Annotated in this window: 98 protein-coding genes and 1 tRNA gene (2 of these 99 only partly in view); 63 read left to right on the top strand and 36 right to left on the bottom strand. The window is 34.4% G+C overall.

Features of this window, described 5'->3' with window-relative positions; genetic code table 11:
• Positions 1-224: the 3' portion of a hypothetical protein gene (locus HRU50_RS07350; RefSeq protein ID WP_296349746.1), read on the top strand. It extends 139 nt beyond the left edge of the window; only the last 224 of its 363 coding nucleotides appear in the window; its start codon lies off the left edge, out of view; it ends in the stop codon at positions 222-224.
• 84 nt (positions 225-308) lie between these two features.
• Here HRU50_RS07350 and HRU50_RS07345 read toward each other — a convergent pair whose 3' ends face one another.
• A complete protein-coding gene (locus tag HRU50_RS07345) occupies positions 309-830 on the bottom strand; it encodes a heavy metal-associated domain-containing protein (protein ID WP_296349744.1) in 522 nt (173 codons plus the stop codon).
• A 121-nt stretch (positions 831-951) separates the two neighbouring features.
• Here HRU50_RS07345 and HRU50_RS07340 point away from each other — a divergent pair, with 121 nt between their 5' ends.
• On the top strand, positions 952-1830 hold the full coding sequence (locus HRU50_RS07340) for an EamA family transporter (RefSeq protein ID WP_296349743.1): 879 nt from the start codon (positions 952-954) through the stop codon (positions 1828-1830).
• A gap of 50 nt (positions 1831-1880) precedes the next feature.
• Here the strand turns inward: HRU50_RS07340 and HRU50_RS07335 are convergent, their stop codons facing one another.
• Positions 1881-3974, bottom strand: coding sequence for a pitrilysin family protein (locus HRU50_RS07335; protein ID WP_296349740.1), 2094 nt, complete (start codon positions 3972-3974; stop codon positions 1881-1883).
• Positions 3974-5305 carry a pitrilysin family protein gene (locus tag HRU50_RS07330; protein ID WP_296349738.1) on the bottom strand — a complete coding sequence of 444 codons (1332 nt, stop codon included), beginning with the start codon at positions 5303-5305 and terminating at the stop codon, positions 3974-3976. The genes HRU50_RS07335 and HRU50_RS07330 overlap by 1 nt, the downstream gene beginning before the upstream one ends.
• Before the next feature lie 300 nt (positions 5306-5605).
• Here HRU50_RS07330 and rplU point away from each other — a divergent pair, with 300 nt between their 5' ends.
• From rplU to HRU50_RS07315, 3 genes are all read left to right on the top strand, one after another.
• Positions 5606-6091, top strand: coding sequence for a 50S ribosomal protein L21 (rplU, locus tag HRU50_RS07325; RefSeq protein WP_296349736.1), 486 nt, complete (start codon positions 5606-5608; stop codon positions 6089-6091).
• A 29-nt stretch (positions 6092-6120) separates the two neighbouring features.
• Positions 6121-6381: a 50S ribosomal protein L27 gene (gene rpmA / locus HRU50_RS07320; protein WP_296349734.1), complete on the top strand. Its 261-nt coding sequence runs from the start codon at positions 6121-6123 to the stop codon at positions 6379-6381.
• Between the two features lie 85 nt (positions 6382-6466).
• Positions 6467-6799 carry a hypothetical protein gene (locus HRU50_RS07315; protein ID WP_296349732.1) on the top strand — a complete coding sequence of 111 codons (333 nt, stop codon included), beginning with the start codon at positions 6467-6469 and terminating at the stop codon, positions 6797-6799.
• Positions 6800-6803: 4 nt separating this feature from the next.
• Here HRU50_RS07315 and HRU50_RS07310 read toward each other — a convergent pair whose 3' ends face one another.
• The 8 genes from HRU50_RS07310 to HRU50_RS07275 all read right to left on the bottom strand — a co-directional run bounded on the left by HRU50_RS07310 (position 6804) and on the right by HRU50_RS07275 (position 20541).
• A complete protein-coding gene (locus HRU50_RS07310) occupies positions 6804-8573 on the bottom strand; it encodes a DNA mismatch repair protein MutS (RefSeq protein WP_296349730.1) in 1770 nt (589 codons plus the stop codon).
• A 72-nt stretch (positions 8574-8645) separates the two neighbouring features.
• Positions 8646-10568, bottom strand: a complete 1923-nt coding sequence (locus tag HRU50_RS07305; protein WP_296349728.1) for a sensor histidine kinase — start codon at positions 10566-10568, stop codon at positions 8646-8648.
• 71 nt (positions 10569-10639) lie between these two features.
• Complete coding sequence (locus tag HRU50_RS07300; protein WP_296349726.1) at positions 10640-12532, bottom strand: tetratricopeptide repeat protein; 1893 nt, start codon at positions 12530-12532, stop codon at positions 10640-10642.
• A gap of 308 nt (positions 12533-12840) precedes the next feature.
• Positions 12841-13584, bottom strand: coding sequence for a succinate dehydrogenase/fumarate reductase iron-sulfur subunit (locus HRU50_RS07295; RefSeq protein ID WP_296350163.1), 744 nt, complete (start codon positions 13582-13584; stop codon positions 12841-12843).
• 11 nt (positions 13585-13595) lie between these two features.
• Positions 13596-15596: a fumarate reductase/succinate dehydrogenase flavoprotein subunit gene (locus tag HRU50_RS07290; RefSeq protein WP_296349724.1), complete on the bottom strand. Its 2001-nt coding sequence runs from the start codon at positions 15594-15596 to the stop codon at positions 13596-13598.
• Between the two features lie 12 nt (positions 15597-15608).
• Positions 15609-16295 (bottom strand): succinate dehydrogenase cytochrome b subunit, encoded by a 687-nt coding sequence (locus HRU50_RS07285; RefSeq protein ID WP_296349722.1) that lies wholly within the window; start codon positions 16293-16295, stop codon positions 15609-15611.
• Between the two features lie 129 nt (positions 16296-16424).
• On the bottom strand, positions 16425-17660 hold the full coding sequence (locus HRU50_RS07280; RefSeq protein ID WP_296349720.1) for an OmpA family protein: 1236 nt from the start codon (positions 17658-17660) through the stop codon (positions 16425-16427).
• A 43-nt stretch (positions 17661-17703) separates the two neighbouring features.
• Entirely contained in the window at positions 17704-20541 is a 2838-nt protein-coding gene (locus HRU50_RS07275; RefSeq protein WP_296349718.1) for a sialidase family protein, read from the bottom strand.
• A 456-nt stretch (positions 20542-20997) separates the two neighbouring features.
• On the opposite strand from HRU50_RS07275, the gene HRU50_RS07270 reads away from it, so the two are divergent.
• On the top strand, positions 20998-22290 hold the full coding sequence (locus HRU50_RS07270) for an aminopeptidase P family protein (protein ID WP_296349716.1): 1293 nt from the start codon (positions 20998-21000) through the stop codon (positions 22288-22290).
• A gap of 3 nt (positions 22291-22293) precedes the next feature.
• Here HRU50_RS07270 and HRU50_RS07265 read toward each other — a convergent pair whose 3' ends face one another.
• The gene (locus tag HRU50_RS07265; protein WP_296349713.1) at positions 22294-23622 is read right to left on the bottom strand and encodes an aspartate kinase; all 1329 of its coding nucleotides are present in this window, start codon (positions 23620-23622) and stop codon (positions 22294-22296) included.
• Between the two features lie 106 nt (positions 23623-23728).
• Between HRU50_RS07265 and HRU50_RS07260 the strand changes: the two genes are divergently transcribed.
• Positions 23729-24382: a hypothetical protein gene (locus HRU50_RS07260; RefSeq protein WP_296349712.1), complete on the top strand. Its 654-nt coding sequence runs from the start codon at positions 23729-23731 to the stop codon at positions 24380-24382.
• A 116-nt stretch (positions 24383-24498) separates the two neighbouring features.
• On the opposite strand, the gene HRU50_RS07255 is transcribed toward HRU50_RS07260, so the two are convergent.
• The 3 genes from HRU50_RS07255 to HRU50_RS07245 are packed head-to-tail and all read right to left on the bottom strand — an operon-like array spanning position 24499 to position 28030.
• Positions 24499-25203 carry a DNA adenine methylase gene (locus HRU50_RS07255; protein WP_296349710.1) on the bottom strand — a complete coding sequence of 235 codons (705 nt, stop codon included), beginning with the start codon at positions 25201-25203 and terminating at the stop codon, positions 24499-24501.
• Positions 25203-26480, bottom strand: a complete 1278-nt coding sequence (gene brnQ, locus HRU50_RS07250; protein ID WP_296349707.1) for a branched-chain amino acid transport system II carrier protein — start codon at positions 26478-26480, stop codon at positions 25203-25205. Before brnQ ends, HRU50_RS07255 begins: the two co-directional genes overlap by 1 nt.
• Positions 26477-28030 (bottom strand): serine hydrolase, encoded by a 1554-nt coding sequence (locus HRU50_RS07245; protein WP_296349705.1) that lies wholly within the window; start codon positions 28028-28030, stop codon positions 26477-26479. The genes brnQ and HRU50_RS07245 overlap by 4 nt, the downstream gene beginning before the upstream one ends.
• Before the next feature lie 91 nt (positions 28031-28121).
• Here HRU50_RS07245 and HRU50_RS07240 point away from each other — a divergent pair, with 91 nt between their 5' ends.
• Positions 28122-28898 carry an alpha/beta hydrolase gene (locus HRU50_RS07240; RefSeq protein WP_296349703.1) on the top strand — a complete coding sequence of 259 codons (777 nt, stop codon included), beginning with the start codon at positions 28122-28124 and terminating at the stop codon, positions 28896-28898.
• A gap of 412 nt (positions 28899-29310) precedes the next feature.
• Entirely contained in the window at positions 29311-29541 is a 231-nt protein-coding gene (locus HRU50_RS07230; protein WP_296349699.1) for a hypothetical protein, read from the top strand.
• Here HRU50_RS07230 and thiL read toward each other — a convergent pair.
• Positions 29525-30577, bottom strand: a complete 1053-nt coding sequence (gene thiL, locus HRU50_RS07225; protein ID WP_296349697.1) for a thiamine-phosphate kinase — start codon at positions 30575-30577, stop codon at positions 29525-29527. The genes HRU50_RS07230 and thiL overlap by 17 nt on opposite strands.
• 110 nt (positions 30578-30687) lie before the next feature.
• On the opposite strand from thiL, the gene HRU50_RS07220 reads away from it, so the two are divergent.
• The 19 genes from HRU50_RS07220 (at position 30688) to HRU50_RS07130 (ending at position 47248) form a co-directional block, all read left to right on the top strand.
• A complete protein-coding gene (locus tag HRU50_RS07220; protein WP_296349696.1) occupies positions 30688-31926 on the top strand; it encodes a choice-of-anchor B family protein in 1239 nt (412 codons plus the stop codon).
• 43 nt (positions 31927-31969) lie between these two features.
• Positions 31970-33418 carry a choice-of-anchor B family protein gene (locus HRU50_RS07215; RefSeq protein ID WP_296349694.1) on the top strand — a complete coding sequence of 483 codons (1449 nt, stop codon included), beginning with the start codon at positions 31970-31972 and terminating at the stop codon, positions 33416-33418.
• A 35-nt stretch (positions 33419-33453) separates the two neighbouring features.
• Positions 33454-34809, top strand: a complete 1356-nt coding sequence (locus tag HRU50_RS07210) for a hypothetical protein (protein WP_296349693.1) — start codon at positions 33454-33456, stop codon at positions 34807-34809.
• 5 nt (positions 34810-34814) lie between these two features.
• Positions 34815-35582 (top strand): MbnP family protein, encoded by a 768-nt coding sequence (locus tag HRU50_RS07205; protein ID WP_296349692.1) that lies wholly within the window; start codon positions 34815-34817, stop codon positions 35580-35582.
• Positions 35583-35585: 3 nt separating this feature from the next.
• Positions 35586-36632 carry a cytochrome c peroxidase gene (locus HRU50_RS07200; protein WP_296349691.1) on the top strand — a complete coding sequence of 349 codons (1047 nt, stop codon included), beginning with the start codon at positions 35586-35588 and terminating at the stop codon, positions 36630-36632.
• 118 nt (positions 36633-36750) lie between these two features.
• Entirely contained in the window at positions 36751-36900 is a 150-nt protein-coding gene (locus tag HRU50_RS07195; RefSeq protein ID WP_296349689.1) for a hypothetical protein, read from the top strand.
• A 284-nt stretch (positions 36901-37184) separates the two neighbouring features.
• On the top strand, positions 37185-37430 hold the full coding sequence (locus tag HRU50_RS07190) for a hypothetical protein (RefSeq protein WP_296349687.1): 246 nt from the start codon (positions 37185-37187) through the stop codon (positions 37428-37430).
• A 103-nt stretch (positions 37431-37533) separates the two neighbouring features.
• Complete coding sequence (locus tag HRU50_RS07185; RefSeq protein WP_296349685.1) at positions 37534-37863, top strand: iron-sulfur cluster assembly accessory protein; 330 nt, start codon at positions 37534-37536, stop codon at positions 37861-37863.
• Between the two features lie 9 nt (positions 37864-37872).
• Positions 37873-39321, top strand: a complete 1449-nt coding sequence (gene sufB, locus HRU50_RS07180; RefSeq protein ID WP_296349683.1) for a Fe-S cluster assembly protein SufB — start codon at positions 37873-37875, stop codon at positions 39319-39321.
• A gap of 17 nt (positions 39322-39338) precedes the next feature.
• On the top strand, positions 39339-39749 hold the full coding sequence (locus HRU50_RS07175; RefSeq protein WP_296349680.1) for a hypothetical protein: 411 nt from the start codon (positions 39339-39341) through the stop codon (positions 39747-39749).
• Between the two features lie 6 nt (positions 39750-39755).
• Positions 39756-40508, top strand: coding sequence for a Fe-S cluster assembly ATPase SufC (gene sufC / locus HRU50_RS07170; RefSeq protein ID WP_296349678.1), 753 nt, complete (start codon positions 39756-39758; stop codon positions 40506-40508).
• Positions 40509-40596: 88 nt separating this feature from the next.
• Complete coding sequence (sufD, locus tag HRU50_RS07165) at positions 40597-41910, top strand: Fe-S cluster assembly protein SufD (RefSeq protein WP_296349676.1); 1314 nt, start codon at positions 40597-40599, stop codon at positions 41908-41910.
• A 31-nt stretch (positions 41911-41941) separates the two neighbouring features.
• Positions 41942-42553, top strand: a complete 612-nt coding sequence (locus HRU50_RS07160; protein WP_296349674.1) for an outer membrane beta-barrel protein — start codon at positions 41942-41944, stop codon at positions 42551-42553.
• Complete coding sequence (locus tag HRU50_RS07155) at positions 42553-43767, top strand: cysteine desulfurase (RefSeq protein ID WP_296349671.1); 1215 nt, start codon at positions 42553-42555, stop codon at positions 43765-43767. Before HRU50_RS07160 ends, HRU50_RS07155 begins: the two co-directional genes overlap by 1 nt.
• A 46-nt stretch (positions 43768-43813) precedes the next feature.
• Positions 43814-44953, top strand: a complete 1140-nt coding sequence (locus HRU50_RS07150; protein WP_296349669.1) for an META domain-containing protein — start codon at positions 43814-43816, stop codon at positions 44951-44953.
• Between the two features lie 33 nt (positions 44954-44986).
• Positions 44987-45409 (top strand): SufE family protein, encoded by a 423-nt coding sequence (locus HRU50_RS07145; protein ID WP_296349666.1) that lies wholly within the window; start codon positions 44987-44989, stop codon positions 45407-45409.
• A 1-nt stretch (position 45410) separates the two neighbouring features.
• Positions 45411-45737 (top strand): DUF59 domain-containing protein, encoded by a 327-nt coding sequence (locus tag HRU50_RS07140; protein ID WP_296349665.1) that lies wholly within the window; start codon positions 45411-45413, stop codon positions 45735-45737.
• A gap of 1 nt (position 45738) precedes the next feature.
• Complete coding sequence (locus HRU50_RS07135; RefSeq protein ID WP_296349663.1) at positions 45739-46251, top strand: DUF2480 family protein; 513 nt, start codon at positions 45739-45741, stop codon at positions 46249-46251.
• An 82-nt stretch (positions 46252-46333) separates the two neighbouring features.
• Positions 46334-47248: a DUF3078 domain-containing protein gene (locus HRU50_RS07130; RefSeq protein ID WP_296349661.1), complete on the top strand. Its 915-nt coding sequence runs from the start codon at positions 46334-46336 to the stop codon at positions 47246-47248.
• Positions 47249-47296: 48 nt separating this feature from the next.
• Here the strand turns inward: HRU50_RS07130 and hflX are convergent, their stop codons facing one another.
• On the bottom strand, positions 47297-48508 hold the full coding sequence (gene hflX, locus HRU50_RS07125; protein ID WP_296349659.1) for a GTPase HflX: 1212 nt from the start codon (positions 48506-48508) through the stop codon (positions 47297-47299).
• Between the two features lie 60 nt (positions 48509-48568).
• Here hflX and HRU50_RS07120 point away from each other — a divergent pair, with 60 nt between their 5' ends.
• From HRU50_RS07120 to HRU50_RS07090, 7 genes are all read left to right on the top strand, one after another.
• Positions 48569-49510 carry an endonuclease/exonuclease/phosphatase family protein gene (locus tag HRU50_RS07120; protein ID WP_296349657.1) on the top strand — a complete coding sequence of 314 codons (942 nt, stop codon included), beginning with the start codon at positions 48569-48571 and terminating at the stop codon, positions 49508-49510.
• A gap of 219 nt (positions 49511-49729) precedes the next feature.
• Positions 49730-53755, top strand: coding sequence for a choice-of-anchor L domain-containing protein (locus HRU50_RS07115; protein ID WP_296349656.1), 4026 nt, complete (start codon positions 49730-49732; stop codon positions 53753-53755).
• 26 nt (positions 53756-53781) lie between these two features.
• Positions 53782-54687, top strand: a complete 906-nt coding sequence (locus HRU50_RS07110) for a type IX secretion system membrane protein PorP/SprF (protein WP_296349651.1) — start codon at positions 53782-53784, stop codon at positions 54685-54687.
• Positions 54688-54708: 21 nt separating this feature from the next.
• Positions 54709-56622, top strand: coding sequence for an OmpA family protein (locus HRU50_RS07105; RefSeq protein WP_296349649.1), 1914 nt, complete (start codon positions 54709-54711; stop codon positions 56620-56622).
• A 275-nt stretch (positions 56623-56897) separates the two neighbouring features.
• Positions 56898-60923 (top strand): choice-of-anchor L domain-containing protein, encoded by a 4026-nt coding sequence (locus HRU50_RS07100; RefSeq protein WP_296349654.1) that lies wholly within the window; start codon positions 56898-56900, stop codon positions 60921-60923.
• 26 nt (positions 60924-60949) lie between these two features.
• A complete protein-coding gene (locus HRU50_RS07095) occupies positions 60950-61855 on the top strand; it encodes a type IX secretion system membrane protein PorP/SprF (protein WP_296349651.1) in 906 nt (301 codons plus the stop codon).
• A 21-nt stretch (positions 61856-61876) separates the two neighbouring features.
• Entirely contained in the window at positions 61877-63790 is a 1914-nt protein-coding gene (locus HRU50_RS07090) for an OmpA family protein (RefSeq protein ID WP_296349649.1), read from the top strand.
• A gap of 61 nt (positions 63791-63851) precedes the next feature.
• On the opposite strand, the gene HRU50_RS07085 is transcribed toward HRU50_RS07090, so the two are convergent.
• The 3 genes from HRU50_RS07085 to HRU50_RS07075 are packed head-to-tail and all read right to left on the bottom strand — an operon-like array spanning position 63852 to position 65489.
• Positions 63852-64358: a YciI family protein gene (locus HRU50_RS07085; RefSeq protein WP_296349647.1), complete on the bottom strand. Its 507-nt coding sequence runs from the start codon at positions 64356-64358 to the stop codon at positions 63852-63854.
• 1 nt (position 64359) lies between these two features.
• Entirely contained in the window at positions 64360-64833 is a 474-nt protein-coding gene (locus tag HRU50_RS07080; protein WP_296349645.1) for a CYTH domain-containing protein, read from the bottom strand.
• A complete protein-coding gene (locus HRU50_RS07075) occupies positions 64830-65489 on the bottom strand; it encodes an NAD(P)H-binding protein (protein WP_296349643.1) in 660 nt (219 codons plus the stop codon). The genes HRU50_RS07080 and HRU50_RS07075 overlap by 4 nt, the downstream gene beginning before the upstream one ends.
• Before the next feature lie 40 nt (positions 65490-65529).
• On the opposite strand from HRU50_RS07075, the gene dinB reads away from it, so the two are divergent.
• Both dinB and HRU50_RS07065 read left to right on the top strand, forming a co-directional pair.
• Entirely contained in the window at positions 65530-66630 is a 1101-nt protein-coding gene (dinB, locus tag HRU50_RS07070; protein WP_296349641.1) for a DNA polymerase IV, read from the top strand.
• 92 nt (positions 66631-66722) lie between these two features.
• A complete protein-coding gene (locus HRU50_RS07065; RefSeq protein ID WP_296349639.1) occupies positions 66723-67871 on the top strand; it encodes an NAD-dependent epimerase/dehydratase family protein in 1149 nt (382 codons plus the stop codon).
• A gap of 71 nt (positions 67872-67942) precedes the next feature.
• Here HRU50_RS07065 and pyk read toward each other — a convergent pair whose 3' ends face one another.
• From pyk to HRU50_RS07040, 5 genes are all read right to left on the bottom strand, one after another.
• The gene (gene pyk, locus HRU50_RS07060; protein WP_296349637.1) at positions 67943-69385 is read right to left on the bottom strand and encodes a pyruvate kinase; all 1443 of its coding nucleotides are present in this window, start codon (positions 69383-69385) and stop codon (positions 67943-67945) included.
• 3 nt (positions 69386-69388) lie between these two features.
• Entirely contained in the window at positions 69389-69868 is a 480-nt protein-coding gene (locus HRU50_RS07055; RefSeq protein WP_296349635.1) for an IPExxxVDY family protein, read from the bottom strand.
• A gap of 120 nt (positions 69869-69988) precedes the next feature.
• Positions 69989-70732 (bottom strand): ribonuclease III, encoded by a 744-nt coding sequence (gene rnc / locus HRU50_RS07050; RefSeq protein ID WP_296349632.1) that lies wholly within the window; start codon positions 70730-70732, stop codon positions 69989-69991.
• 7 nt (positions 70733-70739) lie between these two features.
• Positions 70740-71990 (bottom strand): beta-ketoacyl-ACP synthase II, encoded by a 1251-nt coding sequence (gene fabF / locus HRU50_RS07045; RefSeq protein WP_296349630.1) that lies wholly within the window; start codon positions 71988-71990, stop codon positions 70740-70742.
• A 12-nt stretch (positions 71991-72002) separates the two neighbouring features.
• On the bottom strand, positions 72003-72236 hold the full coding sequence (locus HRU50_RS07040) for an acyl carrier protein (RefSeq protein WP_008269813.1): 234 nt from the start codon (positions 72234-72236) through the stop codon (positions 72003-72005).
• Between the two features lie 183 nt (positions 72237-72419).
• On the opposite strand from HRU50_RS07040, the gene HRU50_RS07035 reads away from it, so the two are divergent.
• The 4 genes from HRU50_RS07035 to HRU50_RS07020 all read left to right on the top strand — a co-directional run bounded on the left by HRU50_RS07035 (position 72420) and on the right by HRU50_RS07020 (position 76624).
• Entirely contained in the window at positions 72420-72989 is a 570-nt protein-coding gene (locus HRU50_RS07035) for a phosphoribosylglycinamide formyltransferase (protein WP_296349628.1), read from the top strand.
• 48 nt (positions 72990-73037) lie between these two features.
• Positions 73038-73679: a ribonuclease H family protein gene (locus HRU50_RS07030; RefSeq protein ID WP_296349626.1), complete on the top strand. Its 642-nt coding sequence runs from the start codon at positions 73038-73040 to the stop codon at positions 73677-73679.
• 77 nt (positions 73680-73756) lie between these two features.
• Positions 73757-74683: a PfkB family carbohydrate kinase gene (locus tag HRU50_RS07025; protein WP_296349624.1), complete on the top strand. Its 927-nt coding sequence runs from the start codon at positions 73757-73759 to the stop codon at positions 74681-74683.
• 42 nt (positions 74684-74725) lie between these two features.
• Complete coding sequence (locus HRU50_RS07020) at positions 74726-76624, top strand: amidophosphoribosyltransferase (RefSeq protein WP_296349622.1); 1899 nt, start codon at positions 74726-74728, stop codon at positions 76622-76624.
• A gap of 527 nt (positions 76625-77151) precedes the next feature.
• On the opposite strand, the gene HRU50_RS07015 is transcribed toward HRU50_RS07020, so the two are convergent.
• On the bottom strand, positions 77152-77760 hold the full coding sequence (locus HRU50_RS07015; RefSeq protein ID WP_296349619.1) for a superoxide dismutase: 609 nt from the start codon (positions 77758-77760) through the stop codon (positions 77152-77154).
• Between the two features lie 110 nt (positions 77761-77870).
• Between HRU50_RS07015 and HRU50_RS07010 the strand changes: the two genes are divergently transcribed.
• The 5 genes from HRU50_RS07010 (at position 77871) to HRU50_RS06990 (ending at position 87421) form a co-directional block, all read left to right on the top strand.
• A complete protein-coding gene (locus HRU50_RS07010) occupies positions 77871-80996 on the top strand; it encodes an exodeoxyribonuclease V subunit beta (RefSeq protein WP_296349617.1) in 3126 nt (1041 codons plus the stop codon).
• A 43-nt stretch (positions 80997-81039) separates the two neighbouring features.
• Positions 81040-82233: a glycine C-acetyltransferase gene (kbl, locus tag HRU50_RS07005; RefSeq protein WP_296349615.1), complete on the top strand. Its 1194-nt coding sequence runs from the start codon at positions 81040-81042 to the stop codon at positions 82231-82233.
• Between the two features lie 124 nt (positions 82234-82357).
• Positions 82358-83755: an OmpA family protein gene (locus tag HRU50_RS07000; RefSeq protein WP_296349612.1), complete on the top strand. Its 1398-nt coding sequence runs from the start codon at positions 82358-82360 to the stop codon at positions 83753-83755.
• A 67-nt stretch (positions 83756-83822) separates the two neighbouring features.
• The gene (locus HRU50_RS06995) at positions 83823-86579 is read left to right on the top strand and encodes a PD-(D/E)XK nuclease family protein (RefSeq protein ID WP_296349610.1); all 2757 of its coding nucleotides are present in this window, start codon (positions 83823-83825) and stop codon (positions 86577-86579) included.
• The gene (locus HRU50_RS06990; protein ID WP_296349607.1) at positions 86579-87421 is read left to right on the top strand and encodes an alpha/beta fold hydrolase; all 843 of its coding nucleotides are present in this window, start codon (positions 86579-86581) and stop codon (positions 87419-87421) included. Before HRU50_RS06995 ends, HRU50_RS06990 begins: the two co-directional genes overlap by 1 nt.
• Before the next feature lie 30 nt (positions 87422-87451).
• Here the strand turns inward: HRU50_RS06990 and HRU50_RS06985 are convergent.
• Together HRU50_RS06985 and HRU50_RS06980 are read right to left on the bottom strand one after the other, a co-directional pair.
• Positions 87452-87525: transfer RNA gene (locus HRU50_RS06985), tRNA-Ala, on the bottom strand.
• 1 nt (position 87526) lies between these two features.
• Positions 87527-88324 carry a universal stress protein gene (locus HRU50_RS06980; protein WP_296349605.1) on the bottom strand — a complete coding sequence of 266 codons (798 nt, stop codon included), beginning with the start codon at positions 88322-88324 and terminating at the stop codon, positions 87527-87529.
• A 36-nt stretch (positions 88325-88360) separates the two neighbouring features.
• Here HRU50_RS06980 and HRU50_RS06975 point away from each other — a divergent pair, with 36 nt between their 5' ends.
• From HRU50_RS06975 to HRU50_RS06955, 5 genes are all read left to right on the top strand, one after another.
• Positions 88361-88861: a GNAT family N-acetyltransferase gene (locus HRU50_RS06975; protein WP_296349603.1), complete on the top strand. Its 501-nt coding sequence runs from the start codon at positions 88361-88363 to the stop codon at positions 88859-88861.
• The gene (locus HRU50_RS06970) at positions 88858-90192 is read left to right on the top strand and encodes an MATE family efflux transporter (RefSeq protein WP_296349600.1); all 1335 of its coding nucleotides are present in this window, start codon (positions 88858-88860) and stop codon (positions 90190-90192) included. Before HRU50_RS06975 ends, HRU50_RS06970 begins: the two co-directional genes overlap by 4 nt.
• Before the next feature lie 21 nt (positions 90193-90213).
• Positions 90214-90393 carry a hypothetical protein gene (locus HRU50_RS06965; protein ID WP_296350175.1) on the top strand — a complete coding sequence of 60 codons (180 nt, stop codon included), beginning with the start codon at positions 90214-90216 and terminating at the stop codon, positions 90391-90393.
• Positions 90394-90492: 99 nt separating this feature from the next.
• A complete protein-coding gene (locus HRU50_RS06960) occupies positions 90493-90945 on the top strand; it encodes a 6-carboxytetrahydropterin synthase (protein ID WP_296349597.1) in 453 nt (150 codons plus the stop codon).
• 13 nt (positions 90946-90958) lie between these two features.
• The gene (locus HRU50_RS06955) at positions 90959-91711 is read left to right on the top strand and encodes a UDP-2,3-diacylglucosamine diphosphatase (RefSeq protein ID WP_296350160.1); all 753 of its coding nucleotides are present in this window, start codon (positions 90959-90961) and stop codon (positions 91709-91711) included.
• On the opposite strand, the gene HRU50_RS06950 is transcribed toward HRU50_RS06955, so the two are convergent.
• The 3 genes from HRU50_RS06950 to HRU50_RS06940 all read right to left on the bottom strand — a co-directional run bounded on the left by HRU50_RS06950 (position 91708) and on the right by HRU50_RS06940 (position 95191).
• On the bottom strand, positions 91708-92982 hold the full coding sequence (locus tag HRU50_RS06950; protein WP_296349595.1) for an MFS transporter: 1275 nt from the start codon (positions 92980-92982) through the stop codon (positions 91708-91710). The genes HRU50_RS06955 and HRU50_RS06950 overlap by 4 nt on opposite strands.
• Position 92983: 1 nt before the next feature.
• On the bottom strand, positions 92984-94675 hold the full coding sequence (recJ, locus tag HRU50_RS06945; RefSeq protein ID WP_296349593.1) for a single-stranded-DNA-specific exonuclease RecJ: 1692 nt from the start codon (positions 94673-94675) through the stop codon (positions 92984-92986).
• A gap of 78 nt (positions 94676-94753) precedes the next feature.
• On the bottom strand, positions 94754-95191 hold the full coding sequence (locus HRU50_RS06940; RefSeq protein WP_296349591.1) for an OsmC family protein: 438 nt from the start codon (positions 95189-95191) through the stop codon (positions 94754-94756).
• Positions 95192-95257: 66 nt separating this feature from the next.
• On the opposite strand from HRU50_RS06940, the gene HRU50_RS06935 reads away from it, so the two are divergent.
• Entirely contained in the window at positions 95258-95860 is a 603-nt protein-coding gene (locus HRU50_RS06935; protein WP_296349587.1) for a carboxymuconolactone decarboxylase family protein, read from the top strand.
• 103 nt (positions 95861-95963) lie between these two features.
• Here HRU50_RS06935 and HRU50_RS06930 read toward each other — a convergent pair whose 3' ends face one another.
• Positions 95964-96533 carry a uracil-DNA glycosylase family protein gene (locus HRU50_RS06930; RefSeq protein ID WP_296349585.1) on the bottom strand — a complete coding sequence of 190 codons (570 nt, stop codon included), beginning with the start codon at positions 96531-96533 and terminating at the stop codon, positions 95964-95966.
• Positions 96534-96551: 18 nt separating this feature from the next.
• Positions 96552-97223, bottom strand: coding sequence for a 16S rRNA (cytidine(1402)-2'-O)-methyltransferase (gene rsmI / locus HRU50_RS06925; RefSeq protein ID WP_296350158.1), 672 nt, complete (start codon positions 97221-97223; stop codon positions 96552-96554).
• A 158-nt stretch (positions 97224-97381) separates the two neighbouring features.
• On the opposite strand from rsmI, the gene HRU50_RS06920 reads away from it, so the two are divergent.
• A complete protein-coding gene (locus HRU50_RS06920) occupies positions 97382-100795 on the top strand; it encodes a gliding motility-associated C-terminal domain-containing protein (RefSeq protein ID WP_296349584.1) in 3414 nt (1137 codons plus the stop codon).
• Here HRU50_RS06920 and HRU50_RS06915 read toward each other — a convergent pair.
• Both HRU50_RS06915 and HRU50_RS06910 read right to left on the bottom strand, forming a co-directional pair.
• Complete coding sequence (locus HRU50_RS06915; RefSeq protein WP_296349582.1) at positions 100792-101148, bottom strand: DoxX family protein; 357 nt, start codon at positions 101146-101148, stop codon at positions 100792-100794. The two genes, HRU50_RS06920 and HRU50_RS06915, sit on opposite strands and share 4 nt — an antisense overlap.
• Positions 101149-101153: 5 nt before the next feature.
• Positions 101154-101903: a hypothetical protein gene (locus HRU50_RS06910; RefSeq protein ID WP_296349580.1), complete on the bottom strand. Its 750-nt coding sequence runs from the start codon at positions 101901-101903 to the stop codon at positions 101154-101156.
• Between the two features lie 83 nt (positions 101904-101986).
• Here HRU50_RS06910 and HRU50_RS06905 point away from each other — a divergent pair, with 83 nt between their 5' ends.
• The 10 genes from HRU50_RS06905 (at position 101987) to HRU50_RS06860 (ending at position 114638) form a co-directional block, all read left to right on the top strand.
• The gene (locus HRU50_RS06905; protein WP_296349579.1) at positions 101987-102634 is read left to right on the top strand and encodes a thymidine kinase; all 648 of its coding nucleotides are present in this window, start codon (positions 101987-101989) and stop codon (positions 102632-102634) included.
• Complete coding sequence (gene alr / locus HRU50_RS06900) at positions 102627-103733, top strand: alanine racemase (protein WP_296349577.1); 1107 nt, start codon at positions 102627-102629, stop codon at positions 103731-103733. The genes HRU50_RS06905 and alr overlap by 8 nt, the downstream gene beginning before the upstream one ends.
• A gap of 70 nt (positions 103734-103803) precedes the next feature.
• Complete coding sequence (mscL, locus tag HRU50_RS06895) at positions 103804-104205, top strand: large conductance mechanosensitive channel protein MscL (RefSeq protein ID WP_296349575.1); 402 nt, start codon at positions 103804-103806, stop codon at positions 104203-104205.
• A gap of 148 nt (positions 104206-104353) precedes the next feature.
• Positions 104354-104998 (top strand): hypothetical protein, encoded by a 645-nt coding sequence (locus tag HRU50_RS06890; RefSeq protein WP_296349573.1) that lies wholly within the window; start codon positions 104354-104356, stop codon positions 104996-104998.
• Positions 104999-105099: 101 nt separating this feature from the next.
• Complete coding sequence (locus tag HRU50_RS06885) at positions 105100-106089, top strand: aspartate-semialdehyde dehydrogenase (protein ID WP_296349571.1); 990 nt, start codon at positions 105100-105102, stop codon at positions 106087-106089.
• A gap of 29 nt (positions 106090-106118) precedes the next feature.
• Entirely contained in the window at positions 106119-106925 is an 807-nt protein-coding gene (locus HRU50_RS06880) for a glycosyltransferase (RefSeq protein ID WP_366927369.1), read from the top strand.
• A 106-nt stretch (positions 106926-107031) separates the two neighbouring features.
• Positions 107032-109197 (top strand): prolyl oligopeptidase family serine peptidase, encoded by a 2166-nt coding sequence (locus tag HRU50_RS06875; protein ID WP_296349569.1) that lies wholly within the window; start codon positions 107032-107034, stop codon positions 109195-109197.
• A 50-nt stretch (positions 109198-109247) separates the two neighbouring features.
• A complete protein-coding gene (locus tag HRU50_RS06870; RefSeq protein ID WP_296349567.1) occupies positions 109248-110609 on the top strand; it encodes an Ig-like domain-containing protein in 1362 nt (453 codons plus the stop codon).
• A gap of 15 nt (positions 110610-110624) precedes the next feature.
• Positions 110625-113657, top strand: a complete 3033-nt coding sequence (locus tag HRU50_RS06865; protein WP_296349565.1) for an FG-GAP-like repeat-containing protein — start codon at positions 110625-110627, stop codon at positions 113655-113657.
• A 69-nt stretch (positions 113658-113726) separates the two neighbouring features.
• Entirely contained in the window at positions 113727-114638 is a 912-nt protein-coding gene (locus HRU50_RS06860; protein WP_296349563.1) for an ABC transporter ATP-binding protein, read from the top strand.
• A 2-nt stretch (positions 114639-114640) separates the two neighbouring features.
• On the opposite strand, the gene HRU50_RS06855 is transcribed toward HRU50_RS06860, so the two are convergent.
• A protein-coding gene (locus HRU50_RS06855; protein WP_296349560.1) for an MMPL family transporter crosses the window boundary here: on the bottom strand, positions 114641-115343 show its final stretch. 1550 nt of this gene lie beyond the right edge of the window; only the last 703 of its 2253 coding nucleotides appear in the window; the start codon falls outside the window, past its right edge; its stop codon occupies positions 114641-114643.

Genomic DNA, 115343 nt, shown 5'->3' with positions numbered 1-115343 from the left:
TTGCAACTCAGATGAAATTAACTGTAATGTCATTGCATAAGTTTTGGATACTATTCTCAATAGTTTCACTATTTATTATTTTTAAAAACTGGATGCGATTTAATGGTAAACGCCGAAACGTTCTTAATGCAAAATTAAAAGCAAAGAAAACGTCAATACTATTAATATGGCTTTTACCTATTGGATGTCTTATCTTGGCTTTTGTGCTATTTCAGGCTTTATAACAATACTTAAACTGATAAGATTCGTTAAACAAAAAACGCTACCCAATCGGATAGCGTCTTAAAAATATTTTTTAGAGTCTGTATTTAAGACTTCATCTCTTTTTTAGCGCAGGCTTTTTTGCACGCCGCACTACAGTCTTTTTTACTCATATCTTTGTCACCTTTTTCTGCACAAGCTTTCTTACACTCAGCACTACAAGGCTTCTTTTCTTTATCGGTACCAAAGTCTTCAACCAACTTCATGTCTTTAACTTTGTACACATCTGCAACATTAGTAACTGTCTCTTCCAAAGACTCAGGTGACACCTTAGCTTCATCATACTCTACCATAGCTAATCTCTTGTCAAAATCTACTTTTGCAGACTTCACACCTTCCATTTTAGCCATTTTCTTTTCGATGGTCTTAGCACAACCCATTTCGCAAGTCATACCTTCGATACCAAATTCTACTTTTGCATATGTGGCATTTGGGTCTAATAAAGATGTTACATCTTCCTTATTTACCTCAATATCTACAGTTTTAACTTCTGGTTGTGCTTCATTTTTACAAGATGTAAAAACCAAACCTACTATCGCGATTGCGATGATTCCTTTTAATAATTTCATCAGTATATATTTATTGATTTAAAACGTATTTAGAATTATAAAATTTCGCTAAATCTACTAAATATTGCCCTTTCTTGCGAGAGAATTAACGACTTTTGTGATTGTTTTACAGGAATATTGCATGAAAGAGCCCAACCTAAAGTGGATTTACCTCATTATTCTTTCAATTATATGGGGAAGTTCATTTATTCTAATTAAGAAGTCACTCCTAGGACTTACACCTTACCAGTTAGGTGCACTTAGAACAATCATATCTGGTGTTATATTACTCACGCTTGGGTTTAACAAACTTAAAGTCATTGCGAAGCATAAATGGAAATGGTTATTCCTATCGGGGCTTTGCGGATCATTTATTCCCGCATTTTTCTTTGCCATCGCCGAAACAGAAATTGACAGTGCTGTAGTGTCTGTTTTAAACTCTCTGGTACCATTAAACACAATCTTATTAGGTTTTGCGGTTTTTAGAATTTCATCAACACTTCGCCAAATTACAGGTGTTGCCATCGGTTTTATTGGTACAGCAATTTTAATTCTTAAAGGTGCCGATTTAAACCCTAATCAAAATTACTTATATGCAGGTTTTGTTATTGCTTCTACATTAATGTATGCCGCTAATGTTAATATTATAAAACGATATCTGCAAGATGTAAAACCACTCGCCATAGCTGCAGGTAATTACTTTTTTATTGTTATACCTGCTTTTATCATTTTACTGTTTACAGACTTTTTTACACCAGAACGATTGCATCACCCAGATTTGATAAGTTCAATTATTTATGTTGTTATTCTCTCGGTCTTTGGAACCGCTTTAGCAAAGTTATTTTTTTACAAGCTTGTACAAATATCAACCCCTGTTTTTGCATCTTCTGTAACTTATATTATGCCAATTGTGGCTTTAGCTTGGGGCATTTTAGATGGTGAAGCTTTTAGTCTTATGCAAGGTCTTGCCTCTTTACTAATACTTGTAGGTGTGTATTTGTCTCATAAACGTAAAACATAAAAAAAGCCGAAGCGTAAATGCTTCGGCTTTCTAAATAATATCACTATCTCTTAGTTGAAATCTTCGGCAGAAACGCCTTCGTTGATTTTAACTTCATTCGCTTCAAAAGTAAATGACTGTGGTCCTGTAGTTACCTTCATAGTATGAGGAATCATAACACCATCTACTGCTTTATAATTTGAATAATCAGTAACAGTTGTAACCGATTGTCCTTGTGCCTCACTTGTAGATTCAGTTCTCATTAAGTACCCAGTAGCTACATCATAATATCTATAGGTTGCTTCTTCACCTTTCATTACTTTAACTTTATAAGCATCTTTTCCTTCAACAGATACCATACTCTCTAAGGTAATATCAGCAACATCTACTGATAACTCTGGGAATAATCCTTTTTTAGCTTTGCTAGACTCAACATCTTTTGCCTCCATAGGAATTTTTTGTCCCTGCTGCATCATGTAACCATTTTGCCCATCAAAATTTTGCTTCATTAATGTTCCCATACCTTCAGCAATAATCTCCATAGAAGATTTATTTGGTGCCATTTGCTTTTGGATTGCCTTTGGCTTAAATGGTGCGCCTGGTATAGTTACTTCAGAAATAATTAAAGTAGTATTTACGGCTTTAAGCGTGTCTTCACCACCAACTGCACTTACATATTTTTTCATCACATCAGCAGCCGTTAATCCCTCTGGTAAAGGCTTAGTAAATACTGGCTTCTCGGTTTTATTAGCATACTTGTCGTAATATAAAATTGGAAGACCTGTTTTTTCTAAGTTATCAAGGACTTCACTTCCTTTACCTACAATTACAATTCTTGGGTTGTCACTGTAATATTTATTTGCTACTCTAGTAACATCTTCTAAACTTACGTCATTTATTTTTTGTAAGTAAGTCGTGTAAAAATCTTGTGGTAAATTATTCAATTTAATGTTCAAAGCATAGTTAGCAACTGTTTGTGGACGCTCTAGACCCATTATAAAGTTACCCACGTACTGAGCTTTAGCATCAGCAAGTAATTGACCGTCTACAGGTTCTGTTTTGATACGCTTTATTTCTTTTAAGAATTCAACAACTGCACTATCAGTAACTTCATTTCTAACTTTAGCTGTAGCATTAAAGCGACCTAAGCCATATCTATTAGCACGTAAACTTGAATATGCACCATATGTATACCCTTTGTCTTCACGAAGATTTTTAAACAGATAACTAGAACCTCCACCACCAAGGATATTATTAGTAATTAAAGCAGCGTGATAATCTTCATCGCTCATTTTTAAATCTACATTATTAGTCACGAAAATGCTTGACTGCGTAGAACTTGGATTGTCCACAAAATTAACTTGAGCATACTGTGCATTTGGCGCAGCTGGTTGTAAGGGAATATCAATCTCTACAGAGTTATCCCATTCACCAAAGTATTTTTTAATTTGTTTTTTAACATCCTTGAATTTCACGTCACCAATTACTACTAAATAAGCACTATTAGGATTGAAGTATTTTTCGTAGAAACCTAAAACATCTTTAAATGTCACATTGTTAATTGTTTCTTCGGTGATGTATTCGCCATAGGCATGATTTTTACCATAAGCAAGAACATCTCTTACTCTACTACTGATAGCATCAACATTCTTTTCGTCTGATTTAATATTTTCAATCAGTTTATCTCTCTCTTTAATAAACTCTTCTTCTGTTAATAATGGATTAATTGCAGCATCAGCCATTAATTCCATTATTCGCTCTGAGTACTTTGATAATGTACTTGCGAAACCACCAGAAAACCCGAAACTTAAGTTAGCACCCAAGAAATCAACTTCTTCATTAAATTGATCTTTTGGTATAGTTGTAGTACCATTACCCAACATGGCTCCTAAAATACTCTCAATACCAGCTTTATCACCAGTAGCTATAGGATTATTATCTATTCGTAAAGAATAAGATACTCTTGGTAACTTATGATTTTCTACAACTAATACTTGCAATCCGTTCTTTAGAGTAAACTCAGTAGGAACATCTAATTTTATTTCTGGTTCTGGCCCAGCCTTCGGCATTTGAGATCTATCTAATTGCGCATGCAATCCAAAGGACAAAAACGTCAATAAGACAATTGAGAACGTCTTAATATTCATATTATATTTTGTTTTCATTATTCTTCGTCTTTTTTAGGTAAGTATTTAATTTCTACTCTTTGGTTAGGACTAAGATATTTCGCTGCAACATCTCTTATTTCTTCACGAGTAATGGATCTGTAGATGTCTAATTGTGTATTAATGAGATTTACATCTCCATATAATAAGTAATAGGTTGCTAAAGATCCTGCAATACCTTCAACACTTGCATTAGAACTTACAAATCTATTTTCAAATTGATTTAAAAGCTTTTGGTAATCTCTTTCAGAAATCAACTCTGTCTGCATTACTTTAATCTCCTCATCCATTTCAGATAAAATTAAATCTAGTTCTACATCGCCTTGTGGAATGGCAAAAAGTGCAAAAATATTATGATCTACTTGACCTAAATTTACCGCTTGTACCGCTAACGCTTGTTTTTGCTCATCTACAATTTTCTTGTAAAGTACCGAACTTTTCCCACCACTTAAATATGAAGAAATCATATCTAAGACATATGCATCTCTAGATGCTTGAGATGGTAATCTGTAAGCAGCAATGATTGCTGGTAACTGAATATTAGCGTCAAAGGTCTCTACTTTCTTAGTTTCAGTTATTGGTGTTTCTGATGGGAAGTTTCTAACAACTTCTCCTCTATCCTTCACCTCACTAAAGTACTTTCTAACTAACGCTTCTGTTTCCTTATAATCGATATCTCCTGCTACAATTAACACAGCATTACTTGGTGTGTAAAATTTATCGAAATACGCGTAGAATTCTTCTAAAGTTGACGCATTAATATCTTTTACGAAACCTAAAACTGAATTTTGATAAGGATGATTATCAAATAAGTTTGCGTTAATTTCCTCTAAAATTTTACCATAAGGCGCATCAGTAGATTGGCGCTTTTCTTCCTTTACTACTTCTTTTTGCGTATCAACCCCTATTTGATCGATTACCGGATGCAACATGCGCTCAGACTCTAACCACAATCCTAACTCTAACTTGTTAGATGGGAATATCTCGTAGTAGTATGTTCTATCAATAGACGTATTAGCGTTAAATGTACCCCCATTAGCAGGAATAATTTTCATAAACTCACCACGCTCTATATTTTCTGAACCTTCAAATAGAAGATGTTCAAAAAAGTGTGCAAAACCTGATCTTAAACCTGTTTCAGGTTTACCACCAAGATCTTTTCCTCCTACGTCATACATTACAGATGTAACCACAACTGGAGCTGAATTGTCTTGATGCATAATTACATGAAGACCATTATCTAAATCGAACTCCGTAAACTCTACTTGTTGCGCATTGGCATTGAAACCAATAAAAGCAGACAGAGCTAATGTAAATAAGCTTTTTCTCATTAGTATTAATCTTTAAATTTAAAAATAGTTTTAGTGTTTGTAGTACTTAAGCGTTTTTTGTTACACTAAGCCCCACAAAAATAGAAAAGTAGGCTTCATTTTAACATAATTAAATGTGAAAACTTTAATAATTTAAATTCTTTAATGAAGACTACTTTTCTGAGTGGGGACAAAAAGAATGCCAAAACGCCCCAAAAGCCCTAAAACATTTGTAGATTAAGAATTTAGGAGTATATTTGCATCCGCTTTCTGAGAAAAGAAAGTATGTAATTAAACACAAATTAATAAAAACGTTACGCTATGTACGCAATTGTAGAGATAGCAGGGCATCAATTTAAAGTTGAAAAAGACCAAAAAGTTTTTGTTAACCGTTTATCTACAGAAGAAGGTAAAAAAGTGTCTTTTGACAATGTTCTTCTAATAGGAAATGGTAGCGATGTTACTTTAGGCGCCCCAGCTATAGACGGAGCACAAGTAAGTGCAAAAGTCTTAAAGCACCTTAAAGGTGATAAGGTAGTAGTTTTCAAAAAGAAAAGACGTAAAGGTTACCGTGTAAAAAATGGTCACAGACAAGCCTTAACAGAAATCGTAATTGAAGGTATCACTGCTTCTGGAGCTAAAAAAGCTGCTCCTAAAAAAGAAACAAAGTCAACTCCTGAAGTTGCTGAGGACACTCAAGACTTAAGTAAGATGACTGTAGCACAATTAAAAGAGATGGCTAAAGCTAAAGGAATTGAAGGTATTTCTTCTATGAAGAAAGCTGACTTAATTGCTGCTTTAAGCTAAGAATATTAACAATATAAAACCTTAAGACAATGGCTCATAAAAAAGGAGTTGGTAGTTCTAAAAATGGTAGAGAATCAGAATCGAAACGCTTAGGTGTTAAAATTTTTGGTGGACAAGCTGCTATCGCTGGGAATATCATCGTAAGACAAAGAGGTAATACACATCACCCAGGTGAAAATGTATACCAAGGAAAAGACCACACTTTACATGCTAAAGTTGATGGTATCGTACAGTTTACTAAGAAAAAAGACAATAAGTCTTATGTTTCTATAGCTCCGTTTGAAGCTTAAGAAATCCATTCTTAAACATATCATGAAACCCTTTCTGTAACAGAAAGGGTTTTTTTATTACATTTAAATATGTAAATCTTTCATTATGAAATATATACTTTTACTTCTCACTGTCTTTTTGACTTTTAATTGCGTGGCTCAGTCAAAGGCTGAAGGTTGCAAAACAGAACTCATAAAAGAACACATAACAACCGAAAAAATTACAAGTGTTTGTGAATTTTTAAAAGATAAAGCGATTACAAGTTATAAGGTTAAAGTGCCAGGTAAACGTACACTCTCCTTGACTGGCGATTTAATTAGTAAAAAAGCACAACTGTATATTTCTAATGCTGAGATTGGTGATTACATTATAATTTTTGATATTAAAACTACGCAAAGTGAAGACTTAGCACCAATTGTTATTACTTTGATAGAATAACATTTTAAACTATTTCCATCTTCTTTAATAAAAAGCTAGCGTTCATGTTTTGACAAATACCTTTTTTAAGCTTGTAGTCAAAGTAGAGTTCGTCATTAACAATTTCGGCATCAAAATAATAGTTCTTTACTTCTTCTAACTTTTCTGTAATTTCACAGAGACTTAAATCATGTGTAGCAATTATTCCTGAAGCGTGACCACTTACTAATTTTTCGACAAACTTTCGAGACCCTATGGCTTTATCTGTACTGTTTGTACCTTTTAATATTTCATCTAAAATGATAAAATAAGGTTCTTTAGCAATAGCATCTACAATAAACTTAAGTCTTGTTAATTCGGAAAAGAAGTAACTACTATCATCAGTTAAAGAGTCGCTAGTACGCATACTTGTAATCAGTTTTACAGGTGAATACTTACTAGAAGAAGCACATACTGGTAGGCCTACATTGGCCATAATTATATGTAGTGATATGGTTCTGAGGAATGTACTTTTACCTGCCATATTTGCTCCAGTAACAATAAAAAATTGTTGGTTCTCAATAAGCACATCACTGGTAATACGCTTATTTTCATTCAACATCGGATGGCCTAAATCTTTTGCATTTATAGTAGCCTGCATTTCTACAATCTCAGGATAACTAAACTTTTGATGATTGAACGCGTAAGTACCCAAACTATTAAACGCATCAAAAAATGTGACCACATCAAACCAGTCTTCAACCTTATCTGCATGAGCTTCTATCCAGTTTTCAATTCTATAACTGTTTCGTATATCGGTTAGTAGATAACCGTTTCCAAATATTGCACCTATAAGATTATTTCTGTTATCTAAAGCGTCTAAATACTTTGAAAATTGCTTAAATATTACGGAGGCTTTTTGAGTTTTAGATTCAATTTGTTGTTGTTTTTCTTTTAGTAACTCTGAAATAAATTGTTGCTGCTCTATTTGTTCTAGCAAGGTTGCATATTGCTTAAACGTATCTTTTACTTTGTCACAATTAGCTGATAAGACATTAATTTTTTTGAGATAAACACCTGTAATACCAAGACCAATGAACAACCAATATCCAAAAAAAGAAATAGGAATGAACTCAAGAATCGTTAAGACGAGCAAAAGCACTGATACAAGAGCAAACCCAATAGACAAACTTAATGCATAACTCGGTGTGAATCGTTTATGAGATTTTAACCAGTTTATAATCTGACTGGCTGGTGTTTCAGTTTCAATCAATTTACCTTTAGCGCCATAAAGTTGTAACCAGTCTTTCTTTTCAGACAATTCTTTGATAGCATCTTGCTTATCTAAAATACGCGCTGTGTCATTAGCTTTCAATAGACCTGCTAACTTCTGAGCACCTTCAGATAACGACGTTCTGTTTGCGTATTGGTAGAAAGATCCTTCACCAAAAAGGTCTACATCATAGCTGTAAAAATGCTTTGGATCATGAAATTGATTTCCATTTGGTCTAAAAGCATACTTACCATCACCAATGAGAAGCTCTTCCTCATTAATTTGTAATAACGCTTTATTTAACTCTAGCTCGGATTTCTTATCTGTAAATTTGGAAATAGATATGGCAAACAATAACATCCCTAAAAATGATATGACTACTGCTAACCATAATGTATTAAATGTAAAGTAAATACCAGTTGCTGCTGCAACAAAAACTAACAGCCTTAGCGTACTGAGAATGACAAGCTGCTTCTTTAAAACACCGATGTGTTTCTTATACGATTTAACCTTTGCTTCGTATATTGAATTAGGATGATTCATGACTAAAATTAAGAAGTAAAGTAACAAAAAATCCCAAGATTAGTCTTCTGATTTTATTTAATAATTGTGCGTCTACTTTACATTATCACGATTATTTATATTCTTAAACTTAACTGTAAATTTAGAACCCTTATCATAGGTATAATCTACTGAACCTCCGAGTTGATCTGCTAGACTACTTACTAGAACCATTCCTAAACTTTCAGATTCACCCAAGTTAAAACCTTCTGGTAAACCATTACCATTATCTTTAACTATTAACTCATAAAATTCAGTACTCTCTAACTTACTTACACTAATTTCAAGAATTTTATTGTCACCATGTAATGCATATTTATAAGCATTTGTTAAAAGCTCATTTACAATTAACCCTATAGGTACAGATGTGTCTAAATCAAATCTATATTTAGGAATGTCTATAATTACTTCAGGATGATGTGTCTCTGCGAACAATGAAGAAATATCATTCACTAAGTCATTTATGAAAGTATCTATTTCAAATAAGAAATGGTCATTCCCATATAAACGCCTGTGGGTTAATGCCATAGTATGTATTCTGTTCTTACTATCTTCTAGTAAATTACGTGCCTTTTCATTGTTAATTGACATAGCTTGAATATCTAAAATACCAGAAATCATGTTGAAGTTATTCTTAATTCTATGATGGATTTCTTTCAATAACCAATCTTTTTCTTTATCCTTTTTAGCTATTTCTTGATTTCTCTTCTTGAGTTCTCTTTTTTGAGAAACATTTCTAAAATAAAGAATTATTAAAAGGATATTAGATATTAAAGCCCCAATCACCGAAATGGTATATATCTTAGTTTTATCCTTTTCAAACTCTAATTGTTTTTCCTTTTCTTTTAGTTCTTGCTCTGACTTAAAGTTATAAATAGAATTGGACAGATCTTGTGAATAGACTTTCTCTCGTATCTTTATAGCCTCATTGAGCTTAGTAATAGCTTTTTTATACTCACCTCTACTCTCAAATAATTTTGAATTATAAAGTACTAGCCTATAATAGAGATTATTGTTTAATAATCCTGTTGATTCGGTTTCTGTTTTTTTTATAAATTCATCAACACTATCAACATCAAATTTTTCGAATATTTCACTAACTAAAGGACTATCCGGATTTTCTAACCTCAAAAGAAAGGAATAATTGGCATAGCTATTTACTTTCATTAATGGATCCTTATGCATTTCATCTAACAATACCATGACTTCTTTTTCCATACCGCCTTTATAAATATAAGCACTTATAAGTGATGCTAAAGTAGAGGAATAAAGTACGGTTTCTTCACTTAACGTCTTTTGTATTTCTAAACTTTCCTCTGCTGCTTTAATGTAACCTATTAAGTCATTATCACCAATAAGAAAATCACATAATGAATTAAGATATATCGATTTAATTGCCTTAAAATCATTACGCTCAATAATTTTTAAGTTATTAAGAACATCATCTTTACCAGTTTTATCTTGTTCTATGAGTTTCATTACAACGCCATGGAGATCTGCATAAAGTTGTGCTTTTACTCTATTTGGGTCAGTCTTAGAAAACTTATTTATATAGTCTTGTAGTTTGTCATTTTCGGCTGTAGACTTGTCTAATTGGGCAATATCCCTTAACCTATGAATGTAAATCCATTTGGTTATGACATAGTCTATATCTATTCGATTACCAGATGGTTCTTTAAGGTTTTCTATATAGTCAAAAAACCATTTATCTCTTGAGTTAAATTGTGCCTTAAAAATACTACTTGCCAATCGTCTGTAGTCCTTGAAAGTCGCTTGGTTTTTTGCTATAGCCTCTAATGATCTTGTATATGACGCTATATCCTCCTTAAGATCGGGTATTAAAAATAATGCAGAATCATAATTACGCTGTAAAATATAATCTTCTATACTTATAACGTCTTTATAATTATTGTCTTGTTGCCCATTCAATGCAACACAGACGAATGCCAGCAAAATTGCTAAAATTCTGGGTTTCATAAGGGATAATAAGGGATACAAGGCAAGTTAACATAAAATCATCCCAAATACCTTATCATTTATCAATAAAACTAAATGTCTTGTCTTCTATTGATGTCTTTAAATCTTATTGTAAAGAGACTACCATTTGAATAGGTGTAATTGAAGGTTCCCTGCAATTGTTCTGATAAACTTTTTACAAGCATCATCCCAAGACTATCGGAATTTTCGATATTATAATTTTCCGGTAGTCCTTTACCATTATCGGATAATTTCAATTCATATAAATCTTCCTCTAAATGATTAACACTAATTCTTAATTTTTGATTGTCACCTTTTAATCCATATTTAAAACTATTTGTAACTAACTCATTTACTATTAAACCTAATGGTACGGCTGTATCAAATTCAAATTTATAATTTGGAACATCCACAAAAATATCTGGCTTATGTGCCTTAGAATATATCGCAGTAAGGTCTTTTATTAGACTATTTATAAATGTATCAAATTCAAAAAGTAAATCATCATTATTATATAAACGTTGATGTGTTAGGGCCATCGCACGAATTCGATTCTTACTTTCTTCTAATGATGCCAATGCTTTCTCATCTTCTATTGATAAGGATTGTAAATCCAACAAACCAGAAATCATATGAAAGTTATTCTTTATTCTATGATGTATTTCTTTTAAAAGCCAATCCTTTTCTTGTTCTTTTTTTTCTATAGACACTTTTTGCTTAACCAATAAACTTCTTTGTTTTTTAACTCTTAAAACTAATACCACCAATAAAATAGCTATTAATATTGCGCCTATCGCAATAAATAAATACAGTGTTTTACGGTCTTTCTCAAATTTTATTTGTTTGTCATTAGAAACTTTTAAGTTTTGAAGTTCTAGATTCTTTATTTCCTTATAGAATGTTTTATTGCCATTATCCATCTTCAAACTATCAGAATAGGCATAATACAAATTTAAATACTCTTTAACTTTTATGTTATTTCCTTTCCTTAGATAAACATCAACTAATGCCTTAGTTATTATATGCTTTTTTTTTTTTTCAGAAAGTTTAAAGGCTTGTTCATAATATTTAATTGATTTATCTAAACTATCCTTAATGGCATATATATTCCCATAAGTTAAATTTATATCTGCTTCTATAAAAGGGGATTCTTTAATCTTTGCTTTTAAAAATTCTGCTTCCTTATTTTGAATCAGTGCCTTATCATATTCTCCTTTCATGAAATAAATATCAGCCAAGGTGTTCTTTGTATAGGCTAAATCAAAGCTATTTTTATTTTGTTGGTAAGTTATCGCCTCTAACGCATAGTCAAGTGCCTTATCATAACTCTTATTTTGTAAATATAAATCCGCCAATGACACAAAACCACGATAATAAAAGTCCTTGTCTTCAAGCATTTTTGCTTGTTCTACGGCTTGTAAAAAATACAATTCGGCCTCTTCATAATCTTCTAGTTCAAGAAAAATTATAGCTATATTATTAAGAGTTGTTGCTTTAAGTAATGTATCTTCATGCTGTTCAACTGTAGCGACTATTTTTTTAAATGCTCTAATGGCCTTCAGAAAATCTGAATTATAGTAATGCACCATGCCCTTAACATTGTAAGCAGCAGCAACCTTTTTATAATGAGCATTTTGTAAAATGACCTCATCTGCAAGGAGAAGAGCCTCATCATATTTCTTTTGAAAAACTTTAGCAACAGCAATTTTGGAAATTGCAGACGCATATCCATAATCATAGTTTGAATCAACAGAAAGGTCCTTCATTATTTCACCAATAATTATGGTACTATCTACATTACGATACAAATAATACTCCGCTAGTTTATCATAATGGTCTATCTGTTCCTTGATAGTTGATGCATTATTAATTAGAATATCGAGACTGTCCTTATTTTTAATCTGAGCAAAAAGAGCATTGAAATTAAGAGCTAATAAAAAGTAAAATAAGGTTTTGCTATTCATCTATTCCATTATTTATTGACACATTTATATAAATAAAGTCTCTCAAAAATAAAAAAAGCTCGTAAATAACTTAATATCAATACTCTAAAATTAGACTAAGAATCCACTTGTTTAGATTCCCCTTGTTTTTTGCAAAATATCAGCGTCAACTTTTGAGCAAACTAACCACTAATTAAGTTTATATCGAGTTGAATTTTTATGTAAAATATAAATTAGTATATAACGATTTTAACTTTCACTCATAGGCATAAAAAAGCCTGAATAATATTTTATCCAGGCCCTTTTTCCTTCTTTTATATATTTATATTTTAAACTAGAGTCGCCTTTATATGCTCTCTATTCATTCTAGCAATATTTTCTAAAGAAATACCTTTTGGACATTCTACCTCACAAGCACCAGTATTTGTACAGTTCCCAAAACCTTCTTCGTCCATTTGCTTCACCATATTTAGTACACGGTCAGTTGCCTCTACCTGTCCTTGTGGTAGCAATGCAAACTGCGATACTTTTGCAGACACAAACAACATAGCAGAAGAGTTTTTACAGGTTGCTACACATGCACCACATCCTATACAGGTAGCTGCATCAAATGCCTTATCCGCATTTTCCTTTTCAATTGGAATAGCATTTGCATCTTGTGTATTACCAGAGGTATTTACAGAAATAAATCCACCAGCTTGCTGAATTCTATCAAAAGCTGTTCTATCAACAATTAAATCTTTAATCACAGGAAATGCCTTTGCTCTCCAAGGTTCTATATATATGGTATCACCATCTTTGAAACTTCTCATGTGTAATTGACAAGCTGTAATTTTGGTTTGAGGTCCATGAGCTCTACCGTTAATATACAATGAACATGTTCCGCATATACCTTCTCTACAATCATGATCAAAAGCTACAGGTTGCTCACCTTTTTCAATTAACTCTTGATTCAACACATCTAACATCTCAAGAAAAGACATGTCAGGTGAAATATTGCTTATAGGATAATCAACAATTTGACCCTTATCATTAGCATCTTTTTGACGCCATATTTTTAACGTTAAATTCATCATAGCTTTTTTTATTTGTAACTTCTCTCTTTCACTTCAATATTGTTGTACTCTAATGGTTCTTTATGATGAACGGCCTCACTTGGCTGTCCTTTATACTCCCATGCTGATACATATTGGTATTCTTTAACACGTAAGGCTTCTCCGCCTTCGGTTTGATACTCTTCTCTAAAGTGACCACCAGCAGATTCATTACGCTCTAAGGCGTCTTTAGCAAATAACTCACCTAATTCTAGGAAGTCTGCTACGCGACCTGCTTTAGCCAATTCTTCATTGTATTCATTTTCTGTTCCTGGAACAAAAACATCTTTATAGAACTCTTCTCTTAAAGCTGCTATTTCATCTATTGCTTCTTTAAGCTCCTTTTCATTCCTCGCCATACCACATTTATTCCACATGATTTTACCTAAACGCTTATGGAAGTGATCTACCGATTTTGTCCCTTGATTATTTATTAGCTTATTAATGTTATCTCTTACATTTTTCTCAGCCTCTTCAAACTCAGCTGTCTCAGTAGAAATTGGTCCTGTTCTAATGTCATGAGACAAGTAATCACCAATTGTATATGGTAACACAAAATAACCATCTGCTAGTCCTTGCATCAATGCAGAAGCACCAAGACGATTAGCACCATGATCTGAGAAATTTGCTTCACCAATAGCATATAAACCAGGAACAGTAGTCATCAGATTATAGTCTACCCATAATCCACCCATAGTGTAATGTACTGCAGGGTAAATCATCATTGGTGTTTCATAAGGGTTTTGATCTACGATTTTTTCGTACATCTGGAATAAGTTTCCGTACTTATTCTCTACAACCTTCTTACCTAGATCTGTAACTACTTTCTTGTCATCTACATCAAGACCTTTAATGTAGGCTTGCTCCTTACCATATCTTTCAATCGCTGAAGCAAAATCTAAATATACTGCCTCTCCTGTTTGATTAACACCATATCCTGCATCGCAGCGCTCTTTAGCCGCTCTAGATGCAACATCACGTGGTACTAAGTTACCAAAGGCAGGATAACGACGTTCTAAATAATAGTCTCTATCTTCTTCTGCCAAATCTGTAGGCTTTAAACTTCCGTTTCTAATGGCTTCAACATCTTTTTTGTGCTTAGGTACCCAAATACGACCATCATTTCTTAAAGATTCAGACATCAATGTTAATTTTGACTGATGATCTCCAGAAACCGGTATACATGTTGGGTGAATTTGAGTGTAACAAGGATTTGCAAAGAAGGCACCACGTTTGTGAGCTTTCCATGCTGCTGTTACATTACTTCCCATGGCATAAGTTGAAAGATAAAATGCATTTCCGTATCCACCTGTTCCTAAAACAACAGCGTGAGCAGAATGTCTTTCTATTTCACCTGTCACTAAGTTTCGAGCTATAATTCCTCTGGCTTTACCATCTACAATTACAACATCTAACATTTCATGACGTGTATACATTTTTATTTTTCCACGACCAATTTGTCTATTCATCGCTGCGTAAGCACCAAGTAACAATTGCTGACCTGTTTGACCTTTTGCGTAGAACGTTCTTGACACTAAAACACCGCCAAAAGAACGGTTGTCTAATAATCCACCGTATTCTCTAGCGAAAGGAACACCTTGCGCCACGCACTGGTCTATAATATTTGTAGAAACTTCAGCAAGACGATAAACGTTTGCTTCTCTAGAACGGTAATCACCACCTTTTACAGTATCATAAAACAATCTGTATGTAGAATCACCATCTCCTTGGTAATTTTTTGCTGCATTAATTCCTCCTTGTGCAGCAATAGAGTGCGCACGTCTTGGAGAATCTTGAAAACAAAATGCTTTTACATTGTATCCTAACTCGGCAAGTGTTGCTGCTGCAGAACCACCTGCTAAACCTGTACCAACAATAATCACGTCTATAAGTCGCTTGTTGGCTGGATTAACTAGGTTAATATCGTTTTTATGCTTTGTCCATTTATCCGCTAAAGGGCCTTCTGGTATTTTAGAATCTAATATTGACATAGTAATTTTTTTTTAATGTGTAAAGTGATGATAAACTGCAATAAAAATGAAAAGCGCAGGTATACCAATAGAATATACTTTACTAAATCCTTTAAGACCTTTTACATACTTATTGTTCGCTCCAATTGATTGGAAAGATGAATTAAAACCATGAAGTAAATGTAAGGCTAACAACACAAAACAAACTGAATAAAAGACCACACGCCATGGGTCTACAAATTTTGCTCTTAATTCTTCGTAATATCTAAATCCGGATTCAGCAATATTAGGATCTTTAAGACCACTCATATCGCCTTCAATATACTTTACAGTCATCTCATGAACCCAAAAATCGTACATGTGTAAAAATAAAAATGCCAAGACTACAATACCTGTTAACAGCATATTTCTTGACATCCATGTAGAATTATCTTTGGCAGAGTTACTAGCATATTTTACACCACGTGATGCTTTGTTTTTTGCTTCTAAAACAAATCCCATAACAAAATGGAAAATGACACCTACAATTAAAATAGGTTGCATTAAACCTTGAACAAGTGGATTTGTCCCCATAAAATGGGATAAATCATTAAAAAGTTCTTCACTGAATACAGATGTGAAATTAATGGAAACGTGCATTACAAGAAAAACCATTAGAAAGAGTGCCGAAAGTGCCATGGCAAACTTTCTACCAATTGAAGAATTTAAAATTCCGCTCATTATTGATAAATAGTTATGTTAGTCGAGCAAAAATACAGTAGAATGCGCGGTTTAACAACTGACTAATGTCATAAATGTTTATTTAGAATGGTTATAATTAAACTACCTAATCTTGAAAATTCTAAAGGTTTATTTGAGGATAAGCACCTCCACACGTCTGTTTCTTGCTCTTCCTTCAGTGGTTAAATTATCATCTATAGGATTTGACTCGCCAAGACCCTCAATATCAATTCGATCTTTTGAAATTCCGCTATCAGCTAGATAATTTCTAACTGCACTAGCTCGCATGTACGACAATCTTCTGTTAGCCTCATAACTCCCTGCACTATCCGTGTGTCCCACAATCTTAAACCTTGTTTCAGCTGGTTCTTTGGCCAAAATCTTTACAAGTTCTTGTAAGTGTATATATGTGTCTTGTTTAAAGTTATAATTACCCGATTCAAATTTAATTTTGCTTGCTATTAACTCTACATCTTTACGCTGAGTATCCGTATCAGTACCATCTCTATCTGTCTCAGTCTTTTCAGTTTCTGAATTAACTGCTGTAGCTATTGGACAACCATTATTTGACGGATCTCCTTTTATTTGAGGGCAATGATCAGCACTATCTATAACACCATCACTATCTGAATCTATCAAGGGGCAACCAAAATTAGAAGGTAAACCAGAAGTTCTCGGACAATAATCCTTATCGTCTGGCACACCATCCGAATCTGAATCTTTAATTATTGTTGCGATTCCCTCACTTTTGTTACTTTCCTTTTTAGTTTTTTTCAACCCTAAATCAATCAGAACACCAAAGGAGTATAAAAAGTGTGAAGATTCATATTGACTCTGAATGTCTCCTAATATATTCTTGACGGTAGCATTAAAATCAAGACCAAATCGGTCTGACAACCAAACAGAAACACCTGCGCCATAGTTTAAGGTAAAAGTACCTTCGCTTATCTCAAAATAACCTGCACCAGCATTACCATAAAAATCAAGATAAGACAATCCTTCACCAAAATTCAAGAGTTCATTAAAATACACTTTACCATTAACATCAAAAGCAAAATATTGCTGACGCTCTTCAACTGTAATTCCATCAATGACACCTTCAAACGGTTCCCAATTATTTACACTACTTGTCGCATTTACACCAAAAATTCTATTTATTCTCTTTTCAATTCCAAAAGTGAGTGGCAATGACCCAAAAGCATTTTCGTTAACAAAAGGAATACCGTTAATTGCTTCTCTTGCGCCACGACTATCTACAACATTAACACCAGCCTTAAAAATCCATTCATCGTAGGTTTTACTTTTTTCTTGAGTTAATCCTAGTTGAGAGCTTACTAGAAAAACAAGAATAATTACTTTTTTCATACGTGATTGTATTACATTTCTGTTGCTAATTACAATATATTAATTATTCCACAAACATTTGAGTTTCAAAACTTTCTATTTTCACTGAATAATTACCTTTTGGTAAATAATATTTACCATTACTTGCCTTTTTAATCACCAAATCGTCGTTTTCTTTCATTAATGCCTTTCTGCCTTTTTCGGTAATTGTTAGGTCATAATCTACATAGTTAAACCCTTTGTCAGTTATCACTTTTATACGGTTTAGTTCGGCACCAGATTGAGATACAATCGTAATGGTCTTTTCACCAGATGCATTACTGTAGAATTGAATAGTTTTCTGAGGTTCATAGGCATCTAACCACTTGCTCCAAGAACTTCCCCATCGGCTAGAATACTTAATAGGCTTTATATCAAAGATTGTAATAGGTTGCGATTTTAATTCGTCACTGTCGTATTGTAATGGCGTAACATTCGTTTTATAAATACTTCTACCATGTGTACCCAGCAATACATCATTAGCTTCTGTTTGCAGCACAATATCATGAACTGCAACATTTGGCAATCCGTTAGAAAACGCTTCCCAACTTGCTCCCATATCAAAAGACACATATGCTCCATTATCTGTACCTACATACAATACCTTTTCATTGGTTGCATCTTCTTTAATGACATTAACAGGTGATGCCGGTATGCCTTGTCCAATACTCTTCCATGTAGTTCCATAATCTTCACTCATGTAGACATAGACACTAAAATCATCCCATCTGTAGCCGTTTAAAGTGACATAAACACGTTCTTTTTTATGCTGTGAAGCCACAACTCTACTTACCCATAAGTCTTTTGGTAATCCTGAAAGGTTATTCCAATTGCTTCCTCCATTTTGCGTTACTTGTACTAAGCCATCATCACTACCTGTATAGATTAACCCAAATTGAAAGGGACTTTCACTAATGGAAGTTAGTGTACCATAGGCGACATTTCCTTTTTTACCACCATTAGTCAAATCATCACTAATGGCTTCCCAATCATCACCTTGATTCATGGAACGCATAAGTTTATTACCTCCTAAATACAAAATATCTTGATTGTGGGAAGACAGTAAAATTGGGGTTTGCCAATTGAATCTGTAAGGTGTTTCACCTAGCGTATGTTTTGGCTGAATGTATTTCTGGTCTTGAGTTTCGAGGTTGAGTCTGTAATACGTTCCGAATTGAAAACCAGTATACACAATATTAGAATTTCTATTATCAATTTGAATTTGCATTCCATCGCCACCCATTATCATTTCCCATGGGTATTGACCGCGTTGATGCCAACCTTTGTCTTCACGAGCGTTGTGCGCTCCTTTCCAAACTCCGTTATCCTGAAGTCCACCATACACATTATATGGTTGTTCATAATCTACATTTATAGCATAAAATTGACCAACTGAAGGTGAATTGTTCTTTATCCAATGTTCACCATCATCATAAGTAATATTGACTCCACCATCATTTCCATTTACCAAATGATTAGGATCTTTAGGATTTATCCATAACGCATGATGATCGGCATGTACATTTTCTGCACTGATTGAAGTAAAGCTCTTTCCTCCATCTTTAGATTTTAATATCGGAACACCATAAATATAAATGTCATTATCATCAACTGGTGACACATGAATATGTCCAAAGTAATAACCGTAACTAAAATACACACCATCCAAATACTCATCGTGAGTTTTCTTCCATGTTTTCCCTCCATTGGTACTTTTATAGACCTCAGCACCAATTACTGGCGTATCAAATAGCATAGAATTTGCATCTTCTAGGTATTTCGCTAAATCAATTGACTTTGCCTTATCGTTGCTAATCATCTCTTTTACATGAGATGCCGTATATGTTCTAGGAAACCCATTTGATCTTAAAAATCTGTTGAGGCTTTTATCTGTCAATGCCAAGAATTCAGTTTTTGACATACTCTTAAAATCCTCTTTTGACAAACCATCATTTCCATCAGATGTTTTGTTCTTTTCTTGAGGACGCCTAAACTGATTGTCGTGTATCGCATACACTACATTATCATTAAACACTGTGATGCCAATTCTACCAACTCCTTCGCCGGTTGGAAAACCGCTTTTTTCAGTAGATACTTTTTCCCATGTCTCGCCGGCATCTGTACTTTTATAAATGGCAGAATTGCTACCGTTTCCAGTAAAATTCCATGCTTTTCTGTCTTTAGTCCAAGAGGTGGCATACATTACATTATAATTACTTGGACTGCACTGCAAATCAATGATACCACTCATATCATCTACAAATAAGGTTTGCTTCCATGTTTTGCCTCCATCAGTTGTTTTATACACTCCACGCTCATTATTAGGCGAATACAAATGACCTGTAACGCCTACAGTCACCACATCTGGATTATCTGGGTGAATTAAAATCGGTGCAAAGTGATGGGCGTCCAAAAGCCCAACATTTTCCCAATTTTTACCATTATCGGTCGATTTTAGGATGCCTATACCTGCATAAGAAGATCTTGAGGCATTATTCTCACCAGTACCAACATAAATCGTTCTTGTTGGCCAATGCACAGCAATGTCTCCTACATTTTGGGTGTCTGAACTGTCTAAAATTGGTGTAAATGTTGTCCCATTGTTGGTTGTGTGCCAAACACCTCCAGAAGCGTATCCTACATAAAACTCTGATGGCATTTCTGGATTAACATCTAAATCAACTACACGACCACTCATAATGGTTGGACCAATATTTTCGAATGGTACATTTTTCACCAAGGAGGTTTGCATCATTTCGCGCTTTTCTTTCAAAGCATTTTTTATAGTTTCAGATGGCGTTGCGGGTTGTTGTGCAAAAGAAATTAGTGTACTTAAGCCAAGTACAACCGATAGAAATTTCATATAAGACATGTTGGTTAGTTTTAAGTCATGGTAAATTAACCATTATCAAAAACGCATCAAAATCTCATGGCAAAGTTTAACAGATTTTACCATTCAATGTTTTGACTGACGATTGGATTGTTTATTTTTGAAAAAAGATGCTTTATAGTCAAGTTTAGGCTTTTAAAGTCTGTGAATGTGAACCTCTAAAATTTCGTCAATTCGAGTGAAATTTTGACTTTTCAAAAATTTTTATCGAGAATAGAAATTTTGAGACTATACCTATTCTCGATACAATTTCCTTGAATTTCACGGAAATCGCAATTCAAGAAAACCACTCGAACTGACGTTAAAGTATTATCTAAATAATAAATACATTTTCTAAAATGAAATGCTAAAAACTTTAAGTGTCTTGGATTCGAATAACTTAAATGAAGCATAACATTTGACCAAATTAAAACAATAAATAACTACCAAATGAAATACGACTTAATAGACCATAATCTCTTTATAAAAAACCGTAAAAACTTTGCGGCAGCCATGCAAGCAAACAGCTTAGCGGTGTTTAATTCAAACGATATTTATCCGGTAAGTGCAGATAGTACCTTACCTTTTGAACAGCATAGAGATATTTTCTATTTAAGTGGTGTAGACCAAGAAGAAAGTGTCTTAGTATTATTTCCAGACTGTCCGAAAACACATTTAAGAGAAGTTCTTTTTTTAAGAGAAACCAATGAACATATTGCCATTTGGGAAGGCGAAAAACTCACCAAAGACAAAGCTTTTGAAACTAGCGGCATCAAAACCGTGTATTGGTTGCAAGACTTAGAAAAAGTCATGGCAGAAATGATGGCTTTAGCCGATACGGTTTACATCAATACCAATGAACATTACAGAGCCAATGTTGAAACTGAAACGCGCGAAGCACGTTTTACCAAATGGTTATTACAAAAGTACCCTGCACATTCTGTAGCAAAAAGTAATCCTATTTTACAACGCTTACGTTCTGTAAAAGACCAAATAGAACTTGACCTCATACAAAAGGCCTGCGATATTACCGAAAAAGGCTTTAAACGTGTCCTAGGATTTGTAAAACCTGGTGTTTGGGAATACAATATTGAAGCAGAATACATGCACGAGTTTTTAAATAACCGTTCTAAAGGCTTTGCTTACACACCAATTGTAGCTTCTGGTAATAATGCTAATGTCTTACACTATATAGAAAACAATCAGCAATGTAAAGCTGGTGATTTAATTTTAATGGACGTTGGTGCAGAATATGCCAACTATTCTAGTGATATGACGCGTACCATTCCGGTTTCTGGGAAATTTACCGATAGACAAAAAGCAGTGTATAATGCCGTATTACGCGTTAAAAATGAAGTCACAAAACTATTAGTACCAGGCACACTTTGGGCAGAATATCATGTTGAAGTTGGTAAACTTATGACATCTGAATTACTCGGTTTAGGACTTATTGACAAAGCCGATGTACAAAACGAAAACCCAGATTGGCCAGCTTACAAAAAGTACTTTATGCATGGTACGTCTCATCATATGGGATTAGACACACACGATTATGGATTACTACACGAACCTATGCAAGCTAATATGGTCTTTACCATAGAACCTGGTATTTATATCCCGGATGAAGGTTTTGGTATTAGACTAGAAGACGATGTGGTTGTACAAGCTTCTGGTGAACCTTTTAACCTGATGCGCAATATTCCTATTGAAGTTGAAGAGATTGAAGAGTTGATGAATTCTTAAATTCTAAACAAACTCAACTTCTCCCTCAAAAACATAATGCTGCAATTTTTGTAAACTGTCTAGTTTATCGCTAGTATTTACAAGAAGTGAAATATTATTATTGCTACCACCATAAGCAATCATACGTACATTAACATCTTTTAATACCTGGAATAATTGTGGAGTATCTTGGTGATGCATAATTTGGTTACCAACCAAGCAAATAATACTCATGTCGTTATCAATCTCAACGGTTGCAAATTGCCACAGCTCGTTGGTAATGGCTTCAAGATTTGTAGTGTCGTCTATGGTTAAAGACACAGCAATTTCGGAAGTTGTAATCATATCAATTGGCGTTTCGTAGCGTTCAAAAACTTCAAATACTTTTTTAAGAAAACCATGTGCCAATAACATTCTTACTGACTTAATTTTAATTGCTGTAATACCATCTTTAGCCGCAATCGCTTTAATACCATCTCCATGAATTTGATTAGTAATTAAAGTCCCATGAGCATCGGGCTGCATGGTATTATTTAATCGTAATGGAATGTCTAATTGCCTAACAGGCATTACCGTTTGCGGATGTAAAATCTTAGCACCAAAATAAGCCAACTCAGCAGCTTCATCATACGATAAATACGATAGTGCTGTGGTTTCATTTACAAAACGTGGATCGTTATTATGAAATCCGTCGATGTCTGTCCAGATTTGGACTTCTTCAGCTTCTATTGCCGCACCAATAATGGTTGCGGTATAGTCAGATCCACCACGTTGTAAATTTGTTATATTTCCAATAGAATCCAAACAAATAAAACCTTGTGTAATATATATGTCAGCTTCTGGTAACGTATTAATGAGACTTTCTAGATTTTGTTTAATGTAGAAGTTATCGGGTTCTTTAGTGACATCGATGCGCATAAATTCTAATGCTGGTAATAATTCTGCATTAATACCTTCTTGTTGCAAAAACCGACTAAACATATAGGTGGATAAGAGCTCACCACAAGCTACAATATTGTTATGCGTTTGTTGTGAATACGGTTGCCGTATGTGCTCCACTAAACCATTAAATACATTTTGAACATAATCAACAACCTCAGCTCGCAAATGTTCATCTCGTAGCAAATCATTTACGCGTTCAACATAGGTGTTTCTTAGCGTTTTTATGTGATGCACTGCATCGCTTGTACGACCTGTTTTTAAGGTTTCAGAAATATCAATTAAGGCATTCGTCGTACCAGACATGGCAGATAACACCACTATTTTTCTATCTCCATCTGAAATAATCTCCTTTACATGGTTCATGTTTACCACAGAACCTACTGATGTACCACCAAACTTTAAAACATTCATATATCATCTATTTTGAAAGCAAAATTATTTTACATGGATTCTAATCAATAAAAAATCAAAGAATTAGTTTATTTTTGCACATATTGTTAATTATATAACATAAGCTATGAAGACTATTGCCTCTTGTGTTGAAGAAATACTGATAAAACAACCCTTTTTAGAAGAAGCGCTTTTTAGAAACATCATTAACTTTTCGGCATTATCCGAAGAGCTTCAAAAGCCAATTAGTGATATGTTGCGTAAACCTGTGAAGACCGGAGCTATTATGATGGCATTACGTCGCTATAATCCACCAACACACTTACGTCAATCGCATCAATTAAAATCGGTATTAAAATCGCTTGGTGATATCACAGTACGTTCTAATTTAGTGGATTACACCTTTCAGAACTCCAACACCCTGATTGAAAGTCATGCTAAAGTTTTAGAGAACTTTAATCCAAGAGCTTTTTATGGGTTTTCTAGAGGTATTTATGAAAGTAATATTGTGGTTTCAACTTCTGAACAACAAAAAGTTTTAGACTGTTTTAAAGACGAAAACATGATTGGTTCTCAAGATAATTTATCTGCTATAAGTATTCGTCTGCCAGAAAATAACTCTAAGATTTCTGGCTTGTATTATCAGATTTTTAAGCGTTTTGCTTGGGAAGGCATATCACTATACGAAGTGATTTCAACAACTAATGAGTTTACGGTTTTGGTTGAAAATCATTTGGTAGATCAGGCATTTTCCGCTATTAAAAGTTTGAATAACGGATAAAATCGTCTGTTCGCGTAATTTTTGGCGACAAAAATTGTATCGAGAACCATTTAACTTCTCGATACTAATTTAAAAGACGTCATCTTTTAAATTCACTCGAAGTGACGGACAAAGTGTCAAACTTTAAAAACAAACAAACGCTCTACACTTTCTTTAGGTGCTAAATTTTCAGCATGCCAAGAGAAGGTTGTTTTTGCACCTTTTTCCCAAATACATTCAAAGTCGTCTGGTGCATTGTATTCACTTATAAAAACTCGGTGTCCTGCTTTGCTTTGTTGTCTACACCATTCCCAAAACTGGTCATGATCAAATGCGTCACGATATTTTGTTGTTGATGCATAAGGAGGATCGCAATACACAATACTATTTTCAGGAATTTCTAATTCGTTGTAAGATTTACAAGACAATAAAACACCATCTAGTTTAGGAACTTGTTTGGTAATATTGCGGTAGTGTTCTCCCCAATAATCACGCTTGCCTTCTTTATCTCTTCTGTACCCTGCAAACCATTTACCACCAAACGAATTAAAGCCTACATAACCTACCAAATACTTTGGATATTTGTCTTGATTGTATTTGATATCCTTGTATGCTTCTTCAGAAACTGATTGTGGAGGATCCCATTTATCATAAATCAAAGCCTGCCACATCGCCATCAATTCTTCATGCTGATCATTTGCTATACGGATACCATCAACCTTATCAATCATATTCATGCCGCCAGCAAAAGGTTCAATATAAGTTTGATTAGCTGTTCTGTCCTTCAGAATAATTGGTAGTAAATCTTTGGCAAAACGTGCCTTGCTTCCCATGTATTTCATCAGGCCACATTTTGTTTAGATTGAAAAATAATAGCGATGACAAAAGTAATAATAGCTGGTAAAACCCAACCTAAACTATGCGATGCTAGAGGAATGCTTTCAGTAAGAAATTCTATATGCGCTGCATAACCCAAAACACTTAAAAAATCGGGAATACTGAAAATTGCTGTTACGACAACAACAGACCTAAAAATCAATGGTGTATTATATTGTTTTGGTAGCACATTTAAAATAATAAGTACGATGGTTATTGGATAAATAAACATTAAAGCTGGTACCGCAAGTTCAATAATAAATTCAACATTAAAACTACCAACAATAACACCTATTATGCATCCTATTATTGCTGTTATTATATAGGCCAATTGTGATTCTTTAAACAAGCCTTTAAAGTAATCAGCAGTGCCAGTAACAATACCTACAGCTGTCGTAAAACATGCCAAGGCTACTAAAACACTTAAAAAGGTTGATCCGATATGGCCTAAAGTCTTTTCACTTAAGCCTGAAAGTAAAACGGTTCTATCAATATCTGCTTCAAATTGATGACTAAATACAGCACCCAATAGAATTAATCCGGCATAAATTATGATCAATCCAACACCAGCGATAATTCCAGATTTTATAATGAGACTTTTCTTAGCTTCAAAAGTGTGATAACCTCTTATTTTTAATGATACAATTAACACAGCACCAACAACAACTCCGCCAATAGCATCAAATGTTTGGTAGCCTTCTAAAATACCTTCGACTAAAGGTGCTTTAAATGTACCGTTTTGAAGTGCTGCAGTCTCAGAAGCTAAACCTAATACTATAATAAGCAACAGAATACAAACAATAAATGGTGTCAAAAATTTTCCTAGAATACTAAGTACTCGAGATCGGTTTAAAACAAAAAGTAACACTAAGCCAAAATAAACAGTGCTAGTTAAAAGTGTAGAGCTCTCAAAAAATGGTGCAATAGCCATTTCGTGGGTTACTGATGCAGTTCGAGGTGCAGGAAGTGCAATGGCAATGATATAGATTAACAAACAATAAAGCACGCTAAATTTTGGTGATACTTTTTTTCCAAAATCATATAATGTTCCCTGTAACCTTGCATGCGCATATATCGCCATTATAGGTATAACAACTGCTGTAATCGCAAAGCCTAGTACTACAATAAACCAATCATCTTGAGCTTTTAGTCCTAGTAAAGGCGGCAAGATTAAATTTCCTGCTCCAAAGAACATTGAGAATAGCGCAAGGCCACTCATCCAAATTTCCTTGGTCTTTATCAATTTGAAGTTCTTTTAAGTTCTAAATCATGAAAGTCGAAACTGAAATCTGTGATTGGAGCAATGTATTTCATTGTAGCAGATTGCGCGATACCTTTTTCATTAAATGTAAATTGCACAAAGACATCGGCATCATAACTACGATCATTCCATTTAGCAACATAAGTTGTCGCATTGTAAGGTAATAACTCCCCAAATAATCTTGATGATCTTTCACACTTAATTTTATAACCTGACCCATCATGAGAAATAACAATATCGCCAAACCAGTCATCTATGTATGTTCCTTTGATCTGCTCAGGTTTTGGCAAGTTTGCATTCGTTTTCATTTTCTCAACTTGAGCAAATACCTCAGCTTTAATACTATCGTTGTACTTTAAGTAATCTGCATTACCTTTTCCAAGTCGCGATAACCAATGTCTATCTTCATAACCTAAATAGCTATCTTTAATGGTGTTTGTGATAGTGGTAAAGGCAGAACCATTCATCTGATTGGTCAGTACCACAATGGCTAAGTCTAAATCTGGAATCATGGTAAACTGCGTTACTGTACCAATTAATCCACCTGTATGATAGACTTGTTTATATCCACCTTTAACATCTGTAACAAACCAACCCAATCCGTAACCTCTAAAGTTGGAATTGTAAGAATCATTGGGTCTAACACTCAATGGCGTTTGCAGTTGCCATAATTCGTGAAATAATTTAGCATCAAGTAAACGTTCACCACTTTCTGTTACCGCATCATTCATTAAAAATTTTGCCCAGGTTAACATGTCTGGCACATTACTGACTATACCACCAGCCGCATTAGCCGTTTCACTCCAATCATGAGGTATTTGAATCACTTTTCCATCTGCTCTAGTATGTGCTTCAATAATGTTACTTTTATCAGTGACTCTATTGTATGAAGCTTTGCTATTTTTCATGCCGACAGGCTTCATGATCTTTGTTTCAATAAATTCCTCCCAAGACAATCCACTCACACGCTTAAGAACTTCGCCAGCAATAATGAACATGTTATTATTGTAAGCAAACTTACTCCTAAAAGATGTTTCAGGTTCTAGATACCTAACGTTATTAATAATATCTTCAACTGTGAAATCATTGCCTTCAGGAAAAAACATTAAATCACCAGCACCTAAACCCATGCCGCTTCGGTGTGTTACTAAATCTCTAACTGTAAAATGTGCTGTAACCCAAGGATCATGTAATTGAAACTCTGGGATGTGTTTTCTTACTGGGTCATCCCAATTTAATTTACCTTCATCTACCATCATGGCAAGTGCAAAACAAGTAAATCCTTTACTGTTTGAAGCGACACCAACTAGTGTTTCTTCATTCATAGTTTTTTGAGTCGATAACGAACGTACTCCATGACCTTTGGCGTACACTAATTCGCCATCTTTTAAAACCCCAACAGATATACCAGGAACATCAAAGGTTGTTAGTGTCTCTTCAACAAGTTTGTCTATGTCTTTTGACTTGATTTGTGCTGGTAATAATAAGGAGCTTGAAAAAACTATTAAAGCAATAATTCGTTTTAGATACATAAGGTTTAATTTTTACTTGAATGCTTCCAAATATACTAAAATGTTGATGATGTAAAGCGGCACTATTGCTGTCATAATCTATCTTTGCACTATGCTATTAGAATATAAAAACAGTAAAATATCATATACAACTGCAGGTGAAGGTTCTGCGATAGTCTTACTTCACGGCTTTTTAGAAACATTAGAAATGTGGGATGAACTTACTACTGAATTGTCCGAAACGCATCAGATCATTGCAATTGACTTACTTGGTCATGGAAAAACAGACAGTATCGGATACATTCATACTATGGAAGCCATGGCTGACGCTGTTTTATTTGTTTTGAAATATCTCAACATAAAAAAAGCCAAATTTATAGGACATTCAATGGGAGGTTATGTAGCACTGGCTTTGGCAGACTCTCAACCAGAACTTTTTGAAGGTTTGTGTTTAATGAATTCTACCTTTGAAGCTGATAGTGAAGAGCGAAAATCTCTGAGAAAGCGCGCTATTATTATGGCTCAGAATCAATATGACAATTTGGTAAGAATGTCTTTTGCCAATCTGTTCGCTCCTCGGAGTAAGAAAAGGTTTCCTATTAAATATAATAAAGCACTCGAGATAGCTAGAAAAACTCCGGTACAAGGTTATATCGCGGCTCAAGAAGGAATGATGAAACGTGACAACAGACTTGAAATATTTAATAATATCTCTGGAAAAAAATTAATGATTTTAGGGAAAAAAGATACTTTGATTGATATCAAAAAAACAACCTCTCAGATTCTAAATACTTCTATAGTAATTGAAACTTTATCTGAAGGTCATATGAGTCATGTTGAAAATTATAACGAATTATCTTACATATTATTGCGTTTTAGCGAAAAATAAAGCTATTTAGCGTTTTTACTTCTCAATTTTATTAGCTTTATATCAGCATCAACAAGATTCCCCCAAATCTACCATAAACTTAACCTACAAATGGGCGCATCAAAATTATATTGTGATTTCTTTGGCCACAACTACGAAGTGACCAGAAAAGTTACGAACCACGTTAAAGAGTACACGTGTACTTGTTGTGGAAAACAAGTCACCACTAATAGCAACGGACAACTCGTTGATCTAACGCCAAAATATCGTGATATCAATTCTGCTCTAGAGCGATTATATGCTCATAAAATAATGCGTTTAAAGCAGAAATCTGTCACTTCATCGATTTGTTAGTTATTAACAGGTTATGAACAGAAGGTTTTCTTATATTTCAATCCCTTATAATTAATCCCTAAGAAAACTAACTGGCAAAATGAAAAACGTTGTTTGCTCGCTTATCGGACACGATTTCAAAGTATCAAAGGAAATCACCTATCATATTAAAGAATATAAATGTAAGCGCTGCGGCGAAGAAATGACCATTGATGCTAATGGCGAATTTGTGCCTTTAACTGCAAAACTAAAAGAAATAAATAGAGTTCTAAATAACGTTCATGAAAAACGTTTAGAACGCGGCCGTAGGCTATTTATGGTAAATCCTTAAGCGCATTCCAGCCCTTTGCAATAATTGGAATTTTTTCTTCTGCTCTAGTCACTAAATGCATTCCTCTTTCTGATTCTGTTACATAACCTATGACGGTTAAATTAGGGTTGCCTTTAATTTTATCATAATCTTCTTGAGAGATGGTCATTAACAATTCATAGTCTTCTCCACCGTTTAGAGCTACAGTTGTACTATCAATATTAAACTCTTCGCATGTTGAAATCACTTGTGGATCGAGTGGAATTTTGTTTTCATAAATATCAACACCAACATTACTTTGTTTGCATAAATGCATAACTTCAGAAGATAAACCGTCACTAATATCAATCATACTCGTAGGTTTCACCTCTAACTTTTTCAGTAATTCTACAATATCTTTTCGTGCTTCTGGTTTTAACTGACGCTCAACTATATAAGTATACATTGACAAATCAGGCTGGTTATTTGGGTTAACTTTAAAAACCTCTTTTTCACGTTCTAAAATTTGTAAACCCATGTAGGCGCCGCCAATATCTCCTGAAACAACTACCAAATCATTAGGCTTCGCTCCTGATCGTAATACTTCATCATCTTCATCTACTTCACCGAGCGCTGTTATAGATATAATAAGTCCTGAGGTTGAAGATGTCGTATCACCACCAATAACGTCAACATTATATAAATCTGCTGCAGTTGAAATGCCTGCATATAATTCTTCTAAAGCTTCAAGAGGAAAGCGATTAGAAACTGCAATAGATACCGTAATTTGTGTGGCCATCGCATTCATGGCGTACACATCAGATAGATTCACCATAACAGCTTTGTACCCTAAATGCTTAAGAGGCACATAGCTCAAATCAAAATGCACTCCTTCAACAAGTAAATCTGTTGATAGCACTACCTGCTTTTTAGCATAATTTAATACAGCAGCATCATCGCCAATTCCCTTTACTGTTGACTTATGGCTAATTTTAAAATGATTGGTTAAATGCTCAATTAATTTAAATTCACCTAACTCGCTTAAAGGTGTTCGCTTTGGGTTCTTATCTTCTATCATGATGCAAAAGTATTATCCTTTTTTTGAAAATCCATCAGAATGACGCTGTTAATTACGGCCAAACAAGAAAGCTAAGTGCAAAATTTAAAGTAAATTGCTAAAAAAAAGTTATGAAACTAAAGCATCAATCTCCTTCAAGTTTTATGATTCTCTTCATTATAATGATGATCGTCACAAGCGGTTGCTCAAATGATGATGCAACCAACAATGGCAATCCTTCAAATGAGGCTCAATTTCCTTGTGTTGGTGGTTTTGCAAATGGCCATCCTTGCAATGGATTTGACTTAATGAGTTATATTCCTATTTCAGATCTTGGCGGCTCTGGTGCCGTAGGTAATGATTCTTGGGGTTGGACGGACCCTTTAGACGGTAAGGAATATGCACTTGTTGGCACAAGTACCGGAACAGCTTTTGTAGACATGTCAAACGCATCTTTACCAATACTTCTCGGCACACTACCAACAGCAACAATTAATAGTATTTGGAGAGATGTTAAAACATACAATAACCACGCTTTTGTAGTGAGCGAAGCAGATGGGCATGGTATGCAAGTTTTTGATTTAACAAGATTAAGAAATGTTACTAATCCACCTGTAATCTTTGATGCCGATGCACTATATACCGGTTTTGGTCGCGCACATAATATCGTTATAAATGAAGATAGCGGATTTGCATATGCTGTAGGCTCTACGACGTTTAATGGCGGACCACATTTTGTTAATATACAAAACCCAACTTCACCTGTTGCAGCAGGTGGCTATGGAAACGATTCATATTCTCATGATGCGCAAGTTGTTACATATAATGGACCAGATACAGAACATGTTGGTAAGGAAATATTAATAGGAAGTAATGAAAATGAAGTCGTCATTGTAGATGTGTCAAATAAAAATAACCCTATACAAATTTCAACAATTAACTATAGTAACATTGGCTATACACATCAGGGTTGGTTCACCGATGATTTTAGATACTTTTTGGTTGGCGATGAACTCGATGAAATAAACTTTGGTGTCAATTCAAGAACCTTAATTTTTGATTTATCTGACTTAGACAATCCAACAATACACATGGAATATCTTGGACCAACCGCAGCAATTGATCATAATGTGTATACAGTTAATGACATCTTATACATTGCTAATTATACTGCAGGTTTGAGAGCTGTAGACATTTCTAACATTAACAACCAGTCTATGACCGAAGTTGGTTATTTTGACACTTATACCCCAAATAACAACACAGCTTTTAATGGCGCTTGGAATGTATATCCTTATTTTTCAAGTGGTAATATTGTAATTAGCGATATTGATGGCGGCTTGTTTATTGTTAGAAGAAATAACCTCTAAAAATCGTAAATTTGTTCAACTTGTGAACCACCAACAACTTATTATGATACGTAAAATGCCCTTTTTCTTACTATGTTTTATTTCATTTACTTTCAACATTCATAGTCAAACTGATTGTGTTAATGGCTTTGCAGGAATTTACCCATGTAACAATATTGATCTTCTATCTCATATTCCGGTGTCTACTTTAGCAAACAACTTAGGAAATCCTGAAAGTAGTGACTCTTGGGGTTGGACAGATCCTTTAACTGGAAACGAATACGCAATTGTCGCCATGACCAACAGCACCGCTTTTGTGGATATTACAGACCCAATAAACCCTACTTTTCTTGGTCGCATAGATACAGAAACAAGCACAAGTTTTTGGAGAGACGTTAAGGTATATAACAACCATGCTTTTATTGTTGCCGATAATTTAGGGTCTCATGGTATGCAGGTATTTGATTTAACCCGTTTAAGGAATGTCTCTAATCCACCTGTAACATTCAATGAAGACACCTTATACTCTAGCGTTGGTAGTTGTCATAATATTGTTATTAATGAAAGTGAAGGATATGCCTACTTGGTAGGTTGTAATACATTTAGTGGCGGAGTGCATTTTGTTGATATTTCTAATCCTACAAACCCTACTGATGCAGGTGGTTATTCAGCTGAAGGTTATACGCATGATGCTCAAGTAATCACATATAACGGACCTGATACAGAGCATGTGGGAAAAGAAATTCTTATTGGGTGTAACGAAAACAAAGTTGTCATTTTAGATGTCACAGACAAGAACAACGTGGTTAAAATTAGTGATATCATCTACCCGCAAATTGGCTATACCCATCAGGGTTGGTTTACTGATGATCAACGTTACTTTATTTTTGGTGACGAAACAGATGAGATAAATTTTGGAATAAACACAAGAACATTAGTCTTTGATTTTGCAGATTTAGATAATCCTGTAGAATCGTCAACTTACTTTGGCCCTTCAGTTGCCATAGATCATAACGGCTATGTACTTGGTAATGAATTTTACTTGGCTAGTTATCGTGCTGGATTCCGATTACTAGATATCTCTAATATTCAAACACCATCTAATTCAATTTCAGAGATAGGCTTTTTTGATACATATCCAGATAATGATAATACTGCTTTTAATGGTGCTTGGAGTATTTATCCATATTTTGCGAGTGGCAATATTGTAGTAAGTGATATTGACAGAGGACTCTTTGTATTAAAAAAGAACCAGACACTTTCAACAGGTGACGTACTAACCGATTCTAATATTTCAATGTCACCTAACCCAGCACACAGCTTTACAACGCTAGAGAGTCCAGAGAATATTTCAATAAAAGCAGTAAGTGTTTATAATAATCTAGGACAAATGGTGTTTTCAGAATCGAACATAGAGACGAACAGTTACAGGTTATCAACTGCAATGCTTAATTCTGGATTATATATCATCAAAATAAATGATTCCTTGAGCAAAAAGTTAATTATTCACTGATTTACAAAACCAAAATTCATCACTGATTACTTCACATGAAAAAAATTGCATTACATATACTGCTTGCTTTTCAACTAGCTGTTTTAATTAGCTGTTCTAGTGATGATACTAATTCAAACACAATTGTAATAACAGGTGAAGTTAGTAGTGTAAACACATTTGGTGGCAGCAATAATGATAGTGGGCAATCAGTGGTAGCAACAAACGATGGTGGCTATGCCATATTGGGTTATACTCAAAGTAATGATGGCGATATTTTAGATAAGCAAGATGAGAGTTTTGACTTTTGGGTGCTTAAATTCGATGTTAACGACAGCATTCAATGGCAAAAAACCTTTGGTGGTTCAGGAGATGATAGAGGGCGATCAATTATTCAAACAGATGATGGTGGCTATGCAGTAATAGGATACACCACAAGTTCTGATGGAGATATAACAAGTAATTCAGGGCTACGAGATTATTGGTTATTAAAACTAAATGCTAATGGCAACATATCATGGCAAAAGTCCTACGGTTTTATGGGAAATGACAGCGGAATTTCGGTAATTCAAACCATGGATCAAGGCTATGTCATATCCGGTATTTTAGATGTAACAGCATCTGGCGGTGCCGGTAATACATCGAGAACTTACAATAATTCAAACATTAGAAGTAAGCACGCTGGTGGAGATTATTGGATTATTAAACTTGATAATTCTGGTAACCTAGATTGGAGTCAATACTTTGGTGGGAATTTTACTGACACACCAAATGGAGTCGTTGAAACTGAAAACGGAGACTTTATCATCGCAGGTAGTTCAGACAGTACGGACACTAATATCTCTAATAATCTTGGTACTTACGACTTCTGGGTGATAAAAATCTCATCTAATGGTGATTTAATGTGGGAGAAATCTTATGGCGGTGACCAAATAGATGAAGCAAGAGGAATAGTAAAAACTAGCAATAATAATTATATAATTGTTGGGGATACTAGAAGCGATAATACCAACGTTGGTGCGAATAACGGTGCCGCAGATTTATGGTTGATAAAGATTAATACCCTGGGTGATTTGATTTGGGAAAAATCCATTGGCGGATCCAGTTTTGATGTTGCTAGAGCAATTACACGATCACAAAACGATGGTTTTATTTTGGCAGGAAGCTCTAGAAGTAATGATATAGATGTAAGCGAAAACAAAGGTCAAAACGACGCTTGGGTTCTAAAGGTTGATGATAATGGAAACCTAGCGTGGGAAACCACCATAGGTGGCTCTAACATCGATTTTGCGTATAGTGTCGCAGAATTAAACAACCAAACCATTGTCGCTGTTGGTGATACTGTAAGCAATGATGGTGATATCTTAAGTAACAAGGGTTTTACTGACTTATTAATGATCAAAATTGAATAATACTTATGAAAAGATTAATCTTATTAGCAATATCTTTTATCCTATTTACATGCGAAAGTGAGAATACCAATGGCGGTACCTTACGAAATATAACCGTGGACTTTGAGTTTATCCATACTTGGGATGGAACCGTTATTGATAACACCAATCTTACAACAACAACAGTAACAAATGAAAATGGGGAAACCATGTCAATGTCTAGATTAAGATATTTATTGTCTAGATTTCAGTTGTTGAATAGTAATGGAGACATTTACGGTTTTAACGGTTATAAGTTTACTGACCTATCAGATATCACTTCCTATAATTTTTCTACCAACAACTTTATCATACCGTCAGGAACGTATACTTTAAAATTTATTTGGGGTTTCAATGAAGCAGATAATATAACCGGTGCTTATCCAGATCTTAATAGCGCTTCTTGGAACTGGCCAGATATGTTGGGTGGTGGTTATCATTTTTTACAGTTAGATGGTATGTACAATATTGATACAACACCAAGTCCCTATAATTTTCATAACGGTACAGCTCGCGTTAGCACCAATCCCAATGTTTTTGAGCAAAATTTTGTTGAAATTGAATTTACAGAAGATATGGTGTTGTCTGGCAATGCAACCATTAAGATTGAAATGAATATTGCTGAATTATTCAAAAACCCTAACGCTTGGGACTTAAATATCTATGACACTCCTTTGATGCCAAATTATGATGCTCAAAAAATGATGCAACAAAATGTTGAAAGTGTATTTAGCATAGATGAAATCTTTCAATAGAATATGAATAAAGGAATTTTATTGGCTGCCGTTCTACTATTTTTGAGTTGTTCAAGTGATGACCAAAATGGTTATGAACCAACTCCAATGCCGTTAGAGATTCCTCAAATATTTTCAGAAAATATTATCGCGCCCATAATTCCTAATGATAATCCTCAAACTGTTGAAGGTGTTGGACTAGGGAAAAAACTTTTCTTCGACACCATTTTATCAGCCGACGGCTCACAATCTTGTGCAAGTTGCCATTCTCCCCAAAGTGCGTTTACAGATAATTTTGCGACAAGTGCAGGAGTTAATGGCATTGCCGGTACAAGAAACTCGATGCCATTATTCAATTTAGCTTGGAACTATAATGAACGTTTTACCTGGGACGGTAAAGAATTGAGTTTAGAAAGACAAGCTGAAGAACCAGTTCAGAACCCTTTAGAAATGCATAGTAATTGGAATGATGTCATTGAACGATTGCAGACACATCAAGAATATCCTCAATTATTTGATCTTGCATTTAACACCTCTACAATTACTAAAGAATTAACGACCAAGGCAATTGCTCAGTTTGAACGAACTCTAATATCTGCGAACTCTAAATTTGACAGATACTCACTTGGGATAGAAACCTTAACAGCGCAAGAGTTAAATGGTTTAGACATCTTTCTTAGAGAAGATAAAGGAGATTGCTTTCATTGTCATGGCAACCCAAATAATCCGTTATGGACCAATAACGACTTCCATAATAATGGTTTAGATGCCACCTTCACCGATTTAGGTTTAGGCGCAGTAACTGGTGATCCTAACGATAATGGAAAGTTTAGAACTCCTTCCTTAAGAAACCTAGTTTACACGGCACCGTACATGCACGATGGTCGTTTTACAACTCTAGACCAAGTTATAAATCATTATAGCGAAGGACTTCAGAATTCGCCAACCATTGACCCACTAATGAAACAAATTAATCAAGGTGGTGTTCAATTGACAGATCAAGAAAAAGCAGATTTAAAAGCTTTTCTACTCACCTTATCAGATCCGTCATTCGTCGAAAGTAATAACTAAAAAATTGACATATGTCAATAAAGTTGCTCTTTTTTGTGCATTTCATCGAAAGATAATGCACTTTGACCTATAAATTTAGATGATTTTGTACATTCGTTTTGCCTCTAAATTTATTAACATGGATAGCAATACCCTTTATGCGTTATCGAACTCCTTCTATGGACGTCTTTACATCAAATCTTTATCTGAAAAGAAAAAATCCTCTCAATCTAAAAAAAGTAGCAAAGACTTAAGTGCTGCTAAAAACATGGAAAAAGGACAATCTTAGATTTAATTACCTACATAATTAATATTGCCTTAATTACAGTGTTGAGCTGTGAACTTTTGGTCATACTCTTTAGATGATTGTTGTTTCTCAATAAATCATTAGTGAACAACATTTTATAACTCAAATTGTTTTCATTTACATCACCCACACAACTTTGGAATCTCAAAATTGATGTATGTTTATTTAACATATGTTGAGTGTGCGTTTCATCGAATAATTTAGGTTATAATCTTAAGTTTCTATTTCAATTTTGTAAATTAACAATGCCCTAAATTTTACTTACTATGATTTACAATGCAAAAATAACTTTGCCCTGCACCATTTTTGGTCATAACATTGAAAAGTCCATATCGCATATGAACAACGATTCTGAATTGAAAATTAACCCTCGAAATATTGCTTACAGCAATAAGGTAGGGAAAGAACACGTAGACACTAGTGTTTTTAGTGACGACATTCAATTCTTAATCCAAAAGCTTTATCATTTAAAGCTTAAATCTTATAAATTACAAAGACTTCACAGGCAATAAATAAATTCTATTTAGACATATGCTAATATAATGTTAGCAAACGTGGTTAGAATTCAGTTAAGTCGTATATTTGCAGTTCTATTTAGAAATAATCTAATTAAATATGATTAAGGTTTCTGAACAAGCAAAAACGAAGGTCATTGAACTTATGAATGACGACGGCTATAATCCTAGCACTGACTATGTTAGAGTTGGTGTTAAGAGTGGTGGTTGCTCTGGGCTTTCATACGATCTGAAGTTTGATAAAGAACAATTAGAAAACGATAAAGTATTTGAAGATAATGGTGTAAAAATCATTGTTGACAAAAAGAGTTTTCTATATCTCATTGGTACTACATTAGAATATTCTGGTGGTCTTAACGGCACTGGTTTTGTTTTTAATAACCCAAATGCCAATCGTACTTGCGGTTGCGGAGAATCATTTTCACTTTAAGAGAAAGCCATGAGTAAATATACTGAAGACGACTTAAGAGAAGAGTTAAAAACCAAAGAATACGAATACGGTTTTTATACAGATATAGAATCTGAAACCTTCCCTAATGGCCTAAACGAAGATATCGTTAGAGCGATTTCAAAAAAGAAGGACGAGCCAGAATGGATGACAGAATGGAGATTGCAAGCTTTTAAAGTTTGGAAAGAAATGACAGAGCCAGAATGGGCAAATGTACATTACGAAAAACCAGATTTTCAAGCTATTTCATATTATTCTGCACCAAACAGTAAACCAAAATATGATAGCTTAGACGAAGTTGATCCTGAGCTTTTGGCCACTTTTGAAAAACTAGGAATTTCCCTAGATGAACAGAAAAAGTTAGCTGGTGTAGCCATGGACGTTGTTGTAGATTCAGTTTCTGTGGCGACAACATTTAAAAAGACCTTAGCTGAAAAAGGTATTATCTTTATGAGTATTTCTGAAGCGATTCAAGAGCATCCAGAATTGGTTAAGAAATATATTGGCACTGTAGTTCCGCAAAAAGATAATTTTTATGCAGCTCTTAATTCCGCAGTATTTAGTGATGGAAGTTTCTGCTACATTCCAAAAGGTGTTAAGTGCCCAATGGAATTATCTACATATTTCAGAATTAACCAAGCAGGTACAGGACAGTTCGAAAGAACACTTGTTATTGCGGATGAAGGCAGTTATGTAAGTTACCTAGAAGGTTGTACTGCACCAAGTCGAGATGAAAATCAACTGCATGCGGCGGTCGTAGAATTAATTGCACTTGATAATGCTGAAATTAAATATTCTACGGTTCAAAACTGGTACCCAGGAAATGCTGAAGGTCAAGGTGGAGTTTACAACTTTGTAACTAAACGTGGCCTTTGTGAGAAGAATGCAAAAATATCATGGACACAAGTAGAGACAGGTTCTGCAGTAACTTGGAAATACCCTTCTTGTGTACTAAAAGGTGACAACTCTGTTGGCGAATTCTATTCTATTGCTGTAACAAATAACTTTCAGCAGGCAGATACTGGTACAAAAATGATTCACTTAGGTAAAAACACTAAGTCTACTATTATCTCTAAAGGTATTTCTGCTGGTAAGTCACAAAATTCATATCGAGGCTTGGTACAAATCAGTCCTCGTGCAGAAAATGCGCGTAACTTTTCGCAATGTGATAGTTTATTGATGGGTAATGAATGTGGAGCTCACACTTTTCCATATATTGAAGCTAACAACAAATCAGCACAGATAGAACACGAGGCTACAACAAGTAAAATTGGTGAAGACCAAATTTTCTACTGTAATCAAAGAGGAATAGATACGGAAAAAGCCATTGCATTAATTGTAAATGGTTTTAGTAAAGAAGTCCTTAATAAATTACCTATGGAATTTGCCGTTGAAGCTCAAAAACTATTAGAAATAAGCCTTGAAGGTTCTGTTGGATAACAACGTGTAATAAACCAATGAAGAAAATCATAATCATTTTAATTACACTTCTAACATTCTCAGCTTGCAAAAACGACGCAAAAGCCAACGAAGTTAATTTAGAAGAAAACAGAGCAAAATCATACGATGCCAATGATGGTTATATAACTATGAGAGGCGAATTTATTTACTATGGTGATGCTGCAGTATTTAAGGTTGGAAACGAAATGTATGGGGTTGTTATAGACGACAACATGCACACACTTAATGAACAAGTAAAGCCTTTTAAAAAGGAAGATACCGATATGGTTCCAGTAACTGTAAGGGTGAAAAGATTTAAAAAACCAGAAGGTGAAGAAGGTTGGCCAAATCGAGTTATAATAAAAGACATTTTAAAGGTTGAAGAACCTACAACAGAGACAAAAGACGTTATAAAATTAGCAAACTAAAGACTGATGTTAAAGATAAATAACTTACACGCTAGTGTAGAAGACAAAGCAATTCTTAAAGGTATTAACCTTGATGTAAAACCAGGAGAAGTACATGCTATCATGGGACCAAATGGTTCTGGTAAAAGTACTTTAGCTTCGGTAGTAGCTGGTAAAGAGGAATATGAAGTAGAAGAAGGAGAAATCCTTTTAGATGGTGAAAATATCGATGAGCTTGGTCCAGAAGAGCGTGCTCACAAAGGTGTGTTTTTGTCATTTCAATATCCAGTAGAAATTCCTGGGGTTACTGTTACTAACTTCATGAAAACTGCCATTAATGAAACACGTAAAGCAAAAGGTTTAGAAGATATGCCTGCTAACGAAATGCTTAAAATGATTCGTGAAAAATCTGAAATGTTAGAAATAGACCGTAAGTTTTTATCGCGTTCGCTTAACGAAGGTTTTTCTGGTGGTGAGAAGAAGCGTAACGAAATCTTTCAAATGGCAATGCTAGAGCCTAAGTTAGCCATCCTTGACGAAACAGATTCTGGGCTGGATATCGATGCACTTAGAATAGTGGCGAATGGTGTAAATAAGTTAAAGTCTAAAGACAATGCTGTAATTGTAATTACACACTACCAAAGACTTTTAGATTATATCGTGCCAGATTACGTACACGTTTTATATAACGGAAGAATTGTAAAATCTGGAACTAAAGAATTAGCGCACGAGTTAGAAGCTAAAGGTTACGATTGGATTAAAGAAGAAGTTGGTGCGTAGCAAATTGTCATTCCTGCGAAGGCAGGAATCTCAATAAGAAAGAAATAATATTAAACAGATTCCTGCCTTCGCAGGAATGACACAGATTATGAGTTTAAAAGAAAAATTAGTGTCTTCATTCATGGCATTTGAGAATACAGTGGATATTGATTCTCCAATCCATGATATAAGAACAGAAGCAATTAAGGCTTTTGAAACTGAAGGTTTCCCAACTAAGAGACAAGAAGCTTGGAAATACACGTCTTTAAATTCTGTTTTAAAGCATGATTATAGTGTATTTCCAAAGCATGAAGAAGCCTTAGAATTTAAAGATGTTAAAAAGTACTTTATCCACGATATAGATTCTTACAAGATTATTTTTATTGATGGTAAGTACTCGTCTCATTTATCTCAAACCACACACGATGGCATAGATGTTTGCTTAATGTCTGCAGCATTAACCAAACCGAAGTACAGAATCATCGTTGAAAATTATTTCAATAAGATTGCTACCAAAGACGGCATATCTTCTTTAAATACGGCATTCTCTGCTGAAGGTGCTTACATCCATATACCAAAAAATAAATTGGTTGAGAAGCCAATTCAGATTATACATTTTTCAACTGGTAATGAGGCTGCGCTAATGCTTCAACCAAGAAACTTAATTGTAGTAGATGAGAACTCTCATGTTCAAATTATTGAGCGTCATCAGAGTTTAACAGACAATCCTGTGTTGACAAACAGTGTTACAGAGATTTTTGCCAATAAGCGTGCAATTGTAGACTACTACAAAATTCAAAATGATAGAGAAACTGCTTCTTTAATAGATAATACATTTATTAATCAAAAGCGTGAAAGTATTGCGAAGGTGCATACGTTTTCTTTCGGTGGAAAATTAACGAGAAACAATCTTAACTTCTACCAAAACGGTGAACGCATAGATTCTACAATGAAAGGTATTACCATTATTGGTAATAAGCAACATGTAGACCACAACACTTTAGTACATCATATAGAACCAAACTGCGAAAGTCACCAAGATTACAAAGGTATCTTTGATGACAAAGCAACTGGTGTATTTAATGGGAAAGTAATTGTTGAAAAAGAAGCTCAAAAAACAAATGCATTTCAGGCGAATAACAACATTTTAGTTAGCGATAAAGCCAGTATAAACACTAAACCCCAGTTAGAGATTTTTGCAGATGATGTAAAATGTTCTCATGGTTGTACCATTGGCCAGTTAGATGAAAGTGCTATGTTCTATTTGCGTTCTCGTGGTATTCCAGAAAAAGAAGCGAGAGCATTATTAATGTTTGCATTTAGTAACAACGTTTTAGATTCTGTGAAAATTCCTGAAATAAAGAACAGAATTACAGCTATTATTGCTAGAAAATTAGGTGTAAATATTGGTTTTGATTTATAATCATATACTTTAGAGCAATAAAATTTACTTTATGAAAAATATTTTAGTGCTTTTCCTCCTAGTATTGGTATCCACATCTTTAAAAGCCCAGGAATATTCTTTTGGTTTAATGCTTGGAACGAACATCTACAGTATGAACCTAACATCAGGTGATGGTACAAATTTAGGAGTAGATAAAGGAATTACACCATTTAATTTAGGCCTCTTCGGAACAAAAAAAATAGGTGAAAAATCTGGTATGCGTTTAAATATTTTTTACGGCCAGTCTGTTGAACGTGGCTTCTTTTCTGATAACATATCTACAGGAAAGATTAATATTCAGAAACTAAATCTTCAAGTATTTTATAAATACTATCCTAGCAAAGTTTATGGAGAAGGTAAATATTTACTTGCTGGGCCAAGAATGACTTTAATAAATTCAGCAGAGCGCAGGGATGATGGTTTCGACTTTACTGATTTATATAATGATTCTAATTTTGGGCTAAATGCTGGTTTAGGTTTTCACCTAACTAGTCAACTCAATATTGAATTTTTGATAGATTACGGATTACCAAACATAGTTAATATTGGAGATAACAAAGTGAGTTCAATAGGAGCGTTTCTGAATGTTTTATTTAATATTGAATCGTTAATTAGTAAATAGTGTTTAGTGTAAAAGACATCAGAAAGGATTTCCCAGTACTTAACCGCAAGGTTAATGGAAAACCATTGATTTATTTTGACAATGCTGCGACTTCACAGACACCTCAACAGGTTATTGATGTCATTGTAGATTACTATTCTAATTATAATGCCAACATTCATAGAGGTGTTCATAGTCTTAGTCAAGAAGCTACAGATGCATATGAGCAGGCGCGTGTTAAAATCCAAAAACATTTTAATGCTGCTAAACCTTACGAAATCATTTTAACTTCAGGCACAACTCATAGCATTAATTTAGTAGCCAGTGGATTCTCAGCATTACTAAAAAAAGATGATGAAGTTATTGTCTCTGCTTTAGAACATCATAGCAATATTGTGCCATGGCAAATGCTTTGCGAGCGCACTGGTGCAGTACTGAAAGTCATACCAATGAATGATGATGGTGAACTCATAATGTCCGAGTATGAAAAGCTGTTATCTGTAAATACAAAACTTGTTTTTGTCAACCATATCTCTAACGCACTTGGAACCATTAATCCTATAGAGGATATCACTGAAAAAGCACATATGGTAGGTGCTGCAGTCTTAATTGATGGCGCACAGGCTTGCCCGCATATTAAACCAGATGTTCAAGCTTTAAATGTTGATTTTTATGTTTGCTCGGCTCATAAAATTTGTGGTCCAACTGGTGTAGGGATGCTATACGGCAAAGAAGAATGGCTTAACAAATTACCACCATATCAAGGTGGTGGTGAAATGATTGCTGAAGTATCTTTTGAAAAAACAACGTATGCAGATTTACCGCATAAATTTGAAGCAGGTACACCAAACATTTGTGGTGGCATTGCCTTTGGAGCTGCAATAGACTATATGAATTCTATAGGTTTAGAAACCATAGCAGCTTATGAAAAAGAATTGTTAGTTTATGCAACTAACAAATTATTAGAAATTGATGGTTTAAAAATTTATGGTAACTCGGAAAATAAAACCTCAGTCATTTCTTTTAATGTTGGTAATATTCATCCTTACGATTTAGGTACGTTATTAGATAAAATGGCTATCGCTGTGCGCACAGGTCATCATTGTGCACAACCCATTATGGATTATTATAAAATTCCTGGTACGGTGCGTGCTTCGTTTATGTTCTACAACACCAAAGAAGAAATTGACACGTTTATAACTTCGCTAAAAAAGGCAGTAATGATGCTGTCTTAAGATTTGGCTCTGTTTTTGTATATTACCTTGTAAAGAACCAATTAATATGAAATTATTAATCACTTTACTCATGTTTTTATCTGTGAATACTTGCAATGAAAACAAGGAAAATCAGATTTCATTAAACAAATCTGTGAAAGAACAAAACAAATACACAATTACGCAGTTAGGCGATACGACAGATTTACCAAAAAATTTGTGGTTGGTTCTTAATGATAAATCAATTGCAATAAATTTAGGTTGCAATACATTACAATATGGTTATTCTCTTAAAGGAACCCAAATCAATATAAATCCAGGAATAAGTACTGAAATGATGTGTAATGAAGATGTTATGAAAATTGAAGACTTGGCGTCTAGTCTGATGGAAAAAGGAAATAACATTGAAATAACTAACAACGAAGTTGTATTAAAAGAAAATGAAAACATCATTTTGATTGCTAAGAAATCAGAAGGCATAGAGTCAAATGCTATTGTTGGAACTTACACTATTACAGAATTAAAGCGTAGACAATTAGAAAAATCAACTTTAACAATCATATTTGAGGAAGGTTCAAACCGCGTCAATGGCTTTGCCGGTTGTAATAGTTATTTTGGAAGTTACATGTTAAATGGAAATCAGATAAAATTTGGTGCCATCGGATCCTCAAAAAAATACTGCGGTAGTGAAATTGGGTTAACGGAAAATAATATGCTCACTGCCTTAAGTGAAAGCAATAGGATAGAAATTACAGATGAAGGTCTTACATTTTTTACAGACGATATCATTGCATTAAAAGCCAAAAGACAAGGAGATATCAATAAGATAGCAGCTATTGATGAAAATTCTGCAATTACATATGAGGCTTTCTCAAGAGGAACATTTATTAATATTCATATCACAACGTCAACATTGACAATATCTGAAGATAGAAGTTTAAGTGAAAAAAATAACTTCAGTCTAAAAACTACCGATTGGGATGCCTTAAACAATTTGTTAAAAGACATCGACCTTACCAAATTAGAATCTTTAAAAGCACCAACAGATAAAAGACTATATGACGGTGCGGCCCATGCTGCTCTAACGGTTAAATCCAATGAGCATACCTACACTACATCTTCTTTTGATCATGGTCATCCACCAAAAGAAATAGAAAATCTAGTTAATAAAGTGTTATCCATTAGGGAATTGTATGACAAACAATAACGATTTTGTAATTTTGCAACAAAATGAAAGACTATGAGTATTGAAGAAATTCAAAATGAGATAATAGACGAATTTTCTATGTTTGATGATTGGGAGGATCGTTATCAATATATGATAGATTTAGGTAAGACACTTCCATTAATTGAAGAAAAATATAAGACCGAAGATCATATTATTAAAGGTTGCCAGAGTAAAGTTTGGGTGCATGCGAATATGGATGCAGATAAGGTAAATTTTACTGCGGATAGTGATGCCATCATTACCAAAGGTATAATTGCCATATTAATTAGAGTATTCTCTAATCAACACCCAAAAGACATTATTGATGCAGACACCAACTTTATTGATGAAATTGGTCTAAAAGAACACTTATCACCGACACGAGCAAATGGATTGGTGAGCATGATAAAACAATTAAAAATGTATGCTATTGCATACCAAACACAATTGAATTAAGATGAGTGAAACAACAATAGATACAAATGTACTAGGCGATAAAATAGTTAGAGTTCTTAAAACCATATACGATCCGGAAATCCCTGTAGATATTTACGAGCTAGGATTAATATATGATGTGTTTGTAAACGAAGATTATGAAGTTAAAATCTTGATGACCTTAACATCGCCAAATTGTCCTGTAGCTGAGACTTTACCTCTAGAGGTTGAAGAAAAAGTGAAATCGATTAATGAAGTAAAGGACGCAGAAGTTGAGATTACCTTCGATCCACCTTGGTCTCAAGATTTAATGAGTGAAGAAGCAAAGTTAGAATTAGGAATGCTGTAATATGGCAGACGAAATTGTAAATAGGGTCGCTAATAGTAAACTCAAAGTTATCGACCTCGAAGATTATTATCCAACTGGTAGACGCGTACTTTTTGATATTAAAGATTGGTTACTTGAAGGTCTCGTTCTTAGAGAAAAAGACTTTAGACAACATGTTGCAGAGCACGATTGGTCGCAATATCAAGATTGCTACGTTGCATTGTATTGTTCTACAGATGCTATAGTTCCGGATTGGGCTTACATGTTAATTACTATACAGCTTCAAGATTATGCGAAATTATCTGTAATTGGTACACTTGAGAATTTGGAATCTATAATTTATACGGATATTATTTCAAATTTAGAAGTTTCAGGATTCAAGGATTTACCAGTTATTGTAAAAGGTTGCTCTAACAAACCTGTACCATCAAATGCGTTAATATTATTATCGCAAAAGCTAAAACCAGTTGCAAAGTCAATTATGTTTGGAGAAGCTTGTTCTTCAGTACCACTTTACAAAAGAAAAAAAATGTGACTTTTGCTTTAAGTTTTGGTCTAAGTAGAAGAATAGCATAAAACAATAATAAATCAATTAACATCTCGAAAATAAATTAACCATGAATAAAAATTTACTTTTATCTATTTGCTTAATACTTGTTGTAACTTTTGGTTTTGCACAAACTAAAGAAGAACTAGAAGCACAAAAAGCAGAAAAACAAGCACAAGCAGACAAGTTTAAAGCTGAAGCCGATGCATTACAAGCACAAATAGACGCCTTACCTGGTTGGAAAGTTGGTGCTTTTGGTACTATTGGTGGTAGCTTATCTAATTTTAATAATTGGTATGCTCAGGGAGCACCAAATAATCAATCTGGTACAATTGGTATAACTACAAATGCATTCGCAAATCTCATAAAAGAGAAATTTTTCTGGAGAAATAGTTTGAATACAAACTTTAATTGGACAAAATTAGACAACAAAGATATCGACACTGATAGTGATAAGTTTGAACCAACCACAGATGTATTTAATATCAACTCATTATATGGTCGCAAGTTAAGCGAGAAATGGGCTGTTTCAGGAATGTTAGAATATAGAACAACAGTGTTAAACAACTTTAATGATCCTGGTTATTTAGATCTTGGTATTGGTTTTACATGGACACCAATAACAGACATGGTTGTTGTAATTCATCCTGCTAACTACAATTTTGTATTCTCTAGCGGAGATACCGTATTCGATTCTTCTATGGGTGCAAAGATCGTTGCAGATTACACACGACAAATCGGTAAAGTAAACTTTAAAACGAATTTCTCAACCTTCCAAAGCTATGAGGATTCTAACCTGTCTAACTGGACATGGATTAACTCTTTTGCTTATACCTTATGGAAAGGTATTGGTGTAGGTTTTGATTTTGGATTGAGAAGTAATAGACAAGAAGCTGCAAACTTCCAGGGCACAAGCTTAGAAGATGCAGATAACAAAATTCAAAGCTATTATACGGTAGGTTTATCCTATAACTTTAGCAACTAAGCTCAGTAATACTTAGAATAAAAAAGGTTGAGCAAAGCTCAACCTTTTTTATTCTATCTCTTCTACATCTGGATACAAGAAGTGGTTATACGGAAACCTCGTTACATGTATCTCTCTTACTTCTTTATAAACACGCTTTCTAAACTCTTCAAGGTTTTCTTTATTCAATGCTGAAATAAACAAGGCATTATCACCAATTTTAGACATCCAAGTATTTTTCCATTCGTCAATAGTATAATTGGCTTTTGTCCTTTCAGCTATTAAATCTTCTTCATCAAAAGGTTCCGCTTCATAAGCATCAATCTTATTAAACACCATAATTGTAGGTTTGCCTTTGCTGTCTATTTCATCCAAAATTTTATTCACGGACTCTATATGTTCTTCAAAATTAGAATGAGAAATATCAACAACATGTAATAACAAATCTGCTTCTCTCACTTCATCTAGTGTACTTTTAAAAGATTCAACCAATTGAGTTGGCAGTTTCCTAATAAACCCAACCGTATCACTTACCAAAAATGGTAAATTACCAATCACCACTTTTCGTACAGTGGTATCTAAGGTTGCAAAGAGCTTATTTTCAGCAAATACTTTACTCTTACTAATGACATTCATCAGTGTTGACTTACCAACATTAGTATAACCAACCAAAGCCACTCTTACCATTTTTCCACGATTACCACGTTGCACAGCCATCTGCTTATCAATGGTTTTTATCTTAGATTTTAATAGAGATATCTTATCTCTAACAATACGTCTATCAGTCTCAATCTCAGTTTCCCCAGGTCCACGCATTCCAATCCCACCTTTTTGTCGTTCAAGGTGCGTCCACATTCCTTTAAGTCGTGGTAATAAATATTCACATTGAGCAAGTTCTACCTGAGTTCTGGCATAACTTGTCTGAGCACGCTGTGCAAAAATATCTAGAATAAGATTAGTCCTATCAAGAATTTTACAGTTTAAAATTTTACTAATATTTCGTTCTTGCGCAGGAGATAGCTCATCATCAAAGATCACTGTACCTACCTCATGATCCTTAACAAAGTGCATAACCTCTTCCATTTTCCCTGTACCAATAAAGGTTTTTGGATTAGGCATAGCCATTTTTTGAGTATACCGCTTTACAACTTCCCCACCAGCTGTATAGGTTAAAAACTCCAACTCATCAAGATATTCTTTCGACTGTTCTTCATCTTGGTCTTGTGTAACAATCCCTATAAGAACAACCTTTTCTAACTCAATATTCTTTTTTTCAATCATGGCACAAAGTTAATCAAAACCTTATTCTCAATACGTTTTAAAAGCTCTATATTTAACGTCATGAATAGAATATATACTATAGCGTTTTACAACATTGAGAATCTTTTCGATCTAGAAAATGACCCACGAACAAATGATGATGATTTCTTACCAACATCACATAAAAGATGGACACCCAAACGCTATGAAAATAAACTGAGAAAAATTGGTTCAGTTATTTCTAAAATCGGTGAAGATGACCACGACGAAGCACCAGTGATTGTTGGTCTAGCTGAAGTTGAAAATAAAACAGTTCTTAATGACTTAGTGAAGAGTGAACATTTAATAGATGAAGACTATAGTTATGTGCACTACGATTCAGCAGACGAAAGAGGTATTGATGTTGCACTATTGTATAAATCTGATGTTTTTGAAGTTACAAGTTCTGAAACATTTTCGGTGTACTTACAGGATGATGATGGTCAACGCGATTACACAAGAGATATTCTTTTGGTGGAAGGCAGATTGAATGATGAGAATATAGCTATTTTAGTTAATCATTGGTCTTCGAGAAGAGATGGTGAAAAAGTAACAGAGCCAAAAAGAATTGCTGCAGCCAAAAAAGTAAATTCAATTATTCGAAACCTCAAAACTAAATCAGAAAATATGAAAATTCTTGTGATGGGAGATTTTAACGACAACCCTGATAACCATAGTGTTGAACTGATGGAGGACGAATCTGGTTTATTTAATCCGTTTAAAACGGTATGGTCTAAGGACAAAGGAAGTTTAAATCATGACTTTGAATGGAATCTATTTGACCAAATACTATTCACTACCAACATTTTTGACAGAAACAACTCATTTCTTACATATCATGATGCAGATGTATTTGATGATAGATCTCTCACACAATTTAGAGGCAAATTTAAAGGCCAGCCCTTTAGAACTTATGTAGGCAAAAAATATAAAGGTGGTTATAGTGACCATTTCCCAGTTTTTATAGAATTAAAAAGCAATTAATTTGGTTAAAAACCATTTGTCGATTAATATTACCTTTAGTCTATTATAACATTGTGGACGAAGTGTTCACGCCCATTTTTTTTATCTTTCAATTCGCATTAAACACAGCTAACTAACTAACATTAATGCACACTATATTTTATTATACTTAGAAAGACAAAAGGCCCTTATAATCAATGCATTGTAAGGGGTTTTCGGCTTCTATCAACCTTAAAAAAAATGAAAAAGACTACTTTACTCTTAATCATGCTAGCATCTTGCTTTTCGGCATTTACTAGTTATGCCTTTAGTCCAATTAAAGAGCATAATCACAATCTAACGGATTCTACAGAGACCGTCATTTTAAATGACAACGTCTATGAAAACAATGTGACTAATAACGCTGTCTCAACCAATATTGACAGTTCAATGCTTTTAGCTCCTGGTGAGACTTGTGCTGAAGCCATTCCTATGACTATACAAGATTGTAGCACAGGTACACCTATGACATTCGATTTCTCAAGTGGATACGACCTCGGATTTTTGAGCTGTGATCCCTTTGCGAATTTTGGATATTGGACAAGCTTTGTTGCGCCTGCAAACGGATCTGTAGCTTTTAACTTTAGTGGTGGTGCAAATAATATTGGTATTGAACTTTTTGATGCCTGTGGTGGTACATCACTTGGGTGCTTTAATAACGATTTTGATGACGGTGATGCTTCAGATGCAATAGGTGGCCTTACGCCTGGTAACACTTATTATGTGGCAATTTGGCGTGACTTACCATCTGGGTCTGCAGACATTTGTATCGAAGAAGGTCCTAACTGTCCTCCTCCAACCGATTTAACTGCCTTCGTAGTAAACGCTAATACAATTGAGCTTGGCTGGACCGGTGGAACGTCATGGATTGTTGAGTATGGTCCTGTCGGTTTTGTTCAAGGTTCTGCGGATGGGACAATTGTACCAACAACAAGTAATCCTCTTCAAATAACAGATTTATCTTTAGATGTTGAATACGAATATTATGTACAGTCAGATTGTGGTGGTGAAATTAGTGATTGGGCTGGACCTGTTCAATTCCTTATTGAGTATTGTGACTCTATCCCTTCAAGTAATGATGGGCAAGGTGTATCAAACGTAACCGTTGGAATTACAGATTTCCCAAGTTTAGGTGATGTAACATACGAAGATCAGACTTCACCAGTTGTTAACGCATTTCAGGGAGTTGAAACAGAAGTGATAATTGATTTTGCTCATGGCTTTACTTATTTCTCAAACATTTGGATAGATTTTGATGATAATTTAGTTTTTGAACCTAGCGAACTTGTTTTTCAAGGTGAGTCGTCAGGTGGTAACCCACATTCATTAGACGCTTCATTCATTATGCCCTTAACTGCGCCTGTAGGTGAGCATAGAATGCGTATTGGAACTGCCGATTTCGGCCAAGGAACACCAGATCCATGTTATTCTGGTACTTGGGGAGTAACTTTAGACTTTACAATTAATATACAACAATTGACTTGTACACTTCCTGAAGCTACTTTTGTAACTACACCTGATTGTGCTAATGATCAATTCTTTATAGATGTTGATGTTACAAGTTTAGGTGATGCTACATCTCTAGAAATATCTAATAACTTTGATGCTTCTACAGTTCAAGCAACTGCCAATGGTTTGTATCAGGCTGGTCCTTTCCCATTTGGCAATACCGTAAGAGTATTTGTGACTAATGAACAAGATAATAATTGTGTTATTGCAAGTGACAACTTTACCGTTTTAGCTTGTCCACCTGCCAATGATAATTGTGCAGATGCAATCGTTGCGGGAGTGAATACAGAATCTGAATGTACGGTTGTTACACCGGGTACATTACTAGCTGCAACTTCATCTGGTATAGCTAATGGTACTTGTGCTGGTAATACAGACAACGATGTTTGGTATCAATTTGTTGCTAATGACACCAACCAAATCATTTCATTAATTAATATTGCAGGGAGTACGAATAACTTAGACCATGCACTTTATTCAGGTACGTGTGATAATTTTACAGAAATCTATTGTTCAACTGATAATCCTACTCTAGCTACAGGCTTAACTGTTGGAAACACTTACTACGTTAGAGTCTTCTCATTTGGCGCTGACCAAGAAGATACTACATTTAATTTATGTATTAGACCTGGTGGTGATAACGTGGTAGTAGACCAAACTACTTATACTGTTGAACAGTTAGTAACTGACATCCTAATTGGCGGTGAGTGCGCTGAAATATCTAATATTACCTTCTCAACAGGTACAGATTTTGGTCAAGATAATGGTATTGGTTATTTTACTCTTGATGGCGATATGGAAGGTTTTCCTTTTACCGAAGGTGTATTATTAACTTCAGGTGATGCCAGTGCTGCTGCAGGTCCAAACCTTGGTAACTTAAGTGATGGAACTTCAGCATGGCCTGGAGATCCTTTTTTAAATACTATCGTTCCATCTGGTAATACCAATAACGCCACTGTATTAGAGTTTGACTTCGTGCCACTTGCTCAAGAAATTAGTTTTGATTTCTTAATGGCATCAGAAGAATATAATGGTGATTCAGGAGGAACTTTTGAATGTACATTCTCTGATGCATTTGCCTTTTTACTTACAGACCCTTTGGGTAACACTACAAATCTTGCGGTGATTCCTGGTACAAATACACCGATTTTAGTAACTAACATTCATGAGGCAAATCCTGGTTGTCCTGCGATAAATGAACAATACTTCGGAGGATATACAGGTGATAATCTTCCACCAATGCAGTTTGACGGTAGAACAGTAGTATTTACTGCGCAAGCTCCCGTTACTGTTGGGCAGACCTATCATATTAAACTTGTTATTGCTGATGCCAACGACTCGGCATTTGACTCTGGTGTTTTCTTAAAAGCTGGGAGTTTCGACCTTGGTGAATTAAACTTGGGTGAAGATATTACCATTGCTTCTGGTGGAGCAGCTTGTTTTGGTGAACCTATTACCTTAGATTCAGGTGCCCCTAACTTAGAGCATATTTGGCTTAGAAATGGTTTACCTATTGATGGTGAAACAACTTCAACTATTGAAGTTACAGAACCAGATTTATATACAGCTTTAGTATACTTCTCTAACCAATGTTTCTTACAAGATGACATTCTTGTGGAGTTTTTACCATTACCAGAAGCAAATACACCTTCTGATCAGTTGGTATGTTCTGTAGAAAGTAGTGCGGATTTTGATTTATCCCTTAATGATATATTTATTTTAGGTTCACAAGATCCATCCGAATTTACACTGACATACCATAATAGTTTGGAAGATGCTGAATCTGGTTCAAACAGTATCAGTACATCATATACAGGTACTGATGGTGAAACAGTATTTATTAGAGTTGAGAACAATGACACAGGTTGTGTTAGTACTACATCTTTCAACCTATCTATTAGTGTACCAGATCATACTGCTGAAAGTGTAGACATAGCTGAATGTGATGATAATGATGGTAACTTTGATGATTTAGCTGATTTTGACTTACTTGCTCATAATCCTAATGTACTTGGTACACAAGACCCAGCAAATTACATTGTAACTTATCACAGTTCTCAAGCAGACGCTGAAAATAATGACAATGCACTGCCACATGTATATTCATCAGGTAACGCCGTAATATATGTTAGAGTTGAGGATGCCTTTAATCCAACTTGTTTTGTGGTAAACTCATTCAACTTAATCATTAATGATGCGCCAGTAGCTCTATTTGATCCTTCCTTTGATTACGAAGTTTGTCCAAACGCTACAACACCAATTTCAATAGGCCTTATTCCATCAAACTTTACTGAAGCAGAAGTATCAGTAGCTTGGTTATTAGATGATGTTTATATTGATGGTGCAAGTGGCCTTATCCTCGATTCAGTGCTTGTTGAAGGTGATTATTCAGCAGAAATCACATTTAATGCATCTGGTTGTTCTACAATTGTCACTGCTTTTGTTGAAGAACTTGAATCTTGTATTTTTCCTGAAGGTATTTCACCTGGTGTATCACCAGGGTTTAATGATAGTTTTGATTTAAGTAGCTTCAACGTTACTAGATTAGAAATCTACAACAGAAATGGTACCCTTGTATATTCTAAGAACAACTACTCTAACGAATGGGTTGGTCAAACTAATGATGGTGAAGAACTTCCTGTAGGTACATATTTCTATACTGTAGTCTACGATGGTGGTGCGAAGCAACGAAGTGCTTGGGTATATATTAATAGATAACAACTAACTGAATCAACTTAAAAATAATGAAAAAACTCTCGATTATAGCCATCTTGCTTTTAGCATTTCAAATGCAAGCACAGCAAGATCCTCAGTACACGCAATACATGTACAATATGAATGTCGTGAATCCTGCTTATGCAGGCTCTAGAGAAAATCTCTCTTTTGGTTTACTCTACAGAGACCAATGGGTAGGTATTGAAGGTGCACCAGAAACAGCTACTGCTTTCGTGCATTCTCCTGTAGGTAATAACCTTGGTCTTGGTCTTTCCCTAATTTCTGATAGAATCGGACCTGTACAAGAAACCAACGTGTATGCAGATGTCTCTTATACCCTTAAACTTGGTGGTGAGCACCGCTTAGCGTTTGGTGTTAAAGCTGGGGCAACTTTCCATGACATTGGTCTGGCTGGTGTGGATGTTATTGATGCTGACGACCCGTTCTTTAATCAAAATATTAATGAAACTACACCTAACATCGGTGCTGGGTTATTCTACTATACCAATAAGTATTATTTATCCGTATCTGTTCCTAATATGTTAGCCTCTGTACATTTAGATGCTAATGGTCTTAATATCGGGTCTGAAACACAGCACTATTTCGTAACTGGCGGGTATGTCTTTGACCTATCACCTAATACTGAATTAAAACCATCGTTTATGATGAAGTCTGCTTTTGATGCACCTACATCTTTTGACGTTAACCTTAATGCGCGTTTCTTTAAGAAATTCGAAATTGGTGCCTCTTACAGATTAGACGATTCTATCTCTGGACTGGTAAACTTTGCTATCTCACCATCAGTGAGAGTTGGATATGCTTATGACCATGTATCTTCTGATATTAATGCATATGCTCCTGCGTCGCATGAGGTGATGTTATTATTTGATCTTAACTTCCCGAAACGCGTCTCTCGTTCACCTAGATATTTCTAATCCGTTAAGCTAAACTATATTATGAAAAACTTTAAAACTTTATTATTTGTAGCGTTGATCAGTAGTTTCTGCTTAAATGCGCAAAATAACGATACTAAAAAAGCTGATAAACAATTTGCTAGATTCGAATTTGTTAAGGCAGCTGAAAGCTATAACAAGCTTATTGAAAAAGGTAAAGGTAGTCCTTATGTATACGGACAACTTGCTGAGAGTTACTATAACATCTTCAATACCGTTGAAGCTGAAAAATGGTATGCCAAGGCTTTAGAATCTTCAGAAGATCCTGAAATGATCTATAAGTATTCGCAAATGCTTAAAGCTAATGGTAAATACGATGAGTCTAATGCGCAAATGGAAAAGTTCGCTTCTATGCGCCCTTCTGATAATAGAGCTACAGCTTATAGAAAGAACCCTAACTACTTACCTAAAATCTTAGATCAAGGTAAAAAGTTTAATGTACAAAGTGCTGGGTTTAATACAGCACAGTCTGAGTTTGGGGGTACTATCAATGATGGTAAACTCTATATCGCATCTGGTAGAAATGACAATCGTAAAAACTATGGTTGGAATCAAGAGCCTTTCTTAGATATCTACACTCTAACTAAAAACACTGATGGTGCTTACGATGGTGCAACACTTATGAATGACCAAATCAATACCAAGTTCCACGAAGGTTTAGTATCATTCTCTCCTGATGGTAAAACCATGTACTTCTCTAGAGAAAGTTATTTTGAAAAAGTATTTGAAAAAGATTCTACTAGCAATACAAGATTTAGTCAACTTTACTTATTTAAAGCAACTAAATTAGGGGATGATTGGGATACTGTAGAGGCACTTTCTATTAATAGTGAAAACTACTCTGTGAAAAATCCTTCGGTAAGTGCTGATGGTAAAACATTATACTTCTCTTCTGATATGCCTGGTGGTTATGGCCTCTATGATGTTTATAAAGCTCCTATCAATGATGATGGTACTATTGGTACTCCTGAAAACTTAGGACAAAAAGTAAATACTGAAGCTCAAGAAATGTTCCCTTATATTAGTAGTAACAATACACTTTACTTCTCTTCTAACGGCCATTTAGGCCTTGGTGGTATGGATGTGTTCTACACTAAGGTGATTGATGGTAAATTAGCACCGGTAAGAAACGTAGGGATTCCTATTAATAGTAATGCTGATGATTTTGCATTTACTATTGATGAAGAAGCTGAAGAAGGATTTGTCTCTTCTAACAGAGATGGTGGACAAGGCAGTGATGATGTCTACTTATTTAAAAAATTACAACCACTTTGTGATGTATTAGTTGTTGCTACTATCTTAGATGATAAAACGCGTGAGCCTATTGCTGGTGCTACTGTTTCTATTTATGATGCTGAAGGTAATAAGCTGACTTCTAAGCCAAGCAACGAGCAAGGAATCGCTGAGTTTATTATTGAATGTGATAAGCAAGCAGAACTTGAAGCAATTGCTGAAGATTACGAAAGTAAAAAAGTAACGGTTTCTGCAACTTCTGAAGAAGAAGTACCTGTGCAAATTTCTTTAAGTCCTATAGAAGAAATCATCACTCCTGAACAAATAGTGCTTAACCCTATTTTCTTTGAGTTTGATAAGTCTAATATCACTGCACAAGCTGCTTTTGAGTTAGATAAACTTGTTGAAATCATGAACAAGTACCCTGATTTAGTTATTAATGCAACTTCGCATACTGATAGTAGAGGTTCTGACGCTTACAACCAACGATTATCGCAACGTAGAGCGAAAAGTACACAACAGTATGTCATCTCTAAAGGTATTGATGAGTCGCGTATCTCAGCTGAAGGTAAAGGTGAATCCGAACTTAAAGTGGATTGTGGTGCTAATTGTACTGACGAACAACACCAAGAAAATAGACGTTCAGAATTCCTTATCGTTAGTGGTGGACCACAACAACAATAAAAAACACAACCTTTTACATAAACTTAAAAAAAACGCTCTGATTTTATCAGAGCGTTTTTGGTTTATGAAACTATTAAAAAATCAAGTCATAAATTACCATGCATTTCATCGGTAATTAAATCACTTCGTCTATAATAACAGTGTTAACGGACTGTTAATTGGCATTTTTTTTATATTCCATTTTTTAACCCTAAAATGGCTTCAACGCACTTTTAAATTGAGTTGAAAATACATTTTTGATTTTTGACTAAACTTTCTAATTAAACCAATTAATAATGAAGAAGATTACTTTATTTGTGTTCATGTTAAGTATTTGCTTCAATGCATCTGCTTTATATGTCTTAAATCCGAATTTAGATTCTAGACATATATCTTCCGAACCTATAGATACCGTCATTTTAAATGACAACGTCTATGAAAACAATGTGACTAATAACGCTGTCTCAACCAATATTGACAGTTCAATGCTTTTAGCTCCTGGTGAGACTTGTGCTGAAGCCATTCCTATGACTATACAAGATTGTAGCACAGGTACACCTATGACATTCGATTTCTCAAGTGGATACGACCTCGGATTTTTGAGCTGTGATCCCTTTGCGAATTTTGGATATTGGACAAGCTTTGTTGCGCCTGCAAACGGATCTGTAGCTTTTAACTTTAGTGGTGGTGCAAATAATATTGGTATTGAACTTTTTGATGCCTGTGGTGGTACATCACTTGGGTGCTTTAATAACGATTTTGATGACGGTGATGCTTCAGATGCAATAGGTGGCCTTACGCCTGGTAACACTTATTATGTGGCAATTTGGCGTGACTTACCATCTGGGTCTGCAGACATTTGTATCGAAGAAGGTCCTAACTGTCCTCCTCCAACCGATTTAACTGCCTTCGTAGTAAACGCTAATACAATTGAGCTTGGCTGGACCGGTGGAACGTCATGGATTGTTGAGTATGGTCCTGTCGGTTTTGTTCAAGGTTCTGCGGATGGGACAATTGTACCAACAACAAGTAATCCTCTTCAAATAACAGATTTATCTTTAGATGTTGAATACGAATATTATGTACAGTCAGATTGTGGTGGTGAAATTAGTGATTGGGCTGGACCTGTTCAATTCCTTATTGAGTATTGTGACTCTATCCCTTCAAGTAATGATGGGCAAGGTGTATCAAACGTAACCGTTGGAATTACAGATTTCCCAAGTTTAGGTGATGTAACATACGAAGATCAGACTTCACCAGTTGTTAACGCATTTCAGGGAGTTGAAACAGAAGTGATAATTGATTTTGCTCATGGCTTTACTTATTTCTCAAACATTTGGATAGATTTTGATGATAATTTAGTTTTTGAACCTAGCGAACTTGTTTTTCAAGGTGAGTCGTCAGGTGGTAACCCACATTCATTAGACGCTTCATTCATTATGCCCTTAACTGCGCCTGTAGGTGAGCATAGAATGCGTATTGGAACTGCCGATTTCGGCCAAGGAACACCAGATCCATGTTATTCTGGTACTTGGGGAGTAACTTTAGACTTTACAATTAATATACAACAATTGACTTGTACACTTCCTGAAGCTACTTTTGTAACTACACCTGATTGTGCTAATGATCAATTCTTTATAGATGTTGATGTTACAAGTTTAGGTGATGCTACATCTCTAGAAATATCTAATAACTTTGATGCTTCTACAGTTCAAGCAACTGCCAATGGTTTGTATCAGGCTGGTCCTTTCCCATTTGGCAATACCGTAAGAGTATTTGTGACTAATGAACAAGATAATAATTGTGTTATTGCAAGTGACAACTTTACCGTTTTAGCTTGTCCACCTGCCAATGATAATTGTGCAGATGCAATCGTTGCGGGAGTGAATACAGAATCTGAATGTACGGTTGTTACACCGGGTACATTACTAGCTGCAACTTCATCTGGTATAGCTAATGGTACTTGTGCTGGTAATACAGACAACGATGTTTGGTATCAATTTGTTGCTAATGACACCAACCAAATCATTTCATTAATTAATATTGCAGGGAGTACGAATAACTTAGACCATGCACTTTATTCAGGTACGTGTGATAATTTTACAGAAATCTATTGTTCAACTGATAATCCTACTCTAGCTACAGGCTTAACTGTTGGAAACACTTACTACGTTAGAGTCTTCTCATTTGGCGCTGACCAAGAAGATACTACATTTAATTTATGTATTAGACCTGGTGGTGATAACGTGGTAGTAGACCAAACTACTTATACTGTTGAACAGTTAGTAACTGACATCCTAATTGGCGGTGAGTGCGCTGAAATATCTAATATTACCTTCTCAACAGGTACAGATTTTGGTCAAGATAATGGTATTGGTTATTTTACTCTTGATGGCGATATGGAAGGTTTTCCTTTTACCGAAGGTGTATTATTAACTTCAGGTGATGCCAGTGCTGCTGCAGGTCCAAACCTTGGTAACTTAAGTGATGGAACTTCAGCATGGCCTGGAGATCCTTTTTTAAATACTATCGTTCCATCTGGTAATACCAATAACGCCACTGTATTAGAGTTTGACTTCGTGCCACTTGCTCAAGAAATTAGTTTTGATTTCTTAATGGCATCAGAAGAATATAATGGTGATTCAGGAGGAACTTTTGAATGTACATTCTCTGATGCATTTGCCTTTTTACTTACAGACCCTTTGGGTAACACTACAAATCTTGCGGTGATTCCTGGTACAAATACACCGATTTTAGTAACTAACATTCATGAGGCAAATCCTGGTTGTCCTGCGATAAATGAACAATACTTCGGAGGATATACAGGTGATAATCTTCCACCAATGCAGTTTGACGGTAGAACAGTAGTATTTACTGCGCAAGCTCCCGTTACTGTTGGGCAGACCTATCATATTAAACTTGTTATTGCTGATGCCAACGACTCGGCATTTGACTCTGGTGTTTTCTTAAAAGCTGGGAGTTTCGACCTTGGTGAATTAAACTTGGGTGAAGATATTACCATTGCTTCTGGTGGAGCAGCTTGTTTTGGTGAACCTATTACCTTAGATTCAGGTGCCCCTAACTTAGAGCATATTTGGCTTAGAAATGGTTTACCTATTGATGGTGAAACAACTTCAACTATTGAAGTTACAGAACCAGATTTATATACAGCTTTAGTATACTTCTCTAACCAATGTTTCTTACAAGATGACATTCTTGTGGAGTTTTTACCATTACCAGAAGCAAATACACCTTCTGATCAGTTGGTATGTTCTGTAGAAAGTAGTGCGGATTTTGATTTATCCCTTAATGATATATTTATTTTAGGTTCACAAGATCCATCCGAATTTACACTGACATACCATAATAGTTTGGAAGATGCTGAATCTGGTTCAAACAGTATCAGTACATCATATACAGGTACTGATGGTGAAACAGTATTTATTAGAGTTGAGAACAATGACACAGGTTGTGTTAGTACTACATCTTTCAACCTATCTATTAGTGTACCAGATCATACTGCTGAAAGTGTAGACATAGCTGAATGTGATGATAATGATGGTAACTTTGATGATTTAGCTGATTTTGACTTACTTGCTCATAATCCTAATGTACTTGGTACACAAGACCCAGCAAATTACATTGTAACTTATCACAGTTCTCAAGCAGACGCTGAAAATAATGACAATGCACTGCCACATGTATATTCATCAGGTAACGCCGTAATATATGTTAGAGTTGAGGATGCCTTTAATCCAACTTGTTTTGTGGTAAACTCATTCAACTTAATCATTAATGATGCGCCAGTAGCTCTATTTGATCCTTCCTTTGATTACGAAGTTTGTCCAAACGCTACAACACCAATTTCAATAGGCCTTATTCCATCAAACTTTACTGAAGCAGAAGTATCAGTAGCTTGGTTATTAGATGATGTTTATATTGATGGTGCAAGTGGCCTTATCCTCGATTCAGTGCTTGTTGAAGGTGATTATTCAGCAGAAATCACATTTAATGCATCTGGTTGTTCTACAATTGTCACTGCTTTTGTTGAAGAACTTGAATCTTGTATTTTTCCTGAAGGTATTTCACCTGGTGTATCACCAGGGTTTAATGATAGTTTTGATTTAAGTAGCTTCAACGTTACTAGATTAGAAATCTACAACAGAAATGGTACCCTTGTATATTCTAAGAACAACTACTCTAACGAATGGGTTGGTCAAACTAATGATGGTGAAGAACTTCCTGTAGGTACATATTTCTATACTGTAGTCTACGATGGTGGTGCGAAGCAACGAAGTGCTTGGGTATATATTAATAGATAACAACTAACTGAATCAACTTAAAAATAATGAAAAAACTCTCGATTATAGCCATCTTGCTTTTAGCATTTCAAATGCAAGCACAGCAAGATCCTCAGTACACGCAATACATGTACAATATGAATGTCGTGAATCCTGCTTATGCAGGCTCTAGAGAAAATCTCTCTTTTGGTTTACTCTACAGAGACCAATGGGTAGGTATTGAAGGTGCACCAGAAACAGCTACTGCTTTCGTGCATTCTCCTGTAGGTAATAACCTTGGTCTTGGTCTTTCCCTAATTTCTGATAGAATCGGACCTGTACAAGAAACCAACGTGTATGCAGATGTCTCTTATACCCTTAAACTTGGTGGTGAGCACCGCTTAGCGTTTGGTGTTAAAGCTGGGGCAACTTTCCATGACATTGGTCTGGCTGGTGTGGATGTTATTGATGCTGACGACCCGTTCTTTAATCAAAATATTAATGAAACTACACCTAACATCGGTGCTGGGTTATTCTACTATACCAATAAGTATTATTTATCCGTATCTGTTCCTAATATGTTAGCCTCTGTACATTTAGATGCTAATGGTCTTAATATCGGGTCTGAAACACAGCACTATTTCGTAACTGGCGGGTATGTCTTTGACCTATCACCTAATACTGAATTAAAACCATCGTTTATGATGAAGTCTGCTTTTGATGCACCTACATCTTTTGACGTTAACCTTAATGCGCGTTTCTTTAAGAAATTCGAAATTGGTGCCTCTTACAGATTAGACGATTCTATCTCTGGACTGGTAAACTTTGCTATCTCACCATCAGTGAGAGTTGGATATGCTTATGACCATGTATCTTCTGATATTAATGCATATGCTCCTGCGTCGCATGAGGTGATGTTATTATTTGATCTTAACTTCCCGAAACGCGTCTCTCGTTCACCTAGATATTTCTAATCCGTTAAGCTAAACTATATTATGAAAAACTTTAAAACTTTATTATTTGTAGCGTTGATCAGTAGTTTCTGCTTAAATGCGCAAAATAACGATACTAAAAAAGCTGATAAACAATTTGCTAGATTCGAATTTGTTAAGGCAGCTGAAAGCTATAACAAGCTTATTGAAAAAGGTAAAGGTAGTCCTTATGTATACGGACAACTTGCTGAGAGTTACTATAACATCTTCAATACCGTTGAAGCTGAAAAATGGTATGCCAAGGCTTTAGAATCTTCAGAAGATCCTGAAATGATCTATAAGTATTCGCAAATGCTTAAAGCTAATGGTAAATACGATGAGTCTAATGCGCAAATGGAAAAGTTCGCTTCTATGCGCCCTTCTGATAATAGAGCTACAGCTTATAGAAAGAACCCTAACTACTTACCTAAAATCTTAGATCAAGGTAAAAAGTTTAATGTACAAAGTGCTGGGTTTAATACAGCACAGTCTGAGTTTGGGGGTACTATCAATGATGGTAAACTCTATATCGCATCTGGTAGAAATGACAATCGTAAAAACTATGGTTGGAATCAAGAGCCTTTCTTAGATATCTACACTCTAACTAAAAACACTGATGGTGCTTACGATGGTGCAACACTTATGAATGACCAAATCAATACCAAGTTCCACGAAGGTTTAGTATCATTCTCTCCTGATGGTAAAACCATGTACTTCTCTAGAGAAAGTTATTTTGAAAAAGTATTTGAAAAAGATTCTACTAGCAATACAAGATTTAGTCAACTTTACTTATTTAAAGCAACTAAATTAGGGGATGATTGGGATACTGTAGAGGCACTTTCTATTAATAGTGAAAACTACTCTGTGAAAAATCCTTCGGTAAGTGCTGATGGTAAAACATTATACTTCTCTTCTGATATGCCTGGTGGTTATGGCCTCTATGATGTTTATAAAGCTCCTATCAATGATGATGGTACTATTGGTACTCCTGAAAACTTAGGACAAAAAGTAAATACTGAAGCTCAAGAAATGTTCCCTTATATTAGTAGTAACAATACACTTTACTTCTCTTCTAACGGCCATTTAGGCCTTGGTGGTATGGATGTGTTCTACACTAAGGTGATTGATGGTAAATTAGCACCGGTAAGAAACGTAGGGATTCCTATTAATAGTAATGCTGATGATTTTGCATTTACTATTGATGAAGAAGCTGAAGAAGGATTTGTCTCTTCTAACAGAGATGGTGGACAAGGCAGTGATGATGTCTACTTATTTAAAAAATTACAACCACTTTGTGATGTATTAGTTGTTGCTACTATCTTAGATGATAAAACGCGTGAGCCTATTGCTGGTGCTACTGTTTCTATTTATGATGCTGAAGGTAATAAGCTGACTTCTAAGCCAAGCAACGAGCAAGGAATCGCTGAGTTTATTATTGAATGTGATAAGCAAGCAGAACTTGAAGCAATTGCTGAAGATTACGAAAGTAAAAAAGTAACGGTTTCTGCAACTTCTGAAGAAGAAGTACCTGTGCAAATTTCTTTAAGTCCTATAGAAGAAATCATCACTCCTGAACAAATAGTGCTTAACCCTATTTTCTTTGAGTTTGATAAGTCTAATATCACTGCACAAGCTGCTTTTGAGTTAGATAAACTTGTTGAAATCATGAACAAGTACCCTGATTTAGTTATTAATGCAACTTCGCATACTGATAGTAGAGGTTCTGACGCTTACAACCAACGATTATCGCAACGTAGAGCGAAAAGTACACAACAGTATGTCATCTCTAAAGGTATTGATGAGTCGCGTATCTCAGCTGAAGGTAAAGGTGAATCCGAACTTAAAGTGGATTGTGGTGCTAATTGTACTGACGAACAACACCAAGAAAATAGACGTTCAGAATTCCTTATCGTTAGTGGTGGACCACAACAACAATAAAAAACTACACTTTTTATATAAACCAAAAACGCTCTGATTTTATCAGAGCGTTTTTAGTTTATTATCTTAATGAGAAACCTTTAGCTGCCCACCATGGATGGATTTCAATCTCTAATCGACCTGCTTTAACCATTGGGTCTGCATTTGCTAAGCTATCTGCCATAGCTTGGGTCGGCACATTATAAATGGTAATACCTCTTATATCTCCATCATCACCAAATGGTCCTGAAATATCAGCATAACCGAGTTCATACATCTTACCCAAGTGCGCTAAATGTTCAGATTGTAATTTGTTAGCTTCTTCCTCATTTTGATTTCTAATAGTACCTTTTTTCAAAAAAGCAATATAATATTGCTGCATAAGAATAGTGTCCTTGGTTTTTTCGTCTACATAATCAAAAATTTGAAACCCTTTGTTTGTTAATTCCTCCTTTAAAGATTTCACAGACTTCTTAGGTTGCTTTTCTTTTACATTTTCAGACACTTGCTCATTAATTGATGTTTCAGTATTATCTTTACATGAATGTGTAAGAATCAAAACACTTAATATTACTACTATTTTTTTCATGCTATTTCCAGTTTTTATAAGGGTTCTTACTTATTTGTGAGTTATAATATTTTATATCACCTGTCACTTCTTTTCCTAACCAAGTTGGTGAATTAAAAGTTTCATTTTCATTGCTAAGTTCAATTTCGGCAATAACCAAACCTTCATTATCTCCATAAAACTCATCTATTTCAATAACATGTTCTCCAGAAATTACTTCGTAACGTATTTTATCAATGATTCCTTTTTCACATAAATTCAATAATGATTCAGCTTCAGGTTTTGAAATTTCCTTTTCCCATTCAAAACGAGACAAACCATCTTCAGAAGATTCTCCTTTTACAGTAATATATCCTTTTTTAGCCTTTAATCTTACACGTACAGTTCTTTCTTTATCACTATTTAAAAATCCTTGTTTAATAGGGTAACTTGTAGACGCTTCATTCTTAAATGCATCTGAATCTACCAAAAATTTACGTTCTATTTCTATGTTCATAATGTGGCAAGTTCTTCAATTTTATCAGAAGGAATAATTCCAGATTCATATTCATGATTAGCTAAATATATTAATGCTTTAGCAATGGTATCTGGATGAATGGATTTATATTTTTTTAATCTTCCGAAAAGTAACGGATTTATAACTTTCATTAACAATTTTGCGGCAAATTCACCTGCTCGTTTTTCATTACGATGACCAGAAATTAAAGATGGTTGTAGAACGTTAGTAGATGTAATACCTAAAGACAATACTTTCGCTTCCATTTCACCTTTAGTCTTAGAATAAAACACTTTACTATTTTCATCTGCTCCTAAAGAAGATATTACCAAAAACTTAGAAATATTATTTAACACACAAAGCTCAGCAGCCGCGACCGGTATTCCATAGTCTATTTGCTTATAAAGTGTTTTATCTGGGGTTTTTGCTTTAGTTGTCCCAATACAACAAATAACAATATCTGCCTTAAAGTGTTCTTCTTGAGATTTTAAATCTAAAAGGTCTATGACGTACTCTTTTATCTTTGGATGATTAACACCTAAAGCGCTTCGATTAAAAAGAATAACCTCATCATAACTATCATCTTTTAATACATATTGCAAAACATAGCTTCCTGTTAGTCCAGAAGCACCCAATAAGATTACCGATTTACCCATTTTGTATAAGTCTTTGATAAAGATATTATAAATTTGAAATATGGATATGCCAATGCCAATACGAAAGATTATTCATGTTGATATGGATGCATTTTATGCATCTGTAGAACAAATGGATAATCCTGAATTGAAGGGTAAACCCATTGCTGTTGGTGGTGGAAGCGCAAGAGGTGTGATAAGTGCTGCGAGCTATGAAGCACGTAAATTTGGGGTCAAAAGTGCGATGTCTGGTCGATTAGCCGAAAAGCTTTGTCCTGAATTAATTTTTGTAAAACATCGATTTGATCGTTATAAGGACATCTCTAAAAAAATTAGAAATATCTTTTTAGATTACACTGATCTTGTAGAACCGCTTTCTTTAGATGAAGCATATCTAGATGTCACAGAGAATAAAATAGGACTACCAAGCGCAACTTTAATCGCTCAAAAAATAAGACAACGTATTTATGACGAAGTTGGTTTAACTGCTTCAGCAGGGATTTCAATCAATAAATTTATTGCTAAAGTTGCGAGCGACTATAACAAACCGAATGGGCAAAAAACAGTGAACCCTGAAGATGTATTACAATTTTTAGAAGATCTAGATATTCGGAAATTTTATGGTGTCGGTAAGGTTACTGCCGAAAAAATGTACCAAAAAGGCATCTTTACTGGTAAAGATTTAAAATCTAAAAGTTTAGAATACTTAGGTGAAAATTTCGGAAAATCTGGTCACTATTACTATTATGTTGTTCGTGGAATCCATACTAGCGAAGTAAAACCAAATCGTATTAGAAAATCTCTAGCAGCCGAACGTACGTTTAGCAAAAACTTGTCTTCTGAAATCTTTATGCTCGAAAAACTAGAACACATTGCAGATGAAGTTTCAAGACGTTTACACAAAAGTAATGTTGCTGGAAAAACAGTTACTCTTAAAATAAAATATAGTGACTTTACACTGCAAACCAGAAGCAAAACTTTGCCGTATTTTATAAGTGATAAAAACATTATTTTAGATACTGCTAAAGACTTATTATATCAAGAAAAACTCAATAATTCTGTTCGTCTTTTAGGAATTTCGTTATCTAATTTAAATACTGAAAGAAAAGAAAAACCCACTGAAAAAGACGCAGTAAGTGTACAATTGAAGTTTGAGTTTTAAACGTAGTACTTTGTTTCTAGGATATCATTAACAATATAATTACCTAAAAATTGGTAAGTTTATAAGCATTTCAATCTTGATCAATCAAAAAAATGAAAAATAGTAGAAGAGAATTTTTAGGCCTTAGCATGATGTTAGGCTTATCATCTGTAGTACAAGCTAGTCCACTTTCAACGCTAATCAATATTCAACCAAGCGATAAAAAATTAAAAATCTTAATTCTTGGCGGTACTAGTTTTTTAGGACCGCATCAAATCGCTTACGCTTTAGAAAGAGGTCATGAAGTAACTACATTTACAAGAGGCAAAACCAAGCCAAAAATTCATCCTGAACTTTTCTCTAAAGTAGAGCAATTAGTAGGTGATAGAGAAGACAACTTAGAAGCACTTAAAAACCGAAAATGGGATGTTGTTATTGATAATTCTGGTCGAAAAACAAAATGGACAGAAGATACCGCCAAATTATTAGTAGATAATGTAGGTTATTACATGTATACGTCTTCTGTGAGTGTGTATTATCCATTCTTTGGAAATGATTTTTCAGAAACCAGAAAAGTGATTACAGAAATGCCAAGCGATGCTAAACCCGAAGAAAAAGGCACCTATGAATATGGCATTATGAAGGCGACTTCAGAATTAGCAACTATAAACACCTTTGGAGAAGATAGGTCTATCATTGTAAGACCGCACCTAATTGTTGGGCCTGGCGACCCAACAGACCGTTTTCCGTATTGGTTGGCACGTGTAGAAAAAGGTGGCGATTTTATTATTCCAGGTAGTAAAGATGAAGTTGTACAATACATTGATGTGAGAGATTTAGGTGAATGGATGATTAGATTGGCCGAAAACAAAGCTTCTGGAACATACAATGGTGCTGGACCAGAATTTGAAATGACGACTAATGCTTTTGTGCATGGTATACATGCGAATTATAATGTACCTATTAACTACATACAAATAGATGACAATGACTTCTTACAAGAAAATGGTCTTTTTGGAATACAACCATGGGTAATTCAGTTACCTGAATATGCTGGCATGTCTAAAACTAACAATAGTAAGGCCATTGCTTCTGGTTTAACGTTTAGGTCATTATCAGATACTGTGGTAGCTACAAAAAATTGGTGGTATTCTGATGCGGTTTCACAAGAAAGGCGAGACAATATTCTTGGTGGTGAAAATTCTTTGATGCAACGTGAGAAAGGCATTTTAGAAAAATGGAAAGCGAGAAAAGGAAATTAAAATCTAAATAAAACTCAAAAAACCCTACTCAGAGCAGGGTTTTTTGTTTTAAATATGTCCTAATAAGATCATTAGAAACTACATGTTTCAATCTCTGTAATACGTAATGTATTTACCATACCTTTAGCCTGTATTGGCATTGCCGCTAAACTAATAAGCATATCACCTACTTCTAAATACCCTTTTTTACACGCCATAGCATTTACATCTTCAATGGTCTCGTCGGTACTTACAAATCTGTCATAATAAAACGCTTCAACTCCCCAAAGTAAGCTTAACTGTGTTAAGATACGTTTGTTAGATGTAAAGACTAAAATATGTGCTTTTGGTCTCCAAGCAGAAATCTGAAATGCTGTATAACCACTATTTGTTAAAGTAGAAATGGCTTTTGCATTGATTTCATTTGCCATGTTAGCAGCATGGAAACATATTGATTTTGTAATGTATCGCTTTGTACGGATATGTGGTGGAGATTGCGGTACCTTAATAAGCTGAGAATCTTCAACACTTCTAATGATATCAGACATTTTCTGGATAACTTGCACCGGATACTGTCCAACAGACGTTTCACCAGAAAGCATAACCGCATCAGCACCATCCATTACAGAATTGGCTACATCATTAACCTCAGCACGTGTTGGTGTAAGGCTTGTAATCATGGTTTCCATCATCTGTGTTGCTATAATTACAGGAATTCTAGCACGCTTTGCCCTTAGTACTAATTGCTTTTGAATTAATGGTACTTCTTGAGCTGGAACCTCTACACCTAAATCACCACGAGCAACCATTAAACCATCACAATACGCTACAATTTTGTCGATATTCTCAACGGCTTCTGGCTTCTCAATTTTGGCTACAATAGGAATCTTGTGTTCACTATGTTCTTTTATTAATTCCTCCAACTGCATTAAATCCTCTGCATGACGCACAAACGACAAAGCAATCCAATCAACTTGCTGGCCAATAGCGAAAATCGCATCTTCAATATCTTTTTCCGTAAGAGCTGGCTGAGAGATGTTTGTATTTGGAAGATTTACACCTTTCTTAGACTTTAATGGTCCACCTTGTATAACTCTTGCCTTAACTTCTTTCTTTCCGTCTGTAGAAACTACCTCAAAGATTAATTTACCATCATCTAATAAGATCTTTTCTCCTGGTTTAGCATCTTGCGGGAAGTTATCGTATGTCATGTAGACACGCTCTTTTGTACCTTCAAAACGTTCTCCTGTTGCAAAAATAATTTCATCACCTTCGTTAACAACAATGTCACCTTTCATAACACCTACTCTTAACTTCGGCCCTTGAAGGTCGGCAAGTATCGCGGCATTATAACCATATTCATCGTTGAGCTCTCTAATAAATTTAATTCGCTCCTTTACATCTTCATAATCTGCATGAGAGAAATTAATTCTAAATACATTAGCCCCTTCATCAAGCATTGCTTTTAAAACCTCTTTACTACTTGTTGCAGGTCCTAAGGTTGCTACAATTTTTGTCTTCTTATTCTTTCGCATTAATTAAAAAATTAAATGGTCTTTCGATTTTATTTTTAACGGATCAACAGCGTAACTGGTAATGATCTGAGGAATGTTTTGTAATCGGTCTAAAATGAGTTTTTCGTTTACATTTTCAATCTCATAAGAAATCTTCACAAAGTAATCTACCTTACTATATTCTGGTATTAGATTGTATGTCTTTAAAACTTTTCTCTGACTATTACTAAATAAACCAGCACTGTATTCACTTTGCTCTTCTCTCTTACAAATATTAGAGATCAAGTTCCAAGTGACATAGTGGGGTTTGTCATTCCATTCAAAAAAACTGTATGACGACTTAGAATCATTAAAATCTAAATCCTCTTTATTTCTTTTTAAATTTAGCTCTAAACTGCCATTAAGCAAATAAGCCAAACGATAATCTTCAAGGTTACAATGAATTGCAATGAGTTTATATGAAACGTCATCAAAATCATCTACAAGAAGTTTATGTAAAGCCATAGCGCCAAAAACTTTGCGCCAAATATAGTGTTTTAAAAGGTTCGTAATATCAACTTTAGGTTAATCTTAGCCGATTTAAACTACGAAAACGTTATAGTAATGTCAATTTGTTGACGCTTTTTAAATGAATTTTGTGATTTGCTTTTGAAACGCAAAAAATGCTCTTTTAGAGGCTTTTTCCTCAGCTTTTTTCTTAGAAGTTGCTCTTGCTTTGGCTACAACCTTGTCGTTGACACTTAATCTTACTGAGAAATGCTTCAATTTATCTTTACCAGTGTCTTCATACACATCGTAGTTAAACGTATTTTTCTCTTTTTGGCACCATTCTATCAACAAACTCTTGTAACTTATAACCTTACCTTCTAAAGTCTCAATATCTACATGTGGGTTTATCACTCTTTTAAAAATGAATTTTTCACACATCTTATAGCCTCTATCGAGATAAATTGCACCAACTAATGCTTCAAAAAGATTACCATGAATGTTATTACCAAAATTAGAAACAGGTATTCTACTTTTCACTAACTTAATGAGGTCTAGCTCTTTACCAAGTTCGTTAAGATGTTCTCTACTCACCACTTTAGATCTCATCTTCGTTAGATAACCTTCATCACCATGTGGTACTTGCTCAAAGAGATATGCTGCAATTACAGAACTTAACATGGCATCACCTACAAATTCTAAACGTTCATAGTTTATGGGATTGCCTTTTTTGTCCTTGATATTCATTGAGCGATGCGTAAACGCCTTTTCATAAAACGATTCGGACAAAGGCTTAAAACCTAAAATCTTCTTAAGCTCTAAAAAAAAATTCCCGTCTTTAAAGGAACGGGAATTCTTCAATATGTTACGAATGCTAGCCATTCGGGATTTAGTCTAATTTTTTAAATAATACACAAGCGTTATGACCGCCAAATCCAAATGTATTACTCATTGCTACTTTAATATCACGTTTCTGTGCTTTATTGAGCGTTAAATTTAATTCTGGATCTATGTTTTCATCAACTGTTTCGTGATTGATTGTTGGCGGTATGATACCATGCTCTAATGCCATTATAGAAGCAATTGCTTCAACAGCACCAGCTGCACCCAACAAGTGACCAGTCATAGATTTAGTAGAATTAATATTTATGTTCTTAGCATGGCTGCCAAATACCTCTGATATAGCTTTTAATTCTGCAACATCTCCTAATGGTGTGGATGTTCCGTGTGTATTAATATGATCTACATCTTCAGGATTTAAACCGGCATTTTCTAAACAATTTTTCATTACCGCAATTACACCTATACCATCTGGATGTGGCGCTGTCATGTGATAAGCATCAGAAGATAAACCACCACCTACAACCTCGGCGTAGATTTTAGCTCCTCTTGCTTTAGCATGCTCATACTCTTCTAAAACAATGGCACCAGCACCTTCACCTAACACAAAACCGTCGCGGTTTGCGTCAAATGGTCGTGAAGCCGTTTCTGGACTATCATTTCGAGTACTCATTGCGTGCATAGCATTAAATCCACCCATACCAGCTATAGTAACTGCTGCTTCACTTCCACCAGTAATTACAACATCACAATGTCCTAAACGTATGTTGTTTAAGGCATCGATCATTGAATTTGCAGAAGATGCACATGCAGAAACTGTAGTATAGTTAGGTCCCATAAATCCATACTTAATAGATATGTTACCTGGTGCTATATCAGCAATCATCTTCGGAATGAATCGTGGACTAAATCTTGGTGTACCATCACCAGCAGCGTAGTTTAACACTTCTTGTTGAAATGTTTCTAAACCGCCAATTCCAGCTCCCCAAATTACTCCAACTCTATATTTGTTTATCGTCTCAAGATCTAGTTTTGAATCCGCTATGGCTTCATCAGAAGCTACCATAGCGTATTGTGAAAACTTATCCATCTGACGTGCTAACTTTCTATCAATAAAGTCAGTGACGTTGAAATTTTTTACTTCACAAGCGAATTGTGTTTTGAACTTTTCAGCATCAAAATGTGTGATTGGGGCAGCACCACTTTTACCATTAATTAGGCCTTCCCAATATTCATCCTTGGTATTTCCTATTGGCGTAAGTGCACCTAAACCAGTTACTACTACTCGCTTTAATTCCATAAAAATATATTCTTATTTTGCTTCTTCTATGTAAGAGATAGCTTGACCAACTGTTGCAATGTTCTCAGCTTGATCGTCTGGGATTTGAATATCAAATTCTTTTTCAAATTCCATAATTAATTCTACAGTGTCTAATGAATCTGCACCTAAGTCGTTTGTGAAGCTTGCTTCAGTTACAACTTCGTTTTCATCTACACCTAATTTGTCTACGATAATCGCTTTTACTCTTGATGCAATGTCTGACATAATCTTTTAATTTTAAGTTTTAATTAGACGGCAAAAATAAAAAACTTTATTTTAAAAAACATTTTTACCAATAAAATGTGCATTTTGACTTGTAAATTTCTGTTTCAGTTTTATTTTTTAAGTCCAATTGTAAATTATTATTCTTTCTTTTGTTGCAAATAATAGTGCATTTATAATAAGTATATGAAACGTGTTGTAATTTTTGCCTCCGGGAGTGGATCTAATGCTGAAAATTTAATAAAGTTTTTTCACAACAATGATAATGTCTCTGTTATTCAGGTATTGACTAACAATCCTCATGCCAAAGTTCTTGATAGGTGTAAAAGACTTAAAGTAAGTGCTTTATCATTTAATAGAATCGCATTTTCTAAATCAAATGATGTTCTTAATATATTAAAGACCACTAATCCAGACCTTATTGTATTGGCTGGTTTTCTATGGAAATTTCCTGAATTTATTTTAAATGAATTCCCTAGTAAAGTTATAAATGTGCATCCTGCACTACTGCCAAAATTTGGTGGAAAAGGTATGTATGGTATGCATGTTCATGAAGCTGTAGTTGCCAATAATGAAACAGAAACTGGGATTACAATTCATTATGTCAATGAAAATTATGATGAAGGTGCAATAATTTTTCAGGCAAAATGTGAGGTTTCAAGCCATGATACGGCTGAAGATGTGGCTGCTAAAATTCATGAATTAGAAATGGAACATTTTCCGAAGGTTGTTCAAAAATTGTTAGAGAATCAATAAATAGTTCATCAATTAAGAGATCCTGAAACAAGTTCAGGATGACAAAAAATGAGCAAAAAGAAAACAAAATACTATACGGTTTGGAAAGGTCATAACACAGGTGTTTTTGAATCTTGGGATGACTGCAAAGCTCAAATCAAGGACTATAAAGGGGCGCAATACAAATCATTTTCAACATTTGATGCCGCAAAAAAAGCATATAAAGAAGGTCCGAAGGATTATATAGGAAAATCTAAAACTTTTAAAAGTGAACTTTCTGAAGAGCAATTAAAAAAGATAGGCCAACCAAATTACAACTCAATTGCTGTAGATGCGGCTTCTTCTGGAAATCCTGGTAAAATGGAATATCGTGGCGTGGATACCAAAACCAAAAAACAATTATTTATCCAAGGTCCTTTTGAAGAAGGTACCAATAATATAGGTGAATTTCTAGCTATTGTACATGGATTGGCTTTCTTAAAGCAACATAATAGTGATAGAATTATTTACACAGACTCTAAAACGGCAATGAGTTGGGTTAGAAAAAAAGCATGCAATTCTAAGTTAGAACGTAACGACAAGAATAAACCTGTATTTGATTTAGTAGATCGCGCCGTGCAGTGGTTAAAAACAAATCAGTACACTACAACTATTGTGAAATGGGAGACTCGAGCATGGGGAGAAATACCTGCAGATTTTGGTAGAAAGTAGAGCATCTTATTAACCTAGATTAACTATTCAAATCAAAAAAATCATGTACTTTTGCGACTTAATTCAAATTGAATTCAATGGGTAAATTGGTAATCGTTGGTACTGTGGCTTTTGACGCTATTGAAACACCATTCGGTAAAACTGACAAAATTCTTGGTGGAGCAGGCACGTTTATTGGTCTTGCTGCTTCCAATTTTAATATTGACTCTGCAGTAGTTTCTGTTGTTGGAGGCGATTTTCCACAGGACTACTTAAACTTAATGTCTAACAAGAATATTGATGTCTCTGGTGTAGAAATAATTGAAGATGGTAAAACCTTCTTTTGGAGCGGACGCTATCATAATGATATGAATTCTAGAGATACGCTTGTGACTGAGCTTAATGTTCTAGAAAACTTTGAACCAAAAGTACCTGAAAATTATAGAGATGCTGAAGTTGTGATGTTAGGTAACTTGCATCCATCAACTCAAATGAGTGTCTTAAACCAAATGACAGAAAAACCAAAACTTGTTATTTTAGATACTATGAACTTTTGGATGGACTGTGCTTTAGATGAATTACACAACACCATTAAACACGTTGATGTTATTACCATAAATGACGAGGAGGCAAGACAACTAACTGGAGAATATTCATTGGTTGTTGCAGCTAGAAAAATTCACGATATGGGTCCTGAATATGTGGTAATTAAGAAAGGAGAGCATGGAGCACTACTTTTTCATGATGACAATGCTTTTTATGCTCCTGCATTACCATTAGAAGAAGTTTTTGATCCAACAGGTGCTGGAGATACATTTGCTGGTGGTTTTGCGGGCTACTTGGCAAAAACTAAAGATTACTCTTTTGATAATATGAAAAAAGCAGTCATCTACGGGTCTACTCTAGCCTCATTCTGTGTGGAGAAATTTGGCACACAACGTATTGAAAATTTATCAACTACTGAAATATATAAACGCTTAGACCAATTTAAGAGTCTAACGCAATTTGAAATAGAATTAAATTAATCAAACGCGCCCAGAGATGGAGCGCGTTTTTTTATTGCTAATATGAGTGACGCGATTAAACATGAGTGTGGTATAGCACTTATAAGACTTTTAAAACCTTTAGAGTACTACAAAGAAAAGTATGGTACTGCATTCTATGGTGTAAATAAAATGTATTTAATGATGGAGAAACAGCACAATCGAGGACAAGATGGTGCTGGTTTTGCAAGCATTAAACTAGATACTAATCCTGGTGAACGCTATATAAGCAGAGTGCGCTCTATTGCCCAGCAACCTATTCAAGATATATTTTCTCAAATTAATGAGCGTATTAATTCTGAAATGACAAATCATCCGGAATATAAAGACGATGTGGCACTACAGAAAAAGCACATACCTTATATAGGTGAATTACTTCTTGGACATGTGCGTTATGGTACCTTTGGTAAAAACAGTGTAGAGAGTGTACATCCTTTTTTAAGACAAAACAATTGGATGCACAGAAATCTTATTGTTGCCGGTAACTTTAACATGACCAATGTTAATGAGCTTTTTAATAATCTTGTTGAAATAGGTCAGCACCCAAAAGAAAAGGCTGATACGATTACTGTAATGGAAAAAATTGGTCATTTCTTAGATGATGCAGTTTCAAAAATCTATAAGGACCTTAAAAAAGAAGGTTACAGTAAAAGTGAATGTTCACCTTTAATAGCCGAACGATTAAAAGTTGGTAAAATTTTAAAGCGCGCTGCTAAGAATTGGGATGGTGGTTATGCCATGGCTGGTTTATTAGGTCATGGAGATTCTTTTGTGCTTAGAGATCCTGCAGGTATTAGACCAGCATACTATTATAAAGATGACGAAATTGTTGTTGTAGCTTCTGAGCGTCCAGTTATACAAACGGTGTTTAACGTTCCTTTTGAAGAGGTGATTGAGTTAGATCCTGGACATGCCATCATTACAAAAAAGAATGGAACAACTCAGATCAAACAAATTCTTGAACCTTTAGAACGTAAAGCTTGTTCTTTTGAGCGTATCTACTTTTCTAGAGGTAGTGATGCAGAAATTTATGAAGAACGCAAAGAACTTGGTAGGCTTTTAATGCCTAAAGTTTTAAAGGCAATTGATAGTGATACGCAAAACACTGTGTTTTCTTTTATTCCAAACACTGCAGAAACATCATTCTTTGGAATGATTGATACTGTTGAAGAACATCTTAACCATAAAAAAACAAAGGCAATCCTTCAAGGTCAGAGAGAGTTATCTGCAGAAAAAGTTGAAGAAATCCTCTCAGAAAGACCTAGAATTGAAAAAATAGCAATAAAGGATGTAAAACTAAGAACGTTTATAACCGAAGATAGTAGTAGAGATGATTTGGTAGCTCACGTTTATGATGTAACCTATGGTGTTATTAGACCAAATGATAATTTGGTTATCATCGACGACAGTATAGTTAGAGGAACAACTTTGAAGAAAAGTATCATAAAAATGATGGATCGTCTAAATCCTAAGAAAATAGTGGTTGTCTCTTCAGCACCACAAATTAGATATCCTGACTGTTATGGTATTGATATGGCCAATTTAGAAACTTTAGTGGCTTTTAGAGCAGCTTTAGAGTTATTAAAAGACCATGATAAGTATCACATAGTTGAAGATGTTTATAAAAAATGCTTAACTCAGGTAAATTATAAAGACAAAAATGTCGTTAACTATGTAAAAGAAATCTATGATCCTTTCACGGACGAACAGATTTCAGATAAAATTTCTGAATTGTTAAGTGATGACAATGTAAAAGCTGAAGTGAAAATTATATTTCAACCAGTTGAAAACCTTCACAAAGCTTGTCCGAAAAATTTAGGAGATTGGTATTTTACTGGTAATTATCCAACAAATGGTGGTAATCGTGTCGTTAACAGAGCCTTCATCAATTTTTATGAAGGTAATAAAGAACGTGCGTACTAACTATCAATGTTTAACGTTTTGTCCGAAAAAGTAAACTTTTTACCGTTTATTTATGCATTTCATCTAGTAATTGATGCATTACGACAAATAAGACATAACTTGCATATACCATAACATAAGTAGGTTAAGTTCATGGTAGATTTGGGGCAAAAAAAGGTGAACACTGTTCACCTTTTTTTATTTTACAACATTCTTTTACCTCAACCTTCCGACAATCCCTTTCTGATATTTAATTTTTCAAATAGAAATTTATTACGTCGTTGAAATATGTTCGTTCCCACTCTTAGACTGATATATAGGTCGTTTATCCAAAAAATTAAATTGTTAAATTAATGTCATCATATATTTGAATCACCATAACATAAGTAGGTTAAGTTTATGGTAGATTTGGGGCAAAAAAGGTGAACTCTCTGTTCACCTTTTTTCATTTACAATAGTTACTTCGTCATTACCTGTTGACTATTTACAATTAAAAAAGCCAAGTTATTTCTAACTTGACTTTTACTATATGAATATTTAATATTCTATTACTTAGCTTCTGCGTAACGACGCTCTACTTCATTCCAATTGATAACTTTAAAGAACGCTTCAATATAGTCTGGTCTTCTGTTTTGGTAGTTTAAATAATATGCATGCTCCCAAACATCTAAACCTAAAATTGGTGTACCGCCACAAGATACGCCTGGCATTAATGGATTATCTTGGTTTGGAGTAGAACAAACCTCAACCTTTCCTCCTTTATGAACACACAACCATGCCCAACCAGATCCGAATTGTGTTGCAGCAGCTTTAGAAAACGCTTCTATAAAAGCATCTTTAGAACCAAATTCTGCTTCTATTGCGTCTTTTAATTCACCAGATAAATAACCTCTATCTTCCGGATTCATAACATCCCAAAACAAAGAGTGATTATAAAAACCACCACCATTATTTCTAACACCTTTGTTATCCATATCAAGAGAAGAAAGGATATCTTCAATAGATTTTCCTTCTAAATCTGTACCTTCAATTGCTGCGTTTAATTTTGTTGTATATCCATTATGGTGCTTAGAGTGATGTATCTCCATAGTGCGTGCATCAATATGCGGCTCTAATGCATCGTAAGCATATTTTAACTTTGGTAATTCAAATGCCATAGTATTCTGTTTAAGTGTTAATAATTTAATTTTAACAAATTTAAGATATAGATATTAACAAGTTCTAAATAAAATATTAAGATTACCTATTTTGGTATAAAAATTTTCTCTTGCAAGAATCAGACTTTAAAATATATAACGCATCGGCTGGAAGTGGTAAGACCTATACACTTGCTAAATCTTACCTAAAAAAAATCATTCAATCTCAAAATAATGACCATTTTAAGTCAATATTAGCAATCACTTTTACCAATAAAGCGGTTGGCGAAATGAAAGAACGCATCATTGAAATGCTTAAGCTTTTTTCCAACGAAAAAAGCAAGTCTCAGCCGCACCCAATGTTTATAGACATTTGCAAAGAGCTCGCAATATCACCCGAAATATTAATTTCAAAATCAAAACATCTACTAAAACATATTATCCATAATTATGGTGCTTTTGATGTTATTACTATAGATGGGTTTACCCATAGGATTATAAGAACATTTGCTTATGATCTAAAGTTACCAATGAATTTTGAAGTAGAATTAGATCAAGACCGGCTATTAAAGGAATCTGTTGACAGTCTTATTTCGAAGGCTGGTTTAGATAATACACTAACTAAAGTATTATTAGAATTTGCTATTGAAAAAGCCGACGATGACAAAAGTTGGGATATCAGTTATGATTTTAACAAGATTACAAAACTTCTGGTTAACGAAAACGACCTTTTCGCCATTGAAAGTCTAAAAGATAAAGACCTAGAAGATTTCCAAAAATTAAAACGACAACTACATGCGGATATCAATACCATTGAAAATAAAATTATTGAGCTTGCTAATGATGTCTTGACATTAATAGATGAATGCGGGTTACAATATGATGATTTCTCTAGAGGTTCTTTGCCAAACTATTTTGAAAGTCTAAAAAACAAAAAATATAACCCTAATTATGGTGCATCCTGGCAAAACATTTTAATTAATGGTGGAACATTATATCCTAAACGTGTAAGCGACCAGATTGCAAGTACAATAAATGAAATTCAGCCTAAACTGAAGGACTCTTTTGAACTCAGTAAAAGACTTGTCTATGATTTAAAACTCAAAAAAGGACTTTATAAAAATATTACACCTCAATCGGTTTTAAATGCCATTAAGAAAGAACTCGAGACTATCAAGTCGGAAAACAACGTTCTACCTATTTCAGAATTCAATAAAATTATTAGTAATGAAATAAAAGACCAGCCAACACCTTTTATTTATGAACGTTTAGGCGAAAAATATAGACATTATTATATTGATGAATTTCAAGACACCTCAACTTTACAATGGCATAACCTAATACCTCTTATAGATAATGCATTATCATCAACAAACGGGTCTGCTATGCTCGTTGGGGACGCCAAACAAGCCATTTATAGATGGCGTGGTGGAGATGCCGAACAATTTGTTAACCTTTACAATAAGACAACACAACCATTTCCGGTAGTTCAAAATATACTTAACCTATCCAACAATTTTAGAAGTGCTAAAGCAATAGTAGACTTTAACAATGGATTTTTTAAATTCTTAAGTCAGAATTATTTTCACAATGAAGATTACGCAAAGCTATATGAACAATCGGTACAAGAAACACAAACTGATGTAAAGGGCTATGTTGAACTGAGGTTTTTAAATTTTGAAAACGATAATGATAAAGTGGATATTTACTGTGCTGAGGTTTTAAAAACCATTAATAAATGTCTTGATTCTGGTCATAAACTAGAAGATATCTGTGTTATTGTTAGAAATGGAAAAGAAGGTGTTGCCATAGCTGAGTATTTGTATGACCATAATATTAAAATTACATCTTCTGAAACACTTTTACTTAAAAATTCACCCGAAGTAAGATTTGTACATGACTTTATTACAGTACTTGGACAACCCAATAATCAAAACCTAATAATTAAGCTTCTGTCATTTATTGCAGATCAACAAAATGTTTTAGATAAACATCTATTTTTCTCAACTTATTTTAAAGATAATATAGAGGATATTTTTAAAGGTTTAGAAGACATAAATATAAGCATTAGTCTATCAAAACTGCTTCATTTACCTATTTATGAACTCGTAGAAGAAGTGATTAGAACTTTTCAGTTAAACAAAACTTCAAATGCATTTTTACAATTTTATTTAGATGTTGTGTTAGAATTTACGCAACGAGAAGGTTCTAATATTATGGCATTTCTTGAATATTTTGATAAAAAGAAAGACAGCCTGAGTGTTGTTTCACCAGAACATCTAAATGCCGTTAAAATAATGACAATTCATAAGTCTAAAGGGTTAGAATTTCCGGTTGTTATTTTTCCGTTTGCCGATTTAAACATATATAAGGAACAAGAACCAAAAACATGGTTTCCTGTTGATAAGACTATTCATAATGGTTTCAGTAATCTTCTATTAAATTTTAATGAGGATGTAGAACATTTTGGAGAGGTTGGCGCTGAAATCTATAAAAGTAGAACATCACAACTTGAATTAGATGGTATTAATCTACTGTACGTTGTATTAACTAGAGCTGTAAACAATCTTTTTGTTATTTCTAAAGTTGACATTAACTCAAAAGGAGAAATTAACAACAAAACATATTCTGGTATGTTAATATCATATCTTAAAGAATTTGGCTTATGGGTAGATAATCAGAACACCTATACCTTTGGTGAATTAGAGTTAAAACAACAAGAAAGGACTGAAGATAAAGCAGAAACAACACCATTAATTTCAACACCAAAAGAATCTCATAACCTTAGTATCGTAACAAAATCTGGTTTACTTTGGAATACCAAACAAAAAAGAGCAATGGAGCGCGGTAATCTTGTGCACTTGGCACTTTCTAAAATTAAAACCACTATGGATGTTGATTTTGCCTTTGAAGAACTCATTTCTCAAGGTGATATTAGCACTCCTCAAATAAGCGATATAAGACCTCTTGTTGAAAACGTTATCAATCACCCTAGACTCAATTCGTTTTTTTCTGGAGTATCAGAAGTATTCAACGAGCGTGATATTATTACAAAAGATAGCGTTATAATTCGACCTGACAGATTAAATATTAAGGACAATGAGGTTTCAATTATTGATTACAAAACAGGAAACCATCAAACAAGTCACAATAATCAAATAAATGATTATGCGTTTATAATTAATTCGATGGGTTACAAAATAGATAAGAAATTACTTGTCTACATTAATGAAAATGTTGAAATCGTTGAAGTATAATACGGACTAATGTTATCTTTGTTGTTTCATTAACTAAATAACTATGTACGGAAATATAAAAACACATTTACAGCAAGAAATTGAATCTATCAAAGATGCTGGGCTTTTTAAAGAAGAGCGCATTATTACCTCACCACAAGGTGCAGAAATTACACTTAGTACGGGACAAACAGTACTAAATTTTTGCGCAAATAACTACCTTGGATTATCTTCTCATCCCGAAGTAATACAAGCAGCAAAAGACACCATGGACTCACATGGTTACGGTATGTCTTCGGTAAGATTTATTTGTGGTACTCAAGATATTCACAAGGAGCTAGAACAAAAAATCGCTGATTTCTATGGCACAGAAGACACAATTCTTTACGCAGCAGCATTTGATGCTAATGGCGGTGTTTTCGAACCTCTTTTAACAAAAGAAGATGCCATTATTTCTGATTCTTTAAATCATGCATCCATAATTGATGGAGTTCGATTATGTAAAGCAGCGAGATATCGTTATCAAAATAACGACATGGCAGATTTAGAAAAACAGCTTATTGCTGCCAATGAGAATGGTGCTCGATTTAAAATAATTGTTACGGATGGTGTTTTCTCAATGGATGGCTTAGTTGCACCACTTGACCAAATTTGTAATTTAGCAGATAAGTACGATGCTTTAGTAATGATTGATGAATGTCACGCTACCGGCTTTATTGGAAGAACTGGTATTGGAACCTTAGAAGAAAAAGGTGTTTTAGGTAGAATAGACATTATTACAGGTACTTTAGGTAAAGCGATGGGTGGAGCTATGGGTGGTTACACTACTGCCAAAAAAGAAATCATTGAAATTCTTCGTCAAAGATCACGACCTTACCTTTTTTCTAATTCTTTAGCACCTGCAATTGTAGGTGCGTCTATTAAGGTATTTGACATGTTGAAGAACGACACCTCATTGCGTGATAAACTCGAATGGAATACGAAGTACTTTAAAGATGGGGTGAAAAAAGCGGGGTTTGACGTTATTGATGGAGATGCTGCGATAGTACCAATAATGTTATATGACGCTAAATTGTCACAAACCATGGCAAATATGTTATTAGAAGAAGGCGTTTATGTTATTGGTTTCTTTTATCCAGTAGTGCCGAAAGATAAAGCAAGAATTAGAGTACAACTTTCGGCTGCACATACAAAAGAACAACTTGATAAGACCATAAATGCATTTATAAAAGTTGGACAAAGATTAGAGATTATTTAAAATGTCGACAATCTCACTATTATAGGGCGTTATAACAATATTTTTATATATTTGTCTTTGTTAATAAAATTTAACAACTTACTTTTGTGACACAATTAACACTTAAAATTAAATTAATTAGAATATGAAAAATCTTAGCAGATTATTTTTAGCAGTAGCGCTTTTCATGAGCTTCAGTGCTGCTTTTGCTCAAGACAAAAACAACCCATGGGCTATTACCATAGGAACAAACGCAGTTGATCCATATCCTGTTGGTGAAGATGCACCGCAAGGAGCATTTTTGGATGAATACTTTAATTTAACAGACCACTGGAATATCATGCCAGCAATATCTACTGTTTCTGTTGGGAAATATTTAGATGATGGATTCACTTTTACTGCGACTGGATCTTTAAATAGATTAACAAAATTTGGAACTAACTTAAATCCTGATGGATCGGAAGCTGGTACGAATAAAGTTGATGACCTTATGTACTACGCTTTAGATGGTAGAATTTCATATAGTTTTATGGATTTAATCAAATCTAAAAAAGTAGATCCTTCTTTAGGTGTTGGTGGTGGTTACACTTGGGTTGATAGTGTAGGTGCTGGTACATTAAACGGTTCTCTTGGCGTGACATATTGGTTCAGTGAAAAATTAGGTATTAACGTACAATCTACATATAAGCATGCTTTTGAAGATTATTTACCAAAGCATTTCCAACATTCTGCTGGATTAGTATTTAAATTCGGTGGAACTGATACTGATGGTGATGGCATATACGATCACGAAGATGCTTGTCCAGAAGAAGCTGGTTTAGAAATCTTTAATGGTTGCCCAGATTCTGATAACGACGGAATCCAAGATTCTAAAGATGATTGTCCAAATGATGCTGGTTTAGCTGAATTCAACGGTTGTCCAGATGCTGATGGTGACGGTGTTATGGATAAGGATGATAAATGTCCTTCTGTAGCTGGTTTAAAATCTTTAATGGGATGTCCAGATGCTGATGGTGACGGTGTTGCTGACAATGCTGACAACTGTCCAAACGAAGCTGGTCCTGCTGCAAACAATGGTTGTCCTTGGCCAGATACTGACGGTGACGGTGTATTAGACAAAGATGATAAATGTCCAAACGAAGCTGGTGTAGTAGCTAACAATGGTTGTCCTGAAGTTAAGCCTACTGAAGAAGTGATGAAAACTTTAAATGAATATGCTAAAACTATTTTATTTGATAGTGGTAGAGCTTCTTTCAAGAAAGAAACTGATCAAGTTTTAGAAGCAATGGTAGCAATCTTTAAAGAGTATCCACAAGCTGATTTCTCTATAGAAGGTCATACTGATAGTGTTGGTGCTAAATCTTCTAACCAAAAGTTATCTGAAAAGAGAGCAAATGCTGTTAGAGATTACTTAATTGCAAATGGTATTTCTGCAGAGAGATTATCTGCAACTGGTTTTGGTGAAGAAAACCCAATCGCAACTAACAAAACTTCTAAAGGAAGAAAAGAAAATAGACGTGTAGAGGTTAAGCTTAAAAACTAATTTCAAAACACGCTTAAATTATTAGTTAAAACGCTCCGTTTATCGGGGCGTTTTTTATTTTTATAAAATGGAAAGTTTTATAAAAAGTGTGTTGTTAGATCTAAAAAAGAAAGAGATAGATCTAGACAATTTGGTGTTTATACTTCCTAGTAAACGTGCTGGGACTTTTTTAAAACATCATATTTCAGAAATCACAGATTACACAATGTTTCTGCCTCAAATTCTTAGTATAGAAGAATTTGTAGAGAACTTATCTGGCCTCAAAACGATTCCTAATCCAGAACTTCTATTTAAGCTCTTTAAGACTTATAAAGCGTTAACACCTTCTGACAGACAAGAGTCTTTTGATCAATTCTCTAAATGGGCTCAAATTCTTTTACAAGATTTAAATGAGATTGATCGATATCTTATTGACCAAGGAAAAATTTTTGATTACCTAAACGCAATTAAAACTCTTGATCATTGGTCTTTAGAAGACAACCAAACTGATTTAATTAAAAATCATCTTAATTTCTGGAATCAATTAAAGGCTTATTACATAAAATATACTGATGACCTTTTAAGCCATAAACAAGGTTATCAAGGGCTTATTTATAGGGAAGCTACAGAAAACCTTGAACCGTATATTGAAACTTCAACCAAAACTCATGTTTTTCTAGGTTTTAATGCACTTAATACTTCCGAATCATTAATTATTCAAGGATTATTAGAAAATGATTTAGCGCTGATTTATTGGGATATAGACAAAATATTTATTGAAGACCCTATTCATGACGCCGGCTTATTTACACGCTCACATAAAACAAAATGGAATTACTTTAAAAAAAACCCTTTCAATTGGATAACTTCAAATTATTCAGAAAACAAGCATATTGAGGTTATTGGGATTCCTAAACTAGTCGGTCAAGCCAAATATATTGGTCATTTACTCCGCCAGCTTAAAAAACAAAACCCTCACTTAAGCAACACTGCAGTTGTTCTTGGTGAAGAAAATCTACTAATTCCTGTTTTAAACTCAATTCCTGAAGAAATTGAGCGTCTTAATGTCACTATGGGATTACCTTTAAAACTCATTCCATTAGCGTCGTTATTTCAACAACTCTTCAGTATCCACAAAACTAAATCTGATGTGATTTACCATGTCGATATCGTCAATATCTTATCGCATCCTGCGCTTTATGTCTTATTCGAACTAGATGACGGAAACGAAGCAACGCATATAATAAATCACATTCAGAATAATAACTTAATCTATTTATCAAGTAAAGAATTAGAAGGCTTAGCGGATCAAAATAAAAATGTAATCAACTTATTATTTCAATCTTGGGAGAACAAACCGACTAAGGCCATAGCTAGTTGTTTAGAGATCATTTTATTGGTTAAAGAACAATTGAATGCGGACAAAACAAAACATCAGTTAGAATTAGAATATCTCTATCGCTTTTATAAATTATTCAATAACCTCTCAGATCTTAATAGCACTTACGACTATTTAGTTTCTATTAACGCACTAAATACGGTATTTAATGAACTTTTAAGTAGTGAAACACTAGACTTTAAAGGTGAGCCTTTAGAAGGATTACAAATTATGGGAATGTTAGAGTCTCGTGTTTTAGATTTTGAAACTGTAATCATAAGTTCTGTTAATGAAGGCATTTTACCATCGGGAAAAACCAACAATTCTTTTATCCCTTTTGATGTTAAGATTGAAAATAATCTTCCAACATTTAAAGAAAAAGACGCTGTCTACACTTATCATTTCTACAGATTGTTGCAACGTGCAAAAAACGTGTACATCCTTTATAATACAGAAGTTGATGCCCTAAAAGGTGGTGAAAAAAGTAGATTTATCACCCAACTTGAGATTGAAGGAATTCATGACATAAAGCATACCATTGTTGCACCAGACATTCCAAATTATGATGCATCTTTAGAACACATCTCTAAAACACCATTAGTAATTGAACAATTAAAAAAGGTTGCAACTAAAGGTTTTTCACCTTCTTCACTAACTAATTATATAAGAAATCCATTAGACTTTTATTTTGAAAAAATACTTGGCGTAAAACAATTTGAAGATGTCGAAGAACACATTGCAGCAAATACATTAGGTTCTGTTATTCATAATACTCTCGAAGATTTTTATAAACCTTTTGAAGGTCATTATATTAAAATTGAAGACCTAAAAAACTTCAAAACCAAAGTAAAATCAACGGTTACAAAACACTTTAAAGATTTGTATAAAGAAGGAGATTTTACAAAAGGAAAAAACCTTATCATTTTTGAAATTGCGCAACGTTATATCGTAAACTTCATTAATACCGAAATTGAATCTCTTAGAGCAGGAAAGGAATTAAAGATTATAGCCATTGAGGCTGATGAAAATATTGAAATTGATATAGAAGGATTAGATTTCCCCGTGAAACTAAAAGGTAAAGTAGATAGAATAGACCAATTAAATGGCATCATACGAGTTATAGATTATAAATCTGGTAAAGTAGAACAAAGTAAAGTTGAGATTGTAAATTGGGAAGATCTTACGACTGATTATGATAAATATAGCAAATCGTTTCAAATACTATGCTACGCTTATATGATGCATAAACTGAAAAAGATTGAGCTTCCAATAGAAGCCGGAATCATTTCATTTAAAAATTTAAATAATGGCTTTTTAAAGTTTGGTAAAAAAGATTCCCCTAAATCTCGCAAGAAGAATCATAACATTACTGAAGAAACTCTAGACAACTTTGAAATAGAATTAAAAAAACTCATCCTAGAAATCTGTAATCCAAACATAGATTTTATAGAAAAAGAACTCAAGTGATGCAGATTGAAAAGAACTTTATATTACACAGAGCCGATAAAAAACCCATTCTTATAGATACATTTTATAATGAAAATGTAAAGAATCAACCATTAGTTATTTTTTGTCAAGGCTATAAAGGTTTCAAAGATTGGGGCGCATGGAATCACATGGCAGAAACCATTGCCAAAGAAGGTTTTTGCCTAATAAAGTTTAATTTCTCCCATAATGGCGGTACTATGGAAAACCCTATTGATTTTCCAGATTTGGAAGCTTTTGGCAATAACAATTACACCAAAGAATTAGACGATTTAAATGATGTTATAGACTGGTCTGTAGAAACACTTAAAAATAATGCTTGTGTTAACACAAGCAACATCACCTTAATCGGTCACAGTCGTGGTGGTGGAATCACAATTCTTAAAGCTTCTGAAGACCCAAGAATTACAAAACTTATTACTCTTGCAAGCGTATGTGACTTTGGTAAACGTACCGCAACAATTGGCGATCTAGAAGAATGGAAAAAACAAGGTGTAAAATATGTGCTTAATGGTAGAACCAAACAACAAATGCCGCATTTTTATCAGTTTTACGAAGATTTTAAAGCCAATGAAGAACGATTGCACATTGAAACTGCAGAAAAACGTTTGACGATTCCGCATTTAATTATTCATGGAGATACTGACACATCAGTAAAGATTGATGAAGCTTATGCATTACACCTATGGAACCCCAAAACGAAACTAGAAATTATTGAAAACGCAGACCATGTGTTTAACGTAAAGCACCCTTGGGAAAAGGACGAGCTTTCTGAAGAACTTTTGAGTGTAACTCGTCTGATTATTGAATTTATAAAAAAGTAAAGCCTCATATTGCTATGAAGCTTTACTATGTGGAGCATATCGGAGTCGAACCGATGACCTCTACGCTGCCAGCGTAGCGCTCTAGCCAGCTGAGCTAATGCCCCATTATTTTAATCCACTTAAAACCAAAACAGGAATCTTTGAACTGTGGAAGTCCTTCTTTAAAATTACATCATCCTCCCATAGTTTCTTAAAAAATCCTCTATGACGTCTTACTACACACAACAAATCTGGGTTGTGGTTTTTGTAATGTTCCAGCACACCTTGAAATGTCGTTGGACTTTCAGAATATGTTGTATTTGTAATCATGGCTTTTAGATTATCATTTAGCTCAAAATCACCTTCGTTATGATGAGGCGTTTTCACCAAAAGCATATTAACCACAGCTTTAAATTGGTTTTTAATTGCCGTTAAAGGATTCAAAACACCTTGCTTTCTTATAATCGCAGACTTTAGCGCAACCAATATTTTCACGATAGGTTTATAAACATAACCTTCAGGAACAATCAATGCTGGTATTTGGGTACGCTTTACAATTTTGCCAGAAGTTTTACCCAAATACACTTCTTCTTTTATAGAATTTGTTCTTGGTTCTAGGATAATTAAATCAACATCTAAAGCCTTGCTTATTTTTTCAATAGTATCAACAAGTTTTCCTTTAAAAGTTTTAGCAATCACCTCAACACCTTTAGTGTTTATAGAAGTCACATGAGATTCTAAAAATTCCTTAGATTCTCTTTCAATAATATCATCAACCTTAATCATAGTACCTGCTTTGGTATAAACATTATATATTTGAACTACATATAATCTAGCACCAAAAGCCTTGGCAAAATCCACTGCATACTGTAAATGAGATTGCGCATTTTTAGAAGAGCCAACCGGAACTAATATTGTTTTCATGGTAAAATGATTTTAACACAAAAGTAAACATTATTAATGATAAGAAAAGGAAGCCCGAAAGATATAGAACCTATAATGCAAATGTGCAGAGCATGTGCTAAACACATGATTTCTAAAGGTATTTACCAGTGGAATGAGCATTACCCAAACGCCTCTGCTTTTGAAAATGACATACAACGCAAAGAGCTTTATATCTTAGAAATTGATGAGAAAGTAAAAGGCACTATTGTCGTTTCTACATTTATGGATGAAGAATACATTCCTATAAAGTGGCTTACCGAAAACAAAAACAATATTTACATTCATCGTTTGGCTATTCATCCTGAATTGCAAGGCAAAGGTTATGCCCAAAAACTTATGAATTTTGCTGAACAATATGCTATAGACAACAACTATAGTTCTATTAGATTAGACACCTTTTCACAGAACAAAAGAAACCAAAAGTTTTACGAACTTCGCGGTTATAAACGATTAGGCGATATTTACTTTCCAAAGCAAAGTGAGTTGCCTTTTCACTGTTACGAATTGGTACTTTGAGCACACCTATTAACTTAAAACACATTAATAAACTCGCCATACCTGCATTAATTTCAGGTATTTCTGAGCCAATCTTATCGTTGACAGATGCAGCGATTATAGGTAATATGGATATAAATCCTACTGAGTCATTAGCGGCAGTTGGTATTGTAACCACATTTTTATCAATGCTTATTTGGGTTTTGGGGCAAACACGTAGCGCCATTTCTTCAATTGTGTCTCAATATTTAGGCGCTGATAAACTTAGTGAAGTTAAAAATCTGCCAGCACAAGCCATATTTATCATCACCTCATTAAGTCTCTTAATAATCTTGGTTACTTATCCTTTTGCTGCTGAGATTTTTAAGCTTTATAATGCGTCAAACCTTATTTTAGATTATAGTGTAGACTATTATCAAATACGTGTATTTGGTTTTCCTTTTACCTTATTTACAATTGCTGTTTTTGGGACATTTAGAGGTTTGCAAGACACGTATCATCCAATGATAATTGCAATTACTGGTGCAGTTGCAAACATTATTTTAGATGTCGTTTTTGTCTATGGAATTGAAGGCTACATTCCGGCAATGCACATTAAAGGTGCAGCTTACTCTAGCGTATTAGCGCAAATAATCATGGCATTATTATCTACCTATTTTATTCTGAAAAAAACTGATATTCCATTATTGGTAAAGTTCCCATTTAATAAAGAAATTAATCGTTTCATCATTATGATTGCCAATCTCTTTATTAGAACTATTGCACTAAATGTAGCGCTCTATTTCGGGACCAGTTTTGCCACAAAATATGGCACCACTTACATTGCAGCTTATACCATAGCTATTAACCTTTGGTTTTTAGGCGCTTTCTTAATTGATGGTTATGCCAGCGCAGGTAATATTTTATCAGGAAAACTCTTTGGTGCAAAAGACTATAAAACACTCATTAATCTTAGCGATAAACTCATAAAATATGGTGTTGTTGTGGGAATAATTATCGGAGCTATTGGAGCACTTTTCTATTATCCTATTGGAAACATTTTTACAGACGACGAGACTGTTTTAAATGAATTTTATAAGGTCTTTTGGATCATACTTGCTATGCAACCACTTTGTGCTTTAGCCTTTATTTTTGATGGTGTTTTTAAAGGTTTAGGTAAAATGCAATATCTAAGAAATGTATTGTTATTTTCAACCTTGTTGGTGTTTATTCCTGTAATATTTACCACAGACCAATTAGAACTTAAACTTTATGGTATTTTTACTGCATTTACACTGTGGATTATCGCCAGAGGACTGCCATTAATCATAAAATTCCGAAAAACATTCAAACCACTAGCACAAAAGACTTAAATTTGGCGAAAGTTTCTGAAAATGATGTATTTTCTAATCACACTATTACAAGACTCAAACATTGAGGAAAAGCTAAAAGACGCACCTGACAGTAGTTATGGTATCGGTGTTTTTATTGGTTCAATGTTACCGTTTGTGGTATTGGTAATTATAGCTTATCTCATTTACAGATATAATAAGAAAAGATTAAACGACGAGTAAGATGGATATTCTTAACTTTTTAGGAGGAAATGGTTTATTTCTAATACTAGGTGTAGTATTAGTAGTAGTTTATTTTTATAACAGAAATAAAAGAAGGTAATGAGCAAAGTAAGAATTACAAAGCAATTTTCTTTTGAAGCTGGTCATGCGCTTCATAATTATGACGGAAAATGTAAAAATCTTCATGGGCATAGTTACCATTTAGATGTTACGGTTATAGGCGAACCTATTTCGGACACAACGAATGTAAAATGTGGCATGGTTATAGATTTTGGAGATTTAAAAAAAATAGTGAACGATGAAATCGTAGATGTATTTGATCATTCTATGGTTTTTAATCAAAATACACCTCATAAAGAACTTGCTCAAAATCTCATTGATTTAGGCCATCATATCTTATTAGTAGATTACCAACCTACTACCGAAAATATGATTATAGATTTTGCAGATAAAATAAAATCGCGTTTACCAGAACATTTAACTTTACATTCCTTGAGGCTCAGAGAAACGGCTAGCAGTTTTGCTGAATGGTTTGCCTCTGACAATGAATAAGAATATACACCATATAGATTTACCACAAGGAAAGAAGATTTATTTTTCTTCAGACAATCATTTAGGTGCACCTACTCATGAGGCATCATTACCACGCGAAAAGAAGTTTGTAGCTTGGTTAGATGAAGTAAAACAAGATGCAGCAGCTATTTTTCTGTTAGGTGATTTATTCGATTTTTGGTTTGAATATAAAACTGTTGTTCCCAAAGGCTTTATTAGAACTCTAGGAAAACTCGCTGAAATAAGCGATTCTGGTATTCCGATATACTTTTTTGTTGGTAATCATGATTTATGGATGAGTGGTTATTTTGAAAAAGAACTAAATATTCCAGTCTTCCACAAACCACAAGAATTCTCAATTAATAATAAATTATTCTTTATTGGTCATGGTGATGGTCTTGGCCCTGGTGACAAAGGCTTTAAGCGAATGAAAAAGGTGTTTACAAACCCAGTTTTTCAATGGCTATTTAGATGGTTGCATCCAGACATTGGGGTAAGAATTGCACAATATATGTCCGTTAAAAACAAACTCATTTCTGGTGATGATGATGCCAAATTCTTAGGAGAAGAGAATGAATGGTTAGCGCAATATTCAAAAAGAAAATTGTCAGAAAAACATAGAGATTATTTCATTTTTGGTCATAGACACTTACCACTTGAAATACCTCTAAAAGAAGATTCTAAATATATGAACCTTGGTGATTGGGTACAATATTATACTTATGGTGTTTTTAATGGAGAAAAACTAGAGCTTAAAAAATACTAAGACGTGACATCGTCATAATGTTCCTGGACATCATCTCTGAGGTCTAATTCTCTGAGTGGTTTATTTGTAAGACTCATTGTAATTACTGTAAGCAATGTTACAGTTCCGCCAAGTATTACGGCTAAAGGTGCGCCAAAAATCTTGGCTGCAATACCACTTTCTACAGCACCCAATTCATTAGAAGAACCTACAAACATAGAGTTAACAGCACCAACACGACCTCTCATATCATCTGGTGTTTTAAGTTGTAATATCGTCTGACGTACGACCATAGAAATACCATCAAAAACTCCAGCTATAAATATTGCTGTTACACTAAGCCAAAACAGTTTTGATGCCCCAAAAACAATCATACTTAGTCCAAAACCAAAAACCGCTATTAATAACTTTTTCCCAGTATTTTTAGTAATAGGAATATAAGTAGTCGCTAACATAGTTAAAATACTTCCCAATGAGAGTGACGCATTTAATATACTTAACCCTTTTGGTCCATTCTCAAAAATATCTTTAGCAAATATAGTGAAAATGGCTACTGCTCCACCAAATAAAACAGCTATCATATCTAAAGTAAGTGCTCCTAAGATTACCTTATCATTAAACACAAACTTAATTCCAGACTTTAAACTTTCCTTTACAGATTCATTGGCCGCTTCATTCATAATTGGTTTTTGCTTTATTTGCAGAACTAATATTAAGGAAATCATTACCAATATAAATACAATACCTAAAGTATTGTGTACTCCAATCCAAGCAATTAAAAAACCACTTGTTAGCGAACCTAATACGGCAGCTCCTTTCCAAGTACTACTGCTCCAAGTTGCTGCATTTGGATAAACTGATTTTGGGACAAGCAATGCAATAAGTGAGAATATAGTAGGCCCAAAAAATGCTCTAAGTATACCACCAAAAAAGACTAAACCATATATCCCAAATAGAATGTTTTTAGTCTCCCAATTAGACTCAACGGTTTCAGAAGTCAACCAATAAAGCCCAAAACTAATTAATGAAAATAACGCTATACATAACGTAAAAAGATTACGCTTTTCCTTTTTATCTACAATATGACCAGCAAATGGCGCTAAAAAAAAGGCTGGTAAAAACTCGCAAGCGCCAATAATTGCTAAACTTAATTTATCGTTTGTGATATCATAAACTTGCCATTCGATTACTAAAAACTGCATAGACCAACCAATAACCAAGGCAAATCTTACTATTAGAAAAATATTAAACTCTCTTATTCTAAGTGCTGCGTATGGATCTAGTTTTTGCATTTTATTCTTTAATGTCTTTGAGTTTTAACTGCAAGCTTGTATGACCATTCCAATGGTTTTCGTCAACTGTAAAAGCAATATCAAATGGTTTTCTATTTTTAATAATATCGATTTTATCACCTAAACCAAAACCAATACAAACAATGTTATCCTTTGGGTTTTGCCTTGCTGTAAAACGGATATGCTTATCATCTTCACCAACACATTTTCCCCAACCTGTGTCTTTTACGTCTTGCGTCATAAAAACCGGAGTCATATTTCCTGGACCAAAAGGCGCAAACTGACGTATAATACGCATTAATTTATTATCAACTTGACTAAGGTTTATCTTTAAATCTACCTTCAGCTCTGGTGTTAATAATTTTGGGTCTATAGTTTCCTTTACAACTTCTTCAAACTTTGCCTTAAATGCTTCGTAATTCTCTGGCAATAAGGTTAAACCTGCGGCATATTTATGACCTCCAAATTGTTCTATATATTCCGAACATGCTTCTAATGCATTATATACATCAAACCCTTTGACGGATCTTGCAGAAGCCGCCAGTTTATCTCCACTTTTTGTGAATACTAATGTTGGTCTATAATAAGTTTCGGTTAATCTAGAAGCTACAATTCCTATAACTCCTTTATGCCAATGCTCATCATAAACTACGGTTGTAAATCGATCTTGTTCTTTAGCTTCTTCAATCTTTAATAAAGCTTCTTCGGTAATTCGTTGATCTGTTTCTCTTCGGTCTGTATTAAAGACATCTATATCTACAGCATATTGTGCCGCGAGATTAAAATCAGTTTCAGTTAATAAGGTTACAGCATGATTACCATGTTTCATTCTTCCTGCTGCATTAATGCGTGGTGCAATTATAAATACAACGTCTGTAATGGTGAGTTTATCTTTTTTGACTTCAGCAATTATAGCTTTCATGCCTGGTCTTGGATTGGTATTTATGACCTGTAATCCAAAATATGCTAGAGCTCTATTTTCATCAACAATTGGGACAATATCAGCACCAATAGCTGTCGCTACCAAATCGAGATATTCTACTAAATCTTCAACCTTTTGACCTTGGTTTGAAGCTAATGCAGTAATGAGTTTAAAGCCAACACCACAACCACAAAGTTCTTTAAATGGATATTCACAATCTGCTCTTTTAGGATCTAAAACCGCTACAGCATCTGGAATATTGTCTCCTGGTCTGTGATGATCGCAAATAATAAAATCAATCCCTTTTTCTTTAGCGTAAGCTACTTTTTCGATAGCTTTGATGCCACAATCTAAAGCTATAATGAGCGTGAAACCATTGTCATGAGCAAAGTCAATACCTTGATAAGACACACCATAACCTTCTTCGTAACGATCTGGAATATAGGTCGCCACAGTATCTGTTCTTGTTTTTAAATACGACGACATTAACGCTACTGATGTTGTACCATCAACGTCATAATCTCCATAAACCAAAATATTCTCGTATTCTTCAATAGCCTTTTCTATTCTTGCCACAGCTATATCCATGTCTTTCATTAAGAATGGATTGTGTAAATCATCAAAACTTGGTCTAAAGAAGGTCTTTGCCGCATCATAAGTCTCAATGCCACGTTGCAATAATAAAGTCGCTACTACATCATCAACTTTAAGTACATCTTTAAGTTCAGTTATTTTTGTTGCTTCAGGTTTTGGCTTAAGTGTCCAACGCATTTTTTAGTTATGAGTAATTAGGCATTAGCAATTAGTTCTCTTCTAAATTGATTTTATTCAAACTCCATAAAAGGTAACTTAAACGTTTCGTGTTGTACCAATATGGTAATGAATACTCGTTTTTACTTCAGCAAACTGTCTAAACATTTCCATAACACCGCAGTACTTTTCTACAGATAATTGCACCGCGCGATCGCATTTTTTCTTATTTAAATCAGAACCATAAAAATGATATTCAACATCAACAGAATGGTAATATTTAGGATGCTCATCAGTAAGGTCGCCTGTAACTTCAATCTTAAAATCGTCAATCTCTTCGTTCATTTTATTTAAAATCGAGATCACATCTAAAGCAGAACAGCCAGCTAAAGAGGATAGCATCATTGCTTTGGGTGATAAGCCATGTCGTTCTTCTTGTCCATCAATAGTTGTGTCCATTTTTACAAACTTTCCGCTAGGATTATCCGATTCAAAAGTTAATCCACCTTGCCAATGTGTTGTTACTTTATCTGCCATTTTGTTTCAGTTTAAATGTTAGAACCTTTATCTTGTACATTCAAAAATACCACTAAAAAAATAACTATGGCATTAGTAACACCTTTATCTCCAGAACACGATTTAGAAACTAAAGAACTTGCAGAATTCTTTAATGAAACGCTTGGTTTTTGCCCTAATTCGGTATTAACTATGCAACGCAGACCCGCAATTAGTAAAGCGTTTATTAACCTCAACAAAGCCGTTATGGCAAACGAAGGTCGAGTAACTTCTGCACTAAAACGTATGATTGCTTGGGTTAGTAGCAACGCCACAGGTTGCCGTTATTGTCAAGCGCATGCCATTAGAGCTGCAGAACGCTATGGTGCAGAACAAGAACAGTTAGATAATATTTGGGAATATAGAACGCATCCAGCATTTTCAGAGGCGGAACGTGCTGCATTAGATTTTAGTTTGGCTGCGAGCCAAGTGCCTAATGCTGTTGATGCCGAAATAAAACAACGCTTATACGAGCATTGGAATGAAGGTGAAATTGTAGAAATGCTTGGCGTAATTTCTTTGTTTGGATACCTCAACCGTTGGAATGATTCTATGGGAACTGATATTGAAACTGGTGCTGTGGAAAGTGCTGACCAATATCTAGGTAAACACGGTTGGAAAAAAGGAAAGCACGACGGTACAAAATATTAAATTGTCTTTCATGTCTTTCGACTTCGCTCAAGATAAACTACAGCAGGAATCTTGACTTTTAGATTTATAAGACTAAACCTTGCCAAAAAATGGTGAGGTTTTTTTAATTCGTAATTAATTCCTTTACCATTTCCTGTAAATCTGACACAATCAACTCTTCAAACCACGGATTTTTAGCTCGCCAAAAACGATTAGTTGGTGATGGATGCGGTATAGGGAAATACTTTGGTAAATAGGTCTTATAATCACCAACACGTTCTGTTAATGTTTTTTTATCTTTTAAATAGTAGTTCTGCGCGTAAGCACCTATTAGAATCACTAATTCTACATTAGGCATTCGATCAAATAAGGGTTTGTGCCATTGCGGAGCGCATTCTGGTCTTGGTGGTAAATCTCCTGTTTTTGCCTTTCCTGGGTAACAGAAACCCATTGGGATAATTGCGAAGTTTTTAGTGTTATAAAATTGTTCATCTGTAACACCTAACCATTGTCTCAATTTTTTACCACTTTGATCATTCCATGGTATACCAGATTGGTGAACTCTTGTTCCTGGTGCTTGTCCGATAATTACAATTTTAGATGAAACATCTGCAGTAACTACAGGTCTTGGTCTTAGCGGTAAATGTGCTTTGCATATAATGCACTTTTCGATGTCATTTAAAAGATTCTTCACTTTGTTTTGAATGACAACTTATTTTTTCCCAGCAACCACAATAACAATTTCACCTTTAGGTGGTTTAGAAGAGTAATATTCTAAAACCTCTTTCGCGGTTCCTCTTATGGTTTCTTCATAGAGTTTTGTCAACTCTCTAGACACAGAAACTAATCTATCTTCACCAAAATATTCGTAGAAATGTCCTAAAGTCTTCACCAATTTGTGCGGGCTTTCGTAAAACACCATGGTTCTGCTTTCTTCTGCTAAAAGTTTTAGTCGAGTTTGGCGTCCTTTTTTTACTGGTAAAAAACCTTCAAATACAAATTTGTCATTTGGTAAACCACTGTTAACTAATGCTGGTACAAAAGCTGTAGCGCCAGGTAAACACTCAATCTCAATATTATGTTCAACACATGCACGTACCAATAAAAAACCAGGATCTGAAATGGCTGGTGTGCCAGCATCACTTATTAATGCAATAGACATTCCCGACTGTAATTTATTAATAAGTCCGTTGACCATTTTATGCTCATTATGCATGTGATGGCTTTGCATTTGAGTGGTGATTTCAAAATGCTTAAGAAGCTTTCCTGAAGTTCTAGTGTCTTCAGCTAAAATCAAGTCAACTTTATTTAAAACTTCAATTGCTCTAAACGTAATGTCTTTTAAATTTCCTATTGGCGTTGGTACCAGAAATAACTTCATAATGAGGTTTATATGTAATCAAATTTACAATCTTTTCAGTTTCTCGACGCAACCATTAGGAAAATTCTGTATCTAAATAATAGATTTCATTACTAGGAAATTCATATATTTAAATGTTATAGTATTGAATTTGTTCACTTTAACAATACTCACTCTATTTTATGCTGGGAAAACTTTACCGTTTATTTGTTTTATTTGCCGTTTGCACACAATTGCAAAGTCAAACTACAGATTTATCCATTGCAATTGAAGCCCAAAATTTAAGCGGCACTTCTATTTCTCAAATAGAAATATTTCAAGATTTTCAATATCTCATAACAGTCTCTAATTCTGGAAACTCTGTTAATGATACTTCAATTTCCATTGACTTTGATAATGACTTAACCGTCAACTCCTTTGCGTCTCAAAACAACACAAACGGAGCTTCCGAAATTTCAAATATTGATATTACCGATAATGTATTAACTGCTACAATTGCTAATATGCCCAATAACTCTAGTGTTGAGTTATTGGTTATAGTTACGGCGCCTTCAAATTTAGGAGGTATCGCTGCTAACGGAACAGTAAACCCACCTAATGGCACAACGGACACAAATACCAGTAATAACCAATCCATAATTTCTATTGATGTATTAGATGTACTGATAGATTTTACAGTGACACATCAACAAATACAACCTTCACCTGGTACTGCAATTGGTGCTTGGGGAGACCAAGTGAACTATCACTTTACAATTACTAATAACAGTGTAATTGATTATCCTTTAGCGTCATTTGAGACACGATTAGTATTAGACTCCCCAATTGAAAATGGACTGCCTTTTGCTGAAGCTGTTACGTTGACTTGTATTGAAAGTACCAATGGTACAAGTTGTCCAGATCTGACTGATGCTAATAGTAATACTTTTTTAATTGATACCGAACTCGTACCACAAGCACCTATACTTTTCTCTTTTGACAACGCATTCGTAATCACTTCTGGTGGTAGCATTACTTTTGAAATGGTCTATGTCTATAATAATTCATCATGCTCTTTAAATCAGTTGCCTATTAGTGTTAATAGTTTTATTCAAATTAATTTAGACCATTCAAATGCGTCATCTAATACTTCAAATTTTGTAACAACTAATCTAATTACCGCTGACCTTTGTCCACAAACGGACGTCTGCATTGAAACGATTCAAACAAATCCTGATCTTTCAGTGATACTAGATTATGGTGATCAAATTACTTTTATCACCACGGCTTGTAATAATGGTCCATTGGATGCTGAAGTTCAATTTTTCATGCAAAACCTAAATGCTAACGCCCAATGGCAAATTAATTCCGTGAATTGTGTTGGTACTACAGGCGCTGCAGATTGTACTGATTTTTTCATTACCGAAAATGGTCAATTATGGTTTACTAATGATTTTATTTTCGAAGTTAATTCTACAATTACAATAGAAACTATAGTTGAGTACATTGAGCCACCTTGTGATGTATTTCCAAATCAAATAGAGACGAGTATTAAAAGTGAAATTAATCTAATATCTCCTCAATTTGTAGATACAAACCCTGATAACAATTTAGATGTTGAACAAATTATTCTACCTCCACAAGAACCTTGCGACGTTGACGATATATATGACTTAATAGTTACAAAAACGCAAACAAATCCTCAACTTCCTAATGGAAGTTCGACTCAAAACACAGCAGAATGGGGAGAAATTACTTATGAAATTACAGTAACAAATAATGGGCCAACTGACGAACCTATAAGGATACAAGATCATATGCCTGTTCCAACACCAAATGCTGTGCCTATGAATGCATCTCTTACTTCCGTTCAGTGCATTTCTACAACAGGAACTGCTTCTTGCTTTAACATTAATAATGCAAATATTGGTGTTGTGTATGACGGTCTTACTGAAGATGGAACTTTTGATACATTTTGGGAAATCTTACCAGAAGATAATTGGATATTACCTACTAATAGCTCCGTAACATTTGAAGTTACAGTAGATTGGCAACCAGAATGTTCTCAAAATAATATTAGAGGAATAAATGTTGTTAGGGTAAATTATGTAAATACTCTTAATGAGTCCAATATCAACAATAATAATGATGAGGTTATAACTTATTTTGCTCCATGCATTGATTTAGTGGTGCAAACATATCCAGAATTTACGCAAGTTGATACTGGGCAGACATTTAATTGGATTGTGGACATTAGCAATAGTATAACTAGCTCTACAGCAACAAATACCATTTTTGAAAATTTACTAAATGATGCATTTACTATCAGTGGCAGCATAACATGTGACGTCATTGCTGGTAACGCAACTTGCTCAACATCTTTTAACACGACAGGGAATTTCATTACCGGAATTATTCCTTCGATGGATGCTGGTTCTACTGTGAGAATTACAATTCCTGTTATAGCACCAAATTATGGTGGAGCATTTAACAACATTGCTGAAGCTGCTCCAAGTGCAGCAGATAATGAGGAATTAACACCTGATACCAATATTTCAATTAATAGTGTTCAGGTAATTTCACCAACACTTGAAAAAGAATTTATTCCAAATACTATTATTGAAGGCGCAGAAAGTGAACTCATTTTTACAATCTTTAATATCGCTTCTAATCTTACTCAAAATGATATCTCTTTTACAGACACTTTGCCTTCTGGAGTCATCTTATCTGGTGTTCCTACATGGATTAGTGCTAATGGATGTACTGCAAATTTTATTGGAGGCATTGGTGATGATTTCGTTGGTGTTACAGACCTCACTTTCCCTGATGGTGTGGCGAGTTGTACATTTTCTGTTATGGTAACCGCAGAGAATGCAGGTGCTTATCTAAATAATTTTTCAAATTTCAGTGACACAAATAATTTAGATGCATCTCAAACAAGTGCAACATTGACAGTAATTGTTGACCCATCTAATGTTGATATTGAAATTTTAAAAACAGTAGAACCTACCGAAGTAGACTTTGGTGACGAAGTTACTTTTACGATTACCGCTACTAATCTTGGCACAACTACAGGTACAGAAATTGAAATTATAGACCAATTACCTGCTGGCTATGAGTTTATATCAGCGACTATGAGTGTTGGTACTTTTGATGACACCACACTTTCTTGGCTCATTACCAATTTAAATGCTAGCCAATCTGGTACTTTAACAATAGTAGCAAGAGTTATTTCTTCTGACGACTTACTAAATGTTGCACTTCTTAATGGAATAAACGAAGTAGATCGAGACCTATCTAACAATGAAGATACTGCAGAAGTTGAAGTCTCTAATTGTTTGTTTATTCCTGAAGGCATTTCGCCTAATAACGATACTAAAAACGACTTTTTAATAATTCCTTGTATTGAAGATTACCAAGAAAATAATCTGAAAATTTTTAATCGTTACGGGACTTTAGTGTATCAAACCAATAATTATAAAAATGAATGGGATGGAAGAGCTAATAAGGGATTTCCAAGCACATCAAATCGATTGCCTGTAGGCACTTATTTTTACATCCTAGAAGTTGATGGTTTTGACAAACCCTTTCAAGGATATATTTACCTAAACTATTAATCTCTGAGGTATTTACCAAAAAAATAAGAGGGAAAGACAGCAACTAAAGCTAGTAAAGAACCACCTAAAATACCATCTCCAGCATAATGATGAGCTGCTGTAGCAAGTACCAAATTGAAGAAAAAACCAGCATAAACCCATTCTGTGAGCCACTTGCTCGGTCTAAAAAGGACAATTAAAACGCCTAATACTTTTAAAATTGCCAACGGAATGACGATATAGGTTGGGAAATTAAAACCTTCAAAAAAGCCTTTTACCATTTCTGTTTTTGAGAAATACATGGTTGCCGAAAACAGCATAATTCCGCAAAGAATTCCAGTAAAAACCCAATATATAATACGTTTTACTAGCATGAAACTTAGTTAAACTTACCTTCTACAATCTCTAAGAAACGCTCTTCATATTCTTCTTTCCCTTGCCAATTATTATAATCTGGTTTTACCATTTCTAATATTAAAGATTTAGCATCAGACATTGTATCTAAAGTATTTATTTGAGAAATCACCCGATCATAATCTTCGCTTTTACCTTCAAATAAATGCTTTATAAATGCCAACTTATCATTAAGTCCAATTTTTAAACTATTGCCTTTAAACTTATCATTCAATGATTTTTTAGCATTTTCGGCTTCTCTCTTCTGAGCATCTTCAATAGGTTCAAATTCAGGAATGTTAGCAAAGTCAGAAGTGATGTTTTCAAATTCAATAGTTTTTGGCGCTTCATCTTCGACTACTGTTTGTAGTAGTGTATCTACTGATAAATCTTCATCCTCGGGCATATGGGCAACCATATCTTTAATGGTATTCATTACAGGCTCATAGATGCCATCATCTTCAACCTCATCAAGATTGATATAAGTTTTATTCTCTATCTCTATATTATCACTCACTTTATTATTAAACGCTACGTCTAACATGTCAAAGAAAGAAGAGTCGTTACCAATAGTTGGCATTTGGTCCTCAAAATTTTCTTGTGCAAACTTTAAAACCGTAAGCTTTTCATAAAGCTTAGAAACCTCTTCATGCATTCGATCTACATCTTCTTTACCTTTAAGCTTTAGAATCCTGTGAGCAATGCTTATTAATTCTGATTCTAACTTCTTTTTCATGTGTTTTACTTTTGATTTTTACTATTTTTGATTGACCTTTATAAAAACGAATAATTACTACGTTTTAGTGCTAAAATTACGAAATGTTTCTTGAAAATACGGTAAATCATAAAGAACAATTTGGGTGGATTGAAGTGATTTGTGGATCGATGTTCTCTGGTAAAACCGAAGAGTTGATTCGCCGATTAAAGCGCGCCAAATTTGCTAGACAACGCGTTGAAATTTTTAAACCTGCAGTAGATGTGCGGTATGATGATGAGATGGTGGTGTCTCATGATGATAACGAAATACGTTCTACACCTGTGCCAGCTGCCGCTAATATTCCAATTTTAGCAGATGGCTGCGATGTTGTAGGTATTGATGAAGCACAGTTTTTTGATGATGAAATCATACGTGTATGTAATGATTTAGCAAATAGTGGTATTAGAGTTATTGTAGCTGGCCTAGATATGGACTATAAAGGAAACCCATTCGGGCCAATGCCATATCTTATGGCAACTGCTGAATACGTTACTAAGGTACATGCTATTTGCACTAAAACAGGAAACTTAGCAAACTATAGTTACAGAAAAGCCAAAAGTGATGCTCTTGTCTTATTGGGTGAAGTTGATGAGTATGAGCCTTTAAGTAGAGCTGCTTTTTATAAAAGTATGCTTAGGGATAAAGTGAGACAAATGAAAGTTAAAGACGCTGAAGAAATCAACTCTAAAGACAAAAAACCAGATGCCTAAAACAAAAGAAACTGTTTTAGAAATAGATTTAGGTGCTTTAACTCACAATTACAATTACCTAAAATCTAAACTGCAATCAAACACTAAATTTTTAGCCGTTGTTAAGGCATTTGCTTATGGCAGTGATGCCATAGAGATAGCTAAGCATTTACAAACACTTAATGTAGATTACTTAGCAGTAGCATATACAAAAGAAGGTGTAGCTCTAAGAGATGCTGGAATAACGACGCCTATCTTAGTTTTACATCCGCAACCAATTAATTTTGAGACCATAATAGGACGTTGTCTTGAACCGAGTATATACAGTTCTAAAATTTTAAATGAGTTTATTGAAGTTGCTGAGGCAAAAAATCAAAGTAATTATCCTGTTCATGTTAAATTTAATACTGGTTTAAATCGTCTTGGATTTTGGGAAACTGATGTCAATCATGTGGTTTCAAAACTGAATAAAACGAATTCAATTATAGTAAAATCTATTTTCTCACATCTTGCGGCTAGTGAAGATACCAATGAAATAGAATTTACAAGACAACAGATAAATCGTTTTCAGACAATTACTGACCAATTTAAATCTCTTATTCATTATCAACCTTGGTTACATTTGTGCAACACTTCCGGGGTCATTAATTACTCAAATGCTCATTATGATATGGTACGTTGTGGTATTGGTCTTTATGGTTTTGGTAATTCTGCAACAGAAGATAAGAACCTTAAACCCATTGCCAGTCTAAAATCTGTAATCTCGCAAATGCATCAAATTGAACCTAAAGAAACTGTTGGCTATAACCGAGCATACAAAGCTAAAGGTTATGAGAAAACAGCAACCATACCTCTAGGGCATGCAGATGGCATAAACCGAATCTATGGTAATGAAAAAGGGTTTGTTTTTGTAAATGGAAAAAAAGCACCTATCATAGGTAATGTATGTATGGATATGATTATGGTTAATGTCACCAATATAGATTGCGAAGAAGGTGATGAAGTCATTATTTTTGATGGTAAACACAAAGCTTCAGAGGTTGCTGAAGCTACAGGAACTATTTCTTATGAAACTATTACATCAATATCTCAACGCGTAAATCGTAAATTCATCAATTAAGCTATGTTAAAATTTTAACAAAATTCAATTTTATTTATTTTAGCAACTTACAATTAAACACTAACTAATTATGTTAAAAGAATTTAAGGATTTTGCAATGAAGGGTAACCTTGTAGACATTGCAGTTGGTTTTGTAATGGGTGCTGCTTTTAAACAAGTTGTTACTTCATTCACAGGTGGAATAGTTTCGCCTTTAATTGGATTAATTTTTAATGCCGACTTTAAAGATGTGAAATGGATTATTAAAGAAGGAGTTGCCAATGCTGAAGGAAAAATAGAAGGTGAAGTCGCTTTATTAACGGGTGAATTTGTCACTAATGTTATTGACTTCATAATTGTGGCATTTGTAATGTTCCTTGTGGTAAAAGGTGTGAATAAGATGAAAAAGAAGGAAGAGCCAGCTCCAGAACCACCAGCAGGTCCAACCGAAATTGAATTATTACAAGAAATCAGAGACTCATTAAAAAAATAGACGTTTAGCTACCGCTACGCTACATATTTTTAACCAAACCCAAGCTTTTGCTTGGGTTTTTCTTTTTACACCTGTTAACTATTGCAAAAAATAATGCACTAATTAGAAAACACTGGGTTTTTGAATTATTATCTAAATATAAATCATTATGAAACTTCGCTATTTTACAGCATTTACATTATTCTTAATTTCACTTAGTGGGTGCAACTTCAATGAAAAAATTAATAAAAGCATCAAAGAAGACATAGAACGCGATACCGGAACGAAAATAGAAACAGATGAAACCACAACTTCTAAATCTAAAGCATCCCTTAACATGACAATAGATGGAAAAGACTACAATGCGTCCTGCAATGAACATTACTTAAATATTGCTAAAGAAACCTATAGTAATGATATAAGTTATTCCTTTAGAGTTAATTTTGATAAAAACGATTATCGCTTAAATGCATTCCAACTCTCTTTTAGAGCAAAAGAAAAAATTGCACTTCCTTATGAAGTAGAACTCAATTTTAAAAAGTCTGCAACAAACAACAAGCTTAAAACTCATCTAACAGTATTTTATCTTGATGATAATGGTAATATGATTCAAACATCACAAGACGTCGGTAAAATAATCATAACAGAAATGAGTGAAGAAAAAATTACCATGAATGTAGACACCAAGTTACTTTTACTTAAAACCATTAACCAAAAAGGCGATACGCAAACTGTAAGGCTAAAAGGTCAAGTATATTCTTCATACCCAATCATAACATTGATGAATGGAGCTACCAAAGAAGAAGTTTTTTAAATGTAAATTAACACATCATACTGAATGCGTTAAATTTTTACCATTTATTTCTCAACTAAATCTCTAATATGCTAATTTTGGAGTCCAAATTTATTTAGATTATGAAAGTAGCAGTAGTTGGTGCAACGGGTATGGTAGGAAATGTAATGCTTAAGGTATTAGAAGAGCGTAAATTTCCTGTAGATGAATTATTATTGGTAGCATCAGAGCGTTCTGTAGGTAAGAAAATGATATTCAAAGGAAAGGAATTAGAAGTCATTAGTATTCCTAGTGCTATTGAAGCAAAACCAGATATTGCACTATTTTCTGCTGGTGGAGGAACATCTTTAGAATGGGCACCTAAATTTGCTGAAGTTGGCACTACTGTAATTGATAATTCATCGGCTTGGAGAATGGACGTATCCAAAAAACTTGTTGTTCCAGAAATAAATGCCTCTCAACTAACTAAAGAGGATAAAATCATTGCTAATCCAAACTGTTCTACCATACAAATGGTTATGGCTTTGGCGCCATTACATAAAAAATATAGTATTAAGCGTATTGTAGTTTCAACTTATCAATCGGTTTCTGGAACTGGTGTAAAAGCTGTACGACAGATGGAAAACGAGATTGCCGGCGTTAAAGGAGAAATGGCGTACCACTATCCTATTCATAAAAATGCAATTCCGCATTGTGATATTTTTGAAGACAATGGATACACGAAAGAAGAAATGAAGTTGGTAAGAGAGACTCAAAAAATTCTTGACGACAAGACAATTGCTGTAACTGCTACAGCCGTTAGAATACCAACTGCTGGCGGGCATAGCGAAGCTGTTAATATTGAGTTTAATAACGACTTTGATCTTTCAGAAGTTCGCAAAATACTAAGTGATACTGACGGTGTCACTGTACAAGACAATTTAGACGTTAATGTTTATCCAATGCCAATGTATGCCAATGGTAAAGATGATGTTTTTGTGGGCCGAATTCGTAGAGATGGCTCTCAACCAAATACTCTAAATCTTTGGGTAGTTAGTGATAACCTGAGAAAAGGTGCTGCGACTAATACCATTCAAATTGCAGAGTATTTAATTCAAAATGAACTCGCTTGACCCTTTGGTTATAAGTACCTAAGAATCTAATAGAGTTAATTAATGTTAGTTTTTTTTATTATCATCGTAAGATGATACCTAAAATTATACATTATTGTTGGTTAAGTGAAGAAGAATATCCAACCTTAATAAAAAAATGTATTGCATCTTGGAAAAAACATCTTCCTGATTATGAATTTATACTTTGGGACAAAGCAAAGTTTGACATAAATTCTACTATCTGGACTAAACAAGCATATGATCATAAAAAATATGCCTTTGCCTCGGACTATATCCGACTATACGCGCTCTATAATTATGGTGGTATTTACCTGGATACTGATGTTGAAGTTTTAAAAACATTTGACGAGCTATTGTCCCTTCCTTATTTTATAGGTAATCAACAAGATAATAATATCGAGGCCGCAGTAATTGGCGCAAAAAAAGAATCAAATTGGGTTTTAGACTGCTTAAAGTATTACGAAAACAAATCGTTTGTTTCTCAAAATGGAAAACTCAATCTTAAGGTTCTTCCGGAAATAATGACAAATCGAATAGGTAAAACCTATGACTTTGAAATATTAAATAATGTAAATTATAATGAAATGACCTCTCTTTTTCAAAGAGATAAATCATTTTTCCTCTTTCCGCCTAAAATTTTCAGTCCTAAAAATAATGAAACAGGTAAAATGGTTGACAATACGCATTCATCTTTTACCATTCATCACTTCAATCATTCTTGGTATCCATTTAAATCAAAATTAAGATTAAGACTTGCTGAAATACTTGGTCTTAAATTGACTGATTTCATAATAAACTTGTTACTTCTGAGAAAAATCAGAAAATGGATAGACTAGATAGTTAATAGAATCCCATTGATATTATTTGGTAACATAACATTCTTTAACAGATTCTGAAAAGACAATTTCATATATTTGGAGGAAACATCTAATCAAAAAAACAATGAGAAAACTACTTCTTTGTGCTGTAACACTAAGTATTTTTGTTTCTTGTAAAAATGAAACTGAAAAAGTGAAACCAATTACAGTAAACTATCCCGAAACTAAAAAAGTTGATACTAGCAACACATACTTTGGAGAAACCGTTGCGGATCCTTATCGTTGGCTAGAAGATGACCGTAGCGAAGAGACCGAAGCTTGGGTAAAATCTCAAAACGAAGTTACCTTTGGCTATTTAGATAACATTCCTTATCGCGAAGAGTTAAAAGAACGCTTAACCAAGCTTTGGAATTATGAGAAAATAGGGGCGCCTTTCAAAGAAGGAAATTACACTTATTTTTATAAAAATGATGGATTACAAAATCAGTATGTCATCTACAGATATAAAACTGGTGACGATCCAAAAAGCGCAGAGGTCTTTTTAGATCCTAACACTTTTAAAGAAGACGGAACTATTTCTTTAGGAGGTATGAGCTTCTCAAAAGATGGTAAAACACTTGCCTATGCCATCTCTGAAGGTGGAAGCGACTGGAGGAAGATTCTTGTGATGAATGCCGAAACTAAAGAAATTGTGGAAGACACCTTGGTTGATATTAAATTCAGCGGTATGTCTTGGTATAAAAATGAAGGCTTTTATTATTCAAGTTATGACAAACCAGAAGGTAGCGAGCTTTCTGCAAAGACAGATCAACATAAAGTCTATTATCATAAACTTGGTACTAATCAATCTGAAGATGCCTTAATTTATGGAGGTACTGCTGAGGAAAAGCACCGTTATATTTACGGTTCTGTAACTGAAGATGATCGTTATCTCATTATATCTCCAAGAGTTTCAACTTCAGGCAATAAACTATATATAAAAGACTTAACAGTTCCTAATGCACCATTAGTTGAAATTTTAGGTCATACTGATTCTGACACATACGTTATTGAAAATGTTGGTTCAAAGCTTTATTTAGTGACTAACTTAGATGCGCCTAACAAAAAAATTGTTACTGTAGATTCTTCCAATCCAACACCCGAAAATTGGGAGAATTTTATCCCAGAAAGCAAGAATGTATTGAGTCCTTCAACAGGTGGTGGTTATTTCTTTGCAGAGTATATGGTTGATGCAGTCTCTAAAGTGTATCAATTTGATTATGAGGGAAAAAAAATTAGAGAAGTCCAACTGCCAGGTGTTGGAAGTGCTGGAGGTTTTGGTGCTAAAAAGGAAGATGCTGATCTTTATTATTCATTTACCAATTACGTAACGCCTGGAAGTATTTATAAGTATAATATTGAAAAAGGAACTTCAGAATTATATCGCAAACCAAGCATAGATTTTGACCCAGAATTATACGAAAGCAAACAAATATTCTATGCCTCAAAAGACGGTACAAAAGTACCTATGATTATCACCTATAAAAAAGGTTTAGACTTAAATGGCAAAAACCCAACTATATTATATGGGTATGGTGGATTTAATATTTCATTGACGCCGAGTTTTAGCATTGCAAACGCTGTTTGGATGGAGCAAGGAGGCATCTATGCTGTAGCCAATTTGCGTGGTGGTGGAGAATATGGTAAAGCTTGGCATAAAGCAGGTACTCAGCTACAAAAACAAAATGTATTTGATGATTTTATCGCTGCCGCAGAATATTTAATCGAAAATAAATATACCTCATCAGATTATCTAGCAATTAGAGGTGGCTCTAATGGTGGTTTATTGGTTGGAGCCACAATGACACAACGTCCAGAATTGGTTAAAGTAGCCATTCCTGCCGTAGGTGTATTAGACATGTTGCGCTATCACACTTTTACTGCTGGTGCTGGTTGGGCTTATGATTACGGCACAGCAGAAGACAGCAGAGAAATGTTTGAATATCTAAAAGGTTATTCACCTGTGCATAATGTAAAAGAAGGAGTATCTTATCCTGCAACGATGGTAACTACTGGTGATCACGACGACAGAGTTGTACCAGCACATAGTTTTAAGTTTGCCGCCGAATTACAAAGTAAACAATCTGGTAATAATCCTACTTTAATTAGAATTGAAACTGATGCAGGTCATGGTGCCGGAACACCTGTTAGTAAAACGATAGATCAGTATGCGGACATTTATGGCTTTACCCTTTACAATATGGGCTTTGATGTGCTACCGAGTAAAACAAAGGAGAAAATAAAAGGATAAGTAGGGTTTTTAACGCTTTACTTGTTCTATTATTGACCGCTTTTAATTAAATGAGAATAGCTCGTATTTTTTTTTCATTACTTGTATTAACATTTGCAACTGCAACTTGCAGCAGTAATGATGATAATGCAACGATTGAAGGTATTGAGACATTACCAGATGAAGTGGTAATGTCTCAAAACTCTTCAATTGAAATTTCAATTTTTGCAAACGACAATAATATTCCAGTTAATGGGAGCTTAAGCACAAGTTCCCCAGATTTAGGAACCATCCAAATTGAAAATAATAACACTCCAGAAAACCCGAGTGATGATACTATTATTTATACGGTTAATCCAAATAATATAGGTGAAGATTCTTTTCAATATACAATTTGTGATGACCAAAATAATTGTAAAACAGAAAGTGTATCAGTCATTATTAATTCCTTATCAATTGTTAGTGTTTTTGAAAATGATACACCTCACGCAAAGCTATCAGAGTATAATTTCTTTGAAGGCGATTTAAAAGACTTAATTCCAACTTTCGGTGTGGTACCTTATGAACTCATTTCACCTTTATTTTCAGATTACGCTAAGAAAAAACGATTTATTTGGATGCCAAGTGGTGTTGCTGCAAATTACGTCAATGACTACTCACCAATAGACTTTCCAGAAGGAACAATTCTAATTAAGAACTTCTACTACAATACTGTTCAACCCGGAAATACCACAAAGATCATTGAAACTCGCTTAATGTATAAAAAAGTGAATGGATGGGATTTTGCAAATTACGTTTGGGATGATCAACAAAATGAAGCATATTTTACTAACCAAGCTAGTACGTTAAATATTAGTTGGTTAGAAGGTGAAGATTTAAAAACGACCAATTATAGAGTTCCTTCGAGAGCAGAATGTTTCACCTGTCATAATCAGGTAGACAACCCAACTCCTATTGGAACGAAGCCTCAAAATCTAAACAAAGATTATAATTACGATACAGGCTTAACCAATCAATTGATAAAACTAAAAGAGCTTGGATATCTGAACTCAAACTTTCCAGATAATATTAATTCAAGTATTGCTTGGGATGATAGTTCACAACCTTTAGAAGATCGTGTACGTTCATATTTAGATATTAACTGTGCTCACTGTCATTCAGATGATGGTCATTGTAATTATAGACCAATGAGGTTTGAATATCAACTCACTAATAATCTTGGAAATATTGGTGTTTGTGTTGAGCCTGAAACTCAATTCATTCCGAATTCTTATATTGTAACACCAAATAATACAAGTTTATCCGTCCTTTTCTATAGAATAAGCACCGCAGACGAATCTTTTAGAATGCCTTTACTTGGCAGAACTATTAATCATGAAGAAGGAATTGCACTCGTCGAGGATTGGATAAATTCACTACAAAACTGCGACTAACATAACACTAAGCATATGAGAAAAACTACCTTTCTAATAGCCTCGCTTCTTGCGGTATTTATTAGTAATGCACAACTAGATTTCGACCCTATAATTGGCCCTGTTAATGTCGCAGCAGGCTCACCTGTAACCTTAAACATTAACGATATTGCTAACTCAGCTGGTGCTACTGCATCTTCTACAGGTACTTATAATGCTTTTTCGGTATCTGTAACTTGGGAGAATGGATCAGGTGTGCCATGGTCAAATGAAGCAGATTTAACAATTACAACTACTGCAGGTTCTGTTACAATTGATCCGCCAACTACTGGAGGTGCAGGTTCAACGGCTTCAACAACTTTAACTTTTGATGGCGATCTAGCCGGTTTATATGATCCTATTAGTGATGGGTATCTCGATATTGTACTTAATCAGAGCTACAATGGCTCCAATGCCAATTGGTCAAATATTGTTGTTACACTTTTTGAAACTCCAACTTGTCCTAACCCGATAAATTTAGATGTGTTAAATGCAACTGAAACCTCTGTTGATTTAAGTTGGACAGAAACAGGAACCGCAATGCTTTGGAATGTTGAATACGGAACTGCAGGTTTCACGCCAGGGACAGGAACATTAATTACGGACATTGCATCAACCATATATACCTTGGCAGGACTGCAACAAGGAGTTATATATGAATTCTATGTGCAATCAAACTGTGGCGGTGGTGATACCTCAGATTACATTGGTCCATTTGGATTTGGGACTCTAGTTCCAGGTGGAACATGTGCAACTGCCTCTAACATGACAGTGGTTTCAGATTGTTCAACGACTACTCCTACAACATTTAATTTTGCTGTTTCAGCAGATATAGATGCAAATAACGAGAATCCGACCTGTGACGCTTTAGGTAATTACGGTTATTTTATAACTTTTACAGCACCAACGATAGGCTCTGTTTATTTCAATTTTACCGGCGGTGCAGATAATATTGGACTAGAAGTATTAGATGCATGCGGTGGAAATTCATTGGCTTGTTTCAATAACACGTTTGATAGTGGTGATAGTTCAGACTTAATTGGTGGTCTTACACCGGGTGCAACATATTATGCAGTATTATGGCGAGACCAACAAAGTGGTTCTGCAGAAATTTGTATCGAAGAAGGTGACAGTTGCCCAGGACCGAGTAACTTAGATGCTACAGGTATTGGGTTTGACTCGGCAACACTTAGCTGGACTGAAAGTGGAATTGCTACTTCTTGGAATCTAGAATGGGGTGCGTCAGGCTTTAGTTTAGGCTCAGGTACGGCAGTAAATAACTTAACAAATCCTAGTTATAGCCTCTCAGGATTAAGCTCAAGCACTAGTTATGACTTTTATGTACAGTCTAATTGCACTGGAGAAACATCGAGTTATTCTGGACCTTTTACTTTTACTACTCCAGCACCTTCACGTATTAATTTTACGCAGCAATCTATAACTTTAAACACAAGTGGCAGCTATGCTACTGCTATAGTAGATATGGATGGTGATTTTCTAGATGATATCGTTGGTGTACAGGCAAATAGTATAAACATAAAACAGCAGAATATAGATGGGAGTTTTACTGATGTGAATATATCAACACCAAATGCTGACTATACGCCAAGTTGGAGTATTGCAGCAGCAGATTATGATGCAAATGGTAAAACAGATTTGCTTTATGGTGCTGGAAGCGGTGTTACTTTCATGAGAGCAAGTGCAGACGGATTAAGCTTTACAGAGCAATCTACTACAGAGTATGTATTCTCTCAACGTTCTAATTTCATAGATATTAATAATGATGGTAATTTAGATGCCTTTGTGTGTCATGACGTACAACCAAACGTGTATTTTATTAATGATGGTACTGGTGTTTTTGACTTTTATCAATCAGATGTGACACCTGGCGCACCTTATTCTCTAGGCAATTTTTCCTCAGGTGGTGATTATGGATCTATATGGATAGATTATAATAACGATAGAAACATGGATCTTTTTGTGTCTAAATGTGGTGGTTCAGAAGCAAGACGAACAAACATCATGCTTACAAATAATGGTGATGACACGTACTCCGAAAATGCTGCAGCCATTGGATTAGCTGATCCTATGCAAACGTGGTCTTCTGCTTGGGGTGATTTTGACAATGATGGTGACATGGATGTTTTTGTTGGCGCAAGTTCTGGAAACCATAAACTAATGGAAAATACCGGATTCTCAGACGATGGAGACCCAACTAATGACTATGTTTTTACTGATGTAACTTCTGGCGCTGGAGTGTCTTCTGCTCCTACAGGTTGGGAGAGTTCAGCCTTTGATATTGATAATGACGGCTATCTAGACATCATTAGTAACGGAACAATATTATACGGAAAAGGTGATATGACTTTTGAAGATGCGGACCCTAATCAAATTGATTATAAAAACGGAAGTTTTGGTGATTTAAATAACGACGGTTTTATTGACACATACTACAACCAAAGCATATATTACAACCAAGGTAATAGCAATAACTGGATTAAAATAAATACAATTGGTATGGCACACGTCACGCCAAATTATAGTAATATTAATGGTATTGGCGCAAGAGTAGAATTAACAACAAACGCTGGAACACAGATTAGAGATGTAAGAAGTGGTGAAGGTTTTGAATTTATGAGTTCGTTGACTACGCATTTCGGAATTGGAACTGAAACTTCTATTAGTGAACTAAGAATTTATTGGCCTTCTGGTGTTATTGACGTAGTTCCTAACCCTACTATTAATACCACACATAACATTGTTGAAGGTACATTTCCACTTAGTTTAGAAGATCAGTCTTTAACAGATATTAGTATATTTCCTAACCCAGCAAAAGATATATTAACTATCTCAACAGTGGTAGATTTAAATCAAAGAATTGCCACTGTATTTGATGTTACTGGTAAAAAAGTACTAAACCAAAGATTAATGACAAATCAAGTAGATGTGTCAACATTACAAAACGGAGTCTATTTCTTAAGAATTGAAAATGAAGGTAGAAGTATAACACGCAAGTTCATTAAAGAATAGACTAATTTATACAGGAACTTTAAAAACCGTTTGAGAAATCAAGCGGTTTTTTTGTGGTATTTTTGCACCATGCTTCAAGTAAAAAATCTTTCCTTTAAATATTCTGAAACAGCTGTTTTAAGCGGATTGAACTTCAATGTTAGTATTGGTGAAAACCTTGCAATTATAGGAGAAAGCGGATCTGGAAAAAGTACATTACTCCAACTGATATATGGTGAATATGATGTTGAAGATGGAGAAATAATTTGGAAAGACACCAAAATTCTAGGGCCAAAATTTAATCTTGTAGTAGGCTATGATTTTATAAAACATGTCACTCAAGAATTTGATTTGATGCCATACATTACGGTCGAAGAAAATATTGGTAAATACTTATCCCGATTTTATCCTGAGGAAAAGAAAAAACGTACAGAAGAACTCATTAAAGTTGTACAACTAGAAGCCTTCGCAACTGTAAAAGTAAAAAATCTCAGTGGCGGACAGAAACAGCGCGTGGCACTTGCGAGAGCATTAGCCAAAGAACCCGAAATATTATTACTTGATGAGCCATTTAGTCATATTGACAACTTTAAAAAACAATCGCTCAGAAGAAACATTTTCAGGTATCTCAAAGAACGGAAAATAACATGTATTGTTGCAACTCACGATAAAAATGACGTGCTAGGATTTGCGGATAATATGATTGTTATTCATGATAAAAAAATAATTGCAAAAGACACTCCTCAAGCACTTTTTAAAAATCCGAAACTACCACTAATTGCATCTTTTTTTGGCGAATATTCTATAATTAATAGTCAACTCTACTATGCGCATCAACTTCAAATAGTAAATCAATCCGATTTAAAAGCCATTGTTAAACAATCTTATTTTAATGGGAATAATTGGATGGCTGAAGCCATTTACAACGGTAATTCTGTATTTATTGAGCATAACAGTTACATTGCAACTGGCATAGAAATATCATTTAAAATAGTGTTCTAAAACTATTTATCAAACTTCTTCAAAAGCGCGGGTAAATAAAAAATATCTGTTATTAAGGCAATCGCCACTGTTACCGCACATAAAATACCAAAATCACTAACTGATGGTGTTGCACTATAGGCTATTATTAAAAAACCGCCAACCAAAGCAATAGTTGTTGAAAATAATGCGCTACCTGTATATTGCATAGCTTTATCCATGCGTTCTTCTGGCGAACCTGATATGGTTTTGCTACGTCTATATTTATATACTAAATGAATGGTGTCGTCCATTGCAATACCCAACATAATTGGCGTAATCATGGCCGTAGAGACATCTAAAGGAATGTCTAATAAACTCATTAATATTGCTAACAACGCCAATGGCAATATATTAGGAATTAATACCAGAATCGTCGTCTTTATTCGCTTTATGAAAATTAATAGACACAAAAATGCCACAAAAAATGCCGCAAAAAAGGATTTAAACTGGGTTTCTAATATAAAATTATTGAGTTGAGAAAACACAACCGCGAAACCATTTATTTTTAATTGGTATTGCTTCGTGTCAACTGTTGATTGAAAAGCCAACTCTATATCTTCTAAAACCTGTTCTAATTCTGAGGTTTTCATTTCGCTGAGGGTAAGCGTAAATCCTGCAGTACGCAAATCTTCAGAGAATAATTTAAAGAAATTGTTCTCCTCATTATCTATTTGAGCTAAGGTG

This window comes from Winogradskyella sp. (assembly GCF_013213835.1).
Lineage (GTDB): Bacteria > Bacteroidota > Bacteroidia > Flavobacteriales > Flavobacteriaceae > Winogradskyella.
Note: the sequence above shows the minus strand (reverse complement) of the source record. Positions and strands in the feature narration are given on the sequence as shown.

What these genes read in the sequence shown, in the direction of transcription:
- HRU50_RS07345 (WP_296349744.1), bottom strand. Translation starts at nt 830, where the DNA reads ATGAAATTATTAAAAGGAATCATCGCAATCGCGATAGTAGGTTTGGTT.
- HRU50_RS07340 (WP_296349743.1), top strand. Translation starts at nt 952, where the DNA reads ATGAAAGAGCCCAACCTAAAGTGGATTTACCTCATTATTCTTTCAATT.
- HRU50_RS07335 (WP_296349740.1), bottom strand. Translation starts at nt 3,974, where the DNA reads ATGAAAACAAAATATAATATGAATATTAAGACGTTCTCAATTGTCTTA.
- HRU50_RS07330 (WP_296349738.1), bottom strand. Translation starts at nt 5,305, where the DNA reads ATGAGAAAAAGCTTATTTACATTAGCTCTGTCTGCTTTTATTGGTTTC.
- rplU (WP_296349736.1), top strand. Translation starts at nt 5,606, where the DNA reads ATGTACGCAATTGTAGAGATAGCAGGGCATCAATTTAAAGTTGAAAAA.
- rpmA (WP_296349734.1), top strand. Translation starts at nt 6,121, where the DNA reads ATGGCTCATAAAAAAGGAGTTGGTAGTTCTAAAAATGGTAGAGAATCA.
- HRU50_RS07315 (WP_296349732.1), top strand. Translation starts at nt 6,467, where the DNA reads ATGAAATATATACTTTTACTTCTCACTGTCTTTTTGACTTTTAATTGC.
- HRU50_RS07310 (WP_296349730.1), bottom strand. Translation starts at nt 8,573, where the DNA reads ATGAATCATCCTAATTCAATATACGAAGCAAAGGTTAAATCGTATAAG.
- HRU50_RS07305 (WP_296349728.1), bottom strand. Translation starts at nt 10,568, where the DNA reads ATGAAACCCAGAATTTTAGCAATTTTGCTGGCATTCGTCTGTGTTGCA.
- HRU50_RS07300 (WP_296349726.1), bottom strand. Translation starts at nt 12,532, where the DNA reads ATGAATAGCAAAACCTTATTTTACTTTTTATTAGCTCTTAATTTCAAT.
- HRU50_RS07295 (WP_296350163.1), bottom strand. Translation starts at nt 13,584, where the DNA reads ATGAATTTAACGTTAAAAATATGGCGTCAAAAAGATGCTAATGATAAG.
- HRU50_RS07290 (WP_296349724.1), bottom strand. Translation starts at nt 15,596, where the DNA reads ATGTCAATATTAGATTCTAAAATACCAGAAGGCCCTTTAGCGGATAAA.
- HRU50_RS07285 (WP_296349722.1), bottom strand. Translation starts at nt 16,295, where the DNA reads ATGAGCGGAATTTTAAATTCTTCAATTGGTAGAAAGTTTGCCATGGCA.
- HRU50_RS07280 (WP_296349720.1), bottom strand. Translation starts at nt 17,660, where the DNA reads ATGAAAAAAGTAATTATTCTTGTTTTTCTAGTAAGCTCTCAACTAGGA.
- HRU50_RS07275 (WP_296349718.1), bottom strand. Translation starts at nt 20,541, where the DNA reads ATGAAATTTCTATCGGTTGTACTTGGCTTAAGTACACTAATTTCTTTT.
- HRU50_RS07270 (WP_296349716.1), top strand. Translation starts at nt 20,998, where the DNA reads ATGAAATACGACTTAATAGACCATAATCTCTTTATAAAAAACCGTAAA.
- HRU50_RS07265 (WP_296349713.1), bottom strand. Translation starts at nt 23,622, where the DNA reads ATGAATGTTTTAAAGTTTGGTGGTACATCAGTAGGTTCTGTGGTAAAC.
- HRU50_RS07260 (WP_296349712.1), top strand. Translation starts at nt 23,729, where the DNA reads ATGAAGACTATTGCCTCTTGTGTTGAAGAAATACTGATAAAACAACCC.
- HRU50_RS07255 (WP_296349710.1), bottom strand. Translation starts at nt 25,203, where the DNA reads ATGAAATACATGGGAAGCAAGGCACGTTTTGCCAAAGATTTACTACCA.
- HRU50_RS07245 (WP_296349705.1), bottom strand. Translation starts at nt 28,030, where the DNA reads ATGTATCTAAAACGAATTATTGCTTTAATAGTTTTTTCAAGCTCCTTA.
- HRU50_RS07240 (WP_296349703.1), top strand. Translation starts at nt 28,122, where the DNA reads ATGCTATTAGAATATAAAAACAGTAAAATATCATATACAACTGCAGGT.
- HRU50_RS07230 (WP_296349699.1), top strand. Translation starts at nt 29,311, where the DNA reads ATGAAAAACGTTGTTTGCTCGCTTATCGGACACGATTTCAAAGTATCA.
- thiL (WP_296349697.1), bottom strand. Translation starts at nt 30,577, where the DNA reads ATGATAGAAGATAAGAACCCAAAGCGAACACCTTTAAGCGAGTTAGGT.
- HRU50_RS07220 (WP_296349696.1), top strand. Translation starts at nt 30,688, where the DNA reads ATGAAACTAAAGCATCAATCTCCTTCAAGTTTTATGATTCTCTTCATT.
- HRU50_RS07215 (WP_296349694.1), top strand. Translation starts at nt 31,970, where the DNA reads ATGATACGTAAAATGCCCTTTTTCTTACTATGTTTTATTTCATTTACT.
- HRU50_RS07210 (WP_296349693.1), top strand. Translation starts at nt 33,454, where the DNA reads ATGAAAAAAATTGCATTACATATACTGCTTGCTTTTCAACTAGCTGTT.
- HRU50_RS07205 (WP_296349692.1), top strand. Translation starts at nt 34,815, where the DNA reads ATGAAAAGATTAATCTTATTAGCAATATCTTTTATCCTATTTACATGC.
- HRU50_RS07200 (WP_296349691.1), top strand. Translation starts at nt 35,586, where the DNA reads ATGAATAAAGGAATTTTATTGGCTGCCGTTCTACTATTTTTGAGTTGT.
- HRU50_RS07195 (WP_296349689.1), top strand. Translation starts at nt 36,751, where the DNA reads ATGGATAGCAATACCCTTTATGCGTTATCGAACTCCTTCTATGGACGT.
- HRU50_RS07190 (WP_296349687.1), top strand. Translation starts at nt 37,185, where the DNA reads ATGATTTACAATGCAAAAATAACTTTGCCCTGCACCATTTTTGGTCAT.
- HRU50_RS07185 (WP_296349685.1), top strand. Translation starts at nt 37,534, where the DNA reads ATGATTAAGGTTTCTGAACAAGCAAAAACGAAGGTCATTGAACTTATG.
- sufB (WP_296349683.1), top strand. Translation starts at nt 37,873, where the DNA reads ATGAGTAAATATACTGAAGACGACTTAAGAGAAGAGTTAAAAACCAAA.
- HRU50_RS07175 (WP_296349680.1), top strand. Translation starts at nt 39,339, where the DNA reads ATGAAGAAAATCATAATCATTTTAATTACACTTCTAACATTCTCAGCT.
- sufC (WP_296349678.1), top strand. Translation starts at nt 39,756, where the DNA reads ATGTTAAAGATAAATAACTTACACGCTAGTGTAGAAGACAAAGCAATT.
- sufD (WP_296349676.1), top strand. Translation starts at nt 40,597, where the DNA reads ATGAGTTTAAAAGAAAAATTAGTGTCTTCATTCATGGCATTTGAGAAT.
- HRU50_RS07160 (WP_296349674.1), top strand. Translation starts at nt 41,942, where the DNA reads ATGAAAAATATTTTAGTGCTTTTCCTCCTAGTATTGGTATCCACATCT.
- HRU50_RS07150 (WP_296349669.1), top strand. Translation starts at nt 43,814, where the DNA reads ATGAAATTATTAATCACTTTACTCATGTTTTTATCTGTGAATACTTGC.
- HRU50_RS07145 (WP_296349666.1), top strand. Translation starts at nt 44,987, where the DNA reads ATGAGTATTGAAGAAATTCAAAATGAGATAATAGACGAATTTTCTATG.
- HRU50_RS07140 (WP_296349665.1), top strand. Translation starts at nt 45,411, where the DNA reads ATGAGTGAAACAACAATAGATACAAATGTACTAGGCGATAAAATAGTT.
- HRU50_RS07135 (WP_296349663.1), top strand. Translation starts at nt 45,739, where the DNA reads ATGGCAGACGAAATTGTAAATAGGGTCGCTAATAGTAAACTCAAAGTT.
- HRU50_RS07130 (WP_296349661.1), top strand. Translation starts at nt 46,334, where the DNA reads ATGAATAAAAATTTACTTTTATCTATTTGCTTAATACTTGTTGTAACT.
- hflX (WP_296349659.1), bottom strand. Translation starts at nt 48,508, where the DNA reads ATGATTGAAAAAAAGAATATTGAGTTAGAAAAGGTTGTTCTTATAGGG.
- HRU50_RS07120 (WP_296349657.1), top strand. Translation starts at nt 48,569, where the DNA reads ATGAATAGAATATATACTATAGCGTTTTACAACATTGAGAATCTTTTC.
- HRU50_RS07115 (WP_296349656.1), top strand. Translation starts at nt 49,730, where the DNA reads ATGAAAAAGACTACTTTACTCTTAATCATGCTAGCATCTTGCTTTTCG.
- HRU50_RS07110 (WP_296349651.1), top strand. Translation starts at nt 53,782, where the DNA reads ATGAAAAAACTCTCGATTATAGCCATCTTGCTTTTAGCATTTCAAATG.
- HRU50_RS07105 (WP_296349649.1), top strand. Translation starts at nt 54,709, where the DNA reads ATGAAAAACTTTAAAACTTTATTATTTGTAGCGTTGATCAGTAGTTTC.
- HRU50_RS07100 (WP_296349654.1), top strand. Translation starts at nt 56,898, where the DNA reads ATGAAGAAGATTACTTTATTTGTGTTCATGTTAAGTATTTGCTTCAAT.
- HRU50_RS07095 (WP_296349651.1), top strand. Translation starts at nt 60,950, where the DNA reads ATGAAAAAACTCTCGATTATAGCCATCTTGCTTTTAGCATTTCAAATG.
- HRU50_RS07090 (WP_296349649.1), top strand. Translation starts at nt 61,877, where the DNA reads ATGAAAAACTTTAAAACTTTATTATTTGTAGCGTTGATCAGTAGTTTC.
- HRU50_RS07085 (WP_296349647.1), bottom strand. Translation starts at nt 64,358, where the DNA reads ATGAAAAAAATAGTAGTAATATTAAGTGTTTTGATTCTTACACATTCA.
- HRU50_RS07080 (WP_296349645.1), bottom strand. Translation starts at nt 64,833, where the DNA reads ATGAACATAGAAATAGAACGTAAATTTTTGGTAGATTCAGATGCATTT.
- HRU50_RS07075 (WP_296349643.1), bottom strand. Translation starts at nt 65,489, where the DNA reads ATGGGTAAATCGGTAATCTTATTGGGTGCTTCTGGACTAACAGGAAGC.
- dinB (WP_296349641.1), top strand. Translation starts at nt 65,530, where the DNA reads ATGGATATGCCAATGCCAATACGAAAGATTATTCATGTTGATATGGAT.
- HRU50_RS07065 (WP_296349639.1), top strand. Translation starts at nt 66,723, where the DNA reads ATGAAAAATAGTAGAAGAGAATTTTTAGGCCTTAGCATGATGTTAGGC.
- pyk (WP_296349637.1), bottom strand. Translation starts at nt 69,385, where the DNA reads ATGCGAAAGAATAAGAAGACAAAAATTGTAGCAACCTTAGGACCTGCA.
- HRU50_RS07055 (WP_296349635.1), bottom strand. Translation starts at nt 69,868, where the DNA reads ATGGCTTTACATAAACTTCTTGTAGATGATTTTGATGACGTTTCATAT.
- rnc (WP_296349632.1), bottom strand. Translation starts at nt 70,732, where the DNA reads ATGGCTAGCATTCGTAACATATTGAAGAATTCCCGTTCCTTTAAAGAC.
- fabF (WP_296349630.1), bottom strand. Translation starts at nt 71,990, where the DNA reads ATGGAATTAAAGCGAGTAGTAGTAACTGGTTTAGGTGCACTTACGCCA.
- HRU50_RS07040 (WP_008269813.1), bottom strand. Translation starts at nt 72,236, where the DNA reads ATGTCAGACATTGCATCAAGAGTAAAAGCGATTATCGTAGACAAATTA.
- HRU50_RS07035 (WP_296349628.1), top strand. Translation starts at nt 72,420, where the DNA reads ATGAAACGTGTTGTAATTTTTGCCTCCGGGAGTGGATCTAATGCTGAA.
- HRU50_RS07030 (WP_296349626.1), top strand. Translation starts at nt 73,038, where the DNA reads ATGAGCAAAAAGAAAACAAAATACTATACGGTTTGGAAAGGTCATAAC.
- HRU50_RS07025 (WP_296349624.1), top strand. Translation starts at nt 73,757, where the DNA reads ATGGGTAAATTGGTAATCGTTGGTACTGTGGCTTTTGACGCTATTGAA.
- HRU50_RS07020 (WP_296349622.1), top strand. Translation starts at nt 74,726, where the DNA reads ATGAGTGACGCGATTAAACATGAGTGTGGTATAGCACTTATAAGACTT.
- HRU50_RS07015 (WP_296349619.1), bottom strand. Translation starts at nt 77,760, where the DNA reads ATGGCATTTGAATTACCAAAGTTAAAATATGCTTACGATGCATTAGAG.
- kbl (WP_296349615.1), top strand. Translation starts at nt 81,040, where the DNA reads ATGTACGGAAATATAAAAACACATTTACAGCAAGAAATTGAATCTATC.
- HRU50_RS07000 (WP_296349612.1), top strand. Translation starts at nt 82,358, where the DNA reads ATGAAAAATCTTAGCAGATTATTTTTAGCAGTAGCGCTTTTCATGAGC.
- HRU50_RS06995 (WP_296349610.1), top strand. Translation starts at nt 83,823, where the DNA reads ATGGAAAGTTTTATAAAAAGTGTGTTGTTAGATCTAAAAAAGAAAGAG.
- HRU50_RS06990 (WP_296349607.1), top strand. Translation starts at nt 86,579, where the DNA reads ATGCAGATTGAAAAGAACTTTATATTACACAGAGCCGATAAAAAACCC.
- HRU50_RS06980 (WP_296349605.1), bottom strand. Translation starts at nt 88,324, where the DNA reads ATGAAAACAATATTAGTTCCGGTTGGCTCTTCTAAAAATGCGCAATCT.
- HRU50_RS06975 (WP_296349603.1), top strand. Translation starts at nt 88,361, where the DNA reads ATGATAAGAAAAGGAAGCCCGAAAGATATAGAACCTATAATGCAAATG.
- HRU50_RS06965 (WP_296350175.1), top strand. Translation starts at nt 90,214, where the DNA reads ATGATGTATTTTCTAATCACACTATTACAAGACTCAAACATTGAGGAA.
- HRU50_RS06960 (WP_296349597.1), top strand. Translation starts at nt 90,493, where the DNA reads ATGAGCAAAGTAAGAATTACAAAGCAATTTTCTTTTGAAGCTGGTCAT.
- HRU50_RS06950 (WP_296349595.1), bottom strand. Translation starts at nt 92,982, where the DNA reads ATGCAAAAACTAGATCCATACGCAGCACTTAGAATAAGAGAGTTTAAT.
- recJ (WP_296349593.1), bottom strand. Translation starts at nt 94,675, where the DNA reads ATGCGTTGGACACTTAAGCCAAAACCTGAAGCAACAAAAATAACTGAA.
- HRU50_RS06940 (WP_296349591.1), bottom strand. Translation starts at nt 95,191, where the DNA reads ATGGCAGATAAAGTAACAACACATTGGCAAGGTGGATTAACTTTTGAA.
- HRU50_RS06935 (WP_296349587.1), top strand. Translation starts at nt 95,258, where the DNA reads ATGGCATTAGTAACACCTTTATCTCCAGAACACGATTTAGAAACTAAA.
- HRU50_RS06920 (WP_296349584.1), top strand. Translation starts at nt 97,382, where the DNA reads ATGCTGGGAAAACTTTACCGTTTATTTGTTTTATTTGCCGTTTGCACA.
- HRU50_RS06915 (WP_296349582.1), bottom strand. Translation starts at nt 101,148, where the DNA reads ATGCTAGTAAAACGTATTATATATTGGGTTTTTACTGGAATTCTTTGC.
- HRU50_RS06910 (WP_296349580.1), bottom strand. Translation starts at nt 101,903, where the DNA reads ATGAAAAAGAAGTTAGAATCAGAATTAATAAGCATTGCTCACAGGATT.
- HRU50_RS06905 (WP_296349579.1), top strand. Translation starts at nt 101,987, where the DNA reads ATGTTTCTTGAAAATACGGTAAATCATAAAGAACAATTTGGGTGGATT.
- alr (WP_296349577.1), top strand. Translation starts at nt 102,627, where the DNA reads ATGCCTAAAACAAAAGAAACTGTTTTAGAAATAGATTTAGGTGCTTTA.
- mscL (WP_296349575.1), top strand. Translation starts at nt 103,804, where the DNA reads ATGTTAAAAGAATTTAAGGATTTTGCAATGAAGGGTAACCTTGTAGAC.
- HRU50_RS06890 (WP_296349573.1), top strand. Translation starts at nt 104,354, where the DNA reads ATGAAACTTCGCTATTTTACAGCATTTACATTATTCTTAATTTCACTT.
- HRU50_RS06885 (WP_296349571.1), top strand. Translation starts at nt 105,100, where the DNA reads ATGAAAGTAGCAGTAGTTGGTGCAACGGGTATGGTAGGAAATGTAATG.
- HRU50_RS06875 (WP_296349569.1), top strand. Translation starts at nt 107,032, where the DNA reads ATGAGAAAACTACTTCTTTGTGCTGTAACACTAAGTATTTTTGTTTCT.
- HRU50_RS06870 (WP_296349567.1), top strand. Translation starts at nt 109,248, where the DNA reads ATGAGAATAGCTCGTATTTTTTTTTCATTACTTGTATTAACATTTGCA.
- HRU50_RS06865 (WP_296349565.1), top strand. Translation starts at nt 110,625, where the DNA reads ATGAGAAAAACTACCTTTCTAATAGCCTCGCTTCTTGCGGTATTTATT.
- HRU50_RS06860 (WP_296349563.1), top strand. Translation starts at nt 113,727, where the DNA reads ATGCTTCAAGTAAAAAATCTTTCCTTTAAATATTCTGAAACAGCTGTT.